The sequence below is a fragment of the Pseudomonas entomophila genome, assembly GCF_029193575.1.
GTDB lineage: Bacteria > Pseudomonadota > Gammaproteobacteria > Pseudomonadales > Pseudomonadaceae > Aquipseudomonas > Aquipseudomonas entomophila_G.
Genome location: NZ_JARGCS010000043.1, coordinates 57672 through 170032, shown reverse-complemented (window position 1 = coordinate 170032; position 112361 = coordinate 57672). Strand labels below are relative to the sequence as shown.

The 112361-nt window shown below is 65.1% G+C and carries 107 protein-coding genes, 2 pseudogenes and 1 riboswitch (2 of these 110 cut by a window edge); of the genes and pseudogenes, 38 read left to right on the top strand and 71 right to left on the bottom strand.

The annotated features are described in order from the left end of the window. On the top strand, positions 1–283 hold the end of the coding sequence (hppD, locus tag P0Y43_RS20100; RefSeq protein WP_275639014.1) for a 4-hydroxyphenylpyruvate dioxygenase. Its footprint begins 794 nt before the window's first position; the window shows 283 of its 1077 coding nt (coding positions 795–1077); its start codon lies beyond the left edge, outside the window; its stop codon occupies positions 281–283. Between the two features lie 24 nt (positions 284–307). Here hppD and P0Y43_RS20095 read toward each other — a convergent pair whose 3' ends face one another. Beyond that, complete coding sequence (locus tag P0Y43_RS20095; protein WP_275639013.1) at positions 308–1108, bottom strand: CSS-motif domain-containing protein; 801 nt, start codon at positions 1106–1108, stop codon at positions 308–310. Positions 1109–1233: 125 nt separating this feature from the next. Then, positions 1234–1929: a type 1 glutamine amidotransferase domain-containing protein gene (locus tag P0Y43_RS20090; protein ID WP_275639012.1), complete on the bottom strand. Its 696-nt coding sequence runs from the start codon at positions 1927–1929 to the stop codon at positions 1234–1236. Between the two features lie 146 nt (positions 1930–2075). On the opposite strand from P0Y43_RS20090, the gene P0Y43_RS20085 reads away from it, so the two are divergent. After that, positions 2076–4154 carry an ATP-binding protein gene (locus P0Y43_RS20085; protein ID WP_430540266.1) on the top strand — a complete coding sequence of 693 codons (2079 nt, stop codon included), beginning with the start codon at positions 2076–2078 and terminating at the stop codon, positions 4152–4154. Between the two features lie 9 nt (positions 4155–4163). Here the strand turns inward: P0Y43_RS20085 and P0Y43_RS20080 are convergent, their stop codons facing one another. The 3 genes from P0Y43_RS20080 to P0Y43_RS20070 form a co-directional block, all read right to left on the bottom strand. Beyond that, the gene (locus tag P0Y43_RS20080) at positions 4164–5753 is read right to left on the bottom strand and encodes an ATP-binding protein (RefSeq protein ID WP_275639011.1); all 1590 of its coding nucleotides are present in this window, start codon (positions 5751–5753) and stop codon (positions 4164–4166) included. A 110-nt stretch (positions 5754–5863) separates the two neighbouring features. Next, on the bottom strand, positions 5864–6919 hold the full coding sequence (locus P0Y43_RS20075; RefSeq protein WP_275639010.1) for a tetratricopeptide repeat protein: 1056 nt from the start codon (positions 6917–6919) through the stop codon (positions 5864–5866). Positions 6920–7036: 117 nt separating this feature from the next. Next, positions 7037–7735, bottom strand: coding sequence for a pirin family protein (locus P0Y43_RS20070; RefSeq protein ID WP_275639027.1), 699 nt, complete (start codon positions 7733–7735; stop codon positions 7037–7039). 220 nt (positions 7736–7955) lie between these two features. Between P0Y43_RS20070 and P0Y43_RS20065 the strand changes: the two genes are divergently transcribed. From P0Y43_RS20065 to P0Y43_RS20050, 4 genes are all read left to right on the top strand, one after another. Further along, on the top strand, positions 7956–10403 hold the full coding sequence (locus P0Y43_RS20065) for a UvrD-helicase domain-containing protein (RefSeq protein WP_275639009.1): 2448 nt from the start codon (positions 7956–7958) through the stop codon (positions 10401–10403). A 267-nt stretch (positions 10404–10670) separates the two neighbouring features. Continuing rightward, positions 10671–11597 carry an alpha/beta fold hydrolase gene (locus P0Y43_RS20060; protein ID WP_275639007.1) on the top strand — a complete coding sequence of 309 codons (927 nt, stop codon included), beginning with the start codon at positions 10671–10673 and terminating at the stop codon, positions 11595–11597. A gap of 66 nt (positions 11598–11663) precedes the next feature. Next, positions 11664–12074, top strand: a complete 411-nt coding sequence (locus P0Y43_RS20055; protein ID WP_275639006.1) for a VOC family protein — start codon at positions 11664–11666, stop codon at positions 12072–12074. Between the two features lie 247 nt (positions 12075–12321). Beyond that, on the top strand, positions 12322–13998 hold the full coding sequence (locus P0Y43_RS20050; protein ID WP_275639005.1) for an MFS transporter: 1677 nt from the start codon (positions 12322–12324) through the stop codon (positions 13996–13998). Between the two features lie 77 nt (positions 13999–14075). Here the strand turns inward: P0Y43_RS20050 and P0Y43_RS20045 are convergent, their stop codons facing one another. From P0Y43_RS20045 to P0Y43_RS27115, 13 genes and pseudogenes are all read right to left on the bottom strand, one after another. Beyond that, positions 14076–14636, bottom strand: a complete 561-nt coding sequence (locus tag P0Y43_RS20045) for a hypothetical protein (protein WP_275639004.1) — start codon at positions 14634–14636, stop codon at positions 14076–14078. Positions 14637–14674: 38 nt separating this feature from the next. After that, complete coding sequence (locus P0Y43_RS20040; protein WP_275639003.1) at positions 14675–15061, bottom strand: VOC family protein; 387 nt, start codon at positions 15059–15061, stop codon at positions 14675–14677. A gap of 91 nt (positions 15062–15152) precedes the next feature. Further along, positions 15153–17342, bottom strand: a complete 2190-nt coding sequence (locus tag P0Y43_RS20035) for an LTA synthase family protein (protein ID WP_275639002.1) — start codon at positions 17340–17342, stop codon at positions 15153–15155. Between the two features lie 212 nt (positions 17343–17554). After that, positions 17555–18844, bottom strand: coding sequence for a hypothetical protein (locus tag P0Y43_RS20030; RefSeq protein WP_275639001.1), 1290 nt, complete (start codon positions 18842–18844; stop codon positions 17555–17557). Positions 18845–18891: 47 nt separating this feature from the next. Then, a complete protein-coding gene (locus P0Y43_RS20025) occupies positions 18892–19638 on the bottom strand; it encodes a hypothetical protein (protein ID WP_275639000.1) in 747 nt (248 codons plus the stop codon). A 35-nt stretch (positions 19639–19673) separates the two neighbouring features. Next, entirely contained in the window at positions 19674–20354 is a 681-nt protein-coding gene (locus P0Y43_RS20020; protein ID WP_275638999.1) for a C39 family peptidase, read from the bottom strand. A gap of 60 nt (positions 20355–20414) precedes the next feature. Further along, positions 20415–21395, bottom strand: a complete 981-nt coding sequence (locus P0Y43_RS20015) for a heme utilization protein (RefSeq protein ID WP_275638998.1) — start codon at positions 21393–21395, stop codon at positions 20415–20417. A 56-nt stretch (positions 21396–21451) separates the two neighbouring features. Further along, entirely contained in the window at positions 21452–22033 is a 582-nt protein-coding gene (locus P0Y43_RS20010) for an adhesin (RefSeq protein ID WP_275638997.1), read from the bottom strand. 1 nt (position 22034) lies between these two features. Further along, entirely contained in the window at positions 22035–22484 is a 450-nt protein-coding gene (locus P0Y43_RS20005; RefSeq protein ID WP_275638996.1) for a hypothetical protein, read from the bottom strand. Positions 22485–22872: 388 nt separating this feature from the next. Continuing rightward, positions 22873–23403: an AAA family ATPase gene (locus P0Y43_RS20000; protein WP_275638995.1), complete on the bottom strand. Its 531-nt coding sequence runs from the start codon at positions 23401–23403 to the stop codon at positions 22873–22875. Further along, positions 23400–23966, bottom strand: a complete 567-nt coding sequence (gene pnuC / locus P0Y43_RS19995; protein WP_275638994.1) for a nicotinamide riboside transporter PnuC — start codon at positions 23964–23966, stop codon at positions 23400–23402. The genes P0Y43_RS20000 and pnuC overlap by 4 nt, the downstream gene beginning before the upstream one ends. Before the next feature lie 175 nt (positions 23967–24141). Further along, the gene (locus tag P0Y43_RS27120; RefSeq protein WP_430540268.1) at positions 24142–24876 is read right to left on the bottom strand and encodes a methyl-accepting chemotaxis protein; all 735 of its coding nucleotides are present in this window, start codon (positions 24874–24876) and stop codon (positions 24142–24144) included. 138 nt (positions 24877–25014) lie between these two features. After that, a pseudogene (locus tag P0Y43_RS27115) lies at positions 25015–25686 on the bottom strand (cache domain-containing protein); the annotation flags it as partial. 392 nt (positions 25687–26078) lie between these two features. Here P0Y43_RS27115 and P0Y43_RS19985 point away from each other — a divergent pair. Continuing rightward, positions 26079–26909, top strand: coding sequence for an undecaprenyl-diphosphate phosphatase (locus P0Y43_RS19985; RefSeq protein WP_275638992.1), 831 nt, complete (start codon positions 26079–26081; stop codon positions 26907–26909). Position 26910: 1 nt separating this feature from the next. Next, a complete protein-coding gene (locus P0Y43_RS19980) occupies positions 26911–27327 on the top strand; it encodes a DUF1294 domain-containing protein (RefSeq protein ID WP_275638991.1) in 417 nt (138 codons plus the stop codon). Positions 27328–27387: 60 nt separating this feature from the next. Here P0Y43_RS19980 and P0Y43_RS19975 read toward each other — a convergent pair whose 3' ends face one another. Both P0Y43_RS19975 and P0Y43_RS19970 read right to left on the bottom strand, forming a co-directional pair. Continuing rightward, a complete protein-coding gene (locus P0Y43_RS19975) occupies positions 27388–27753 on the bottom strand; it encodes an MmcQ/YjbR family DNA-binding protein (RefSeq protein ID WP_275638990.1) in 366 nt (121 codons plus the stop codon). Next, positions 27746–28648 (bottom strand): LysR substrate-binding domain-containing protein, encoded by a 903-nt coding sequence (locus tag P0Y43_RS19970; RefSeq protein ID WP_275638988.1) that lies wholly within the window; start codon positions 28646–28648, stop codon positions 27746–27748. Before P0Y43_RS19970 ends, P0Y43_RS19975 begins: the two co-directional genes overlap by 8 nt. Before the next feature lie 134 nt (positions 28649–28782). Between P0Y43_RS19970 and P0Y43_RS19965 the strand changes: the two genes are divergently transcribed. Further along, on the top strand, positions 28783–29394 hold the full coding sequence (locus P0Y43_RS19965) for an FMN-dependent NADH-azoreductase (RefSeq protein ID WP_275638987.1): 612 nt from the start codon (positions 28783–28785) through the stop codon (positions 29392–29394). 130 nt (positions 29395–29524) lie between these two features. Beyond that, positions 29525–30580 carry an alpha/beta hydrolase family protein gene (locus P0Y43_RS19960; RefSeq protein ID WP_275638986.1) on the top strand — a complete coding sequence of 352 codons (1056 nt, stop codon included), beginning with the start codon at positions 29525–29527 and terminating at the stop codon, positions 30578–30580. Here P0Y43_RS19960 and P0Y43_RS19955 read toward each other — a convergent pair. Beyond that, positions 30530–31708, bottom strand: a complete 1179-nt coding sequence (locus P0Y43_RS19955; protein WP_275638985.1) for an MFS transporter — start codon at positions 31706–31708, stop codon at positions 30530–30532. The two genes, P0Y43_RS19960 and P0Y43_RS19955, sit on opposite strands and share 51 nt — an antisense overlap. Before the next feature lie 276 nt (positions 31709–31984). On the opposite strand from P0Y43_RS19955, the gene P0Y43_RS19950 reads away from it, so the two are divergent. Next, on the top strand, positions 31985–32608 hold the full coding sequence (locus tag P0Y43_RS19950) for a LysE family translocator (RefSeq protein WP_275638984.1): 624 nt from the start codon (positions 31985–31987) through the stop codon (positions 32606–32608). Between the two features lie 3 nt (positions 32609–32611). Here the strand turns inward: P0Y43_RS19950 and P0Y43_RS19945 are convergent, their stop codons facing one another. From P0Y43_RS19945 to P0Y43_RS19900, 10 genes are all read right to left on the bottom strand, one after another. Further along, entirely contained in the window at positions 32612–32887 is a 276-nt protein-coding gene (locus P0Y43_RS19945; protein WP_275638983.1) for a peptidylprolyl isomerase, read from the bottom strand. 123 nt (positions 32888–33010) lie between these two features. Next, the gene (locus P0Y43_RS19940) at positions 33011–34960 is read right to left on the bottom strand and encodes an acetoacetate--CoA ligase (protein ID WP_275638982.1); all 1950 of its coding nucleotides are present in this window, start codon (positions 34958–34960) and stop codon (positions 33011–33013) included. Between the two features lie 144 nt (positions 34961–35104). Further along, on the bottom strand, positions 35105–35578 hold the full coding sequence (eco, locus tag P0Y43_RS19935; RefSeq protein ID WP_430540265.1) for a serine protease inhibitor ecotin: 474 nt from the start codon (positions 35576–35578) through the stop codon (positions 35105–35107). Positions 35579–35605: 27 nt separating this feature from the next. Continuing rightward, positions 35606–36373, bottom strand: a complete 768-nt coding sequence (hbdH, locus tag P0Y43_RS19930; RefSeq protein WP_275638980.1) for a 3-hydroxybutyrate dehydrogenase — start codon at positions 36371–36373, stop codon at positions 35606–35608. A 10-nt stretch (positions 36374–36383) separates the two neighbouring features. Further along, on the bottom strand, positions 36384–37775 hold the full coding sequence (locus P0Y43_RS19925) for a GntP family permease (RefSeq protein WP_275638979.1): 1392 nt from the start codon (positions 37773–37775) through the stop codon (positions 36384–36386). Positions 37776–38042: 267 nt separating this feature from the next. Continuing rightward, positions 38043–39434: a sigma-54 interaction domain-containing protein gene (locus tag P0Y43_RS19920; RefSeq protein ID WP_275638978.1), complete on the bottom strand. Its 1392-nt coding sequence runs from the start codon at positions 39432–39434 to the stop codon at positions 38043–38045. Positions 39435–39506: 72 nt separating this feature from the next. Continuing rightward, on the bottom strand, positions 39507–40523 hold the full coding sequence (locus P0Y43_RS19915) for an ABC transporter permease (RefSeq protein WP_275638977.1): 1017 nt from the start codon (positions 40521–40523) through the stop codon (positions 39507–39509). After that, positions 40523–41581 carry a microcin C ABC transporter permease YejB gene (locus P0Y43_RS19910; RefSeq protein ID WP_275638976.1) on the bottom strand — a complete coding sequence of 353 codons (1059 nt, stop codon included), beginning with the start codon at positions 41579–41581 and terminating at the stop codon, positions 40523–40525. Before P0Y43_RS19910 ends, P0Y43_RS19915 begins: the two co-directional genes overlap by 1 nt. Beyond that, positions 41578–43389, bottom strand: coding sequence for an extracellular solute-binding protein (locus P0Y43_RS19905; protein ID WP_275638975.1), 1812 nt, complete (start codon positions 43387–43389; stop codon positions 41578–41580). Before P0Y43_RS19905 ends, P0Y43_RS19910 begins: the two co-directional genes overlap by 4 nt. 145 nt (positions 43390–43534) lie before the next feature. Continuing rightward, positions 43535–43816, bottom strand: coding sequence for a peptidylprolyl isomerase (locus tag P0Y43_RS19900; RefSeq protein ID WP_054884552.1), 282 nt, complete (start codon positions 43814–43816; stop codon positions 43535–43537). 159 nt (positions 43817–43975) lie between these two features. On the opposite strand from P0Y43_RS19900, the gene P0Y43_RS19895 reads away from it, so the two are divergent. Then, the gene (locus P0Y43_RS19895; protein ID WP_275638974.1) at positions 43976–46870 is read left to right on the top strand and encodes an Ig-like domain-containing protein; all 2895 of its coding nucleotides are present in this window, start codon (positions 43976–43978) and stop codon (positions 46868–46870) included. Positions 46871–46926: 56 nt separating this feature from the next. Here P0Y43_RS19895 and P0Y43_RS19890 read toward each other — a convergent pair whose 3' ends face one another. From P0Y43_RS19890 to P0Y43_RS19790, 21 genes are all read right to left on the bottom strand, one after another. Further along, positions 46927–47988 (bottom strand): 3-deoxy-7-phosphoheptulonate synthase, encoded by a 1062-nt coding sequence (locus P0Y43_RS19890; RefSeq protein ID WP_275638973.1) that lies wholly within the window; start codon positions 47986–47988, stop codon positions 46927–46929. Between the two features lie 592 nt (positions 47989–48580). Further along, positions 48581–49354 (bottom strand): hypothetical protein, encoded by a 774-nt coding sequence (locus tag P0Y43_RS19885; protein WP_275638972.1) that lies wholly within the window; start codon positions 49352–49354, stop codon positions 48581–48583. 55 nt (positions 49355–49409) lie between these two features. Next, positions 49410–49823 carry a hypothetical protein gene (locus P0Y43_RS19880; RefSeq protein WP_275638971.1) on the bottom strand — a complete coding sequence of 138 codons (414 nt, stop codon included), beginning with the start codon at positions 49821–49823 and terminating at the stop codon, positions 49410–49412. Positions 49824–50050: 227 nt separating this feature from the next. Continuing rightward, positions 50051–51202 carry an acyl-CoA dehydrogenase family protein gene (locus tag P0Y43_RS19875; protein ID WP_275638970.1) on the bottom strand — a complete coding sequence of 384 codons (1152 nt, stop codon included), beginning with the start codon at positions 51200–51202 and terminating at the stop codon, positions 50051–50053. Between the two features lie 17 nt (positions 51203–51219). Continuing rightward, positions 51220–52290, bottom strand: coding sequence for an enoyl-CoA hydratase/isomerase family protein (locus tag P0Y43_RS19870; protein ID WP_275638969.1), 1071 nt, complete (start codon positions 52288–52290; stop codon positions 51220–51222). A 196-nt stretch (positions 52291–52486) separates the two neighbouring features. Then, on the bottom strand, positions 52487–53248 hold the full coding sequence (locus P0Y43_RS19865) for a ChbG/HpnK family deacetylase (protein ID WP_275638968.1): 762 nt from the start codon (positions 53246–53248) through the stop codon (positions 52487–52489). Continuing rightward, positions 53220–54383, bottom strand: coding sequence for a GNAT family N-acetyltransferase (locus P0Y43_RS19860; RefSeq protein ID WP_275638967.1), 1164 nt, complete (start codon positions 54381–54383; stop codon positions 53220–53222). The genes P0Y43_RS19865 and P0Y43_RS19860 overlap by 29 nt, the downstream gene beginning before the upstream one ends. 4 nt (positions 54384–54387) lie before the next feature. Next, positions 54388–55077, bottom strand: a complete 690-nt coding sequence (locus P0Y43_RS19855) for an N-acetyltransferase (RefSeq protein WP_275638966.1) — start codon at positions 55075–55077, stop codon at positions 54388–54390. 34 nt (positions 55078–55111) lie between these two features. Next, positions 55112–57061 carry a hypothetical protein gene (locus P0Y43_RS19850; protein ID WP_275638965.1) on the bottom strand — a complete coding sequence of 650 codons (1950 nt, stop codon included), beginning with the start codon at positions 57059–57061 and terminating at the stop codon, positions 55112–55114. Continuing rightward, complete coding sequence (locus P0Y43_RS19845; protein WP_275638964.1) at positions 57058–58362, bottom strand: lipopolysaccharide biosynthesis protein; 1305 nt, start codon at positions 58360–58362, stop codon at positions 57058–57060. The genes P0Y43_RS19850 and P0Y43_RS19845 overlap by 4 nt, the downstream gene beginning before the upstream one ends. Beyond that, positions 58359–59369 (bottom strand): polysaccharide deacetylase family protein, encoded by a 1011-nt coding sequence (locus P0Y43_RS19840; RefSeq protein WP_275638963.1) that lies wholly within the window; start codon positions 59367–59369, stop codon positions 58359–58361. The genes P0Y43_RS19845 and P0Y43_RS19840 overlap by 4 nt, the downstream gene beginning before the upstream one ends. 9 nt (positions 59370–59378) lie before the next feature. After that, positions 59379–60515 carry a glycosyltransferase gene (locus P0Y43_RS19835; RefSeq protein ID WP_275638962.1) on the bottom strand — a complete coding sequence of 379 codons (1137 nt, stop codon included), beginning with the start codon at positions 60513–60515 and terminating at the stop codon, positions 59379–59381. Then, positions 60508–61473 carry a glycosyltransferase family 2 protein gene (locus P0Y43_RS19830; RefSeq protein ID WP_275638961.1) on the bottom strand — a complete coding sequence of 322 codons (966 nt, stop codon included), beginning with the start codon at positions 61471–61473 and terminating at the stop codon, positions 60508–60510. Before P0Y43_RS19830 ends, P0Y43_RS19835 begins: the two co-directional genes overlap by 8 nt. Next, positions 61470–62840, bottom strand: coding sequence for an O-antigen ligase family protein (locus tag P0Y43_RS19825; protein ID WP_275638960.1), 1371 nt, complete (start codon positions 62838–62840; stop codon positions 61470–61472). The genes P0Y43_RS19830 and P0Y43_RS19825 overlap by 4 nt, the downstream gene beginning before the upstream one ends. Further along, positions 62837–64018, bottom strand: coding sequence for a glycosyltransferase family 4 protein (locus P0Y43_RS19820; RefSeq protein WP_430540264.1), 1182 nt, complete (start codon positions 64016–64018; stop codon positions 62837–62839). Before P0Y43_RS19820 ends, P0Y43_RS19825 begins: the two co-directional genes overlap by 4 nt. Further along, positions 64015–65589 carry a GumC family protein gene (locus tag P0Y43_RS19815; RefSeq protein WP_275638959.1) on the bottom strand — a complete coding sequence of 525 codons (1575 nt, stop codon included), beginning with the start codon at positions 65587–65589 and terminating at the stop codon, positions 64015–64017. The genes P0Y43_RS19820 and P0Y43_RS19815 overlap by 4 nt, the downstream gene beginning before the upstream one ends. 15 nt (positions 65590–65604) lie before the next feature. After that, entirely contained in the window at positions 65605–66624 is a 1020-nt protein-coding gene (locus tag P0Y43_RS19810) for a polysaccharide biosynthesis/export family protein (protein WP_275638958.1), read from the bottom strand. Positions 66625–66646: 22 nt separating this feature from the next. Beyond that, entirely contained in the window at positions 66647–67294 is a 648-nt protein-coding gene (locus P0Y43_RS19805; protein ID WP_275638957.1) for a CpsD/CapB family tyrosine-protein kinase, read from the bottom strand. Position 67295: 1 nt separating this feature from the next. Beyond that, positions 67296–68042 (bottom strand): sugar transferase, encoded by a 747-nt coding sequence (locus P0Y43_RS19800; protein WP_275638956.1) that lies wholly within the window; start codon positions 68040–68042, stop codon positions 67296–67298. Continuing rightward, positions 68039–69103, bottom strand: a complete 1065-nt coding sequence (locus P0Y43_RS19795) for an NAD-dependent epimerase (RefSeq protein WP_275638955.1) — start codon at positions 69101–69103, stop codon at positions 68039–68041. The genes P0Y43_RS19800 and P0Y43_RS19795 overlap by 4 nt, the downstream gene beginning before the upstream one ends. Beyond that, entirely contained in the window at positions 69100–70464 is a 1365-nt protein-coding gene (locus tag P0Y43_RS19790) for a UDP-glucose dehydrogenase family protein (protein WP_275638954.1), read from the bottom strand. The genes P0Y43_RS19795 and P0Y43_RS19790 overlap by 4 nt, the downstream gene beginning before the upstream one ends. 385 nt (positions 70465–70849) lie before the next feature. Here P0Y43_RS19790 and P0Y43_RS19785 point away from each other — a divergent pair, with 385 nt between their 5' ends. Then, positions 70850–72550 (top strand): sulfatase-like hydrolase/transferase, encoded by a 1701-nt coding sequence (locus P0Y43_RS19785; protein WP_275638953.1) that lies wholly within the window; start codon positions 70850–70852, stop codon positions 72548–72550. 156 nt (positions 72551–72706) lie between these two features. After that, on the top strand, positions 72707–73462 hold the full coding sequence (locus tag P0Y43_RS19780; protein ID WP_275638952.1) for a hypothetical protein: 756 nt from the start codon (positions 72707–72709) through the stop codon (positions 73460–73462). Between the two features lie 33 nt (positions 73463–73495). Here the strand turns inward: P0Y43_RS19780 and P0Y43_RS19775 are convergent, their stop codons facing one another. Beyond that, positions 73496–74251, bottom strand: coding sequence for a hypothetical protein (locus P0Y43_RS19775; protein WP_275638951.1), 756 nt, complete (start codon positions 74249–74251; stop codon positions 73496–73498). Between the two features lie 161 nt (positions 74252–74412). Further along, positions 74413–75360 carry a LysR substrate-binding domain-containing protein gene (locus P0Y43_RS19770; RefSeq protein WP_275638950.1) on the bottom strand — a complete coding sequence of 316 codons (948 nt, stop codon included), beginning with the start codon at positions 75358–75360 and terminating at the stop codon, positions 74413–74415. 146 nt (positions 75361–75506) lie between these two features. Here P0Y43_RS19770 and P0Y43_RS19765 point away from each other — a divergent pair, with 146 nt between their 5' ends. Both P0Y43_RS19765 and P0Y43_RS19760 read left to right on the top strand, forming a co-directional pair. Further along, complete coding sequence (locus tag P0Y43_RS19765; protein ID WP_275638949.1) at positions 75507–76883, top strand: L-serine ammonia-lyase; 1377 nt, start codon at positions 75507–75509, stop codon at positions 76881–76883. A gap of 70 nt (positions 76884–76953) precedes the next feature. Beyond that, positions 76954–78261 carry a serine/threonine transporter gene (locus P0Y43_RS19760; protein ID WP_275638948.1) on the top strand — a complete coding sequence of 436 codons (1308 nt, stop codon included), beginning with the start codon at positions 76954–76956 and terminating at the stop codon, positions 78259–78261. Between the two features lie 62 nt (positions 78262–78323). Here P0Y43_RS19760 and P0Y43_RS19755 read toward each other — a convergent pair whose 3' ends face one another. Then, a complete protein-coding gene (locus P0Y43_RS19755; RefSeq protein ID WP_275638947.1) occupies positions 78324–79001 on the bottom strand; it encodes a DUF3313 domain-containing protein in 678 nt (225 codons plus the stop codon). A 136-nt stretch (positions 79002–79137) separates the two neighbouring features. Further along, a complete protein-coding gene (locus tag P0Y43_RS19750) occupies positions 79138–79518 on the bottom strand; it encodes a RidA family protein (RefSeq protein WP_275638946.1) in 381 nt (126 codons plus the stop codon). Positions 79519–79666: 148 nt separating this feature from the next. Here P0Y43_RS19750 and P0Y43_RS19745 point away from each other — a divergent pair, with 148 nt between their 5' ends. Further along, the gene (locus tag P0Y43_RS19745) at positions 79667–80359 is read left to right on the top strand and encodes a tRNA (adenine(22)-N(1))-methyltransferase (RefSeq protein ID WP_275638945.1); all 693 of its coding nucleotides are present in this window, start codon (positions 79667–79669) and stop codon (positions 80357–80359) included. Positions 80360–80362: 3 nt separating this feature from the next. Here the strand turns inward: P0Y43_RS19745 and P0Y43_RS19740 are convergent, their stop codons facing one another. Beyond that, the gene (locus P0Y43_RS19740) at positions 80363–80623 is read right to left on the bottom strand and encodes a DUF2790 domain-containing protein (protein ID WP_275638944.1); all 261 of its coding nucleotides are present in this window, start codon (positions 80621–80623) and stop codon (positions 80363–80365) included. A 114-nt stretch (positions 80624–80737) separates the two neighbouring features. On the opposite strand from P0Y43_RS19740, the gene P0Y43_RS19735 reads away from it, so the two are divergent. Continuing rightward, positions 80738–81670 (top strand): LysR family transcriptional regulator, encoded by a 933-nt coding sequence (locus P0Y43_RS19735; RefSeq protein WP_275638943.1) that lies wholly within the window; start codon positions 80738–80740, stop codon positions 81668–81670. Between the two features lie 6 nt (positions 81671–81676). Here P0Y43_RS19735 and P0Y43_RS19730 read toward each other — a convergent pair whose 3' ends face one another. Together P0Y43_RS19730 and P0Y43_RS19725 are read right to left on the bottom strand one after the other, a co-directional pair. Further along, positions 81677–81967 carry a hypothetical protein gene (locus tag P0Y43_RS19730; RefSeq protein WP_275638942.1) on the bottom strand — a complete coding sequence of 97 codons (291 nt, stop codon included), beginning with the start codon at positions 81965–81967 and terminating at the stop codon, positions 81677–81679. Between the two features lie 83 nt (positions 81968–82050). Beyond that, entirely contained in the window at positions 82051–83337 is a 1287-nt protein-coding gene (locus P0Y43_RS19725) for an MFS transporter (RefSeq protein ID WP_275638941.1), read from the bottom strand. A 207-nt stretch (positions 83338–83544) separates the two neighbouring features. Here P0Y43_RS19725 and P0Y43_RS19720 point away from each other — a divergent pair, with 207 nt between their 5' ends. The 4 genes from P0Y43_RS19720 to P0Y43_RS19705 all read left to right on the top strand — a co-directional run bounded on the left by P0Y43_RS19720 (position 83545) and on the right by P0Y43_RS19705 (position 87440). Next, entirely contained in the window at positions 83545–84420 is an 876-nt protein-coding gene (locus tag P0Y43_RS19720) for an AEC family transporter (RefSeq protein ID WP_275638940.1), read from the top strand. A 188-nt stretch (positions 84421–84608) separates the two neighbouring features. Continuing rightward, entirely contained in the window at positions 84609–85292 is a 684-nt protein-coding gene (locus tag P0Y43_RS19715; protein ID WP_275639025.1) for an alpha/beta fold hydrolase, read from the top strand. Positions 85293–85374: 82 nt separating this feature from the next. After that, the gene (locus P0Y43_RS19710) at positions 85375–86049 is read left to right on the top strand and encodes a heavy metal response regulator transcription factor (RefSeq protein ID WP_275638939.1); all 675 of its coding nucleotides are present in this window, start codon (positions 85375–85377) and stop codon (positions 86047–86049) included. After that, complete coding sequence (locus tag P0Y43_RS19705; RefSeq protein WP_275638938.1) at positions 86046–87440, top strand: heavy metal sensor histidine kinase; 1395 nt, start codon at positions 86046–86048, stop codon at positions 87438–87440. Before P0Y43_RS19710 ends, P0Y43_RS19705 begins: the two co-directional genes overlap by 4 nt. A 23-nt stretch (positions 87441–87463) precedes the next feature. On the opposite strand, the gene P0Y43_RS19700 is transcribed toward P0Y43_RS19705, so the two are convergent. From P0Y43_RS19700 to P0Y43_RS19690, 3 genes are all read right to left on the bottom strand, one after another. After that, positions 87464–88159 (bottom strand): TetR family transcriptional regulator C-terminal domain-containing protein, encoded by a 696-nt coding sequence (locus tag P0Y43_RS19700; protein ID WP_275638937.1) that lies wholly within the window; start codon positions 88157–88159, stop codon positions 87464–87466. Positions 88160–88299: 140 nt separating this feature from the next. Next, positions 88300–89067, bottom strand: coding sequence for a hypothetical protein (locus tag P0Y43_RS19695; RefSeq protein WP_275638936.1), 768 nt, complete (start codon positions 89065–89067; stop codon positions 88300–88302). An 18-nt stretch (positions 89068–89085) separates the two neighbouring features. Next, entirely contained in the window at positions 89086–89700 is a 615-nt protein-coding gene (locus tag P0Y43_RS19690) for a helix-turn-helix transcriptional regulator (RefSeq protein WP_275638935.1), read from the bottom strand. A 145-nt stretch (positions 89701–89845) separates the two neighbouring features. Here P0Y43_RS19690 and P0Y43_RS19685 point away from each other — a divergent pair, with 145 nt between their 5' ends. From P0Y43_RS19685 to P0Y43_RS19675, 3 genes are all read left to right on the top strand, one after another. Further along, complete coding sequence (locus P0Y43_RS19685) at positions 89846–90430, top strand: TetR/AcrR family transcriptional regulator (protein WP_275638934.1); 585 nt, start codon at positions 89846–89848, stop codon at positions 90428–90430. 13 nt (positions 90431–90443) lie between these two features. Further along, a complete protein-coding gene (locus P0Y43_RS19680) occupies positions 90444–91016 on the top strand; it encodes an HD domain-containing protein (RefSeq protein ID WP_275638933.1) in 573 nt (190 codons plus the stop codon). A gap of 122 nt (positions 91017–91138) precedes the next feature. After that, the gene (locus P0Y43_RS19675) at positions 91139–91639 is read left to right on the top strand and encodes a hypothetical protein (protein WP_275638932.1); all 501 of its coding nucleotides are present in this window, start codon (positions 91139–91141) and stop codon (positions 91637–91639) included. Positions 91640–91672: 33 nt separating this feature from the next. On the opposite strand, the gene P0Y43_RS19670 is transcribed toward P0Y43_RS19675, so the two are convergent. From P0Y43_RS19670 to P0Y43_RS19655, 5 genes and pseudogenes are all read right to left on the bottom strand, one after another. Next, the gene (locus tag P0Y43_RS19670) at positions 91673–92521 is read right to left on the bottom strand and encodes an urea carboxylase-associated family protein (protein WP_275638931.1); all 849 of its coding nucleotides are present in this window, start codon (positions 92519–92521) and stop codon (positions 91673–91675) included. A gap of 16 nt (positions 92522–92537) precedes the next feature. Next, positions 92538–93209 carry a GntR family transcriptional regulator gene (locus tag P0Y43_RS19665; RefSeq protein ID WP_275638930.1) on the bottom strand — a complete coding sequence of 224 codons (672 nt, stop codon included), beginning with the start codon at positions 93207–93209 and terminating at the stop codon, positions 92538–92540. Continuing rightward, positions 93206–93955, bottom strand: a complete 750-nt coding sequence (locus P0Y43_RS27110; protein WP_430540267.1) for an amino acid ABC transporter ATP-binding protein — start codon at positions 93953–93955, stop codon at positions 93206–93208. Before P0Y43_RS27110 ends, P0Y43_RS19665 begins: the two co-directional genes overlap by 4 nt. A 150-nt stretch (positions 93956–94105) precedes the next feature. Beyond that, positions 94106–94705: pseudogene (locus P0Y43_RS27105) on the bottom strand (amino acid ABC transporter permease); the annotation flags it as partial. Positions 94706–94720: 15 nt separating this feature from the next. Beyond that, positions 94721–95551, bottom strand: coding sequence for a transporter substrate-binding domain-containing protein (locus P0Y43_RS19655; RefSeq protein WP_275638928.1), 831 nt, complete (start codon positions 95549–95551; stop codon positions 94721–94723). 367 nt (positions 95552–95918) lie between these two features. Further along, positions 95919–96019, top strand: a riboswitch (guanidine-I (ykkC/yxkD leader). A gap of 66 nt (positions 96020–96085) precedes the next feature. Between P0Y43_RS19655 and P0Y43_RS19650 the strand changes: the two genes are divergently transcribed. From P0Y43_RS19650 to P0Y43_RS19620, 7 genes are all read left to right on the top strand, one after another. Continuing rightward, a complete protein-coding gene (locus tag P0Y43_RS19650; RefSeq protein ID WP_275638927.1) occupies positions 96086–97150 on the top strand; it encodes a putative urea ABC transporter substrate-binding protein in 1065 nt (354 codons plus the stop codon). Between the two features lie 14 nt (positions 97151–97164). Further along, positions 97165–97980 (top strand): ABC transporter permease, encoded by an 816-nt coding sequence (locus P0Y43_RS19645; RefSeq protein WP_275638926.1) that lies wholly within the window; start codon positions 97165–97167, stop codon positions 97978–97980. After that, a complete protein-coding gene (locus P0Y43_RS19640) occupies positions 97977–98741 on the top strand; it encodes an ABC transporter ATP-binding protein (RefSeq protein ID WP_275638925.1) in 765 nt (254 codons plus the stop codon). Before P0Y43_RS19645 ends, P0Y43_RS19640 begins: the two co-directional genes overlap by 4 nt. A gap of 3 nt (positions 98742–98744) precedes the next feature. After that, positions 98745–99458 carry an urea amidolyase associated protein UAAP1 gene (locus P0Y43_RS19635; protein WP_275638924.1) on the top strand — a complete coding sequence of 238 codons (714 nt, stop codon included), beginning with the start codon at positions 98745–98747 and terminating at the stop codon, positions 99456–99458. 10 nt (positions 99459–99468) lie between these two features. Beyond that, positions 99469–100095 carry an urea amidolyase associated protein UAAP2 gene (locus tag P0Y43_RS19630; RefSeq protein ID WP_275638923.1) on the top strand — a complete coding sequence of 209 codons (627 nt, stop codon included), beginning with the start codon at positions 99469–99471 and terminating at the stop codon, positions 100093–100095. 181 nt (positions 100096–100276) lie between these two features. After that, a complete protein-coding gene (gene uca / locus P0Y43_RS19625) occupies positions 100277–103867 on the top strand; it encodes an urea carboxylase (protein ID WP_275638921.1) in 3591 nt (1196 codons plus the stop codon). A 214-nt stretch (positions 103868–104081) separates the two neighbouring features. Beyond that, positions 104082–104933, top strand: a complete 852-nt coding sequence (locus P0Y43_RS19620) for a hypothetical protein (protein ID WP_275638920.1) — start codon at positions 104082–104084, stop codon at positions 104931–104933. A gap of 49 nt (positions 104934–104982) precedes the next feature. On the opposite strand, the gene P0Y43_RS19615 is transcribed toward P0Y43_RS19620, so the two are convergent. Then, complete coding sequence (locus tag P0Y43_RS19615; protein WP_275638919.1) at positions 104983–105774, bottom strand: formate/nitrite transporter family protein; 792 nt, start codon at positions 105772–105774, stop codon at positions 104983–104985. A 315-nt stretch (positions 105775–106089) separates the two neighbouring features. Between P0Y43_RS19615 and P0Y43_RS19610 the strand changes: the two genes are divergently transcribed. From P0Y43_RS19610 to arfB, 4 genes are all read left to right on the top strand, one after another. Then, complete coding sequence (locus P0Y43_RS19610; protein WP_275638918.1) at positions 106090–107067, top strand: ornithine cyclodeaminase family protein; 978 nt, start codon at positions 106090–106092, stop codon at positions 107065–107067. A 35-nt stretch (positions 107068–107102) separates the two neighbouring features. Beyond that, a complete protein-coding gene (locus tag P0Y43_RS19605; protein ID WP_275638917.1) occupies positions 107103–108107 on the top strand; it encodes a threonine ammonia-lyase in 1005 nt (334 codons plus the stop codon). Then, a complete protein-coding gene (locus tag P0Y43_RS19600; RefSeq protein ID WP_275638916.1) occupies positions 108104–108781 on the top strand; it encodes a helix-turn-helix transcriptional regulator in 678 nt (225 codons plus the stop codon). Before P0Y43_RS19605 ends, P0Y43_RS19600 begins: the two co-directional genes overlap by 4 nt. Positions 108782–108895: 114 nt before the next feature. Then, positions 108896–109309, top strand: a complete 414-nt coding sequence (arfB, locus tag P0Y43_RS19595) for an alternative ribosome rescue aminoacyl-tRNA hydrolase ArfB (protein ID WP_275638915.1) — start codon at positions 108896–108898, stop codon at positions 109307–109309. A gap of 179 nt (positions 109310–109488) precedes the next feature. Here arfB and P0Y43_RS19590 read toward each other — a convergent pair whose 3' ends face one another. Next, complete coding sequence (locus P0Y43_RS19590) at positions 109489–109902, bottom strand: bleomycin resistance protein (RefSeq protein ID WP_275639024.1); 414 nt, start codon at positions 109900–109902, stop codon at positions 109489–109491. A gap of 80 nt (positions 109903–109982) precedes the next feature. Continuing rightward, the gene (locus P0Y43_RS27100) at positions 109983–110078 is read right to left on the bottom strand and encodes an isochorismatase family protein (RefSeq protein WP_430540263.1); all 96 of its coding nucleotides are present in this window, start codon (positions 110076–110078) and stop codon (positions 109983–109985) included. Between the two features lie 99 nt (positions 110079–110177). Here P0Y43_RS27100 and P0Y43_RS19585 point away from each other — a divergent pair, with 99 nt between their 5' ends. Beyond that, the gene (locus P0Y43_RS19585) at positions 110178–110648 is read left to right on the top strand and encodes a hypothetical protein (protein ID WP_275638914.1); all 471 of its coding nucleotides are present in this window, start codon (positions 110178–110180) and stop codon (positions 110646–110648) included. A gap of 119 nt (positions 110649–110767) precedes the next feature. On the opposite strand, the gene P0Y43_RS19580 is transcribed toward P0Y43_RS19585, so the two are convergent. Next, a complete protein-coding gene (locus P0Y43_RS19580) occupies positions 110768–111205 on the bottom strand; it encodes a hypothetical protein (RefSeq protein ID WP_275638913.1) in 438 nt (145 codons plus the stop codon). Positions 111206–111336: 131 nt separating this feature from the next. On the opposite strand from P0Y43_RS19580, the gene P0Y43_RS19575 reads away from it, so the two are divergent. Continuing rightward, positions 111337–112361 carry the 5' portion of a methyl-accepting chemotaxis protein gene (locus P0Y43_RS19575; RefSeq protein WP_275638912.1) on the top strand. It continues 1141 nt past the right edge of the window, so the window shows 1025 of its 2166 coding nt (coding positions 1–1025); it begins with the start codon at positions 111337–111339; the stop codon falls past the right edge of the window.

Genomic DNA, 112361 nt, shown 5'->3' with positions numbered 1-112361 from the left:
CGCACCACCACAGACCTACTACGAGATGCTCGAGGAGCGCCTGCCCGGCCACGGTGAACCGGTGGACCAGTTGCAGGCCCGTGGCATCCTGCTAGACGGCGCTTCGGCTGCGGGCGACAAGCGCCTGCTGCTGCAGATCTTCTCCGAGACCCTGCTCGGCCCGGTGTTCTTCGAGTTCATCCAGCGCAAGGGGGATGATGGCTTCGGGGAGGGCAACTTCAAGGCGCTGTTCGAGTCCATTGAGCGTGACCAGGTGCGTCGTGGCGTGTTGAATGTCGAGTAAGTCATAAGGTGGCAATGTCGGCAGTCAACGGCCGTCGGCATTGCGCTTACCCTTGGAGCGGTTACGGAAGATGCCCCAGTAGACGATAACAGCGGTTACCAGTCCTACCAAGGCAAGCGAAGGGAGCACCTGCACCGCCGATTGGCGTAGCTCTTCTTTGCGAAAACCTTGCGGGTAGCCGCCTTGCACCGTGTAACCATATTTCTTCGAGACCGCACGATTGAAATGCTCCGATTGCGAAGGCGGTTGCGGGTCGCGACTGTCGCCCGCGCTCCAGATGTACTGCTCACCGAACTTCAATACCAGCACCAGCCCATCCTGAAAACCGCTCAGCTCATTGCGCAACACGGTCCCGTAGGCAGTGACGATGACCCCGGGGTTCGACTTTGTCAGTTGATACCTGACCAGCGCACTGTTCGGCATGCTGGGGGCGTTGAACAGCAACTTCACGGGCGAGGCCGTATCCACGAGGCGAGGGAGGTTGTCGCTGGTGCTGAGGGAACTGCAGAACTCCTGACCATCGCGTATCAGCATCATCGAGTGTAGGCGCTGGTCACGACTAACGTACCCGCTCAGTTTCTGGCGGACCGCATCACAATGCTCGCTTGCCAGGGGGAGCGCGCCGAGAGCCGCGGTGTGAATGCCATCCAGGCTGCGGTCGATGGCGAAGATGGCCTCGTTGAGGGAAACCCGGGAATTCTCCTCGAGCTTACGGTCCAGTTGATAACTCATCACCAACAGCCCCGACGCCACGGGCACCAGCCCAATCGCCAGGATGATCAGTAGGTCCAGCAGGCTGCGCCCCGCATGCACGAATTTCGACATCGCCTTTCCACCTCCTGGGTACACCGCGCACCCTTGCAGACATATGGCCGGAAAGGGTACAGCTGGGAGGAGGGACGGCATGTCGTCCATTGCGTATTCCTGTGAGTGAATACGGCGACTGACCATCAGTTTTTTTTCGACCTGCGAAGTTGCTCCAGCACTTTCTTGGCTAGCAAAGCGCTTGAGGCCGGATTTTGGCCAGTGATCAGGCGGTCATCGCATACCACGAAGGGCGCCCAGGGGTCATCATGCTTGCTGTATTTGCCACCACGGGCTACTAGCTCGTTTTCGGTGAGGTAGGGCACTACTTTGTCCAATTCGGCGAGTTTCTCTTCGGTATTGGAGAAACCCGTCACTTGGCGATCCCTGAGCAGCAGGCTGTTGTCGCTGAGCTTGATATTCAGCAAGCCTACGACTCCATGACAAACGGCAGCGATCACGCCTCCCGCCTCGTAGATGCGTCGGGCTAACGTTTGCAGCGCGGGGGCGTCGGGGAAGTCCCACAGCACGCCGTGCCCGCCGGCGTAGTAGATGACGCAGTAGTCGTCGGCGTGAACCTGGCCCGGCGCCAAGGTGGTACCCAGGCGGTTCATGAAGGCTTTGTCGGCGTACCACTGCCAGTCGAGTTCGGGCGCCATCTGCAGGCTATGGGGGTCGATTGGCACATAGCCGCCGGTGGGGCTGACATAGTCGACGGCGTACCCTGCCTGTTCGACCTGCGCAACGAAATGCACCGCTTCCCCCAGCCAAAGGCCCGTGGCGCGGTTGAGCGTTGGATACTTGGCCGTGTTGGTCAGCACCACCAGAATTTTCTTGCTCATTGCCACGCTCCCGTCGACTGGTAATGGCCCATTGGCTCCGGGGCCGGGGAAAACCTACTCAGCATAGTTGTCGATGGCCGGGATGCCATGCTGAACTGGCTGTGTGCTAGCCTGCTACTACGATGCATCCCTCTGAAGGAAAGGCTATGGAAAAGGATACCTTGGCCTCACGCATGCCCCCGCCGTCACGCACCACTCGGGTGATTCACCTCGCACCGACTTTGATGACCCATGATCGTATGGGCGAGCGGATCGCCCAGTTCGACTGGAGCCTTACAGCAATTGGGCCATTGCCCCAGTGGGCACCCTCCCTGCGCATTGCCGTCGACATGATGCTGTTGTCGCCTTTCCCCTGCGCGCTGGTGTGGGGGGGGGAGCTGACGGTGTTGCACAACGATGCTTATTTGGCGTTGCTACAGGCCCCCGCGAGCGGCCTGGGCAGCGGTTTCGACCAGCTCTGGCGCGATGAATGGGACAACATCGGTTCGTGGGTATTCCAGGCCCTGGAAGGGCAGGCCAGCTTTGTCGAAGACGCCCCACTGCAGATCGACCGCAATGACGGTACGGGTAGCGCGTGGTTTGCCTTCAGTTATTCACCCATTCGCAACGATGACGGTATCGTTGCGGGTTTCTTGCACACGGTCATCGAGTCTGGCGCCAGTGTCGAGCAGGTCCGTGAATGGCGCGAGCTGGGGCGCACCTTCGAAGCCCAACTCAGCCGCTACATGACTCAACGCGAGCACATCTGGCAACTGTCTCGCGACGCGATGGTGATGGTCAGCCACGACCTGTACCTGCTCGCCGCCAACCCCGCCTGGTACCGTATTCTGGGGTGGACCGAAGCCCAGGTGAAAGACCTTTCCATTCTCGAACTGGTCCACCCGGAGGACCATGCCGAGCTGCACCTGGCAGTCAACGAGTTGATGCTGAACAAGGTGGCTGCCCAGATCGAGACGCGCTTGCGCCATACGGATGGTTACTATCGCTGGTTCAACTGGAGTGCCTGTTGCGACGGGAGGGTAATAGCCGCGGTGGGCAGGGATGTCACGCAGGAACGCGAGGACGCCTTGCTCCAGGCTCAGAATCTGCTGCGTGGGAGTCAACGGATGGAAATCGTCGGTCAGTTGGCCGGCGGCATGGCTCATGAGATGAACAACCTGCTGTCGGGCGTCGGCGCTAGCTTGGAGTTGTTGCAACGCAGACTCGCCCAGGGGCGTCTGGAGCGTATCGAGGAATATATGCGCCTGGCACGGGACTCGGTGCAGCGTGCCATAGGCCTGACTCACCACTTGCTGGCGTTCTCCAGGAGCCAACCGCTGGCACCCAAGCCCTTGGATATCAACCGGAAGATGCTCGAGCTGCAGCCATTGATCCGCCAGGCCATCGGCCCCGATATCGACCTGCGCTGGCAACTGGACTTGGCGCCGTGGCCCGTGCAGGTCGACGTCGCCCAGCTGGAGAACGCGCTGCTGACGCTGTGCGCCAACGTCCGCGATGCATGTACCGACCGTGGCGTTTTGACCATCAGCAGCAACAACGAGCGCTTGACCACCACTACCCCGGAGGGAGGTGGCCTGCAACCCGGCGACTACGTGGTCGTTCAGGTGAAGGACGACGGCCACGGCATGCCTGCAGAGGCCGTTGCGCGAGCCTTCGAGCCGTTTTTCACCACCAAGCCGCTGGGCCGCGGCGCCGGCCTGGGCCTGGCAATGGTCTACGGCTTCGTGCGGCAGTCCGGCGGGCACGTTTGGATCGACTCGACGCCGAATCAGGGCACCCAGGTCAACTTGATGCTCCCGCGCTACCCTGGCGAGCTTGAAGTGGTGCCGCCCGTGCTGCCACTGCTGCTGCGCCGGGCCAAGGGGGAGCGGCTGCTGTTGGTTGACGACGAAGGCAATTTGCGAGCGTTGATGAAGGAGGCGCTGCTAGACCAGGGCTTCGAGGTCTGCGACGCGTGCGATGGCAACGATGCGCTGGGCCGCTATCGGCAAGGCCCAGCGTTCGACCTGGTGATCACCGACATCGGCTTGCCTGGGGGGTTCAGCGGTCGACAGGTGGCCAGGGCGATGCGTCAGTTGCGGCCAGAGCAGAAGATTCTGTTCATCACCGGCTACACCGAATACCCGGTGGAGGCGCAGTTGCTCGATCAGCCCGGCACAGCACTGATGCTAAAGCCGTTCTCCCTGGAAAAGCTGCTGGGGCAAGTGCAGCATATGCTGGAGTAGTGCGCCAGGTCAGCGTTCCCCCAGCATCTGGGCGACCCGTTCGCGCAGTTGCTGCAGTTCGAACGGCTTGCAGATCAGTTGCATGCCCGCGTCCAGGAAGTCATCCCGGGACATGGCGGTCTGCGCATACCCCGTGATGAACAGCACCGGCAGCCCAGGGCGCAGTTTGCGCGCGATTTCCGCCAACTGTCTTCCGTTCATCCCTGGCAGCCCGACATCGCTGACCAGCAAGGCCAGCGCATGTGGAGAGCGCAGCATCAGCAAGGCTTCATTGGCATTGCTGGCGCTGTGACAGGTGAACCCGTCATCGTGCAAGGCCTGGCACAGCAAGGTGCGTACATGCGGGTCGTCTTCGACCACCAATATCTCGCGACTGAGGCTGTGCGATGGTTCAGGCGGAACGGCCTGGGCCACTGGCGGGGTGCCGCGGAAGCGTGGCAGGTAGAGATCTACTCGAGTGCCCCGGCCGATTTGGCTATGCAGGGCTACATGGCCATGGGACTGCTTGCTGAAGCCGTACACCATCGACAGCCCCAGTCCGACGCCCTGACCGACCGGCTTGGTGCTGAAGAACGGCTCGAACGCATGATCCTGAATGCTTTCCGGCATGCCTTGACCGTTATCGATGACACTCAGGCACAGATAGTCGCCACCCGCCAACGCCCCCCCTGCGAAGTCGGTGTCTTCGATGTGCTGGTTGCAGGCGACGATGCTCAACAGCCCTCCACTGGGCATCGCTTCGCAGGCATTGGCCAGCAGGTTGTCGAGGGACTCTTTTAACTGCTGCTCGTCCACCGACAGTGGCCACAGGTCAGCGGGCAGTTGCACCCGCAGTTTCACCGTGTCGGTGAGCTTCTCGCGTAGGCGCGGGGGCTGCAGCAGAACGTGCAGGTTCACCGCCTGGCTGCTCAACGATTGTCGCGACGAGAACGCCAGCAGCCGGTGGGTTAGGCGGGCGGCCCGGGAAACCGCCTCCTGGCCCATCCGCAGCACGCTCTCAAGGTCTTGTGTACGGCCTTGCCGCAGGCGCTTGTCGATCAGCTCGAGGCTACCGCCGATGCTGGTGAGGAAGTTGTTGAAGTCATGGGCCACGCCGCCGGCCAACTGGCCGATGGCTTCCATCTTGCGGGTGCGGTACAGCGCCTGGTCGTCGGCGTGCTGCCGATGCTGGCATTGTTGCAGCTCGGCCAAGTGGTCGCGAGCCAGGTACTGGCGACGTCGCGCACGCAGGGCCTGGGCGGCGAGCATTAGAAGTTGGGCGTCCTCGAAGGGGCAGGCCAGCCGTGTCAGGTTGCCTAGTCGGTCCCACGCCGGGCGGTGGTCGGCCGTAGTGAGGGTAAGCAGCACCACGGGCAGGTCCGACCATACGGGTTGCAGGTCGATGAACTGCTGCAGCGGAGAGGGCGCGTCCTGCACCATGGCCTGTTCGGCAACGATCACCAAACCGACGCCTTCGTCCAGCCAGGGGCCGAGATCGACCACGTTGGCCGTGACTCGACAGCCGATACCGGCGCGGGTCAATAGCCTCGAGGTCGCTGTACCGAGCTTGTCGGGAGCCAGGATCAACGCACGCTCGTCGAGCGCCAACGCAGCAGCCAAGATGTCTCTCCTGTGATAATGCGCGACGGGGAATGCACGCGCGATCAGTGAACTTCTATCCACTGGACCACAGCAGTTCGATCAGGGTTCAACCGGCCTGTACAAAGGTTCTACAAGCCTTGCTGAAGTAGCGGATCATCGGGGTTCTGGCGCTCAAGTTCGGCTAGCAGCACCTGGACATTCTGCAACTGGCCGGTCTCTTTCCAGTACTGAATCAACAACACGCGCGCGCGTCGGTTTGCCGGTTGACGGCCGAGCAGCGTTTCCAGTTGCTTCTGTGCCGCTTCAACCTGTTCGAGGCCGTGCAGGGTGATGGCCAGGGTGTAGCGGTAATCGGCGTTGTCCGGCTCCAATTCGACCGCCCGAGAGAAGGCCAGCAGCGCGTATTCCTGCTGTTCATGGCGGGTCAGCCACAAACCCAGTTCGTGCTGCAGGAAGGCCGAGTCTGGCGTGAGGGCCAAGGCTTTGGCCAATACCTCCCGGGAGGCGTCGTGGTGGCCCTGGCGCTCCAGCAGGCGTACCTGGGTTGCCAGTGCATCTGGCCGTGCGGGTGCTACGGCCAGGCTACGTTTCAGCGCGGTCTCGGCCTGGGCGAAATCCGCCTCATGCAGGTAAAGGCGTGCCAGGTGCACCTGGGCTTCGGCGTCGTCGGGTTGCTGCTCCAGCACCTGCTGGTACTGCTCCAGGGCATCTTGTAGCGGTCGGAAGTACAGGCCAATGGCGTCGGGGGCGAGGCCGAGCAGGGCATCTACCGCAGCGAAGCGTACGCTCTGCTCGTCGTCCTCGAGCAGCGGGCCGAGTACCAGGCTGCGTTGCGCGGCGGGCAGCAGGCGGCGGATGCTGGTGATGGCCGCGCGGCGCACCAGGGGATCAGCGTGATCGAGGTCTTGGCGGGCCAGCTTCAGCGCCTGGGGCGAGGGGTAGTTGGGGAGTTCGGCGTACAACGCGGCGCGGCGTATCGGCGGCAGGTCGTCACGCTGCAGTTGTTGGTACAGGACGCGTGCAGCACCTGGCTGGCCGTCGTGGGCCTGGCGCAAGGCCTTGGCGTAGCTGTGCGGCGGCAGGTTTGCCGGCTGCGGTTGCGGGTCGCGCCACAGGTAGCCGATCACGCCTGGGACTGCGAGCACCAGCAGCAGGGCAATCAGATAACGGTAGCGTCTGGGCATCGGTGGGTCCGGGACGGCGGGAACGGTGAGCTTGGGGCAGGCAGTGGGGAAATGCAACCGAGCCCCGTGCCGCCCAGCGTCAGGGGCGGCACGGAGCGAAGCGTCGACTGGCGGGCGTCAGGCCACATCCACCAGCACGATCTCGCTGTCGTGCAGTGCCGTGACCTTCAATACCGCCTCCTGCTCGATGGCCACGCCATCGCGCGCCTTGGCCAGCAGCCCGTTTACCTCGATGTGGCCTTTGGCAGGCACCAGATAGCCGCGGCGCCCAGTGTCGAAGTGGTACTCGGCGCTTTCCCCTGCCCGCAGGGTGGCTGCCACCAAGCGGGCATCAGTGCGGATGCGCAAGCTGTCCTCGTCGCCGGCACGGCCGCTGGCCAGAGTCACGAAGCCCTCGCCGCGCTCACCTTTGGGGAACGGGCGCGTCCCCCAGGACGGTGCTTCGCCGACGCGCTCGGGGATGATCCAGATCTGGAAGATGCGTGTGTCGACCTTTTCCAGGTTGTACTCGCTGTGCACGATCCCGGTGCCGGCACTCATCACTTGCACATCGCCCGCCTCGGTGCGCCCCTTGTTGCCGAGGCTGTCCTGATGGCTGATGGCACCTTCACGGACATAGGTAATGATCTCCATGTCACGGTGCGGGTGGGGAGGGAAGCCACTGCCGGCGGCGATCAGATCGTCATTCCACACCCGTAGGTTGCCCCAGTGAGTGCGTGCCGGGTCATGGTATTCGGCGAAAGAGAAGTGGTGATGGGCATCCAGCCAGCCGTGGTTGGCGTGGCCAAGGCTTTCGAAGGGGCGCAGTTGCAGCATGATGGGGGCCTCGAGCAGTGGGAATAGCGCCATCATGCCTGGTTTTTTTATCGAAAATAATCGTAAATATCGGCTTAAAACAATCTGATCTATCGATATTGAGAGGCGAAGTACTTTATTCGTTTCATCGCCTAATTACCTGATCTACAAGCATTAGCTGGCACTTTTTTGCAGTTGGGGCGAACATGTCCGCTGTATTCGAATACTCACTGGAGTGACCGTGCCCAACGAGTTTCCCCCAGCCCCGCAACTGCTCGCGCCACCGGCTAAACTGCCCTGGCTGCGCCGACTGCTGGCCCGCCTGCTCGGTGCCGGTTTGACCCGTTTGCAAGCCCAGCATCGTGACTCCTGGCTACTCGGCCGTGCCAGCGCCTCGCATGAAGCCTACCAACGTGGCTTGGCAGAGGGCTACGAGGCTGGCCGCCAGGCGTTGCTGGCCGACGGCGACCAACCGCAGTTGGCAGAGGCGCCCGTCGTCGACGACAAACTGTTCGATGATTGGCGCTTGCCACTGACCGCTCAACTGAAAAAGCGCTTTAAAGCCGATGTGGCACAGCGCCTGCCCGCCGATGCGCAACCCAGCGCGGCGCAGTGGAAACTGATCTTCAGCGACACGCCGTCTACTTGCGTAGTCGCGGGTGCCGGAGCCGGCAAGTCGACCTCCCTGGTGCTACGCGTCCTCTTGTTACGCCACTACTTGGGGTTCGAGCTTGACGCCTTGACCGTGGTGACCTTCACCCGTGAGTCACGCAAGGATTTCATCCAACGCCTGATGCAGGTGTTCGCTCTCTGGCAGGTCGATCTGCCCGTGTCCCGTGCCCGCGATCTGGTGCGGACCTTCCATTCGCGCATCCTGCCTTTGGCCCGCAGCCTGCCGGGTTTGGCACAGGTGCGTGCGTTCGAGGCGCTGGGCAATGATGTGCCTGCGGGCGGCGAAACCGACGCCGATGGCAACCCCTTCGACCTGCGCTTGAACGAGGCCCAGCGCCAGCAGTTGAACCTGTGCTACCGCGACCTGCTACAGCACAATCCGCGCTTCGCCGACCTGGTTTGCACATTGCGTCGCGAGGCCCTGCAACTCAAACCCCTGGATCCGGACCACCCGGACGTGCAGAAGCGCGTGCAGGTGACCCAGTTGGCCGCCCAGCGCGACGAGGAGCTGTGTGACATTATCGAGGACCTGTGGTTCGCCGCTGGCGCCTGGCCGATCAAGGGCATTGAGCCGTGTCGCGAAACGGTTCACGTGCGCGGCAGTCGGTTCCACGTGCATGGCCGCCTGGAGAGCCTGGGCGCCTGGGTGGTGCTGGGGTTCGACCCCTCCGAGAGTGCCCATTACCAGCGCCCCGGCGCCAAACTGTCTGTACGTGCCGAGTGGGCGGTCAAGCGCACGCTGCTACAGGCGTTCTGCGACAAGCCCCTGATCTGGCTGGACAGCTACGCCAGCGCACAACGCCTGGCAGCCTCGTTGGCCGGCGACGCCGTGGCCGGGCCGGGCTTCGAGTACAAGGTCCAGGGTGAGCTGGCGGCGGCGCCGTTGCTCGATGCTTTCGTCGGTGCGGCGAGCTTCATCGAGAACTTGGGGTTGGAGGTGGACCATGCGGTGGCCGCCATGCAGTTCCCGCCCGGTGACAGCGATGGTCTGTTCTTCGAGGCCCTGGCGCTGTATTGGCCAGCCTTGGAGGCGCACTTGCAGGCGCAGTCGCCGCCAGTGATGTCCTACAACCGGATGTTCGCCCTGTTCGGCGAGCGTCATCCAGACAACCTGCGCCAGTTGTCGGACACGTTTCTACGCCCATTGGCGCACCTGATGATCGACGAGTTCCAGGATGTATCGCCGCAGATCGTCAGCTGGCTGCGCGCAACCCTGGCGGAGATTCGTCGACGTGGGCCGTCACTGCATGCCGGGCGCACAGCCACCCACAGCTCGCTGATGTGCGTGGGTGATGACTGGCAGTCGATCTATGGCTGGCGAGGCAGTTCGCCTAGCTATTTCATGGCGTTCACCGATACCTTCCCGTCACCGGCGCACACGCGAGTGATGCTGGTGGAAAACTACCGCAGCCAGCAGTACGTGATCGGTGCGGCCGAGCACTTGGTCAAGGGCGTAGCGGCGATCGCTGGCAAGAGGGCGCGGGCCAGTGGCCTGGCCGCGCAGTTGCCGTTGTCGCCGGTCAAGGTGTTGGCGCGTGACGAGGCGGCCCTGGGGCAGGCCGTGGCCGAACACTACCAACGCGGGGAAAGCGTGATGATACTGTTTCGAAAATCAGCTGATAAATTACTGATTTCAGACGTTATTTCTCGAATATTTAAAGTTGATTCTAGCTTGCCGTCGGCCCAGCGTCGGCTGCGTCAGTTGACCTATCACAGCGCCAAGGGCCTGCAAGCAGACGCCGTCTTCCTGCTTGGCGATTGTCAGTACCTGACCAGCTCACCTTACAAGAACCAGGCTTACCGCCTGGCAGGCCTGGGGCGCGCCGACGATGTCCAACCATTCGACACGGCACAGCAAGAGGAGGTGCAGCGCCTGGCCTATGTCGGTGTGACCCGAGCGATCAGGCACTGCTATTGGCATGTGGAGCCGGTCAGTGGCGAGGCGGCGAAGCTGCCGCGTGCGTCCAGCCGGGTGGATGGGCGCGAGGTCTTCTTCGAAGACCTGCGCGATCAGTGAGCCGGAGCGATCAGGAGGCCCTTGCTCCAATCGGGCAGGATGGGGCGGATCTGAACGTTGTGAAACGGCGCGTGAGTCATGTGAGTACTTCTGGCTTGATGAGTCGTTATCTATTGCTATCGCGCGGACAGGCCAGTAGTAGACAGCTCTAGCACCTGATGGCGGGTCGCTGTCGTGTATGCCGTTGTCGGTGAGGGATCAGCGGGGCGCCGATGCCTGGGCCATGGTGGACTGCCAGCCTGAATACGCCGCCAAGGAGAGTGCGCCATGCGTTCGCCGAACAGCCCCAAGGACCACCTGCTAGACCTCAATGGTGTCGAGATCGCCGTGCGCACCTGGGGGCCCGAAGACGGCATCCCAGTGCTGGCGATCCATGGTTGGTTGGACAATGCCGCTTCGTTCGAGCGCTTGGCGCCGTTGCTCGACGGCTGTTTCGTGGTGGCTCCGGATCTGGCGGGTCACGGTCGCTCCGACCACCGCCGCGACGACAGCGGTTACTACCTCTGGGAGCATGCCGAAGACCTGTTGGCTGTTACCGAAAGCTTGGGTATCACGCGTTTCCACGTCCTGGCTCACGGCATGGGTTCGGGCATTGCCTCGCTGGTCGCGGCATTCAGCAGCGCCACGGTGAGCATGATTTTCCTCGACGGCATGGGCGTACCCTTCACGGTCGCGCAAGGCGAGCGTCTTGAGCACCTGGCCCGTGCCTACCGGCTCAAACGCCTGGTGCAGCGCAGTCGTGTGCAGGGTTTTGCAGAACCGGACACCACCCGCTTCGCCGACCTTGAGGCCGCTGTGCAGCAGCGCCGGGACCGTCTTGGCGACACGTTGTCGGAGTCGGCCGTTCGCTTGCTGGCCCTGCGCGACCTGTTGCCGGTGGGTGACGGTTATCGCTGGCGACATGACCCACGGGTGGCCTTGCCCGAGCCCATGCCGTTGACTGAGCGCGAGGCCTGCGACCTGCTGCGCCAGATTCGTTGCCCGCTCTACCTGATGCTGGGCCGCCAGGGCGCCTTTGCCGGTGACGCGTTTGCCCGGCGCCAGGAGGCCTTGCCGACGCAGGTGCGCGTTTCGTGGCACCCCGGTGGCCATCACTTCCACCTCGACGCGCCAGACCGGGCGTTGGTGGATCAAGTGCTGCGCGTGCTGGCGAGCCATGAGCGAGGGGCCTTGCAACGGTTGGTCAACGAGTGAATGCCCGCGTCGCTGATCCTGCTATGGTGGTTGCCATACCTTTCTGCGGCCACAGGGAGTACCGGCATGCAACCGTTCGTGATCCGGCATATCGACCATATCGTGCTGCGCGTGCAAGACCTGCCGCGCAGCCTCGCGTTCTACCAGGGCCTGCTCGGTTGCCCGGTGAGCAAGACCCGGGAGGACCTGGGCATGATTCATCTGGCTGCCGGTAGCGCGATGATCGACCTGGTGGCGATCGATGGCCCATTGGGGCGCACTGGCGGGGCTGCAGCCCAGCGCGAGGGGCGTAACCTGCACCACTTCTGCTTGGGTATCGAGCCCTTCGACGAGCAGGCCCTGAGCGCTTACTTGGAGGCTGCGGGCGTACTGGTGGAGCCCGCAGAAAAGCGCTATGGCGCAGAGGGCGAGGGGTTGTCCCTGTACTGCTACGATCCCGATGGCAATCAGGTCGAACTCAAGGGCCCTGTGCGCTAGGCTCGAACCTTTTGGAACCCGTATGACTGACCCCGTCGCCGCGCGCGACAGGGCCGCCAGCCGCCTCCAATGCTGGCGAGTGGATATCCCCGCAAAGCCGATTATGCTTCAACGTACCTTGCTGCGATCCTGGGCGGTTCGCCCAGCCGTGCTTCGCGCAACCGTAGTCCTGTATCAGCCTAGGGGCCTGGGTGCGGTAATACTGATGAGGTGCTCCGGCCTGAAAAGAACAAGACGGAGGCAACCCATGGCGGCAATCGACAGCACATCGACGGGCAGTGCGCCCCAGCGCGGCATCAGCAAGGAGGAGCGCAAGGTCATCTTCGCCTCGTCCCTGGGCACGGTGTTCGAATGGTACGACTTCTACCTCTACGGCTCGCTGGCGGCGATCATCGCCAAGCACTTCTTCGCCGGGGTCAATGAAACCACCTCGTTCATCTTCGCCTTGCTGGCGTTCGCTGCGGGCTTCGCCGTACGGCCTTTCGGCGCCATCGTGTTCGGCCGCCTGGGCGACATGATCGGGCGCAAGCACACCTTCCTCATCACCATCGTGCTCATGGGCTTGTCCACTGCCGTGGTGGGGCTGTTGCCCAGCTACGCGACCATCGGTGTCGCGGCACCGATCATCCTCATCACCCTGCGCCTGCTGCAAGGCTTGGCGCTGGGGGGCGAGTACGGAGGCGCCGCGACCTATGTGGCCGAGCACGCGCCACCCGGCAAGCGCGGCTTCTTCACCTCGTGGATCCAGACCACCGCGACCCTTGGCCTGTTCCTGTCGCTGTTGGTGATCCTCAGCTGCCGCACGATCATGGGCACCGAGGCGTTCGAGGCCTGGGGCTGGCGGATTCCGTTCCTGCTGTCGATCCTGCTGCTGGTGATCTCGGTGTACATCCGCCTGCAGCTCAATGAATCGCCGGTATTCCTCAAGATGAAAGCCGAGGGCAAGGCGTCCAAGGCACCGCTGACCGAGTCGTTCGCGCGATGGGAAAACCTCAAGGTGGTGATCATGTCGCTGCTCGGGGGCACCGCAGGGCAGGCCGTGGTGTGGTACACCGGGCAGTTCTACGCGCTGTTCTTCTTGCTGCAGACCCTCAAGATCGACCCGCAGACCGCCAACCTGCTGATTGCCGGCTCGCTGTTGATCGGCACGCCGTTCTTCATTCTGTTCGGCAGCCTCTCGGACCGCATTGGGCGCAAGAAGATCATCATGGCCGGTTGCATCATCGCTGCGCTGACCTACTTCCCGATCTTCAAGGCCCTGACCGAGTACGGCAACCCGGACGTGTTCGTCGCCCAGGAGCAGAACCCGGTGGTGGTGGTCGCTGACCCCGCGCAGTGCTCGTTCCAGTTCGACCCGGTCGGCAAGGCCAAATTCACCAGTTCCTGCGACCTGGCCAAGACGCTGCTCGCCAAGCGCGCGATCCCGTACCAGAACGAGCGCGCCGAGCCGGGGACGGTGGCGCAGGTACGCATTGGTGAGCGGGTAATCCCGAGTTTCGACGGCAGCGGGCTGGCCGCAGCGGACTTCAAGGCCCAGAACGATGCGTTCACCGCGACCCTGAGCGGCGCGCTGAAGGAAGCCGGCTACCCCGAGAAGGCCGACCCGGCGAAGATCCACTACCCGATGGTGTTGCTGCTGCTGACCATCCTGGTGATCTACGTGACCATGGTCTATGGCCCGATCGCCGCGTGGCTGGTGGAGCTGTTCCCGGCGCGGATCCGCTACACCTCCATGTCGCTGCCGTACCATATCGGCAATGGCTGGTTCGGTGGCTTCCTGCCGACGGTGGCATTCGCCATGGTGGCGGCGACCGGGGACATCTACTACGGGCTGTGGTACCCGATCGTCATCGCGGTGATGACGGCGATCCTCGGCATCTTCTTCCTGCCGGAAACCAAGGACCGGGATATCAACCACAGCTGAGGTGATATGACGCGCCGGCCCATCGCGGGCTTGTTCCCCGCGATGGGCCGGCGCTGAAAAAACAACGGCTCCCCTGGCTACTGCCTCAAGGTAAACCGATACCCCACATCCACCCCCGTGCAGTCCCCCTTGCGCCCGGCCTTCTTCAGCACGAATTCGAACGCTGGCTCAAACAGCCCATCACGCCACACCGCCCCGCCCAACACCTCGACGTCGTACCAGCCGTTGTCCAGCTCGATGATCGGTCGCCCCGGCTCCTGGTAGCGCGCCAGCAGGTCGCCAAGGGTCTTGGCGGTGAAATGCTGCAGAATGCGCCAGGTGAACAGCATCAAGGCGCGGTTCTCCACCCGCAGCACATAGCCGGGGCGCCGGTGTTGCAAACGATTGCCCGGCTCGAGCAGAGCAGGGGTCGGCTCGTCGAGGCTGAATATGATGCGGTAGGGCAGGTTCTCGATGCCCGCCAGTGGCAACACCACGCCTTCGAGCACCGCGCGGTCGCCGCTGTCGCTGGTGGTGAACTCGCGGGCCAGGTCGTCGGGCAGGTCGTGATCTTCCTTGAAGCGTTCGAGCAGTTGGATGTCGGCGAGCAGGAAATAGTCGACCAGGTCGTTAAGGATTTCGCTGAATTCATAGCGCATCGGTTTTTCCTTGTTCTGTGTGCGCTGGGGCGGGTGTTTCAGTGGCGCTGAGTGATCTGGATCAGATTGCCGCAGGTGTCGTCGAACACGGCCACGATCACCGGGCCCAGGTCGGTTGGAGTCTTGCTGAACTGTACGCCGGCAGCGCACAGTCGGGTGTATTCCGCCTGGATGTCACGCACACCGAACGACGCGGCGGGTATGCCGTCCTGCTTGAGTGCGGTCTTGTATGCCCTGGCGGCCGGGTGGGTGTCGGGTTCGAGCAGTAACTCGACGCCATTGGGGTCGTTAGGGGAGGTCAAGGTGAGCCAGCGGTGCGGGCCCATGGGCAGGTCGTGCTTGGGCTCGAAGCCCAGCACGTAGTGGTAGAAGGCCAGGGCCTTGGCCTGGTCGTCGACCAGGACACTGGTGAGCACGATCTTCATAGGCGCCGCTCCAGAGGGACTTCCCTCAAGCAAAGCACATTCGTGGACGATCGTGGCCAGGGCCGGCGCTTTTGTCCGGCCCGTTGGGCGGTCAGCTCGATTGGGCGATATGCCCGTCCTGCAGTTCCTCGATCACCTCTTCCTCCCCAGGCAGGGCGGTGATCACACTGAAGTCGCTGACTTCGACCTCGCCGTCACCGTAACCTAGCAGGTGGAAGGAAAATGCCTTGCGCATGTTGGGGTTGTCGAAGTCGAACTCCAGTTCCAGGGGCTGGTCAGCGGTGACCACGATTTCTTCGGGTAACCCCAGCGGCACATCCTGCTCGAATTCCTTGGCCTTGAGCTGGATGTGCGCGCGCGCCTCTGGCGCCAGCGAGCGCACCTTGACCCGCACGCGGGTGCGCGAGCCTTCGGGCATTTCCAGGTACTGGGCGCCGATCAGGTTGTCCGCCCAGTCGTCACGGATGTTCGCGTGCAAGGTGATGGGGGATGGACCGCCGAACTGGTAGCGCAGGTTCAGTGGCGTTTGCAGCAGCGACTGGTCCAGAACCCCGGCCAAGGCACTGATCTGCGGGCCGAGGGGCGCGTCAGCGCGGCCGAGAAAGCGCGCTTGGTCGGCGATGAAGCCTTCACTGGCATAACGCCGGCAGCGCTGTTGGAAGTCACATTCGCTGAGGGTGCCCTGGCCGTCGTGGTAGCGCAGCATGCCATTGGTGAAGGAGATCATCTCGCGGCCGCTGTCGTAGTCGCGGAACAACGAGCGGCCGGCCAAGGCCGCGGGAATCGGCAGGGCGAAGTAGTCGAGCAGAGAGGTGGCCAGGTCGACATGCCCGTAGGTACCGTGCTTGAGGTTCGGCAACTGCGCCTGTTCCGGTGCCAGGGTGAGGTTGAAGCCCCAGGAGGATGCCAGGCGAACACCATCGATGCCGTGTGACTCGTCGGAGGTGATCACCACCAGGGTGTCCTTGAGCACACCTTGACGTTCCAGGGCATCGAGGAACTGCCCGAGGGCGTCGTCGAGGTACGCCACTGCGGCTTGCTTGGCGGTCGCGTGACGCTCCAGGTACTCGTCGGGGGCGGAGTAGGGCTGATGGGTACCGACGGTGAGCAGGGTGAGCATCCAGGGCTGCGCCTGCTGGCGCAGGTTGTCGACGTAGCCCAGGGCGCCTTCGAAGAATGCCCGGTCGTCCTTGCCCCAGGGGAATTCCAGGTAGTTGTCGTTGCCGAACCACTCCACCCCATGCACCGAGGAGAAGCCGATGTGCGGCATGATCCGGTCCTTGGCCATGAAGCGCAGCCCAGCGCCCTGCAGATAGTGAGTGGCGAAGCCGGCCTGGCGCAGTTGGGCAGGCAGGCAAGCCTCGTTACGCAGGTTCTGGGTCAGCAGCTCGACGCCCTTGGGCGTGCCGTTGGCCAGCTTGTCGTAGTCGCCGCAGAGCATGGCATACAGGCCGCGGATGGTCTGGTGGGTGTGCAGGACGTAGTCGGGGGTGTTCATGCCGCGTTCGGCCCAGCGACTGAGGTTGGGCATCAGGTCTTCGCCGAAATGGCTGTGCAGGGCCTGGCGATTGGCGCGCACGTAAGCACCGGGAATACCCTCCAGAGCGATCACCAGCACGTTGCGCGCGCTGCCAGGACCGTCCAGCAGGCGTTGACCGTTGAGGTCGGCTTGAGTCAGGCCGCTGCTGGGCAAGGGGCTGACCGGTGCCTCAGGTGCCAGTCGGCGCTGCAGGTCACCGATGCCGGCCGAAAGCAGTTGGTGGGGCAGGTTGTACTGGCGCCATTGGTCAGCCTCCGAGGGGGCCAGGTGCTCGATACCCCAATGGGCGGCGAGCAAGGTCACAGGCAAGGCCCAGGCCTTGCGCGGCAGTGTGTGGGCAGATTGCCCAGGGCGCCGCCAGCGAGCCAGCAGCCAGGCCAGCAGACCGCTGCCCAGCAGCCATGGCAGCCAAGGGTGGGCGAGTGCACCGCCGGTGGAGTTCTCCATGAACTGCGGGTCGAGCAGGTAGCCCAGGTCGGCGCTGGTGGGCAGGCGCCCCACCGCGCTGACCAACTCGGCCGCAGCGACCAGCAACCCGCCCCAGGCGAGCAGTATGGGGAGCGCCAGCCACCAGGCGCTGCGCAGCAGGATCAGCAACAGCAGGCCGCCGATGGCGAGGTCCGACAGATAACCCAGTGGGTCGGACCAGCCCAGCAGTGCGCGCACGCCCAGGGGAATCACCAGCACCAGACCTGCCAGGGTGGCAAGGTGCGCGCGCCGATGGCCAAACACGTTCTTCACGAAACCTTCCTTATTGCCATGAAACCGTCACGAAAATGTGCTGCATCATAACAGGCGCGGGGCGGGAAGGCCGGAGGGGGACAAGGATGGTTACCAAAACGCGGGGCAAGCGGTCGGTGTCATCACCGGGCAAGCACGCCCCCAGGCTCACCGCCGTTCGCAACGATGGCGGTGAGCCTGGGGGCGTGCTTACCCTGCGACAGGGCGTCAGGTCAGAAGTAGTACGGGAATTTCAGGCTGAAGGTGAAGTCCGGGGCATCGTCGGTCAAACCGATCGACAGGTTCGGCACGATGGTCAGGTTGTCGGTCGCCGCCAAGGTCATGCCGACGTTGAAGTAGGCGGCGTTGGCGTCGCTGCTCTTGATGTCGGCCCAAGCGTCGCCGGTCTCGGCGGACTTGATCCGCGAGCGGCGGGCGATCAGGTCGGAGACCGAGAACGACATCGACATCTTCTCGTTGAGGGCGAAGGCGATACCCGCACCGATCTGGAAGCTGTCGCCGATTTTCACCTTGCCCGGCACTTTCTGGTTGACGGTCGAGCTGATGTCGCTGAACGAGTCCTCGAACGTATGGGTGTACGACAGGCTGCCGAACAGCACCGCCGGGTCGTAGGTCTTGACCAGCGAGATACCTGGGGTGATCGACCATACGCCGTTGCCGGTGGGCAGGTCCTCGGGGTAGCTGAGGCTGTCGTTCTCGGTATCGCGCAGCAGCTTGATACCGAACGGGTCCTTGCCGGTGGGCGCCTTGACCCGCACGCTGAACACTGCGTCCGGGGTGTTTTCCGATTCGTCGAGGAACTTGTAGGCTACGCCGAAGTTGACGTCGCCCAGGGTCGGGTCACGGGTGACGGTGCGCTCCGACACGCCTTGGGCGTTACCGCCTACGCCGCCGGACTGGTAGGTCGACTCACGGTAGACGATCGGCACGTTGACGTCGAACTGCCAACGGTTGTCGAAGTTGTAGCGAGCGGTGAGGTCCAGGGTCCAGTTGTCAGCCTTGATCCGGTCCAGGTTGATGTTGCCCAGGAAGATCGAATCCAGCGCCAGGAAACCATTGAGGATCAGCTGGCGCGTGTCGTAGCGGGCATAGGTGATGCCGGTCTCGACACTGAACTTGCCGCCGCCGAAGAAGCCGCTGGCTTCGTCGTAGAGGTTGGAAACGCTCTGTGCCGGTTCCGAATCATCCTTGAGCGACTCGCCATACGAGGCGCCCGTCGCCGCACCGCCACCTGAGGCGGCGATGGCCTGGCTGCTGCGCGGCTGCGAGGCCGGCGAACGGGTCAGGCGCTTGGGTTGCGGGGTGGCGGGCTGTTCCTCGACCTGGCGGACACGTTGTTCAAGTACCATCAGGGCCTGTTGCTGGCTTTCATAGCGCTGCTTGAGCGCTGCCAACTCGGCCTTCAGGGCCTCTACCTGGGGGTCGGCGGCTGCGTACAGCAGTGACGATGGCACCAGGGTTCCCAGGCAGACTACTGCCCTCAAAGACAACGATCGATGCATAAGTTAGCCGTCCCTTCCAACTACGATGAATTGAGACGAAGCGTAGATCAATATCCTGAAACACGTAGGCCCTTGAGCTGGTCAAGGTTGCAGTTCAGGGCGCCCGCGGAGGGCAGGTTGTCGCGCAGCACGACATTGAGCTGAGTCACGTTGCTGACGGCGTTGCTGCCGCCGAGCAGGGTGGTGGCTTGGAGCATGCCGCCATTGGCCAGTCGTTGCAGGCTCTCGCCCTGGTTGTTGCTGGCCTGGATGGCCATCTGGATGCCACTGCCAGTGTTCGACACCCTGACGGTACCGGCGCCGTTGGTGCTGGTCAGGGTGGTGCCGGCAGTGAGGATCTGGCCCAATGGCTGACCTGCGTCGCCCACCTGATTGGCCTCGCGGACGTTGATCGACACGTCGTTGTAGGCGCTGTTGTTGTCACCTGCCGCGCGAACTGATTGGGTCACGCCCTGAGTGGTGTTGACCAACCCTGCACCGCCATTGACCAGTCCATTGCCACGACCGGGCGCGTCGCCATTACCGTTCTGGCCGGTCATTGATACATAGAACTGCGGCTGGTAGGTATTCTGCTGCACCTGCAGCGTCGTGGTGGCGCCGATACGGTCACCGGCGGCGTTTTGCCAGGTGCTGCTCATTACTACACCGAAACTGATGATTCGCCCGGGCATCACATAGCGTCCGCGCAACTGGGCCAGTTCCTGGTCCTTGATCTCGATGGGCTTGAACACCTGCGCCTGGACGGGAAGGCTGGCAGCCAGACAGGCGGCAACCAGCCAGGTGGTAGTCTTCATCGCTGCTCCCCGGAGCGTCCTGCCCCTTGTAGTGATCAGAAGAAATCGCTCTGGATGAAACCGAACTCCATCAACTGCGCGTCCTCGACCGGGTAGAAACCGTCGATACGGTTCTTCGCGGTCAGTGGTGCCGGCGGGTCGAGCAGGGCATTGGCCTTGTCGTAGCCGGGGCCGATGACGGCGAAGATGATGCCGTTCCAGCCGTTGAGGAAGTCGTCGAACTTGTAGCGTTTGTGGCCCAACACCGGGTCGCCGATGTAGACCCAACCCTTGTCGATGCGCTGCAGCACGACAAAGTGCTTGTAACCACGGATGTCCATCAGGACCACGACCGGGATGCTCACCTTTTCCAGGGTGTCGGGTTCGACCCGATAGCCCCGGGCGCGCATGCCGATGCTTTCCACGTAGCGCTTCATGTCGAGCATGGAGAAGCCCTGGACCTTGACGGTGTCCTGGTCCGAATGGGCGAGCATGCCCTCGATGACCTGGTGCTCGTCCACGTCAAGCCAGTAGGCCTGCTTGAGGACGGTCGCCAGGGCGGCGGCGCCGCAACTGAAGTCGGTTTTCTGTTGCACCAGGTCGGCGAAGCGCCGTTCACGGATGCTCTGCACGGGTTTGTACACGAGTGTGCCACCGGGCATTGCCGCGATCGGCATCTGCGCGGCTTCGATGACGCCGGCGAGGAACATGAGTGCGGCAAGCAGGACAATGCGCATGACCTTCTCCACCTGGTAGAGACAGGGAAAGGGGCCCCGAAGGGCCCCGATCGACTGCTGTTACATGCAGGCTTTGCAACCTGCGGCGATGGACAGCGAGTTGGTCTGCTGGTTGCCGTTGCCGGCCGAGACGTTGGCACCGACGTTGCCCGACACGCCATTGAGCGAGTTGGTCAGGTTGGCGGTGTTGGTTACAGGGGTGCGCCAGCCGGTGGGGGTCAGTACTTGGTAGGAAGCGACGCCTGCCAGGCCGAAGGTGCCCTCTTCGTGGAACTTCAGAGGGTCCTTGTCGACACGGCCGCCACCACGGTTGTCGTGGCCACCGCGGCTGCTTTCGTCTTCCACGTAGCCCCAGCCATTGCCCTCGTAGTGACCGTAGGCCGCGAAGGTCGAGTACAGGGTGTCCTTGCTGTAGGTACGGTCGGCCTTGTTGCTGACCGACAGGCCAGTCACAGTCTGGTTGGCGGCGCCAGTGGCGGCGGCTACGCGGCCACCGGAGACGGCGATCGCCAGGTTGTTTTTCTGTTGGTTGAAGTCGCCGGCGGTCACGTTGATGCCGATGTTGCCGGAGCTGCCGTTGGCCGAACCACTGAGGTTGGCGGTGTTGGAGGTGGAGTAGTTCTTGACGTGGTTGCCGCTGTTGACCTGGTTAGCCTGGGCCATGGCGACCGCGCTGCCGAAGATGAAGTTCTCATCGGCAGTGGCGATGGCGGCGACGTTGTCTTGTTGGTTGCCGTCGCCTGCTGCAACGTTGGCGCCCAGGTTGCCTTGGGAGCCGTTGGCCGAGTTGTCCATCCGGGCGTCGTTGCGGGTGCCCTGGTTGGTCACGCGGTTGCCGGAGTTCATCTGGTTGTCCATCACAGTGGCGGCGGAACCGGCGGTGATCAGCAGCTGCAGCAGCAGGTTTTGGTTGTTGTTGTGGTGGCCATTGTTATGGCCGCCATGGCCGCGATCGTTGTCGCGTCCGCCAGCTTGTGCAGCAACTGCCATGACCGCAGCGAGGGCGAATACCAGAGGCTTGAGTGCCATTTTAGGTTTCATGGTGTTTCTCCGCTTATTTTCGTTGTTAAGTGTTGTGTGTTGCCGTGTCACTCGGGTCAATCCGCAACCCGTACGCTCAGGGTGTTGGCCATTCGGTTACCCACCCCGGCGCTCTGATTCAACTGGATCACCCCGCGGCTGCCGGTGAAGGCCTGGTCACTGGTAGTGACCTGGCGACTGCCGGGTGCGTGATCAGTTGCGTCGGAGCCATTGGCCAGCGAGACGTTCTGCTGGCTGAGAATGCTGTCGTCGATGCTTTGCGGGAATGCGCTGATGCTGATGCGCACCGCGTTGGCTTGCTGTGTCGCGGCGCCGGCCGATTGGTTGATGCCGAGCATGCCGTTGCCGTTGCTGAAGGCGTTGCCGTTGATGCTGGCGCTGGCATCGAGGCCAGGGCTTGCACGGAAGTCACTGCGCTGGCGGATCTGCGTGCTGGCTTGGCCCTCGGTGCCGATGGCGATGGCCTTGACGTTGGCCTGTTGCAGCGCGTCGCCAGACGCTTGGTTGATGTTCAGGTTGCCCTGGTAGGCGCGGCCGCTGGCGTCGATGTTGGCGTTGTCGACCACGGGCGAGGCGGCGAAGGCACTGGCACTACCGAACAGGGCGAGGCACAGCAGGGAATGGTTGAAGGTGCGCATGTCATTGGCCCCGGGTCAGGATCTGCAACGGCGCCATGCCGCGCTGGACGTTCTGGTTGACCGTGTTCGAGATGCTGTTGCCACTGGCGGCGCCGGCACTCGAGCCGCCGGCCATGCCGGGCAGTTGCGACTGGGCGGTGCCCATGCCGCGAAGGGTGCCTGAGGCATCGGGCTGGAAAATGCGGTTGACGGTGGAGCCGCTGGCGACGCTGGCGAAGTCGCCGTCTGTGAGTTCGTTGGTCTGGGCCTGGATACGCGCCGACTCGTTGGTATTCACGGTGGTAGGGTAGGGATCGGGAGTGCCGGTGCGGCGATCAGCCTGGCGGGCCTGGACATCGCGGGTCAGGACCACGACACCGTTGCCACCGGCGAAGACCGGGACTGGGAGGGTTGCGGCGGTGAGGCAACCGAGGACGAGCAATGCAGGCAGGGTGTTGTAGGTATGTGCCACGGCGATGCTCCCTTCTCTGTGCGCTGGCCCTTGAGCGTTGCGAGGAAGAGAGCGAAAGCCGTGCCGCTTTTGGTTTTGTCCGGTTTATCAGTGGGTTGCGTTCGGCGTGGGGGATTGCCGGTTTTCTGTTGTATCAGCGCTGATACAAAGCGGCTGGCTATCAACCGGCAAGGGGCGAAGTACGGGGCTTCGGCGGCGCGCGAAAGGGAGTGTATCAGCGCTGAGACAGTTCCCCCGAGAGTGAGTGAGAGCCCCCAGCAATGGGGGTTTGCCGGGGCGGGGGTGTATCAAGGGGTTAACAGGGCGCCAGGTGCGGTCCCATCTCGGTTCAGGCCCCCACAGGGTACCGCGCTGATTCCGAAACGAGTGGGGCCCCGCGATCAGGCTCTCACAAACCTACCCCAACCAGCTCAGCCACCGCCGTCAGCGCCTGATCGCGCCGTTGCGCCCAATCCCCATCGATCACCTGCACCCTTTGCCCATTGCGCCGCAGCCACGCCTGGCTGTCATCGAAGAACGTCTGGCGCTCTTCGATCCGCGGTTGGCAACGTTGGCCGTCGCCGACCCAGTCCACCCCTTGTGGACTGAGCAGCAGGTGCAGGTCGTAGTGCCGCGCCAGCAGCGCGTCTTCCAGCCACCCGGGACAATCGCCGAACAGCACGCGGCTCCAGAGGATATTGCTGAGCAGGTGGGTGTCGAGGATCAGCACCGACGGGGCCTGCGCGCGCGCATGGTCTTCCCAGGCCAATTGGCCTCGGGCGATCGCTGGAATATCGGCATAGCAGGTGTCGCGTTGTTCGCTTTCGATGAAGTGGCGCACGTATTCACCCACCGTCACGCCGCCGAAGCGTGCCTGGATCTCGCCACTGAGCCAGCTCTTGCCGCTGGACTCAGGGCCGCACAACACCAAGACCTTCATGTGCTGGCCAGCGCCGGGTCGCGCCGCCACTCCAGCCAGCCGCGCACGGCGATCAAGGTGAACAGGGCATACAGCGCGGCGGTCAGGTACAGGCCTTTGTACAGGAACAAGCCGACGAAGATCACATCCACCACCACCCACAGCGCCCAGCATTGCAGACGTTTCTGGGCCATCCATACCTGGGCGACCAGGCTGAAGCCGGTCAGCGCCGCGTCCAACCAGGGCTGGGCGGCATCGGTCCAGTGCGCCATGGCCGCGCCGAGGGCCAGGCTGGTGATCAGGCCGACACCCAGCCCCGCGAGCATTGGCGTGGTGGCAAGGTTCGATACCTGGCGCGCGTCCTCGACCCGGTCGGGGCGGGTCCACTGCCACCAGCCGTACAGTTGGAGCACCGCGTAGACCAGTTGCAGGAGCATGTCCGAGTACAGCTTCACTTCGTAGAAGATCCAGCTATAGAGCACCACCATCACCAGACCGATCGGCCAGCACCAGGGGTTCTGCCTGACCGTGAGCCACACGGCGATGACGCCGAGGGCGGCGGCGAAGAGTTCGAGGCCGGACATCGGCGATCCTTGGGGGAAGGGAAAGGGCGCGATTGTAGCGTGCGGGGAAGGGAAGGTGAATGGCGCGGGCCCCTATCGCGTGGCAAGCCCGCTCACACAGGTAGTGCACAACCCCTGAGAGCGGGCGGGGCACCTGTGGGCAGGCTTGCCCCGCGATAGGAGCGCAGGCCTGGATTCACACCTTGAACTGACGCAGCAACTGCTCCACTTCTTCGCTCAAGCGCGCCAGGGCCCGCCCCGCGTCGCTCGACTGGCGTGCCGCCTCGGCGGCCTGCTGCGACAACCCCGCCGTGTCGAGCACGTTGCGGTTGATCTCCTCGACAACATGCGATTGTTGCAGGGTGGCGCTGGCAATCGAGGTGTTCAGCGCCGCCAGGTTATGCAGCGCCTGGTGGATGGCATCGAGGCTGGTGCCGGCTTCGCGGGCCTGCTCGACGGTCTGGCGCGAAGCCTCGCTGCTGGTACCGATGGCCTTGACTGCCGCCTCCGACTGGCCCTGCAGGTGCTCGATCATGGTCTGGATCTCGGCGGTCGACTGCGCCGTGCGCTGGGCCAACAGGCGCACCTCGTCGGCGACCACGGCGAAGCCACGGCCCTGTTCACCGGCACGGGCCGCCTCGATGGCGGCGTTCAGGGCCAGCAGGTTGGTCTGCTCGGCGATCGAACGGATCACCTCCAGCACCCCGCCGATCTTGGTGCTGTGCCCGGCCAGGTCACGGATCACCTGCTCGGCCTGCTCGATGGTCACCGATAGCTGGTCGATCTGTCGCAGGCTGCCATGAATCGCCTCTTGGCCATGTTGCACCTGCTGCTGTGCGTTGCGCATTTCGCCGGCGGCCTGTTCGGCATTTTTCGCCACGTCCTGCACGGCATAGGTGACCTCATTGACCGCGGTGGCCACCTGATCCATCTGCAACGATTGCTGGGCGCTGTGCTGCTGGGCGGAGCCGGCATTGTCGCCGACGTGGCCGGCGGATTGGGCGAGGGCGTGGGCGGTGCCTTGCAATTGTCCGACCACCCCCTGCAGCTTGCCGTTGAAACGGTTGAAATATTCGCCCAGGTGGGTGATTTCGTCGCGGCCGTGGGTGTCCAGGCGGCGCGTCAGGTCGCTTTCGCCACTGGCGATGTTGCCCATGGCCTGAACCGCTTCTTGCAATGGACGGGCGATGCTGCGGGCGATCAGCCACACCAGGAGGGCCATCAGCAGGGCGATGCCCAGGCCAATCAGCGAAGCGTCACGCACCTGGCGGGTGAACTCGGCCTGCACGTCGTCGACGTACACGCCCGAGCCGATGATCCAGCCCCATGGCTTGAACAACTGGATGTACGAGGTCTTGGCCACGGGCTCTTCGGCGCCGGGCTTGGGCCAGCGGTAGTCGACCGGACCGGCGCCCTGGGCGCGCGCCAGAGCGACCATCTCGTTGAACACGGCGAAACCGTCCGGGTCGCGGATGGCCGAGAGGTCCTGGCCATTGAGCTTGGCGTTGACCGGGTGCATGACCATCTTCGGCCCCAGGTCGTTGATCCAGAAGTAGTCATCCTGGTCGTAGCGCAGGCCGCGCACGACCTGCAGTGCCTGTTGCTGGGCAGCTTCGCGACCCAAGGTGCCGGCCGCTTCCAGGCCTTGGTAGTAGGCGAGCACGCCGACGGCGGTTTCCACCACGTGGCGGGTCTTCTCCGCCTTGGCCTGGTACAGGTCACCATGGATCTGGCGCAGCATCAGCAGCCCCAACACCAGCAGCATGGCCACCGACACCAGCAGGATCAGCGACAGGCGCCGGCTGATCGACATCGACCTTAGGGTCTTCATCAAAGGGTCACTCCGCATTGTTCTTGTTATTCAGAGGGCATCCAACCACGACCAGATGCCTGCAACCCACTCTACCAACGGCTAAGTGCCAGGTTCGGCGATCCATGTTGCATCCAGCGCAAGCCTTTGCGCAGGGCCTCTGCTAGGATTTCGGCCGCGCAAGATGAAACCTTTAGGTGCGCGGCGCATTTGCACTGGCATTGGGCCCGATAGTCGCTGTAAAAGGGCGTGCCGTTATTGGCGTCACCTGTAGATCAAGAACGAGGACACTGCCGGGAGCCGTGTCCCATTTGGGGGAGTTGATGGATTTTTGGAGTGCCTTTCAGGCAATCATCCTGGGGATCGTTGAAGGCTTGACGGAGTTCTTGCCGATTTCCAGCACCGGTCACCAGATCATCGTGGCCGACCTTATCGATTTCGGTGGCGAGCGCGCCATGGCGTTCAACATCATCATCCAGCTGGGTGCGATCCTGGCGGTGGTGTGGGAGTTTCGCCGCAAGATCTTCGATGTCGTCGTGGGGCTGCCAACCCAGCCGACCGCCCGGCGCTTCACCGCCAACCTGCTGGTCGCCTTCATGCCGGCGGTGGTGTTGGGGGTGCTGTTCGCCGACCTGATCCACGAGTACCTGTTCAACCCGATCACCGTCGCTGCGGCGTTGGTGGTGGGGGGCGTGATCATGCTCTGGGCCGAGCGCCGTGAGCACCGTATCGAGGTTGACCATGTCGACGACATGCGCTGGAGCCACGCCCTGAAGATCGGTTTCGTCCAGTGCCTGGCGATGATTCCGGGTACTTCGCGTTCCGGCTCTACCATCATTGGCGGCCTGCTGTTCGGATTGTCGCGCAAGGCCGCCACCGAGTTTTCCTTCTTCCTGGCGATGCCGACCATGGTCGGTGCGGCGGTGTATTCGGGCTACAAGTACCGCGAACTGTTCCAGCCGGGCGACCTGCCGGTCTTCGCCATCGGTTTCGTGGTGTCGTTCATCTTCGCCATGATCGCCGTGCGCGCCTTGTTGAAGTTCATCGCCAACCATAGCTACGCGGTGTTTGCCTGGTACCGCATCGTCTTTGGCCTGTTGATCCTGGCGACCTGGCAGTTCGGCTGGGTCGACTGGGCCACCGCGCACGGTTGACATGGGCCGCCTGCAAGCCAAGGCGCGCCCTGTGCAAGGCGGGGTGCGCCATCCACGCCTGAAGCTGCTGATGCTGGTCGCCCTGTGCCTGGTGCCGGCGTTGGGGGCAGTGGGCATGGGGTTGAGTGGGCAGTCCTGGGTGCCGCTGGCGTTTTACCCTGTCGCCAGCCTGGCCAGCCTGCTGCTGTACTGGCACGACAAGCGCCGCGCCCGCAATGACGGACAGCGCACGCCGGAGAAGGTGCTGCATGCCAGCGAGTTGCTTGGCGGTTGGCCGGGGGCGTTGCTGGCGCAGCAACTGTTCCGGCACAAGACGCGCAAGCTGTCCTACCAGCTGGTGTTCTGGGGGATTGTCCTGGTGCACCAGCTGTTGTGGCTGGGTTATCTGTTGCGCGGCACGCCCTGGCTGGGGTTGTGACCGGGCTGGCCTCATCGCGGGGCGGGCCCGTTCCTACAAGGCTCACCGCCGTGCCTGAGTTCAGGTATCGCTCAGCAGCCCCACCTGCAGGCGCTTGGGCAGCCGCCGCACTACCAGTTGGTGCGAGCGCTGCAGCAGGTCGGTCAGTTCCTCGCGGCCCATCGGGTAGGGTTGCTCCATGCTGACCCATTTGGCTCGCGCCAGGTAAGGCGCCGGGCGCACGCCTGGGCGGTCGCAGTAGCCAAGGAACAACTCGTCGGCGACCTTGAACGCCAACCCCCCGCCTGCCAGGCCGAGCAGCGCGAACATCTTGTTGCCGGCCACCGAGAACACCCGGATTCCGCCCCATTTATAGTCTTCCCGCGCACCCGGCAGGCTCAGGCAGAACTGCGCGACCTGTTCCTCGGTCATCCTTGCCTTAGACATAACGCTCTCCACAGGCCTCGAACGATTCCGCCAGATGATCGATCCACACCCGTACCGCTGGCAACAACCCGCGTCGGTGAGGGTACACCGCTTGCAGGTAGCCCCCTGGCAGCGCCCACTCCGGCAGCAGGCGCACCAGCTCGCCGCGCGCCAGTTCTTCCTCGCAATGCATGCTGGGCAGCGCGGTAAAGCCCAAACCGGCACAGGCGGCGGTCTTGCGCACGACGAAGTCGTCGATTGCCAGGCGTGGTTCCAGGGCCACTTCCTGCTGTTGGCCCTCGGGGCCGATCAAGCGAAAGTGCACCAGGCGGTCGGCCTCCACTGCGCCCAGCACCGGCAGGCCCATCAACTGCGAAGGGTGGGCCAGATGGTCGGCGAAACCCGGCGCCGCCACCAGGTGCATTTGCGCCTGGCGCAGGCGGCGGGTGGCCAGGGCCGGGTCCTCGTCGCCCAGGTCGCGTACCCGCAGCGCGACGTCGATGCCCTCGGAAATCAGGTCGACCCGTCGGTTGAGCAGCACCATCTCCAGTTGCACCTGCGGGTACTGGGCCAGGAAACGACTGATCACGTCCGGCAGGAAGGCATGTGCCAGCGCCACCGGTGAGGATACCCGCAGGCGCCCGCGCGGCTCGCTGGTCATGCTGGCCACCGCCTCGTCGGCCATCTCTGCCTCCAGCAGCATGGCCTGGCAGTGGTGCAGGTAGCGCTCGCCCACGGCGGTGAGTTTCAGTTGCCGGGTGGTGCGTTGCAGCAGGCGGGTACCCAGGCGCGCTTCCAGCTCGGCGATACGCCGTGAAAGACGCGACTTGGGAATGCCCAACTGGCGGCCAGCGGCGGCGAAGCCACCGGCTTCAACCACTCGCGCGAAGTAGAAAAGATCGTTGAGGTCTTGCATCTGGAGGTCTCATTGTTCCATCAGTGGAACAAACTAATGCATTTTTGCCGACTAATCAGCTATTCGCTGGCTCTATAGGATTCACCTCAACGTGATCGCCCATCGCTGCGGTCTTCATCTCACAGGAGAGTCCCATGAAACTGTTGCATATCGATTCGAGCATCCTGGGCGACAATTCCGCCTCCCGCCAACTCAGCCGCGAAGTGGTCGAGGCCTGGAAGGCCGCTGACTCGAGCATCGAGGTGATCTACCGCGACCTGGCCGCCGATGCCATCAGCCACTTCTCGTCCGCCACTCTGGTGGCTGCGGGTACCCCTGAGGAAGCCCGTGATGCGGCCCTGGCGCATGAAGCCAAGCTCAGCGCCGAAACCCTGGAAGAATTCCTCGCCGCCGATGCCGTGGTGATCGGCGCCCCGATGTACAACTTCAGTGTGCCGACCCAGCTCAAGGCCTGGATCGACCGCGTCGCCGTCGCCGGCAAGACCTTCCGCTACACCGAGGCCGGCCCCGAAGGCCTGTGCGGCGACAAGAAGGTGGTCCTGGTGTCCACCGCCGGTGGTCTGCACCACGGCCAGCCTACCGGTGTTGGCCACGAGGACTTCCTCAAGGTGTTCCTCGGGTTCATCGGCATCACCGACCTGGAAGTGGTGCGCGCCCACGGCCTGGCTTACGGCCCCGAGCACCGCAGCAAGGCCATTGACGCCGCCCAGGCGCAGATCGCCAACGAGCTGTTCGTCGCCGCCTGAGCACGTTGACCAGAAGAACCGGCTGTCGCCCCAGGCGCCAGCCGGTTTTTTCATTCAGTTTTCATCTGCGGGCGTGCGCGCAGGTTCTATGCTGGAACCGTCCGTCCACCTCGGGGGGAGGAGTGCGCCGATGAGAACCCGTGCCTTGCTGACCTTGCTGCTGCTCGGCGGCCTGCTGGCCCGCGCCGAGGCGGCGCCCTGGGTGGCCGGCCTGCACCGGCTGAACCTTGCCGACCCGGTAGATGCACGGCCGATGCAGGCGCTGGTGTTCTACCCCAGCAGCAGCCAGGCGCGCGCCACGCGTCTCGATGGCTACGCGCTGCGGGTCGCCGAAGAGGCGCCGGTGGCGATGGGGCAGTTCCCTTTGCTGGTGCTGTCCCATGGCAACACCGGCAGCCCGGTGGCACTGCACGACCTGGCCACCTCCCTGGCGCGCCAGGGGTTCGTGGTGGTGGCGGTGACCCACCCCGGTGACAACGCCCGCGACCACAGCCGCCTTGGCACTCTCAGCAACCTCTACGGTCGCCCATTGCAGATCAGCGCCGCGATCAGCGCTGCACGCGACGACAGCCTGCTCAGGCCCTACCTGAACCACGGCAAGGTCGGGGTGATCGGCTATTCGGCCGGTGGCGAGACCGCGCTGATCCTTTCCGGTGCCCAGCCGGACCTTGACCGCCTGCGCCGTTATTGCCTGGAGCGCCCCCAGGACGCCGATGCCTGCAAGACCCACGGCGTGCTGATCGCAGACCGCAGCGAGCTCAGGCCCCAGGCCGACCCACGGGTCGGCGCGGTGATGCTGATGGCCCCCTTGAGCCTGATGTTCGGTCGCCATGCCTTGGCCGGTGTGCACATCCCCGCGTTGATCTACAGCGGCGACCAGGATCAGTTGCTGGCCGTGGACCGCAACGCCGAAGCCCTGGCCCGCAAGCTGCCGGTGACCCCGGACTACCGCCTGCTCGCCGGCGCCGGGCATTTCGTGTTCATGGCGCCTTGCGATGCCGACCAACGCCAGCGCGCGCCGTTGCTGTGCAAGGACCCCGAGGGCGTCGACCGGCGTCATATCCACCGTGGGCTGCAAAGCGAGACCGCGCTGTTCTTCAGCCAGGCGCTGGGGGCGCCACGGCCGGCCGAGCGCTCAGTGGCGGTGGGCGCGGCGGGCGAGGAGCAGGACCAAACCGACCCCTGACAGCGCGAGCAGGGCGGCGACACAGAAGATCGACGCGTACCCCAGGTGCGCAGCCACAGCCCCCATCACCGGCCCCGCGAACGCCAGCGCCAGGTCGAAGAACACTGCGTAGGCGCCCAGCCCCGCGCCGCGGCTGCTGCTCGGCACCTGCTTGATCGCCTCCACGCCCAGCGCCGGGTAGACCAACGACAGGCCAAAGCCGGTCAGCCCCGCGCCGACCAGCGCCCAGGACGGCGAGGGCGCCAGCCACAGCAGGCCCAGCCCAAGCACCTCGGTGGCCATGCAGGCGATCGCCACGTTGTAGCCGCCGAAGCGGTTGACCGCGTTGACGAACAGTAGCCGCGAGACGATGAAGCACACGCCGAAGGCGCTCAGGCACCAGGCCGCGCCGACCCAGCCGCGCTGCAGGTAGTAGAGGGTGACGAAGGTGGTCAGGGTGCCGTAGCCGATCGATGCCAGGGTCAACCCTACGCCGCACGGTGCCACGCGACCGAACGCCGACCAGAACGGCAGGCGCTCGCCGCGGGTCACCACCACGTCCGGGCGGCCGCGCAGCACCCACAGGCCGAGCAGAGCCATGGCCAGCAGCGCCGGGCCCAACACCACGAACCCCAGGTCCTCGACCAGCAGCACACCCGCTGGCGCGCCGATGGCGATGGCGCCGTAGGAGGCGATGCCATTCCACGAGATCACCCGCGCGGTGTGTTCAGGCCCTACCTGACCGATGCCCCAGCTCAGGGTGGCGACGCCGATCAGGCCCTGCGCGATGCCCAGCAGCAGGCGCCCGCCGAGCAATAGCAGCAGGCTCAGCCAGGGCAGGGCGATGGTCCAGGCCGAAAGCAGGGTCAGCACGCCACAGCTGGCGATACCGTAAAGCCCATAGCGGATCGCGCGCTTGCCGCCGAGGCTGTCGGCCACGCGCCCGGCGAATGGGCGGCTGAGCAGGGTGGCCAGGTACTGCAAGCCGATGGTCAGGCCGGCGAGCACCGCGCCAAAGCCCAGCTGATCGTGGACATGGCCAGGCAGGACGGCGATCGGCAGGCCGATGCAAAGAAAGGCGATGAAGGTGTAGAAGACGATCGAAAGGATTTGCAGGGTGATGCTGCTGGTGGAGGTGTGCGCGGTCATGTTCGGGTTCGCGGGCGGGCGGTGCGGCCATGATGGACGGGCTGGGCGGAAAAAGGAAGCAGGCTAACGATTAGTGCATGGGGGGCAACAATCCTCGGTGGGGTTGCCGCCCCCATCGCGGAGCAAGCCCGCACCTGCAGGGGATGCGCGGCCTCTGTAGGCGCGAGCCTGGCCCGCCATAGAGCCCTCCTCACTGTTCCGCTCATTTGCCGCCCCACTGTGCTTGATCCCTTCGATGCCCAACGCGATGCTGTCTGCTCCGATTGGAGTAGAACCATGGACTTGTCGAGCCTGCTGCTGTTCATCCCCGCCTGTTTCGCCTTGAACATGGCGCCGGGGCCGAACAACCTGTTATCGCTGCACAATGCCAGCCGCTACGGCCTGCGCACCGCCTGCATGGCGGGCGCTGGGCGTATCCTCGCCTTCAGCGGCATGATCGCCCTGGCCGCCATGGGCCTGGCGGTGGTGCTGCACACCAGCGAGTACCTGTTCCTAGCGATCAAGGTAGTGGGCGCCGCCTACCTGTTCTATATCGCCTGGCAGCTGTGGCGCGCGCCGGTGGGCGAAGCGCCGTTGGGCACCGATCACCCGCGTGGCACATGGCGGCTGGCGCGCCAGGAGTTCTGGGTGGCGGCGGGCAACCCCAAGGCGATCCTGATCTTCACCGCGTTCCTGCCGCAGTTCGTCAATGTGGGGGCCGGCACGCCGGTCGGTGAGCAGTTTCTGCAACTGGGCCTGTTGTTCCTGATGCTGGAATGGGCCGCGATTGCCATTTACTCAGGGTTGGGCGCATACCTGCAACGGTGGTTCAGCCAACCCGGCCCACGTCGGTTGTTCAATCGGGTCAGCGCCTCGTTGCTGGGGTGCGCAGGCCTGGGGCTGCTGGCGGCGCGGCGCTGAGGTCTAGTCGCGGTAGAACACCTGCACCAGGTGGTAGCCGAATTTGCTCTTGATCGGGCCGTGCACCACGCGCAGGGCTTTCTTGAAGATCACCTGGTCGATCGCACCGACCAGTTGCCCGGGGCGCACTTCGCCCAGGTCGCCGCCGCGCTTGCCCGAAGGGCAGGTGGAGAATTTCTTCGCCAGCACGTCGAAGGCTTCGCCCTTGGCCAGGCGCTGTTTCAGCTGTTCAGCCTCTTCGGCGGTCTTGACCAGGATGTGGCGGGCTTGGGCTTTCATCGGGGTACCTGCGGTAAAAAAGGGGCGACATTATGCCTGACATGGCGCTACCGCTCCCACCAGCACACCACGATCACTCTGTGGGAGCGGGGTCGCCCGCGATAGGGCGCGCGCAGACAACGGCTAGCGCAACTCCGGCCTCTCCCTGAATTGCTCGAGCGCCTGCGGGTTGGCCAGCGCATCGGTATTCTTCACCGGCAGCCCATGCACCACGTTACGGATCGCCAATTCCACCAGCTTGCCGCTGATGGTCCGGGGAATATCGTTCACCTGGGCGATCACCGCCGGTACATGGCGCGGGGTCGCGTACTGGCGAATGACCTGTCGGATGCGCTGGCGCAACGCGTCGTCCAAGGCCAGGTCGTCACGCAGGCGCACGAACAGCACCACGCGCACGTCGCCGTGCCAGTCTTGGCCGATGGCCACGCTTTCCAGCACTTCCTCGACTTTTTCAACCTGTCGGTAGATTTCCGCCGTACCGATGCGCACCCCGCCAGGGTTGAGCACCGCATCGGAACGGCCATGGATCACCAGGCCGCCGCCCGGACATTCCTCGGCATAGTCGCCCTGGCACCAGACACCGGGGAACTGGCTGAAGTAGGCCTCGTGGTAGCGACTGCCGTCCGCGTCACCCCAGAACCCCAAAGGCATGCTGGGAAAGTGGCGTGTGCAGACCAGCTCGCCTTTCTCGGCGCTGACCGGCTGGCGATGCTCGTCCCATACCTCGACCGCCATGCCCAGCCCCTTGCCCTGGATCTCGCCACGGCGCACCGGCAGCAGCGGGTTGCCGAGCACGAAACAGGAGACGATATCGGTGCCGCCGGACATCGAAGCCAGGCACAGGTCGGCCTTGATCTTGCGGTACACGTAGTCGTAGCTGTGCGGCGACAGCGGCGAGCCGGTGGACAACAGCAGGCGCAGGTTCTCCAGGCGGTGGCTGCGCGCCGGCACCAGCCCTTCCTGCTCCAGCGCGGCCAGGTACTTGGCACTGGTACCGAAGGCGTGGATTCCCTCGGCATCGATCAGGTCGAACAACCGTTCGGGGCCGGGGTGGAACGGCGAGCCATCGTACAGCACCACGGTGGCGCCGACGGCCAGGCCGCTGGCCAGCCAGTTCCACATCATCCAACCGCAGGTGGTGTAGTAGAACAGCACGTCGTCGGCCGCCAGGTCATTGTGCAGGCCGTGCTCCTTCAGGTGTTGCAGCAGCACGCCGCCGGCGCGATGGACGATGCACTTGGGCACGCCGGTGGTGCCGCTGGAGTAGAGGACGTACAGCGGGTGGTCGAAGGGCAGGGCAACGAACTCGGGCTCGCCGCCGGGGATGAAGAACTCGTTCCAGAGGCTGACCTCGGCTGCCTGGAATTCATCGGCGCGGGTTTGGCCACGGGTGTGCGGTACCACCAGCAGGTGTTCGAGTCGCGGCAATTGGGCGACCACGTGGTTGATCTTCTCCACCTGGTCGATGGCCTTGCCGGCGTAGTGGTAGCCGGCGCAGGCGATCAGCAACTTGGGCTGGATCTGGCCAAAGCGGTCGATGATGCCGTGGGTGCCGAATTCCGGCGAAGCGCTGGACCAGATGGCGCCCAGGCTGCTGCAGGCGAGCATCGCCACCAGGGTTTCCCAGGTGTTGGGCATCATCGCCGCGACCCGGTCTCCCGCCTGGATGCCGAGTGCTTGCAGGGCTTTTTGCAGGCCGGCGACCTGGGCCGCCAGTTCGGCATGGCTGAGCACCCGGCGCTGGCCGTCCTCGCGCACGGCGATCACCGCCGGGCGCTCGTCGCGGCGGCGCAGCAGGTGTTCGGCGTAGTTCAGTGTGGCGCCGCCGAACCAGCGTGCATCGGGCATGTGCGGGCCTTCGTCGAGCACCTGGGCCGGTGGGCTGTGCCAACGTACGTCGAAGTACTCGGTGAGGGTTTGCCAGAAGGCGGCGCGCTGGTCGATGCTCCAGCGGTGCAGGTCGGCGTAGTCGTTGAGCTCGAGGTTGTAGCGAAGGTTGGCGCGACGGCGGAAGGCGTCCATCCGGCTGGCTTCGATGCGCGCCATGGAGGGGCGCCAGAGTATGTCGTTCATGGCCGATCTCCCGTAACAGCGCATGACCCCTTGTGGGGGCGGGCTTGCCCCGCGATTGCGTCCGGCCAGGCAACAGCGGTGCCGCTGGCGGACCTATCGCGGGGCAAGTCGGATCGCCGCTCCACAGGAGAGGCTTAGGTGCCTTTATTCAACTGTAGCCGTTTGCACGTCGTCCGACGCCGACCACACCCGGTAGCGCACCTCCACGCCTTCGGGTACGTACAGCACCACTGGCAGCTTGCTGTTATAGCGCAGCAGGAAGCCTTCGCCGACCACCGGCACGAAGGCCTCGGTCTTCTTGTCATCCAGGCAGCCCATCAGCGTGCTGGCGCCGCCGCCGACCTTGTCCAGGCGGTAGTAGCTGTAGCCCCACCCCTGCAGGGTGTGTTCTTGCAGGCTGCCGCCCAGGTGGTGGTGATTGCAGTCCACCCACTGGGTCTTGCCGGCGAGGATCTCCAGCTTGCGCGCCGACTCGTCGGGCTGCGCCGGCAAGTGGATGACCTGGCGGGTGAAGCCCTTGTCGGCCTTGGGGTAGGGCGCGACGTCCTTGAGTTCGGCGGCCAACGCCGGAGCGCTGGCGACGAGGGTGAGCAGGACTGTCAGGGTCATTGGGTGCATGTTGCCTCCTTGCGGGTATGGGAACGCTTACTGGGCCAGCCAGCCGCCGTCGACATTCCAGGCGGCGCCGCGGACCTGGCTGCCGGCCTCGCTGCACAGGAACAGTACCAGTTCGCCCAGGTGCTGGGGAGTCACGAAGGCCAGCGACGGCTGCTTCTCGGCCAGCAGGTCGTGTTGTGCCTGGGTTGGGTCGCCACCCGCCGCGCGGTCGTCGATCTGCTTCTGCACCAGGGGCGTCAGCACCCAGCCGGGGCAGAGGGCGTTGCAGGTGACGTTGCTGGTGGCGGTCTCCAGGCCCACCACCTTGGTCAGCCCGATCACCCCGTGCTTGGCCGCCACGTAGGCAGCCTTGCCGGTGGAGCCGACCAACCCATGCACCGAGGCGATGTTGACGATCCGCCCCCAGCCGCGTGCGCGCATGCCGGGCAGGGCCAAGCGGGTGCCGTGGAACACCGCCGAAAGGTTCAGGGCGATGATCTTGTCCCAACTTTCCACCGGGAACTGCTCCACGGGCGCCACATGCTGGATGCCGGCGTTGCTCACCAGGATGTCGACCCCGCCGAACTCACGCTCGGCCAGGGCGAACAGCGCTTCGATCTGCGCCACATCGCTCAGGTCCGCCGGGTGGTGCAGCACCTTCACCCCATGCCGGGCGATATCCGCGAGGGCTGGGGCGGGGTCGCCGAAGCCGTTGAGCAGGATGTCCGCGCCCGCTCCGGCCAGCACCTGGGCGATGCCCAGGCCGATGCCACTGGTGGACCCGGTGACGAGTGCCGTCTTGCCTTTGAGATTCATGCACAGCTCCTTAGACGATGCCGGTGGCGTAGAAGGTGGCGATGACCACGAACACCGCCAGGGTCTTGATCAGGGTAATACCGAAAATGTCCTTGTAGGCCTCGCGATGGGTCAACCCGGTGACCGCCAACAGGGTGATCACCGCGCCGTTGTGCGGCAGGGTGTCCATGCCGCCGCTGGCCATGGCGGCTACCCGGTGCAGCACCTCCAGGGGGATGTTGGCGGCGTGGGCGGCGGCGATGAAGCTCTCGCTCATGGCCGCCAGGGCGATGCTCATGCCGCCGGAGGCGGAACCGGTGATGCCGGCCAGCAGGGTCACGGTGACCGCCTCGTTGACCAACGGGTTGGGGATCGCGCGCAGTGCATCGGCCAGCACCAGGAAACCCGGCAGCGAGGCGATCACCGCGCCGAAACCGTATTCCGAGGCGGTGTTCATCGCCGCCAGCAGGGCGCCACTCACCGCACTCTTGGTGCCTTCTGCCAGGCGCTGACGGATAGCGCCGAAGGCGCACACCAGCACCATCAGGATGCCCACCAGCAGGGCCGCCTGCACCGCCCAGATCGCCGTGAGCTTGGCCACGTCGCTCTGCACCGGCGCGCTCATGCCCGGCAGTTGCAGGCTGTGGCTGGCGCCGTACCACTGCGGAATCCAGTGGGTGAACAGCAGGTTCATCACCCCCACCAGCACCAGCGGCGCCAGGGCCAGCCAGGGGTTGGGCAGGCTCAGGTCGGCGGCGGTCTCCGGCTCGTTGCGCAGGTCCGTGCCGTAGCCTTCGCCCGTGCGCTGGGCCTTGTTGCGCTGGCGTTGCAGGTAGAGCATGCCGGCGCAGAACACGAACACGGTGCCGATCAGCCCGAGCCAGGGCGCGGCCCAGGCGGTGGTATTGAAGAAGGTGCTGGGGATGATGTTCTGGATCTGCGGGGTGCCGGGCAGGGCGTCCATGGTGAAGGAGAACGCACCCAGGGCGATGGTCGCCGGGATCAGGCGCTTTGGAATGTCGCTCTGACGGAACATCTCGGCGGCGAACGGGTACACCGCGAACACCACCACGAACAGCGATACGCCACCGTAGGTGAGCAGGGCGCAGACCAGCACGATCACCAGCATGGCCTGGCGGGTGCCGAGCAGGCGGATGGCGGCAGCGACGATCGAGCGCGAGAAGCCCGACAGCTCGATCAGCTTGCCGAACACCGCGCCGAGCAGGAACACCGGGAAGTAGAGCTTGATGAAGCCGACCATCTTTTCCATGAACACGCCGGTGAAGGCGGGCGCTACGGCAGAGGGGTCGGTGAGCAGCACGGCGCCGAGGGCGGCGATGGGGGCGAAGAGGATCACGCTGTAGCCGCGGTAGGCGGCGAGCATCAGCAGCGCCAGGGCGGCGAGGGCGATGAGCACGGTCATCTGGGGGGATCTCCTGGGTGAGTCTTGTTGTTATCGGTGCAGGAGTGATAGCGGGAATCGTGCCATGTTTTAAGGTGCTGATTTATATGGGTTTTATAGGATTTCTGAAAGGCGGCGTCTCTGTTCGGAGATCGGTGCTCTGGTCATCGCGGGGCAAGTCCCCTCCCATAGGCCCCACGCCGGTCTGAAGGTCACTGGAAACACCTGTAGGAGCGGGCTTTCCCCGCGTAGCCTTCGCCTGCTCTCGATTCGGAAACAGAAGTCTCACTATAGAGACGAAAGCCCCAGCGCGACCATCTTCTTGTACAACGTCGAACGGCCCAACCCCAGTACCTTCGCCGCTTGTGGCACATTCCCCGCCTGCTCGGCCAGCACCTCGGCGATCAACTGCCGCTCGAACTGCTCGCAGGCTTGCCGATAGTTCGGCCGAGCGGCCTGGGGCTCTGCCAGGGTCACCGGCCCCAGCGCCGAACGCAGGTCCGCCAGCGTCAAGCGCGGCTGATCCGCCAGCAACGTCGCGCGCTCCAGCACGTTGCGCAGCTCGCGAATGTTCCCCGGCCAGGCATGGCGCCCCAGCAAGGCCTGGGCTTCAGGCTCCAGTTCGTACTGGCTGCCCAGCTCGGCGAGGATCGCCTCGCACAACGCCGGCAGGTCTTCGAGGCGCTCGCGCAGCGGCGGCACTTCGATCGGCAGCACGTTCAGCCGGTAGTACAGGTCGGCGCGAAACGCCCCGCGGGCCATGGCCGCCTGCAGGTCGATGGACGTGGCGGCGATGATGCGCACGTCGCTGCGCAGCATCTGGTTGGAGCCGACGGGCTCGTACTCCTTCTCTTGCAACACGCGCAGCAGCTTGCCCTGCAGGGCCAGTGGCATGTCGCCGATCTCGTCGAGGAACAGCGTGCCACCCTCGGCCAGTTGCAGCTTGCCGCTGCGGCCCTTGCGCTCGGCGCCGGTGAAGGCGCCGGGGGCGGTGCCGAAGAACTCGGCCTCCAACAGGGTTTCGGGAATCGCCGCGCTGTTGATGCTGACGAAGGCCTTGTGCGCCCGCGCAGAGGCGGCGTGGATGGCATGGGCCAGCAGTTCCTTGCCGGTGCCTGTCTCGCCCAGCAGCAGTACCGGCGAGTCGCTGGCCGCGCCACGCCGACCACGGCGTTTGGCCTCAAGGCACGCGGGGCTGGTGCCGACGAACTGGGCGAAGCTGTAGCGGGCCTGGCGCGCACGCAGTTGCGAGCGGGTCGAGGCCAGCTCCTGCTGCATGCTCGAATAGCGCTTGAGCAAAGGCGAGAGGCTGCGCAGCTCGTCGAACAAAGCGAAGCCGATGGCGCCGAGCAGCGCGCCTTGGTCGTCATGGATCGGCAGGCGCATCACCACCAGCGGGTCGTTGGCGGTGTCGAGCATGTCCAGCAGGATCGGCTTGCCGTTGCTCACCACTTCACGCATCAGGCTGCCGGGGATCACCGCCTCGCAGGGCTGGCCGATGGCACTGGCCGCGTCGGCCAGGCCAAAGCGGCGTGCGTAGCGCTCGTTCATCCAGACGATGCGCGCCTGGCGGTCGACGATGATCGTGCCTTCGCTGGACTGTTCGATGATCTCGAACAGCGAGCGGATCGCCAGTTGGCGGACCTGGGGGTAGTCCTTGAGGCTGTCGTTTTCGTGCATGGGGGCCTGTTGGGGAATGTGGGTGTCTGGGCCGGCCCTATCGCGGGGCAAGCCCGCGCCTACAGAGGGCGGCTAGCGCCGTGGGTCGAATGCCTCGCGCAGCCCGTCGCCGATGAACACCAGCAGCGACAGGATCAACGCCAACGCGAAGAACGCGGTGAAGCCCAGCCACGGCGCTTCCAGGTGCTGCTTGCCCTGGGTCACCAGCTCACCCAGCGAGGCACTCCCGGCAGGCATGCCGAAGCCCAGGAAGTCGAGCGCCGTGAGGGTGGTGATCGCGCCGGTGAGCATGAACGGAATGAAGGTCAGCGTGGCATTCATGGCGTTGGGCAAGATATGCCGCAGCATCACCTGGCCATCCGCCAGGCCCAGCGCTCGGGCGGCCTTGACGTACTCCAGGTTGCGTCCACGCAGGAACTCGGCGCGCACCACGTCCACCAGGGTGAGCCAGGAAAACAGCGCCATGATCCCCAGCAGCCACCAGAAATCCGGCTCGACGAAACCCGAGAGAATGATCAGCAAGTACAGCACCGGCAACCCCGACCACACCTCCAGCACGCGCTGCCCGAGCAGGTCGACCCAACCGCCGTGGTAGCCCTGCAGGGCGCCGGCGGCCACGCCGATCAGCACGCTGACCAGCGTGAGGGCAAAGGCGAACAGCAGTGACACCCGCGTGCCATACAGCACCCGCGCCAGCACGTCGCGGCCCTGGTCGTCGGTGCCCAGCCAGTTACTCGCGCTCGGCGGGCTGGGGGTGGGCACCTGCAAGTCGTAGTTGGGGGTGTCGGCGCTGAATGGGATTGGTGCGAACAGCATCCAGCCGCCCTGGCCCTCGATCAGCTGGCGCACGTAGGCGCTGCGGTAGTCGGGCTGGAACGGCAACTGGCCGCCGAACTGCTGTTCGGTGTAGCGCTTGAGCGCCGGCACGTAAAGCTCGCCCTGGTAACCGAGCAGCAGAGGCTTGTCGTTGGCCACCAGTTCCGCGCCCAGGCTTAGCAGTAGCAAACCGGCGAACAACCACAGCGAGAACCAGCCACGACGGTTGTGGCGAAAGCGTTGCAGGCGGCGACGGGCGATCGGTGAGAGCATCAGTGGGCCCTCGCGTCGAAGTCGATGCGTGGATCGAGCAGGGTATAGGAAAGGTCACCGATCAAGCGGATCAACAGGCCCGCCAGGGTGAAGATGAACAACGTGCCGAACACCACCGGATAGTCACGCGACACTGCCGCCTCGTAGCTCATGCGTCCCAGGCCATCGAGGGAGAAGATCACCTCGATCAGCAGTGAACCGGCGAAGAACACCGTGATCAGCGCCTGGGGCAGGCCGGCCAGCACCACCAGCATGGCGTTGCGCAGCACGTGGCCGTACAGCACGCGCCGCTGGCTCAGACCCTTGGCCCGGGCGGTGACCACGTATTGCCGGGCGATCTCGTCGAGGAAGGCGTTCTTGGTCAGCAGGGTCAAGGTGGCGAAGCCGCCGATCACCAGGGCGCCGACCGGCAGCACCAGGTGCCAGAAGTAGTCGGCGACCTTGCCCAGCAGGCTCAGTTGGTCGAAGTCCTCGGACACCAGCCCGCGCACCGGGAACCAGTTCAGCGAGGTGCCCCCGGCGAACAGCACGATCAGCAGCAGGGCGAAGAGGAACGAGGGCAGGGCGTAGCCGATCACGATCAACCCGCTGCTCCAGGCATCGAAACGGCTGCCGTGGCGCACCGCCTTGCGGATGCCCAGGGGGATCGACACCAGGTAGGTGATCAACGTCGCCCAGAAACCGAGTGACAAGGTGACGGGCATCTTTTCCAGGATCAGGTCGGTGACCTTGGCCCCGCGGAAGAAGCTCTGGCCGAAGTCCAGCCGGGCGTACTGGCCGAGCATCAGCCACAGGCGTTCGTAGGCGCTCTTGTCGAAACCGTACTGGCGCTTGATCTCCTCGATCAGCTTCGGGTCCAGGCCACGGGTGGCCCGCGACTCGCCCTGCACCACCTCGACCCGCGCCCCGGGCGCACCGCCGCCGATGCCTTGCAGGCGCGCCACCGCCTGTTCCACCGGGCCGCCTGGGGCGGCCTGGACGATGGCGAAGTTGACCAGCAGGATCGCCAGCAAGGTCGGGATGATCAGCAGCAGGCGGCGCAGCAGATAGGCGGTCATGGGGTGGTCTTCCGACGTTCGGCCATCTGCGCGTTGGTCAACGCGCTGGGGCTGACCTCCCACCAGGTATCCAGCGCCTCGTCATAGGCGGCCTGTACCTTGGGCAGGCCGAAGCGGTTCCACCACACGGTCGAGCTGCCCGGCGGGTAGTAGTTGGGGATCCAGTAGTAGTTCCATTGCAGCACCCGGTCCAGGGCATGGGCGTGGCTCAGCATGCCGGCCTGGGTGTCGGCGCGTACCAGGCCGTCGAGCAGGCGGTCGACGGCGGGGTCCTTGAGCACCATCAGGTTGTTCGAACCGGGGTCGTTGGCGGCGGCCGAGCCGAAGTAGTTGTACAGTTCCGAGCCCGGCGACAGGGTGACCGGGTAGCCAGTGACGATCATGTCGTAATCGCGGCCCATCAGGCGGTTGATGTACTGGGCGGAGTCGACGTTGCGGATGTCCAGCTGCACGCCGATCTGCGCCAGGTTGCGCTTCCACGGCAGCAGCAGGCGCTCCAGCCCCGACTGGCCGTTGAGGAAGGTGAACCTCAGCGGCTGGCCCTCGGCATTCACCAGCCGGTCGCCCTGCGGACGCCAGCCAGCCTGTTGCAACAGGTCCAGGGCTTGCAACTGCTGCGCACGGATGATCCCCGAGCCATCAGTGACCGGCGCCGTGAACACCCGCTCGAAGACTTCGTCGGGCACTTGGCCGCGCAGCGGCTCGAGCAGCGCCAGCTCTTGTGCGTCAGGCAACGCGCGCGCGGCCAGCGGGGTGTTGGAGAACAGGCTCTGCTGGCGGATGTACATATTGCGCATCATCTGCCGGTTGCTCCATTCGAAGTCCCAGAGCATGGCCAGCGCCTGGCGCACGCGACGGTCCTTGAACACCGGCCTGTCGAGGTTGAACACGAAGCCCTGGGCGTTCTGCGGCTTGGCTGGGCCCAGGTGGGCGCGTTGCAGGCGCCCGTCGTCGAGTTGCGCGCCGTTGTAGCCCAAGGTGTAGGCGGTGGCGGAGAACTCGCGGTTGTAGTCGTAGCCGCCGCCTTTGAGTACCTGGCGCGCCACTTCTGTGTCGCCGAAGTACTCGATGCGGACTTTCTCGAAGTTGTAGCGCCCACGGCTGGCTGGCAGGTCCTTGCCCCACCAGGTCGGGTCGCGTTCAAAGGTGATGCTGCGGCCGTTGTCGATCCGTCCGATGCGGTACGGGCCGCTGCCCACCGGCTTGTCGAAGCCGGCGCCGTTGGCGAAGTCGCGCTGCTGCCAATCGTGCGCGGGCAGCACCGGCAGGGTCGCCAGGTCCAACGCCAGGGTACGGCCGTGGGGTTGCTTGAAGTCGAAGCGCACGCTGCGTGGGCTTTCCACGACCACCCCGGCGACGTCGGCGAACAGGGTGCGGAACTTCAGGCTGCCCTGATTCATCAGCGTGTCGAAGGTGAAGCGCACGTCCTCGGCGCGCACTGGCTTGCCGTCAGCGAAGGTGGCGCGTGGGTCGAGCTCGAAGCGCAGCCAGGCGTCGTCCGGGCCGCGCTCCATGCCTCGGGCGACCAGGCCATAGACCGTGTAGGGCTCGTCGAACGAGCGCACCGCCAGCGGCGCGTACAGCCAGCCATCGACCTCGCTGACGCCGGTGCCTTTGTCGATGTAGGGCAGGATATGGTCGAACTGGCCGATCTCGATGGCCGAGCGGCGCAGCGTGCCGCCCTTGGGGGCATCGGGGTTGACGTAGTCGAAATGCTTGAAGGTGGCGGGGTAGCGCGGGGCTTCGCCGTAGACGGTGAGGGCGTGGGTGGGGGCAGCGTGAGCGCTCAACGAAAAGAAGCTGGCCATGCACCAGCCCAACAAACGACGCAGCCCCCTGTAGGCGCGGGCTTGCCCCGCGATAAGGCCTTCCGTGACACAGCCGGTGTCTGGTCTGGCCCTATCGCGGGGCAAGCCCGCTCCTACAGGGGAGGCGTGGGGCTTCAAGAACGCCTCAGTCCTGGCGGCTGGTGACTTCCAGCAGGTGGTAGCCGAACTGGGTCTTCACCGGGCCTTGCACGGTGTTGACCGGCGCGCTGAACACCACGGTGTCGAACTCCTTGACCATCTGGCCTGGGCCGAACGAGCCCAGGTCACCGCCCTGGCGGCTGGACGGGCAAGTGGAGTTGGCCTTGGCGATTTCGGCGAAGTCGGCGCCGGCTTCGATCTGGGCCTTGAGCTCGTTGCACTTGTCTTCAGTGGCAACCAGGATGTGACGGGCAGTGGCGCGAGCCATGAGGTAACTCCTTGAGTGAAAAGGCACAGGGTAGCCCAAAAGCTTACTTTTGACAGCGTGTTGAGGCCCTCGACCTATCATTTTTACCAGTTGTGGCGCCACGTCGCTGGCGAGACAGTACCGGCGAGCACCGGCGCTCACGACAAGGTGGGATACCCCATGGACCTCAATGAATTCAATAAAATGTTTGGTGATGAAAACAGTGACCCCACTCCACCGACACCCGTCGTGATTCCCCCCAGCGACTTCGATCCCCGTGACCTGCCAGAGGATGGCGAGAGCGTTCTGATGTTCTCTTCCTCGGAGACGGAGCAGAAACCTCGGCTGTTGGGGACGGTGGACGAGTTCAACCGACTGCTGGAACCGGGCATTGGGAGCATGGGCTTTGAGATCAATGCCATCCTGCCACCATTCCCGGCGGGCGCGCGCGCGCCTGTGGTCGGCGCGCATTTCGGGCTTAACCGTGCCGCTGTGCATGTGAACCCTTCGAAGGGATTGCCCGTCACGCTGCAGGCTTATAACAACATGCACGCCGGCGACATGATCGAGGTCTTCTGGCAGCTTGTTGGGACGCCCACACCGATTGCCGTATTGACAGTGGTGGTAACGCCGGAGCAGGCCGACTCGAGGGCCGACATTTCCGCCCACATCCCGATTGAACGGGTAGTTGTGGGCTTTGGCGAATGGTATGCGAGGATCACCAGGTCTCCTTCCGGGAACCAGGAGGAGTCCAGGAAGCTCACGGTGTTCTACAAGGACACGCTGCCCGGCGGCCCGGATCGCCGTCCCAACGAACCCTGGCACTCGGAGTTGCATGCGGCGCTATTGGAACTGCCGCCAGCCTTGACCCCGGGGTTACAGATTCCGGTGACGATCGACGCCTATCCACTGATGCGGGTACGGGACGTGATCACCTTGAGTGTGGGTGGGGTCTACTTTACCCATACGCTTGCAGAAGGTGAGGTTGACAACCAGGTGACGTTCCTGATCGCTGCGGATCAACTGGAGCCGATCAAGGAACTGGACTCGGTGCTGGTTGTGTGGCGGGTCCATGACGAAGTGGAAAACTACTCCGAGAAATGGTCGGGTGAGTTGCTGCTGACACCCGAGCTTGACGATGAAAACCTTGCTGAGGCGCCTGAACTGCTGATCCCTATCGGAGATGTCATCGTCGAGGGGAGACTGGCTCTGGAGGATCTGGGCAGCCAGGATCTTCACGCCCGTGTATACGTCATGCGACCGATCTTTCAGTTAAACGATGTACTGCGCTTCCGATATGCAGTCACCACGGTGGAGGGGCAACGTTTCGAAGTTACTCTCCCAGACATCGTCATCCAGCGAGAACCTGATGCGCCTTTTCCAGGTTTCCGTCTCGTCGCGGTCGCGAATGCCGATGTGGTCCGGGCTGCCAACGGCCAACTGCGAGTCAGCTACGAAGTCTACCGCGGCGGGGCGCGGGTATGGCGGTCTTACCGTAGAACCCTGGTGGTGCAAGGCATTGTGCAACGCTTACCGGCACCGAGTGTGAATGAGGCCCGTGGCGGTTTACTGCCCAATGACCTGAAGGCGATCACGGCCAAGATAGGTTGGCCCGGGATGGCACTGGGCGATCGCACGCAGCTGGTGCTGAGCGGGCGGTCAGCGTCGGGAACAATCGAGCGGACAGTGCCCTTGGCCCGGGTTTCGCAAAATGAGGCAATCCAGGGCAGTATGGACCGCTACGTCGCCGAACAGTTCGGGCGATTGAACGGTGGCACGCTCACGGTCAGCTACGAGGTGGGTCAGCCCGGGGCCGGCGGGCAGTCCTCGGCGCCTTTGCACCTGCTGGTGGGCGAGCAGGTCGAGCTGCTGCCTGCACCGGTGGTCGGGGGGGTGGAGGACTCTCTGCTGTTTCCCCGTTCGCCGAGCACTACCGTGAATATTCCACTGGGTGTGCTCAAGGATGACGATTTCGTCACCTTGACCTGGATCGGGCGCACAGCCGCAGCCACATTCACCGAAACCCAGCAGGCTGATAGCGGTTGGCCAATGAGCTTCAGCGTGCCAGAGGCTGTCGTGAGGGCGGGCCTTCGCCAAGCTATCCAGGTGTTCTACACGGTCAGGAGCAGGACCGGTGTGCAGCTATCGAGCAGTGTAACGCTGATCGTTGCCGATGCGGCGACGCCGTGGGATCGACGCGCGCCGGTTTCGCTGGAGGCACAGGGAGCGGCCCTCGACCCAGCCAGGATCCCGCTCAACCCGGGGGCTACCTTCTTTGTAGAGTTCCAGGGGATGTTGCCGCTGAGCCAGTTGCGGCTGGTACTGGACAGTCCTGTGGCGGGGCAAGGTTACGTGTCTGAAACGCAGACGGTGGATCAGGTCGGCAGAATGACCTTCCATGTACCACGCAGTGTGGTGCTCGCCAATATTGGGCGGAAAATCATCGTGCGCTATCAGCGCAAGCGCCACGGGCAGGAAACGTTTGAGTTTTCCAACCCGCTGGCACTGACCGTGAGTCCGGCACTGAGCATCGATCGACGTGACATGGTGCTCAACGGCACCGCGTTCAAGTTGGCGGCGCCACGAACGGGTCTGGACTCCATCGGCAACACGGCGGTGCGGGTGCCCACCGGGGGGCAAGCGCCCTATACGTATAGCTCAAGCGATGAAAGGGTGGCGGTGGTAACGGCTCAAGGCAAGGTCACCGGTGAACGCAATGGCAATGCGACCATTACCGTGCGAGATGCCAGTGGCCAAGCCGTTTCTTACCTTGTCAATGTCAGTAATGTATTCGGGGTCTACATATTTTCTGAGGCGCTCACCCCCACGGGTTACATCGATTTGGCCGTCCGCACTCCAAGAGCCATCTACACAAACTCCTCTCACTGGAATGACCTCAGGCGCGTCTACACACAGGTCTTCCCCCAGCGCACGTGGGTCAGTTGGGATGCTAACAACGGCGGCGCTATCACTTACTGGGACCCGAATACGAATAGCCCCATGCAGTTCAGGCCTCCACAAAATCATCGATACATACCTGCCTATGCTGTTTTACGCAATGTCGGGATGGCTTAGACGTGCCCTGCGCCGTGACGCCATGGGCACTGTCCAGGCACAGTCCATAGGGCGATTTACGGGTGACCACTGGCCCTGCGCAGCAGTTGCTCGGTCGACGCCCACCCCAGGCAACCATCGGTGATCGACACGCCGTACTTCAGCGCGCCCTTGCCCAAGGCCTGGCACCCCTCGAACAGGTGGCCTTCGATCATCACCCCGATGATCGAGCGGTCACCGGCCAGGCGCTGTCGCAGCACATCCTCGAACACCGCCGGCTGACGCGCCGGGTCCTTGCCGCTGTTGGCGTGGCTGCAGTCGACCATGATCCGTGGCGCCAGCCCCGCCTTGGCCAGGCCCTGGCGCGCCAGGGCGATGCTGTCCGCGTCGTAGTTCGGCCCCTTGTGGCCGCCGCGCAGCACCAGGTGGGTGTCCGGGTTGCCCAGTGTGTCGACGATCGCCGGGTAGCCTTGCGCGTCCATGCCGAAATGCCGGTGTGGGTGCGCGGCGCTGCGCATCGCGTCGCAGGCGATGCCGACCCCGCCGTCGGTGCCGTTCTTGAAGCCGACAGGCAGCTCCAGGCCGCTGACCATCTCGCGGTGGATCTGCGACTCGGTGGTGCGCGCGCCGATCGCGGCCCAGCCCAGCAGGTCGTCGAAGTAGCCAGCGGCCATCGGTTGCAGCAACTCGGTGGCAATCGGCAGGCCACGCTCGAGCATGCCCAGCATCAAGCCCCGCGACAGGGCGATGCCGGCGTGCATATCGTCGCTGCCATCTAGGTGCGGATCGTAGGCCAGGCCTTTCCAACCCACGGTGGTGCGGGGTTTCTCGACGTAGGCGCGCATCACCAGCAGCAGTTGGTCGTCGACTTCGCGGCTGAGGGCGGCCAGGCGGTCGGCGTATTCCAGGGCCGAGCGCGGGTCGTGCAGCGAGCAGGGGCCGACGATCACCAGCAGACGCGGGTCGCGGCCTTCAAGGATGGCGCGGATGGCCTGGCGGTGGCCATTGACTTGCTGGGCGAGTTCGCTGGGCAGCGGCATCTGCTGTTTGAGCAGGTGAGGGCTGGGCAGGCGTTGGCTGACGGCGGTGTTGGCAGCCTGGGGTTGGGTCAGGGGCAGAGCGAGATTGGACGATTGCATGGCGTTGTTTCCCTGGGCGGACGGCGGGCTCTGGCCCGCGCGATCGGCCCTATCGAGGTGTTCGACAGGTATTCGGATGATTGTTGTGCGCAGCTTCGCCACCGGTGATGGACCGTACGGAGGCGGCAGGCTGGCCCGAACGGGATTGGCTAAATCGCCAGGCATAGGCGTAGGGATAGGTGGTGTGGTGCATGGATCTGTCCTCAGTGTGAATCGCTGTTGTTCAAGGCCTGGAAAAACAAAACCCCCGGTCGGGGGGCCGACCGGGGGTTTGAGTATTCTCATGTTCGGCGGCCCCTCGAAGGTGGGCGCCGTGTGGGTATCAGCGGCGCCTAGTGGCTAAACCAATACCCAAAATAAAAGCTGGCAACGGCGTGACGACCGGCAACGGCCAGCACAGGGCGCATGGTGCGACCGGTGATGTTGGCGGGGTTGCGGGTGTGTTTCGACATGTTGCTCTCCAGTGAATGGGGTCGAGCTTACTGCACCTGGAAGCCGGTGTTCAATGGATAAATGCTATCGGGGTGATCAGGGGCGAGATGGCGCACCGTTCCCGGAGTGGGGCGGCACGCCACCTGGGTGGTTGCAACGGTCAGGTCCCGGGGGGCACTCCGGCGCCTTGCTCGTCGCCTGCGCCATTGCGCTGCGCATCGTCGATCTGCTTCAGAATCTCGACCAGCGAGGGCATCTTGAGCGGTTGATAATCGGCGTCTCCAGGTTGCGGTTGGTTTAGCAGGGTGACGTAGAAGTCGCGCGTTCCGGCTGGGTAGCGCATCCGTTCTAGCTCACCGAGGCTGTCGAAGAACTCGAGGGTTCTGACCACGTGCGCACGATGGTCGTTGTCCAGGCTCAGGCGTGCCCAGAATCGTCCTATGCGCGCATTGTCCAATTCACGCACCGCTTCGCTCGCTGCATAGCGTTCGACCGAGGTGTAGGCGCCGCTTTCATCTTCCAGAATAGCCACGACTTCCTGGCGTGACAGATGGGCGAATGGGTTATCGGTCTGGCGCTGAGCCTTGACCACCCCCTCGATGTATTTCGCCGCTTGGCGGCTCTGCTTCAGGCGTTCCGGGGAAGCGCCCGCCGGTTCCTCGCTCAGGGCGGGGGCATTCCTGCCCAATCGAGCAACTTCCGCGTGCAGCCTGAGCAGCAGGTTATCGGGACCGTAGATGCGCTGAAATTTCTCTTCCAACTGCTTTTTCGACAGTGTCGCTTCGGCACTGAGCGCCAGCCCCTCTGCGGAAAGAACGACCTCTTCGCCATTGGCGGGCGAGCTTACTGGCTGAGGCGGCGGGGCTGGATGGGATCTTGAAAGTGTTGCCAGTGTTACGAGCCTGTTCAGGTGTGCCAGTGAGGTTTCTATCATTCGACAGTTCCTTATCAAGGGGGCGAAGCTTGTCGCAACACCCGTCCGTGAGTCGTTATCGGATGGTGAATTCCACGCCGTAGTCATAAGGAGGGGTTGCACTGGCACGCGTAATCTTCGCCTCGCAGGTCGCGCGGGCTGACCCGGTGGATGTGGCTTTTTTCGTCCAACCAATGTTGGGAATCGTGATATGCGAAGCCTCGAACTTGCATCTTTTGCTTCCCGCGCTGTAGGTGAACCGCATTCCAGACGAAGCAGAGGACGCACCGTTGAGCACGAACCTCAATGTCGCGTTTCCCGATATCGTCGAGGGGACGGGGTCGAAGGTCCCGAAGGCATATTCATACGTGAATGCTGCCGGGGTACTGGTGTCGTTCTTCACCGTCACGCTCGCGACGGTATTGCCCCAGGCATTGGCTAGCGGCAACGCTGCGCCAATGATCACTGCAAATAACGGTAAGCGATTCATCCTTTTTCCTTTCGCATCGGTCGGCCCTGGCTTCACGCACGCCTCATGCGCGCCATGCCCAGGTAACCGTCATGTCGGCTGGAAAAAAGTCGGCTGTATCAGATGGGGTCTGATAACTACGTAGGAAGTTTCTCTAATAAAACCGAAGCGCACGCTTCGCGCTTGCAGCCCCTGAGATGACCACGCCTTGCGCGTCGTTCGAACTTCAGGGGCGTGCCTGTGCGGCGCTACAGCGAATAGTGCTTGAGCTCGCGTGCGATCAGCATGCGCTGGATCTCGCTCGACCCCTCGTAGATCTGCGTGATCCGCGCATCCCGGTAATACTTCTCCACCGGATAATCCTCCAGATACCCATACCCGCCGTGCACCTGGATCGCCATCGAGCACACCCGCTCGGCCATCTCCGAGGCAAACAGCTTGGCCTGCGAGGCTTCCGACAGGCACGGCTTGCCAGCACTGCGCAGGCGTGCGGCATGCAGGATCAGCAAGCGCGCGGCATTGACCTGCACCTGCATGTCGGCGAGCAAATTGGCGATGCTCTGGTGCTCGTTGATCGGCTTGCCGAACTGCACCCGGTCGCGCGAATACGCCAGCGCCGCCTCGAACGCCGCGCGGGCGATCCCCAGGGCTTGCGCGGCGATGCCGATGCGCCCGCCTTCGAGGTTGGACAGGGCGATGGCCAGGCCCTTGCCGCGTTCGCCGAGCAGGTTGGCGGCCGGGATGCGGCAGTCGTCCAGGGTGACCGCGCAGGTGTCGGAGGCGCGGATGCCCATCTTGTGTTCGCTGCGGTCGACCTTGAACCCGGGGTTGTCGGTGGGCACCAGGAAGGCCGACAGGCCTTTCTTGCCCAGGTCCGGGTCGGTGACCGCGAAGACGATCGCCAAGCCCGCGCGGCGGGCGTTGCTGACGAACTGCTTGGCGCCGTTGATCACCCACTCGCCACCGACCCGCTCGGCGCGGGTGCGCAGGTTGTGCGCTTCGGAGCCGGCCTGCGGCTCGGTCAGGCAGAAGCAGCCGATCACCTCGCCGCTGGCCAGGCGTGGCAGCCAGGCCTGCTGCTGCTCTGGCGTGCCGTAGGCCAGCAGCGGGCCGCAGCCGACCGAGTTGTGGATGCTCATCAGCGCCCCGGTGGCACCGTCGCCGGCGGAGATCTCCTCGACCGCCAGGGCGTAGGCGACGTAGTCGGTGTAGCTGCCGCCGAAGTCTTCCGGCACCACCATGCCGAGCAGGCCCAGCTCACCCATCTTGCGCACCACGCCATCGTCGATCCACGCGGCCTTCTCCCAGGCCTGGGCATGGGGGGCGATCTCGCCACGGGCGAAATCGCGGGCCATGTCGCGGATCATGATCTGTTCTTCGCTCAGTTCCAGGTCTTGCATGCTGTGTACTCCCGGGCTCACAGGCCTTCGAAGAATTGCTCGACCCGCTGGCGCGACAGCCCGGCCAGGGTCGGCGGGTTCCAGCGTGGCTGCTTGTCCTTGTCGATGATCAGGGCGCGCACGCCCTCGATGATGTCGCCGTGGGCGAACCACTGGCGGTCCAGGTGCAGCTCCATGGCGAAGCACGCCTCGAGGCTGGCATGGCGCCCGCGCCGCAGCATCTCCAGGGTAACCGCCATGGCCAGGGGCGAGCGGGTTTCCAGCTGGTCGGCGGTGGCCAGCGCCCAGGCGTGGCTGTCACCGATGCTCACCGCGCGCAGTTGCTCGATGATGCTGGGCACGTCGGGCAGGGCGAAGAAGTGATCGATCACCGGGCGCAGGCGGGCCAGCGGGGCGTCATCGAGCGCTTGGGTACCTAGCTTGGCGAGCAGGCCTTGCAAGTCCTTGAGCGGATGGTCGCCGAAGCTCAGGTGGTCCAGGCCCTCGTCCAGCGCGGCGAGTTGGTCGCTGGCCAGGTACCAGTCGGCGAGGCCGCAGTACAAGGCATCGGCCGCCTGGATCTGCGCACCGCTGACACCCAGGTAGATGCCCAGCTCACCCGGCACCCGGGGCAGGAAGTAGCTGCCGCCGACATCGGGGAAATAGCCAATGCCGACTTCCGGCATGCCCAGGCGGCTGCGTTCGGTGACGATGCGCAGGTCCGCGCCTTGGGCCAGCCCCATGCCGCCGCCAAGGGTGAAACCGTCCATCAACGCCAGCACGGGTTTGCGGTAGCGGTGGATGTGCAGGTCGAGGGCGTACTCCTCGACGAAGAAATCCTCATGCAGGCGCTCGCCGGCCTTGAAGCTGTCGTGCAGCGAGCGGATGTCGCCGCCGGCGCAGAAGCCCTTCGGGCCTTCGCCGCGCAGCACCACGGCATGCACCTGTGGGTCGTCGGCCCAGGTGTCGAGGTGGCGCTGCAGGCTGCGCACCATGTCGAGGGTGAGGGCGTTGAGGCCGGCGGGGCGGTTGAGGGTGAGGTGGCCGATGTGGTTGCGGACAGTGGCCAGGACGTGGTCCGTGGCCTGGGGGTGAGCTTGCGCGGTCATCGCGGTCTCCCTGCTTTGTTATTGATTTTCCAAGTGAAGTCTGGAAATGCGCTGGAGGATCGGAGGATCCTGCCATGCGTATTTGCCTGGCACAATCGGCAAATCTGCAGGGGGTGGCTGCAGATTTGTGGCAGGTGGGGTGTGCGGGGGATGTGTCGGCCCTCTCGCGGGCTTGCCCCGCGAGAGGGCCCGGTATTTACAGCGCAGTGGCGTAACCCACCCGCGGAACATCCTCCAGACGGGCATCGATCAACGATTTCAGCGACTCCCCACGCTCCAGGTAGGCATCGCCAAAATCATGCCCGCCGAGCGCGCTGGGGTGCGCGACCACCTCCAGCACCCCCTCGCGCGGCGCCAGGCCTGCCTTCAGGTCCGCTGGCGTGCACACGTAATCCGCCGTGGCCCCGCTCAACTGACGCAGGCGCCGGTTCAACAGCGTCTTGAACAGGCGCTTCATCGGGCCGATGTTGTGCCCCAGGTTTCGCGCCAGACGCACGGGCACACCCTGCTGGCGTGCGAAGCGCGCGACGATCTCGCCTATCGGCCAGATGTTGTGCACATGCTGGTGCGAGTCCAGGTGGCTGGGCATCAGCCCGTGGTCCAGGCACTGCTTCCACTGCGCCTCCAATTCTTGTGCCACCGCCACCCGCTCACGCCGCGACAGCCGCAGGGCGCGACGCTTGAGCTTGAGTTCGAACTCGCCATGGGGCGTGCAAAAACGCGGCTCGGCGAGGATCGCCTGGCTCAGCGGCCGCCCGTAGGTCAGGTTGAAATGGAGCCCCACACGCCCGCGCAGCGCCGGCTGCTGGGCCAGCACGCAGGCGGCGGCGAAGGCCGGCATGTTGGCCATGGCCGTGGCCGAGCTGATCAGCCCGGCCTGGAAGGCGTGCAGGATCACAGCGTTGGTGTGCACGCTCAAACCGAAATCGTCAGCGTTGACTATGACCTGGGATGGCATCCGGGCGCTCCTGTGGGGGGGTGGGTTCGGCGTTGGCCGAGGCCTCGGCGCGGCCCTTGCGCAGGCGTGGCTTGAGCCAATGCCAGCCACGCTGGGCCAGGCCCAGGGCGATGCCGTCGGGGCGCCAGCTGTAGCAGCTCAGGCGCCATTGCTCGACCTGGCCGGTCTGCCGCTCATGAAGCTGGTGGCTGGAGTTGGTCAGGCTCACGCGTGAGGCGTCGACCCACTTCCAGCCTTCCTCGAGGCCCCAGTGAATGAACTCTTCGAGCAGCACTCGGCCACTGCCCAGGTCGCGGTATTCGGGGGCGAAGGCCAGGTTGTAGTCGTACACCCGGCCGCGTTCGAGCAGCCCCAGGCGGTAGCTGATGCACACGCCCTCGAGCTCCAGCAGCACCAGGCACACCAGGCCATCGCGGGCCAGGGCGGTGAAGGCGTGGTACATCCATTGGCGGCGCTGTTCGCCGCTGAAGATGCCGACCTCGTCGTCACCTTTCCAGCTCACCGCCTCGACGGCGCTGATCGCATCGAGCAGGGCCGTGATGTTCTGCGGCGTGGCGATCACCCGGCGCACCACCGCGCCGCAGGCGGCGATCCGCTTGCGGGCGCGGCGCAGCTTGTAGCGTGGGTCGCCGCTGACTTCCTGGCGGTCCAGCTCACTGATGCGATGCACCGGCACCCGGCAGGTCAGGTGGCGCTCGTAGGTGGAGCTGGCCGTTGCCCATTGGCGCAGCCAATCGTCATCGGCACCGGGCACTTCGCTCAGTTGCAGGAGGGCGTGCGGCAGGTGCTTGCGAATCGCCCGCAGCACCTGGCCGGCATAATGCGCGGGCAGGTCCAGCAGCAGGGCGATGCGGTCGCTCAACGGGTAGCCCAGGTGGCGCACCACCGGTACGTTCAGCGGGCCGAACGGCTGGCGCTCGCGCACCAGCGGCAGGCACAGGCACAGCCGGCCATCGAGGTGGCCGAGCAGCACCTGCAAGTGTTGGCCGGGTTGCAGCGCCGCCTCGGCGGCGCACAGCCAACCCAGGTGGTTGAAGGGGGTGCTGCCGGCCACGCGCTGGCGCAGCGCCTCGTAGGCGGCAGCGGGGAAGGGGTCGGTGCGCAGCGAGGCGCACCAGCTCAGTTGCAAGGCCATGGGCTCAGGACGCCGCAGCCGTGGCGCCTTCGGCCGCGGGTTTGCGCAGCGGCTCGAGGCGCGATTGGGTGTAGCGGGTTTCGCGGTAGAACTTCCAGCGACCGAACAGGCAATACACGTTCATGATCCGTCCTTGCTCCTTGTAGCCCATGCGCAGGTGCAGCTTGAGCGCGGGGACGTTGTGCTGCTCGCAGACATCCACCACCTTGTCGCAGCCCTGGACGGCCATGGCCTTCCACAGCGCCAGTTGCAGGTCCACCGACAGTTCCGTGCCCCAGTACTTGCGGATCAACTCGCCGCCGAACTCGAAGAACTCGCCTGGCCCCACCGGGAACCAGCAGCCGTAGAAGTGCCGGTCGTGGTAGTGCCGGCTGCTGCCCCAGATAAACGCCACTGCGTCGTTTTCACCGTCGAGGAACATCAGCCCGGTGTGGCCCTCGGCGGCCAGCTCGCGCATGGTCTCGACGCGGTCGCCGAAGTGCCGGGCGAAGGCGCCGACGTTATGCACGGTGATGGTCTCCACCCGCAGCGGTGGGTAGGGTTTGAGCCGGTGCGGCGGCACCGGGCTTTCCAGGTCGCGCTCCATCCACAACAGTTCCCAATGGTAGAACACGTAGTGACGGAACGCCGTGGTCAGGATGTTGCGCAGTCCCTTGCGCTTGATAAGGTCCTGGATTTTGCTCAATGCACGCATGGTGCCTCCTGTTTCTGGCAGGTCGAGGTGCGTCTCAAGACGCGCTCCAGGTCAGGGCAAACAAGGTCTGCCCAGGTAGTTGAAAACTGATCTGGCCCTCATGGCAGGTGAAGCGGGCAGGGCGGGGCCGGCTGTCGGGGCCGAACAACTCCAACTGGCCCGGCGGGCAGGTGGCGGGCCGGTCGCGTGGGTGCGCACTGCTGTAGCGCTCGTTCAGGCGCAGCTCGACCTGTTGCAGGCGATCGGCCTTGTTCACCCCCAGCAGACTACGTTGCGGGCCGTCGGCCATGGCCAGGGCGTCGACCTCGAAGGCGTCGTTTTCCACGCCCAGTACCTGGCGCAGCCAATGACGCTGGATGAACTGCTGCGCCAAGCCTACCGGCTTGAGCTCGAAACGCTCCTCGCCCAGCACACGGATCATGCCTTTGGGCCATTCGGGCTCATCGGCCACATGGAACCAGTTGAGCATGTCCAGCAGGCCGTCGGCCGAGGCGTTGATCACCACCGAGGCCCACCACAGGCTGGCGTAGTGGGTGTCCTGGTCGTAGGGGCTCAGGCTGGAGCCGCTGGAAAGGTTGGTCTGGTCCAGCAACAGCGCCTTGCGCGGCCGGCCCTGGGCATCCAGGCCAACCAGCGCGGCGGCCTGGCGCACGCTGTCGCGGTAGCTGCGGGTGGCCAACAGGTCGCGGACCATCCATTCGTGCCAGGCCAGGGCGTCGATCTCGTGGTCGTGGGCCTTGAGCAGGCGGCGTGCCCAGTCGATGCCGCGCAAGTCCTTGCTGCCCTGGGTGAATGGCCCGCCGAGCAACCGCGAGGACGCCGGCATGGCGATACGTACCCCGGCCTCGCGGGCACCGGGGTAGGCGCGCACCTGAGTGGCCATGGCCGTGAAGAAGGCTTCGTAGCTCTCATAGTCGCGGTAGTTAAGGTTGGGTTCGTCGGCGAACGCCAGGTAGTGCACGCCGTGGCCGCCAAGGCGGGCGGTGGCTGCCAGCCAGGCGTCGAGGCCGTCGTTGCTGGTGCGGTCGGCGGTCAGGTCCGCGCGCCGGCCAGTGCCGGCCAGCAGGGTGATGTCCTGGGTGATGGCGAAGCGTTGCTGGTACAGGCGGCGCCAGGCGTCTTCGTACTCGGGCTGGCGCGCCAGCACATCCATGAAGCTGTAGTAGCCGGCGGCTTGCGGACGCAAGGCATCGAGGACCGCGAAGCTGGAAGTCGGCGGCAGCACATAGGGCAGTGCGACGCCCAGGCGCGGGGTGTTGCCGAGCACCTTGCCCTCGACGGCCAGGCGCACCAGGCCCTGGGGGGTGGCCACATCGCCCAGTTGGTCGACACGCTGGGCGAACAGGTTGGCGCTGCCGTCGAGCCAGAACGCCGCCTTGCCGCGCCCTTGCAGGCGCAGGCGCCAGGTTTCATCGCGGGGGCTGGTGGGCAGCGCCTGCTGGTCGAAACGCCAATAGGCCGGGTAGGGCTTGAGCGTGACCTGAACCTCGCGCCCATCGCTCAGGCGTTGTGCGCCCAGCCCGTTCACGCCGCCATGGTACTTGCCAGCCAGCACCGCGCGCTCGCCGGCCTTGACCCGGAAGTAGAGCTCCACCCGTGGCCCGACCTCGGCGCTGAAATGCACCTTGGCCGGGGCGAACAGTGCGCCGGTGCTGTCGCTGTGGCGCACCCGGTAGGCGCGGAAGCTGTAGCCCGGGATCTCCAGGCGGTACGGCCCGGCACCGGCGGCCAGCGGCCAGCGCTGCTCACCGCGCACCTCCTCGGCCTGGATGGGCCGCTCGCCCTGCAAGCGGCCCTGGCCGTCGAGCAAATACAAGCGCTCGGCGTTGGCCTCGGCCTGCCACGCCGGCTGCCAGTGGATGCGTAGCTCATCGGCCGTGCGCGGTTGCAGGTACAGGGCGCCGTCGCGGATATCGCCCCATTCCAGGCTGGCCGCCTCGGCCAGCGGCGCGGCCAGCACGCACCACGCGAGCCAGTGCCTCATGCCGGCCTCCGTTGCAGCATGCGCCACAGCGGCGCGAGGTCGCTGGGCAGCACGATCAGGGTCTGCTGCAGCGGCACGCCGCTCAGGCGGCCATACAGCACCAGCATGGCGATCGTCACCACCAGGTAGGCGATGGACGACGCCGCCGCAGCGCCGACGATGCCCCACTGGGGGATCAGGATGAGGTTGAGCGCCAGGTTCAGCGCCGCCCCCACGCCCATCAGCAGCGACACCGTGCCGGGACGGTTCTTGCCCAGCAGGTCCAGGCGCAGGATGCTCGCGTAGCACAGCCCCAGCAGGCCCGGCAGCAACGCCAACAGCGCCGGGTAGGCGGGCTGGTACTCGGCGCCGAACAGGGTGACGATCAGCCATTCGCCGATCAGCGCCATGCCCAGGCAGGCGCCGAGCATGACGGTTGCGGTCAGGCGCAGCGCCAGGGGGGTGAGTTTCTCCATGCCGGCGTCTTGTTGCAGCAGGCGTTTCATCAGCGGCGTGGTCACGGCTTCAGGGACGATCAGCAGCAGCTCGGCGGCGGCGCTGGCCATGGCGTAGTGACCCAGTGCGGTGCTGCCGAGCAGGGCGCCGATGAACAGGTAGTCCGAACGCAGGATCAACTGCTGGAACAGCAGGTCCGGGTGGCTCTTGGCGCTGTAGGCCAGCAGCTCGCGCTGGCCGCTGCGGTCCCAGCGCAGGCCCAGCGGGTGCTGGCGGCGCAACCACCACAGGCCCAGCGCCAGCACCAGGGCGATGCCGCACAGCCAACTGATCAGCGCGGCTTCCAGAGCCTGCTCTTGCCACATCCAGAACAGCCCGAGGAACAGCAGCAAGGGCGCCAGCGATTCGGTCAGGCGCAGGGCGTTGAAGGCGCCGACCCCGCCGCTGGCGTTGTGCAGGGTCAGCAGGCCGCTCTTGAGCACGGTCATCGGCACGGCCAGCAGCAACAGCCAGGCCAGCAGGCCGAGCTGGATCGTCACTTCCAGCTCGGTGCCGAACTCGCGCACCAGGAACACGCAGAGCAGTGTCAGCAGGCCGGCCAGCAGGCAGCCGTAGACCAGCACCTGGGTCAGCAGCAGGCCCAGGTCGCGCTGCTTGGCCGCCTGGTAGCCGACCGCGCTGTTCAGCCCGCCGCTCGTAGCGGCGCTGATCAGGTCGGGCAGGGTGCTGAGCAGAGCGAACAGGCCGCGCTCGCTGGGGCCGAGGATGCGCGCCAGCAGCACGTTGCGCAGCAGGCGCAGGGCGATCATCGCCAGCTTGGTGCCCATGCTCAGCGCCAGGTGGCGCAGGTAATGGTTGCGGCTCATGCGCGGCCTCCCCGGCTGATGCGCCAGGCCAGCAGCGACGGGCGGCTGGCGTTGCGCTGGCTGACGCCGATGCGTGGCAGCGCCAGCGGGTCGTCCTGGCCCTGGCAGATGCCTGGCCGCGTGCTCAGCGCATAGGGGTAGCGGTGTGCGGCCAGGCGCGCGCGCACCCGCTCGTCATGGTCGCCGTTGGGGTAGCAATACACCGGCAGCGGTTGCTGGCAACCGTGCTGCAGGGCCGCGTGGCTGCGTTGCAGTTCCTCTTCCAGGCGGTGGTCGTCCAGGTACGGCAGCAGCGCGTGGCTGGCGCCGTGCGGGCCGAAGCGCACCAAGCCGGAGTCTTCCAGCTCGCGCACCTGGTGCCAGTCCATGGCCTGGGGCAGCGATTCGTCCGGGCAGGCGTCGGTGAGCACATGCAGTGCCTGTGGGCTCAGGCTCTTCAGGCTTTGCAGGTAGCGCGCCAGGGCCAGGCTGCGGGCTTGCGGGCGGTCGTTCATGAAGTAGGCCGCCGGCAGCGGGCGGCCGAGCTTGCGCAGGCGCTCGATCAGGTTGTGCCGGGCCGCTTCGCCGTGGCTGCCCCACAAGGTCTCGCCGACGCTCTCCCACCAGAAGCGCTGGCGGCTGCCGATGTAGTCGGTGGACAAGAAGATGCTCGCCGGCACCTGGTGCTTGCGCAGCAGCGGGAAGGCGTTGAGCGCGTTGTCGCGCCAGCCGTCGTCGAAGGTCAGGGCAACCTTTGGCCGCCCCTCGCCACGCGGGGTTTCATGGGCCTTGAGCAGGTCCATGAGGCTGACGCAGTCAAAGTGCTTGGGCAGCCAGCGCAGCAGGCTTTCGAACGCCCGTGGGCCAACGCACAGCTCGTTGCGGTGTGGCAGCGCTGCGCAGGCGTCATCGGCCAGCACCCGGTGCAACATGAGGATCACCCCGGCGCCGCGCAGTTCGCTGCGGCCCTTGGGCGACTTGAAGTACAGCCAACCGCTGGCCTGCTTGATACGGGTCTTGATCGGCATGTCCGTCGCTCATCGGTTCTGGTCGGGGTTCCATTGGCTGTAGCTGTGCCCACGCAGGAATTGCCACAGGCCAACGCTCATGCCCGCGAGGGTGACCAGCACGAAGGCCGCCAGACGGAACGGTTTGGGCAGGCGATGGCCTGCGTCCAGCAAGCCGGCGATGGCTGCGGCGTAGCCGAGCAGCTGGGCGGCCAGGGTAAGGCGATAGAAACCGGGCTCGGCGGCCAGCCACAGGTTGGCCAGCAGCAAGGGCAGCAGCAACACGGGTGCCAGGCGGCGGATCAGCTTGTGGCTGATCAGGGCAATGGCATACAGGCCATGGCGTGCGGGGTTGAGCAGCTCGCGCCGGGCGGCCAGGCTCAGCAGCCCGCCGACGGTGACCCGCTGGCGGCGGCGAAACTGCTTGTCGGCCTCGTCCACGCCCTGGTCGAGCACCACTGCTTCGGGCGCATAGACGATACGCTGGCCCGCGGCCGGGGCGCAGGTGCTGATGAAGAAGTCATCGTTCACCTGTTTGGGAATCGCCTGGTACAGCGGCCGGCGCAGCGCTAGCAGCGCGCCATCGGCCGACACCATGCAGCCGGTGCGGTTCTCCACCTTGCGCAGCCAGGCCTCGTAGTGGCGGTACAGGCTGTCGCCCAGGCTCAGGCCCTTGCCCGGGTCGGGGATGATCATGTGCCCGGCGGTGCCGCCCACGTCGTGGTCGGCGAAGGGCGCCAGGAGCAGGCCCAGGGTGTCGCCCGACCATTGGTTGTCGGCGTCGGTGAACACCAGGATGTCGCCTCGGCACACACTGACCGCGGTGTTCAGCGCCCCGGCCTTGCCCAGGCGCGGCAGGTCCAGCACCTGCACCCGGGCATCGCCCAGGGCGTTGGCCAGTTGCACTGTGCGGTCGCTGGAGCCGTCGCTGGCCACCACCACCTGCAATTCGGCGGCCGTGTAGTCCTGGTTCAGCACGCTGCTGAGCTTTTGCTCGATGTGCCGTTCCTCGTTGTGCGCGGCGATCACCACGCTGACCCGCTGTGGCGGCAGCGGCCCGGGCTGGCGGCGGGGGAAGAACGGTGCTGCCAGGGTCAGTAGCACGGGGTAGCCGACCCAGGCGTACAGCGGCAACAGCAGGCACAACCAGAAAATGATCTCAGCCACGGGCGGGCCTCCTTGCGGTGCGGTTGAACAGGCTGAGCACGAAGGCGGCGCCGGCCAGGTGCAGGCGCAGCCAGTGCAGGCCCCACAGTTGCAGGGTCAGCAGCGAATCGCGGTGCTTCAGGCTCTGGCGCAGGCTCAGGGCCAGGGCGGGCAGGGCGCTGATCAGCAGTAGGGCCAGCGCCACGTGGGGAAAGCCGTCGAGCAACGCCGACACGGCCATGAAGTCGAGCACCCAGGCACCCACCGAGAGCATTGGGAAACGCAGCAGGCGCAGGCTCACGCCATGGCTGCGCAGCAGTTGCAGGTGGCTGCCCTGGCGCCACATTTCCTTGCCCAGCCACTCGCCCCAGCTCAGCTCGAAGCCCCAGTGCAGCACCACCGGCTGGCGCAGCACCCGCAGGCGCGCGCCGGCCTCGTGCAGGCGCAGGGTGAAGTCCTTGTCTTCGCCGGTGCGCAGGTGCTCGTCGAAGCCGCCGACCTGCTCGAACCAGCGGCGGCGCATCAACAGGTTTGGGGTGGGCAGCCAGGTGCAGTCCTGCACCGTCTGCCCGGCGCGCAGGGTGCGACGCTGCCAGGCATGGGCGAACCACGGCGCCTGGCGCGGGGTGTCGCAGTCCAGGGCGAACACATCGCCTTCGCCGCGCTGTTGCAGGCCGACCAACAGGTCGAGCCAGTTTTCCGGCACTTCGATATCCGCGTCGAGAAACGCCAGCCAGTCGCCCTGGCTGGCCTGGGCGCCACGGTTGCGCAGGGCGCCGATGGCCACGCCCGGCAGGCTCAGCACCCGCGCGCCGTGTTGGCGGGCAATCTCCGGGCCGGCGTCGCTGGAGCCGTTGTCCACCACCAGCAACTCGCAGGCCAGGCCCGCGTTGCTGGCGGCGCGCCGCGCGGCATCGAGGGTGCGGGCGATGTGCCGGGCTTCGTTGAACATGGGGATGACGATGCTCACCTGGTTCATGGCTGCAGGTCCTTGACGGGCTGCTCGGCCGCTTGGCGCAGCAGCACGCTGGACAACCCCAGCATCAGCCACAGGTACTTGTGGCTGGGGGCGCTGAGGAACATCAGGAACAGCCCGATGGCCAGCATGCTCATGGTCAGGTGGGTCATCAGGTCGGCGCGGTCGGGGTCGCCGGCCGCCTGCCAGGCCGCGCGGGCGCGCCAGAAATTGCGTAGGGCCATGGCGATCATGGCGACGAACAGCAGCCCGGCCGGCACGCCGGTTTCACTGAACAGCTCCAGGTAGGTGTTGTGGGCGCGCCGGTAGAGGTCGGTGGTCTTGCTGTTGACCGGGGCGAAGGCCTTGGAGAAGCCGGTGTCGGCATAGTGCAGCGGGAAGGTGCCGGGCCCGGCGCCGAGCAGCGGGTGCTGGTTGATCATGTCCTTGCCCACCAGCAGGTAGGAGGATCGCCGCCCCAGGGATTCGTCCTGGTGCGCGTTGACCCCGGACTTGAGCAGCACCAGCGACTGGATACGCTCCACGTAGCCTTTGGGCATCAGCGCCACCCCCAGCGGCAGCACGATGGCCAGGCCGAGCATGGCGAAGCCCAGGTGGCGTGGACGAATGTGCGCCAGGCGCTCGCGGTAGTTGTACAGCACGATGCCAGCGCTGATCATCAGCACCACCAGCCCTGAGCGCGACTCGGTCTTGGTCATGCCGGCCAGCAGCAGTAGGCAGCAGGCGGCCCAGAACAGTTTGAGCGGCCATGCCCGTGTCTTGATCGCCAGCCACAGGCCCAGGGGCAGGGCGATGGTGATCAACAGGGCGAAGGCGTTGGGGTCGAGCATGGCCGAGGCGCGGCCTTGCTCCTGGTACTTGGTGGAGAAGATGGCGAACAGGCACGTCACGCAGACGCTGACAGTGACCAGCCGTGCCAGCATCGGCAGGTTGAGGTCACGGCCCACCAGCAGGGTGATGACGAACACCACCAGGCCGACCAGCAGTTCGCGCAGGTGGCCGGCCGACAGTGCGACGCTGTCGCTGGTCCACAGGCTGAGGCCATACAAGGCCAGGAATGGCAGCAGCAGGCGCCATTGATTGCTGCGCAGGCGCTCGCCGGGCAGTTGGCGCACCGCCAGTTGCAGGGTGAGGATCAGCACCAGGCCCAGGCCGATCAGCTTGGCGCCGGATACCAGGTTGTCTTTGAGCAGGCCCTCCAGCGGCACCAGCGTGGCGATCGCCAGCAGGCCCCAGGCCGGCTTGCGGTACAGCACCAAAGCGCCGGCCAGGCCGACCACCGCGCCGGGGGCCAGGTACGGGTAGGGGCTGGCCAGCAGCCCCAGGCACACCAGCGCCACCAGGCTCACCAGCGACAGTGGGATGATCATGCGACAACCTCCTTGGCCGTGCCCCGGTACACCAGGGCCCAGCGTTGTGCCAGGGTCGGCAGGTGGTAGCGTTCATGCTGGGTCTGGCGGGCGCGGGCGACCAGCTCGTCGGCCTGCTGCGGGTCGTCGAGCAGGGCCTGCAGGTGCTGGCCCAGTTCGTCCACCGCCAGCGGCTTGGCCAGCAGCCCGCTGCGCCCGTGCTCGATCACATCGGGGATGCCGCCGACGGCGAAGGCGACCACCGGTACGCCGTCCTGCATGGCTTCGAGCAGGATCATCGGCGTGCCTTCGGTGCGCGAGCTGATCACCAGCGCGTCGAGGCGGTTCATCCAGCTGCGCATGTCGCGCTGGAAGCCCGGCAGGGTGATGCGCTCGCCGAGGCCGGCGGCGTCGATGCGCGCTTGCAGGGCATCGCGCTCCGGGCCTTCGCCGAGCATCACCGCATGCGCCCGAGGTTCGCGCAGGCACAGCGGGATCAGGGTGTCGAGGAACAGGTCCGGGCCTTTCTCGCTGGACAGCCGGCCGACGTAGGCGGCGAGCCACGGCCGGGTGTCTTCAGGCTGGCCTGCCCCCTGCAGGAGCGGGCTTGCCCCGCGATCACGGGCGCAGTCCGTGCCATGCATCGCGCTGCGAGCATCGCGGGGCAAGCCCGCCGGCACAGGGGGTATTTGTTCGGGCAGGCCATTGGGAATGACCTCGAGCTTGGCCGTCGGCACCCCGGCATCACGGTGGATACGCGCGATGCTCTCGGCCACGCAGACCACCCGATCGATGGTCGGGGTGCGGCACAGTTGCAGGCTCAGCCAGGTGTAGAAGCGTTGCTTGCGGCTGCGCGGGGTGAAGCCGTGCTGGGTGGTGACCATCGGCAGGCGCCACAGGGTGGCGCCAACCCAGCCGAACAGCAGGCCCTTGAAGTTATGGCTGTTGATCAACGGCCGCTCGCCGCGCGCGCCCCGCAGTACCCGTAGCAGCGCGCCCAGCCCTGCGCAGGCCTGGCAGTCGACACCCGCCTCTTGGAAGCGCGCCACCAACTCGGCCGGGGCGTCGAGGAACAGCACCCGGTGCCGGCCAGGAGTGGCCTGGCAGTGGTCCAGGAGCATGCGCTCGGCGCCGTAGAACCCGCCGCTGCTGAGCAGGTGCAGGATCGGGCGGCCAGCGGCGGGCACGGCGGCGTTCAATTGCGCACCCAATGCCACAGGCGCGAGGGCGACCAACTCCTGTGCGGGTTGGGCAGCGCCGGGGTCTGGTCGTTGAGCACCAGCAGCACCGGCAGGCCGAGCTCGTGGCTGATTTGCGCCGGGTGTTTGAAGCGGTGGTCGAAGAACTCCTTCACATACACGATAGCGATCGCCAGCAGCAGCCCGGTCACCAGGCCGAACGGAATGATCAGGCCGGGTTTGGGGAAGGCCGCGGTGGCGGGTTCATACGGCGCGCTGAGGATCCGTGCGTTGGACTGGCTGCCATCGAGCAGGCCCTGGCCACGGCTTTCCTCGTAGCGCTGGGCGTAGGTGGAGAAGGCCTTGTGCAGGGCGTCGATCTCGGTGTCCAGCTGGCGGGTCTTGCTCTGGGTCTCGCGCAGTTGGGTGATGCGTTGCTTGTACTCGGCGATGCGCTGGGTCTTCTGCTCGATCACCTGCTGGGTCACGGCCAGGTCCTGCTGGCGCTCACGGATGCGGTTCTCGACGATCTTGAGGAACTGCGCGCGCAACTGGGCGATTTGCTGGCGGGCCATGACCATCTGTTCGGCACCGGGCTGGAACACCGTGGCGTCACCGTTGTAGCGCGCCAGCTGGGTGGTCAGTTGTTCGCCGAGCTGCTTGATCTCGCGGTCCTCGAAGGCGACGTTGTCGACCGTGGTGGTGAAGGTGTAGGGGAAGGCGTAGTCGGCCATCTTCGCCTTGCTGGCCGCGCTCAGGCTGCTGCGCAGGTAGTCCAGCCACTGCTGGTTCTGCAACTGGCGGTCGCGTTGCAGGTTCAGGGCCTGCTCCTCGGTGTTGATCGCGTTGAGGCGGAAGGTGATCTCTTCTTTCGGGTCGGACGAGCCGATCGCGGTGAGCAGCCCCAGGCGCTGGCTCTCCAGGTCGCCCAGGCGAGCCTGGTAGTGCAGCTTCTTCTGCTCGTAGAAGGCTTCGGGCAGCTCGTTGGACTGCAGGTCCTGGCGGTTCTTCAGGAAGTTGTCCAGCAGGCGCGAGACGAACAGGGTGCCGAGCTTGGGGTCCTGGGCGCTGTAGCTGATCGAGATGACGTTCGAGCCGGGCAGGGTCTCGACGGTCAGCTCCTTGATCGCCTCGTCGGTCAGGGTGTCCAGTTCGGTGTCGCGGCCTTCGACGGTCTGGCTGCCCAAGGCCTTGCGCAGCGGCTCGATCAGGTCTTTGCGCAGCGGGGTCAGCACGGTGCGTTGCAGCAGCCCGGGCTCTTCCTGGTAGTGACCTTCGCTGCGCAACTGGTCGATGGTCTGGCGGATCAAGGTCGGCGAGCGCAGGATGTTGCTCTCGGTCTCCATGTCGGCCAGCGATGGCGGGATGAACTGGTCGGCTTGCTGGGCCAGGGCAGAGCTGGTGTCGCTCTGCGACAGCTTCTTGGACTGCACGATCACTTCGGCGGTGATGTCGAAGCTCTGGCGCAGCACCAGCGGCAGCAGCAGGGCGATCACGGCGAACACCAGGAACACCCGTTTCACCAGCTGACGGTTGGCGAAGAAGATGCGGAAGAACTCATGCACATAGTTTTCTTTCGGTTGCGTAGTCATGGTCCGTCCCCCCGGTCAGTCGTTGCTTTCTTTGTTGTCGACGCGGTAGCTGAAGCTGAAGCCAAAGCCCTGGAACAGCACCACGTCGGCCAGTTGCCGGGACAGCTCGGCGGCGCTGGCCAGTTTGGTCTTGGGCACGTAGAGCATGTCTTCGGGCTGCAGGTAGGCGAGTTTCTGGGTGCCGCCGGACAACGCCTGGTCGACGTTGTAGTTGACCGCGTGCACCACGTTGCCTTCACGGCGCATGATCACCACCGAGCCGAGCTTGGCCTTCAGGGTTGGGCCGCGTGCCAGGGTCAGCGCTTCGAGCACCGAGACCGGGCGACGGATCTGGAAAGCACCGGGCTGGCCGACCTCGCCAAGCACGTAGATCTCATTGGCGGCGGTGGACTTGAGCAGCACGTCCACGCTCATGCGCCCCGGCAGGGTGGCGTAGCGCTCGTTGAGGTAGTCGCGCAGTTGGTTGACGGTCATGCCTTGCAGCGGCACCGAGCCGATTTCCGGGAAGGTCGCGCGGCCGTCGTTACCCACGGTGATGTCGCGGCTCATGCCAGTGCCGGGGTGGCTCAGGGCGTTTTTCAGGTTGACCTCGTCGGTCATCGGGCTCAGCACCCGCACGGTGACCTGGTCGCGGTTGGGCTTGAACACGCGCTTGTCGTTGTAGGCCCGGCGAATCGCACCTTCCGCTTCGCTTGGGGTCATCCCCTCGACGCGCACCGCGGCGTTGGTGCTGGGCAGGGTGATGGTGCCGTCAGGTTGCACCAGTTGCTGGCCGTTCAGGCCGCTGGCGGCCATGAAGTTCAGGTCCAGGGTGTCGCCGGACTGGATCCGATAGACCCCGGCGGAACGGTTGCTGACGTGGAAGATCACCTCCAGCACGTCCTGTGGGCGCAGCACCTGCTCGCGGCGGGCGACTTCGGTGGCCTGGCTTTCCGCCGCCGGCGCGGTGAGGATCGAGACCGGCATCTCGCGGTTCTGCTGGCTGGCGCAGCCGGCCAGGGCCAGCACGCACAGGGCAATCGATGGGACTCTCATGGCGTTCATCCTGTGCATCCTCTCAGAGGTTGTCGTACAGCCACTTGGGCATGTAGTACTTGCGCTTGTTGAACACGCTGCCGATCAGCCGCGCGCCGGCCTGGGTCAGGCGCTGGGCCGCGGCCTGGGCCACTTCCCAGCGGGTCTCCTCGGCGCACACCACCAGGATCACACCGTCGACCAGGGTGCCGATCACCAGGCTGTCGGCGCTGGCGTAGATCGCCTCGCCGTCGATCACCACGAAGCGGTAGTGGGCCGCGTACTGGTTCAGCAAGATACGCAGGCGCTCGGGGTCCAGGCGGTCGCGGCCGCGCTTCCAGGTGCCGGCGGGGAGGATGTCGAACGGCTGGTCGGACAAGCGCACCACGCAGTCCTGGGCCAACGGTGGGGTGTCCTGGTCGAACAGCAGGTCGCTGTAGCCGCGCAGCTTGTTCAACCCCAATTGCTGGCTGAGCCCGCCGGCACTGGCGCTGCCGTCGATCAGCAGCACGGCGCCGGCACTCATCAAGGCCAGTTGGCTGGCGAAGGCCAGGGCGCTGGTGCTGGTGCCAGTGCCGGTGTTGGCCGCGGTCAGCAGCAGGGTGCGCTGGTCGAGGTCGAGGACAGTGGCGGTCAGGTTGGTCTCGCTCGGGGTGGCGATACTCAGGCTTCTCGAAGTAGAACCGTCCATCTCAACTTGCTCCGTGGCCAGTGAAAACCTTGAACGGGGTCTTGAGCAGGATCTTCAGATCCAGCAGCAGGCTCTGTTCGTTGATGTAGCTCAGGTCGAGCTCGACGCGCTGGTCGAAGTCGATGTTGCTGCGCCCGGAGATCTGCCAGAGGCCGGTCATGCCGGGGTGGATCGACAACCGGGCGAGGTGGTTGTCTTTGTAGCGATAGGCGTTGAACGAGGTGGGGCGCGGACCGACCAGGCGCATATCGCCGATGACCACGTTGATCAGGTTGGGCAACTCGTCCAGGCTGCTGCGGCGCAGCCAGCCGCCCACCGAGGTGATGCGCGGGTCCTTGTCGATCTTGAAGTCGATCGAGTCGGCGCCGTGCTTGTTCAGGTGGCGCACCGAGTCCTTCAGCGCCTCGGCGTTGGCGACCATGGTGCGGAACTTGAACATGCCGAAGGCGCGGCCACGGTAGCCGGTGCGCTTCTGGATGAAGAACACCGGGCCCGGGCTGCCTTGCTTGATCAGCGCCGCCAGCACCAGGAACAAGGGTGAGATCACGGCCAGCAGGCCCAGGGCGGCGATGCACGACAGCACGCGGTTGGTCCGTGACAGTGTCCAGGGCCGGCCACCGGCGCGGCCGGTGATCCAGCCACGGCCCTGCATGTGGATGGCCGCGTCGATGCGTTGGCGATGCACCGGGTCCATGCGTTTGTCCTGGTACAGCGCCTGCAGCTGGGCGCTTTTCGGTTGTCCTGTCATACCACCCTCCGTTGATCCGACGGCTCGCCCGCGGGGTGCGCCTGTGCGGCGGTATTCGCGTAGTAGCCCTTGAACCAGGCGATGAACCGCCTGAGTCCTTCATCGAGTGAAACCTGTGGGGTAAAGCCGGTCACCTGAGCCAGGGCGCTGGCATCGGCGCAGGTCGCCAGCACGTCGCCCGGTTGCAGCGGCAACAGCTCGATCACGGCGTTGCGTTGCAGGTGCTTCTCCAGCAGCGCCAGGTAGTCGAGCAGTTCCACTGGGCGTTGCCCGCCGATGTTGAACAGCCGCCACGGCGCGTGACTGCTGGCCGGGTCCGGCAGGTTGGCGTTCCAGCCGGGGTTGGCCAGTGGTGGATTGGGAATCAGCCGCACCAGGCTTTCGACGATGTCGTCGATGTAGGTGAAATCACGCTGGTGCCGGCCATGGTTGAACAGCTGGATCGGGCGGCCCTCGCTGATCGCCCGGGCGAACTGCATCGGCGACATGTCCGGGCGTCCCCAGGGGCCGTACACGGTGAAGAAACGCAGGCCGCTGCAGGGAATGCCGAACAGGTGGCTGTAGCTGTGGGCCATGGCCTCGTTGGCCTTCTTGGTGGCGGCGTACAGCGACAGCGGGTGGTCGACGGCGTCCTGCACCCGGTAGGGGGTGCGCTGGTTGGCGCCGTACACCGAGCTGGAGGAGGCGTACAGCAAGTGCTGCACCGGGTGGCGACGGCAGCCTTCGAGAATGTTGAGGAAGCCCGCCAGGTTGCTGTCCAGGTACGCCTGGGGGTTTTGCAGCGAGTAGCGCACCCCGGCCTGGGCCGCCAGGTGCACCACCACCTCAGGGCGCTCCATGGCGAACAGCCGGGCCATGCCGTCGCGGTCGCCGAGGTCGAGCTTGTGCAGGTCGAAGTCGCCGGCCTGCTGACGCACCCAGAGCACACGGTCGTGCTTGAGGGCCGGGTCGTAGTAGTCGTTGAAGTTGTCCAGGCCCAGCACCTGATGGCCGTCGCGCAGCAGCCGCAGGCAGGTATGGGCACCGACGAAGCCGGCCGCGCCGGTGACCAGCACCTTCATGGCGCGCCCACCTGGCTGCCGCCCTGCGGTACCACCTGGCGCAGGCCGATGCCGCTATAGAGCAGGCCATGGGCAGCGACCTGCTCGGGGTTGTAGAGGTTGCGACCGTCGACGATCACCCGTTCGCGCAGCTTGCTGGCGAGCATCGAGAAGTCGACCACGCGAAAGTTCTTCCACTCGGTGCAGATCACCAGAGCGTCGGCGTCTTGCAGGGTGTCGTCGCGGGTGGCGCACAGTTGCAGGTCGTCACGGTAGCCGTACAAGCGCCGGCATTCGTCCATGGCTTCCGGGTCGTAGGCGCGCACCGTGGCACCCTCGGCCCACAGCGCTTCCATCAGGTAGCGGCTGGGCGCCTCGCGCATGTCGTCGGTGTTCGGCTTGAAGGCCAGACCCCACAGGGCGATGGACTTGCCGGCCAGTTCGCTGCCCAGGCGTTGCTTGAGCTTGGCGAAGAGGATGCGCCGCTGCTGGTCGTTGACCTCGCTGACGCTCTGCAGCAGGCGCAGCGGCATGCCGCTGTGCTCGGCGGTGTGCAGCAGGGCCTTGATGTCCTTGGGGAAGCACGAGCCGCCGAAGCCGCAGCCGGGGTAGATGAAGTGGTAGCCGATACGTGGGTCCGAGCCGATGCCGCGGCGCACCGCCTCGATGTCGGCGCCCAGGTGCTCGCTGAGGTTGGCCAGTTCGTTCATGAAGCTAATGCGCGTGGCGAGCATGGCGTTGGCGGCGTACTTGGTCAGCTCGGCACTGCGGTTGTCCATGAACATGAGCTTTTCATGGTTGCGGCAGAAGGGCGCGTAGAGCTCGGCGAGCTGGTCGTGGGCGGTGTCGTCGAGGGTGCCGACGATGATCCGGTCCGGGCGCATGCAGTCGGCCAGGGCGCTGCCTTCCTTGAGAAACTCGGGGTTGGACACCACGCGTACCTGGAGTTGGCCCTTGCCCAGACGGTGCAGTTCGTCGCGCGCCAGGGCCATGACTTGGTCGGCGGTGCCCACCGGGACAGTGGACTTGACGATCAGCGTGCGGTCGGCGGTCATCAATTCGGCGATCTGCCGGGTGACGTTGAGCACGTGGGTCAGGTCGGCCGAGCCGTCCTCGTCGGGCGGGGTGCCGACGGCGATGAAGATCAGCTCGGCGTGGCTGACCGCGTCGCTGGCCTGGGTGCTGAACAGCAGGCGGCCTTCCTTGATGTTGTCTTCGAGCAGGTCCGACAGGCCCGGCTCGCTGATCGGCGGCACGCCTTGACGCAACTGGTTGATCTTGTGGGCGTCCACATCTACGCACAGCACCCGGTGGCCGACGTCCGCCAGGGCGGCTGCCTGTACAAGTCCCACATAACCGGTGCCAAAAACACTCACGTCCATGTCGGCGTGCCTCGTATGGATGAGTAAGGGAGATGAAACAGTGGTGTGATTTCGGTATAGCTCAGCCCTCCGGTTTTTCGTCAAAGCAATGGCATGTTTCGTCGCATTTACAGCGCCTAAGCAAAACGGCCATTGGCCATCAACCCGTTTCCAATCCGTGAGTTAGCGCGCAAAGCTACTGGCACTTGGCCGTTTAGTGAACCGATGAACGGTCTGAGGCCGCGAAAAATGAGGGTTGGTGACGATAGAGAGTCTCAAGTAAGTGACACAAATGGCGCCAAAATAAGGCGTTATGATATCGCCGGAAAATTGACTTTCTCGCCTTGTGATTTGTTTCAGGGCTGCTACGGTTTGAGGAGAAATCCATGACCGGAGTGCGGCCCTCATGCGCGGATGGATCAAGCTGGCGTTGCTGTGTCTCTACTTGGCGAGCTTTCACGCCTATTACCGTGAACGTATAGACGCTTTGGGCATGGCGCCGGCGCTGGTGCTCTACGTGGGGGTGGCCGGTGTGCTGGTGGCAGGGCTGCTGTTGGCCGCGTGGATACGCCCAGGCTGGCTGCGCTGGCCGCTGGCCCTGGCGTTCGCACTGAGCGGGCTGTTCTTCGACGCTTATACCCGGATCACCGATTCCTACCTGACCTATAGCGCATTCGTGTCCATGGTCTATTCCGGTGGGTTCATTCAAGAGGCGCTGCAGCAGTATCACTACGCGATCACCTTGGCCGCCGGCAAAGCCCTGCTGTTGCTGCTGGGCGTGGGCCTGCGCCCGGGGTTCGCGCCACGCTTGCCCCGCGCTTTGCCGCTGGCCGCGCCGGTGCTGGCGCTGCTGCTGTTGATCGGCGTGCTGTTCGTGCGCGCCGGCGAGGGCGCGCGGGGCTTGCCGGTGATGTACACACCGCTGGCCTATCTGAGCCTGTTCGGCTATGAAGCGCTGCATGACCACGTTGGCCCGCGCCAGCCGGTGACGTTGGCGCGCAACGGTACGCCCATGGCGCGTGACATCGTGCTGGTGATCGACGAGAGCATCTCCGGCAACTACCTGGACCTCAACACCCCGGCCGGGGTCACCAGCCACCTGAACCAGCCCCGACCAGGGGTGGATATCGTCAACTACGGCTATGCGGTGTCGATCGCCAATTGCAGTGCCGACACCAATGTCACGCTGCGCTACGGCGGCACGCGCGGCGACTATCTGCGCATCAACTCGACCCTGCCGTCGCTCTGGCAGTACGCCAAGCAAGCGGGCCTTGGCACCGTGTACATCGATGGCCAGCGCACCGGCGGCAACCTGCAGAACCTGATGACCGAGACCGAAAAGCGCGACATCGATCAGTTCGTGCAGTTCGACGACACGCCGGTGGTGCAGCGCGACATGGCGGCGCTGGACACGCTGGTGGCACTGCTCGAGGACGGCAAGCCACAGTTGATCGTGATCAACAAGGTCGGTGCGCATTTTCCCGTGCATGACAAGTATCCGGATGCCTTCCTGACGTATCAGCCGGCGCTGCCGCGTGGGCACTACGCCGACATCGCCGACACCGGCACTCGCGAGGGTTTCGACGGCACTTCGCAGGACTGGGTGCTGTACCGCAACTCGTACCGCAACACCGTGCAGTGGAGCGTCGGTGAGTTCTTCCGCCGGTTGTTCGCCCAGGCCGACCTGAGCCAGGCGGTGCTGATCTACACCTCCGACCACGGCCAGGACCTGCACGAGCGTGGCAACCCTGGGTTGAACACCCATTGCGACAGCGACCCGGTGCCGGAAGAGGGGCTGGTGCCGTTGGTGGTGATCCAGGGGCAGGGTGTCAAGGCGTTGGACTGGCGGGCGCACCTGGCGCAGAACCGCAATGCCTCGAGCCACTACAACATCTTCCCGACGCTGCTGCGCCTGATGGGCTACGACGCGGCGGGAGTGAGCGCCACTTATGGGCGGGCGCTGGATGTGGCGACCGAAGACCCGTTCACCTTCAACGTGCGTTTCAATGCCCGGCTGGGGGCCAAGCCGGATTTCCGACACATCGACCTGAGCCAGGTGGTGACGCCGGACAAGGCCAAGGGCGTGGCGGTGACGGCGGCGCAATGATCGAGGTGTGGTGGTGAGCGGGGCTTGCCCCGCGATGGGGCCGGCACGGCCCCCGGCAGACCACCCCGACGACCGGCAACCAGCCCCCTGGCCACGCGCTACTACACTGAGCTCTCGATGCCACCGTGGGTGTGGCCCTGCAAGGAGAGCAGGCCGATGGTCATCAAGCGGATCGGCAAGGTTCGCGTACAACCCGGCGCGCCCGTGGCGCCGGAGCTTCAGGGCGCGCTGGAAGGCCTGCTGGCCAGCCCGCAATTCGCCCGTTCGCAGCGCCTGGGCTGCCTGCTCAGCTACCTGGCGCGACACAGCCAGCAAGCGCCCCCTAGCGAATATGAGATCGGCATCGCCGTGTTCCGTCGCGACCCGGCGGTGTACAGCACCGGGGACGACCCGGTGGTGCGTGTGCAGGTAGGGCGCCTGCGGCGCAAACTCGCCGACTACTACGCCACCCAGGGCCGACATGATCCATTGCGCCTGAGTGTGCCGGCCGGTGGCTACCGCCTGTGCTGCGAGCGCCGGGGGCGGGTGGCCGAGGGCACGGGGCCGGCGGTGCTGTGCGTGCGGCCCTTCGGCTGCCTGACCACCTTGGGCGGGGCGTTCGCCCGGGGCCTTGGCGAGGAGCTGAACGACCAGCTGTTCCATGCCTTCGAGCGGGCCACGGTCAGCGTCAGGCTGCCACGGCGTGGGGCAACGCCGGCGGAGCACGACTTGGGGTTCGTGCTGGAAGGCAGCGTGCGTGCCGAGGTCAACCGCGTGCGGGTGTCGGTGCGCCTGCTCGACCTGGGTGCCGGGCGCATCCTTTGGGCGGGGCAGTTCGACCGCAGCGCGCCGTTGGTGATCGCCACCGAGCAGGAGATGGCCGAGGCGATCTGCCGCTGCGTGATCGAATGTTTCGTCCATCGCGTTCCCTAGACACCGCCGGGGCAATGCCCCGGCGGCGCGCTTTCAGGAAGGGATGATCCACTTCTGGTTGGTGTACAGGTAGGTGGCGCTGTTGCTGAAGGTCAGGTCGATCTCCTGGGCATTGGAGCGCGAGTCGCTGAACATCGTGCTGGTCTCGATGTTCTGCTCGAACCACACCAGGATGCTTTCCTTCGGTGTGAGGCTGGTGGTGCCCGCGACGATCGGGCTGGGCGAGACGTAGATCGGCGTGCTGACCTGGGTGCCATCGATGCCGGTGGACAACTGGTTCAACCCGGGGTGGATGGAGCCGTACTTGTTGAGCATGGTCACGGCGGTTTCCGGGCCACCCGTGGTGGGTGGCAGCAGCCGCCCGGCTTCTGTCAGCACCGACTGCTGGCCGAGCCCGATATCGACCAGTTGGGTCTGCGCCTTGACCCGCACGCTGTCTTCGAAGGTGTTGGTGCCGAACAGCTGGTACTGCGGCGTCCAGCTGAAGATGTTGTTGCTCAGGTACTTGCTGTACGACTGCCAGACCACGTTGTACGCCTGGTTGCCCACACGCTTGGCGAAGCAAAGGCGGTACCCGGCGGCTTTCAGTGCGTCGAAATCCTCGTCGGCGATCTGGATCGTCACCGATTTGGCGGCAGCGGCCAGCACGCTGCCCAATAGCCGGGCGTAGTGCTCATGGGTGAGTTTGTCGGTGTGCCCGAGCAGGTCCTTGATCGCGCGCTGCACCTGTTCCTGGCGCTGTTGGGCATTGGCGGCGTCCTGTTTGCTTACGGCGTTCGAATGGCTCATGGTGCTCCCTCGTTCCTTGGGTTGGCTTGTCTAGTGGCCGGTGCGCGATTGGGTAGCGCCTCGGCCTGGCCACGTTAGGGCGGGGGGAGGGTGGGGCGAAGTAACAGGACGTATCGCATGGGCGTGATACGTGGGTGTGCTTGCCCCGCGATAGGGCCCGTTCAGACGCCATCAACCCCTAGCGGATGCAGCACCCGAAACGCCTGCGCCTCCTCCACCAGCCAGTCATGCACGGCCCGCGCTCCTGGCTGGGTCAACCCGCCCGGCGGGTACAGCAGCACATAGCGCTTGTGATTGGGGATCGGCACGCCGAACGGCACGATCAGGGTGCCGCGCTCCAGTTCATCATTGAGCAATGTGCGCCGGGCGATCGCCACGCCGACGCCGGCGATGGCCGCCTCGATGGTCAGGTGGTTGCGGTTGAACGTGTGCCCTCGGCGCACATCCAGCCCGGCGGCACCGATGCCGTTCAGGTAGAACTCCCACTCCGCATATTCCGAACTGCCGCGCCAGGCGGTGATGTCGTGCAACAACGGGTAGTGCGTCAGATCCGCAGGCCCATGCAGCGGCGGGCGGCCACGCAGCAGGGCCGGGGAGCAGACCGGGAAGATCTGCTCGTCCAGCAGTGGCGTCGACAACATGCCCGGGTAGCTGCCGTCGTTGAGGTCGATCGCCAGGTCGAAGTCGCCCTCGTGCAGCGCCTGCTTGCTGTCCTCGGCTACCAGGCGCAGTTCGATGTCCGGGTAGCGCTGCTGGAAGCGCGGCAGGCGTGGCGTCAGCCATTTGGCGAGGAACGAGGGGATCGAGCGCAGGCGCAGGGTACCGCGGATCTCGCCGACATCCAGGCGCAACAGCTCGGCCTCGATGCTGCCGTAGGCCTCCGCCACCGTCTGCGCCAGGCGCTGGCCTTCGGCCGAAAGCTCCACACCGCGCGCGCGGCGCAGGAACAGCTTGAAGCCCAGGCGCTCCTCGAGCTGGCGCATCTGCTGGCTGACCGCCCCGGGGGTGATGTGCAGTTCTTCGGCGCAGCGGGTGAACGAAAGGTGCCGGGCCGCACAGGAGAACACATGCAGCCAGACGAACACCTGGCCGTTGAGCTGTCCTTTCATCGTTTAGTCCTGCTAAAGGCTTGCTTAGGAATTTTCGTTGGTCATCGCCGAACGAGCGCGGCAGTATCGCGCAAATTCGCAGCGCCCATCAATTTTTCCGGAGGGCCGAGCCGCGGCGAGCTTCGTGGCGGCAGGCAGGCATTAGTATGGCTATCAGTGTTTTCGACCTTTTCAAGATCGGCATCGGCCCATCCAGCTCCCACACCGTCGGCCCCATGCGGGCGGCGGCGACCTTCGCGCAGGCCCTGCGCGAGCGTGGCCTGCTGGCCCGGGTGCAGCGGGTCGAGGTGCGCTTGTATGGCTCGCTGTCGGCGACCGGCGTCGGCCACGCCACCGACCGTGCCTGCCTGCTCGGGCTGATGGGCCAATGGCCCGACCGCATCGACCCGCACAGCATCGAACCGCGCATCGACCAACTGATGGAAGAGCAGTGCCTGATGCTCGACGGCAGCCACCCGGTGACCTTCCACTACGGCCGCGATATGCGCCTGCTGGACGAGAACCTGGCCTACCACCCCAACGCCATGAGCCTGGAAGCGCTAGGCGAGCAGGGTTGCCTGCTGGAGCAGACCTACTACTCGATCGGCGGCGGGTTCATCGTCGAACAGGCCGAACTCGACGCACCGGCCAGCGATGCGCCACAGGTCGAGTTGCCCTACGAGTTCTCTTCCGGCGCCGAGCTGTTGGCCCTGTGCAAGGCCCATGGCCTGAGTGTCAGCCAACTGATGATGGCCAATGAGCGCGCCTGGCGCAGCGACGTCGAGATCCGCCAGGGCCTGCTGAATATCTGGGCGGCGATGCGCGAGTGCGTCGACAACGGCCTGCGCAACGAAGGCATCCTGCCCGGCGGGCTCAAGGTCAAGCGCCGCGCCGCCAAGCTGCACCGCAGCCTGCAGGAGTTGGGCAAGCCCAACGTGATCGGCTCGACCCTGAGCGCCATGGAATGGGTCAACTTGTTCGCCCTGGCGGTCAACGAGGAAAACGCCGCCGGCGGGCGCATGGTCACCGCGCCGACCAACGGTGCGGCGGGCATCATCCCGGCGGTGCTGCATTACTACATGAAGTTCAACCCCGACGCCTGCGACGACGATGTGGTGGCGTTCCTGTTGGCAGCGGCGGCGGTGGGCATCTTGTGCAAGAAGAACGCCTCGATCTCCGGTGCCGAGGTCGGCTGCCAGGGCGAGGTCGGTTCGGCCTGCTCGATGGCCGCCGCGGGCTTGGCCGAAGTGCTGGGCGCCACACCGCCACAGCTGGAGAACGCCGCCGAGATCGCCCTGGAGCACAACCTGGGGCTGACCTGCGACCCAGTCGGTGGGCTGGTGCAGGTGCCGTGCATCGAGCGCAACGCGATCGCGGCGGTGAAAGCGATCAACGCCGTGCAGATGGCCTTGCGTGGCGATGGCGAGCATTTCATCTCCCTCGACCGGGTGATCCGCACCATGCGCGACACTGGTGCGGATATGCATGCCAACTACAAGGAGACCTCGCGCGGCGGTTTGGCTGTCGCGTTCGTCGAGTGCTGACCTGACAGCAGCACGCCCCCGGAACACCCCGCTGCACCAGCAACAAAAACAACTACAAAGGCGACAACCGATGACTGATCTACAAAGCACCACGACTGTTCGTGCGGGTTCGGCTGCCCAGGCTTCGGCCACGGGCTCGACCACCTGGAACCGCCACGACACCACTTGGGCCCTGGGCCTGTATGGCACGGCGATCGGCGCCGGCACGCTGTTCCTACCGATCAACGCCGGGGTAGGGGGCTTCTGGCCGCTGCTGATCCTGGCGCTGCTGGCCTTCCCCATGACTTTCTACGCGCATCGCGCGCTCACCCGTTTCGTGCTTTCTGGCCGACGTGGTGGCAACGAGGACATCACCGAAGTGGTGGAAGAACACTTCGGCACCGGCGCCGGCAAGCTGATCACCTTGCTGTACTTCTTCGCCATCTTCCCCATCCTGCTGGTCTACAGCGTTGCCTTGACCAACACCCTCACCAACTTCCTCGAACACCAGTTGCACATCACGCCACCGCCGCGCGTGGTGCTGTCGCTGCTGCTGATCTGTGGGTTGATGATCGTGGTGCGCTGCGGCCAGCAGATCATCGTCAAGGCCATGAGCGTGCTGGTGTACCCCTTCGTCGCCTCCCTGCTGTTGCTGGCCCTGAGTCTGATCCCCAATTGGAACGGGGCGTTCTTCGCCCAGGCCAATGAAGGGCTGAGCGCCTCGAAACTGCTGCTGACCCTGTGGCTGGCCATTCCGGTCATGGTGTTCTCGTTCAACCATTCGCCGATCATCTCGGCCTTCGCCGTGGACCAGAAGCACCGCTACGGCGCCGACGCCGACCGCAAGAGCGGCCGCACCCTGGCCATCGCCCACCTGATGATGGTGCTGACGGTGATGTTCTTCTGCTTCAGTTGCGTGCTGGCCCTGAGCCCGGCCGACCTGGCGGCGGCCAAGGCGCAGAACATCTCGGTCCTGTCGTACCTGGCCAACCACTTCCAGACCCCGGTGATCGCCTTCGTCGCGCCGCTGATCGCCCTGGTGGCGATCACCAAGTCGTTCCTGGGCCACTACATCGGTGCCAGCGAAGGTTTTCAGGGCATGATCGTCAAGAGCCTGCGCGGGCGTGGCAAGGTGTGGTCGGCCAAGCGCCTGGACCGCGTGACCGCGCTGTTCATGGTGCTGGCGTGCTGGGTGGTGGCGACGCTCAACCCGAGCATCCTGGGCCTGATCGAAAGCCTGGGCGGGCCAGTGATTGCCTGCCTGCTGTTCCTGATGCCGATGTACGCGGTGCGCAAGGTGCCGTCGTTGCGTCAATATTCGGGCGCTTTGTCCAACGTGTTCGTGGTGCTGGTGGGGCTGATCACCTTGTCGGCGATTGGTTACAGCGTGGTGTCCTGAGTTCGTCAGGGGCCCGCTCCTACAGGGAATACTTGGTTCTTGTAGGCGCGGGCTTGTGGCCGTCAGCGTTTTTTGTCGCGCAACGCCACAAAACTGCGGCGCATGTCACTGGCCCAGCCATCGAGCACGGGTTTCACATCTTCCAGCGTCAACTGTTGGGTGTCGTTCTCCAGGTCCTTGCCAGCTCCCTTGCGCACCACCTGGGCCAGCACCTTCTGGTTCCCGCCATCGAGGAAGGCCGCTTCCACCGCGATCTCCACCGCCTGGTCACGCCCACCGGCCGCCGTGTTGACCGCTGCGGCCACCAGGGCGATGGGGATCACTTCATAGGGCTTGAGCCCCTCGGTATGGGTGGACACCGCGGTGATCGCCGGGCGGACCACGATGGTGCCTGGCCCCGGTGCTTGCACCAGGGTCAGCACACTGCCCAGTTCACGGCGCAGGGCGTCGTTGAAGTAGCGGGTGATCGCCTGCAGGGTCTGCTCGGAAATCACCGCCGTCGGTTGCGGCTTGGGGTAGAACTGGCTGGGCTCGATGAACACCTGGCGGTACTGGCTGGCATCGATGCCTGGGTCGACCCAGCGCATCACCGGGGCCCCGGAGATGCTTTCGGCAGGCTTGAGGCGGCTGTAGTCCTTGAGAAACCCGGAATACTGGCTCGGATCGACGCGAGTGCTGGAGCAGGCGGCCAGGACGAGCAGGGCAGCGCCTAGCAGGGTGGCGCGAGGCAGTGGTTTCATGATGTGTGGCGTCCATTGGGGGGAGGCCAGAACAACGCTAGCAGGTGATGGGCGGATGGCCAGTCGCCGTGTTTCGCCCGTAGCGCCGCCATCGCGGGGCAGGCCGGATCGCCGCACCGCGATGGCGGTGCAATGCTCAGCCCTTGGCCGCCATCGCCGTGACTTCCACACGCATCCCCTCGAACGCCAGCGAGGCCACGCCAACCGCCGCACGCACCGGCCACGGCTTGGCGAAGAAGCGCTTGTAGACCTCGTTGAAGGCCGCGCGGTCGGCCATGTCGGTGAGGTAGATGGTCAGGTGCAGCACGCGGTCCATCGAGCTGCCCGCCCGCTCCAGGGCGTTCTTCAACGCCTGCAGGGTGCATTCGCTCTGGGTGACGATATCGCCCAGCTCCAGCTCGCCATCGGCACGCACGGGGATCTGCGTGGTGACCAGCACGCCGTTGTATTCGGCCACGTCGGAGGAAATCGACTCGACGTCCGGGTCGGGGGTGAAGGTGATGCCTGTCTGTGCCATGAAGGGTTCTGCCTTGCTGGGTAAGGAAAAAGCGCAAGCCTACGCGAGCGACCAACATCGGTCGAGCCGCAGCGCCCGTCGCCCACGCATTGAATTGCCGGGCCGTGGCGGTCAGAATCGCGCCCGGTTTTCACGCAAGGGGTTGGAGTTGAACGAACAGACACTGTCCAGGCGCCTGGAACGGGTCGCGGCGCAAGTGCCGGCGGGCGCGCGCCTGGCCGACATCGGCTCGGACCACGGCTACCTGCCCGTGGCGCTGATGCTACGGGGCGCCATCGAGGCCGCGGTGGCCGGTGAGGCGGCGCAGACGCCATTCGCCTCCGCGCGCAGGAACGTGCGTCGCAATGGCCTTGAGGAGCGGATCAGCGTGCGTCTGGCCGATGGCCTGGAAGCGATAGCGCCGGGCGACCGCATCGACGCGATTACCCTGTGCGGCATGGGCGGTGAAACCATCCGCGACATCCTCGAGGCCGGCCGCCAGCGTTTGAACGGGCAGGAACGGCTGATCCTCAACCCCAACGGTGGCGAGCGCGAGCTGCGTCAGTGGCTGATGGGCAACGGCTACCGGATCGTCCACGAGGAACTGCTGCGGGAAAACCGCTTCGACTACGAGATCATTGTCGCCGAGCAGGTCGGTGAGGTGGCCTACAGCGCTCAGGAGCTGTACTTCGGGCCGCTGCTGATGCGTGAGAGGAGCGAGGCGTTCCTGGTCAAGTGGCAGCGCATGCTGCGCCAGAAGCAACAGACCCTGGCGCACTTCGAGCGCGCACGCGAGGTGCCCGAGGACAAGGCGCGGGACTTCGCCACGCAGGTGCAGTGGATCAACCAGGTGCTGGCCTGAAGGTTACAGCTGCGAACAGTTGCCCATTTGCTGGTAGGCGATCTCGTGGGTTTGCCCCTGGTGGTCGACGTAGACCATGTGCGCGGTGCCCACTTGGCAGTCGGCGTCGTTGCTGGCCGGGGTGATGGAGATCACCTTGGCGACGTCCAGCGGCATGCCGTATTCGTACGGCTGGGCATTGACGGGCTGCTGGGCGGGGGCGGCGACGGCCGCAATCGAGGCGAAGGCGCCGCAGAGGGCGAGCAAGGCGAGTGAACTTTTCATGGCAAGCTCCATGTGAATGTGTAGCCAATGATGTATTCATTTGCGTTTCACAATAAATGGGCTAATGCGTGATAGATTCATGCCTTGTATGTACGAATATGGAGCCTTCCCCTTATGGACATGCTGCATGCCATGCGTACCTTCGTCCGCGTGGTGGAATGCGGCAGTTTCGCCGCTGCCGCCAACGCCCTGGACATCTCTGCCGCGCAGGTATCGCGGATCGTCGCCGAGCTGGAAAACCAGTTGCAGACCCGCCTGCTGCACCGCACCACGCGCCGCCTGCGCATGAGCGAGGCGGGTGAGCGCTTCCTGGAGCGGGCGCGGCAGATCATGCTGCTGACCGAAGAGGCCATGGACGAAGCCCGCGGCGCGCACCTCACCCCGCGCGGTCACTTGCGCTTTCATTGCCCCTACGGCCTGGGGCTGTTGTTGATGCCGTTGGTGGCACACTACAACGCCACCTGCCCGGAAGTGGTGATGGAGCTGACCCTCTCCCAGCGCAACCCCGACCCGCTGGCCGAAGGGCAGGACCTGGTAATCACCGTGGGCCAGGCCCTGCCGGACTCGCAACTGATCGCCATCCCGCTGGGCAGCATCTACAGCATCCTCTGCGCATCCCCCGAATACCTGGCGCAGCACGGCGTGCCCGAACGCCCGGAAGACCTGCAGCAGCACCGCTGCCTGCGCCTGATCGACCCGATGTTCGAAGAGCACTGGTCGTTCGGCGACGGCCCGGAGGGTTTCAGCATGGTGCCCCAGGACACCTTCCTCACCAACGTCGCCGACGCCATGCTGCGCGCCACCGAACTGGGCATGGGCATTGGCCTGGTGCCGTTCTACTCGGCCAGCCAGGCCATCGGCGAAGGGCGACTGTGCCGGGTGCTGGGCGAGCACCGCTTGCGCGAACGGGCGGTGTATGCGCTGTATCCGTCGCGGCATTACCTGGATGCCAAGGTGCGGACCTGGCTGGACCTGATCAAGGTGCAGTTGTCGGTGCTGTTCCAGGCGCATGAACAGGTGGTGGATGACCGACGCTATTGGCGCTGACGAGCGCTAGCGGCTGTCCTGATCCTCGGCCGTGCCGCCGGATGCACCGGCACCACTGCCGGTCGCCTCACCGGTGCTGTTCGAACCACCCGCAGCGCCATCGGCCGCATCGGGGTGGCTACCGGTGTCGTTGCTGTCGTTGCTTTTGCCCTCGCTGGTGCTCTGGCCATCCGGCGGCGACTGTTCAGTCTTGGGTGGGGTACCGGTGCCGTTCAGGTCTGTGGCGGCGAAGCTGGCGCCACCAGCGAAGCCTAGGGTCAGCGCCAAGGTCAGGGTGAGTGGGTGAATGCGGAGCATGTTGCGTCTCCTTCGGAGGATGATCGTCCTAGGTTCGGCCGCACAGGTTCGCAAGGGTGCCCGCCGATCGACGGGCGGTGCCCTCAGGCCGGCGAGCGCTCCCCACTCAGCGCATCGACCATCGGCGCATGCTCCTGCGCCGCATGCATCAACTCCTCGGTCACCCGCAACTCGGCCCCGGTCGGCGAGAAGGTCGCCGCGCAGGCGAAGGGCGCCGGGTGCGCAGCGGCCGGGCGCTTGCCTCGGCGCCAGAGGAAGAACGTCACCATCGCCAGGTTGATCACCGCGAAGGCCCAGAACAACCCGGCCTCGCCGTAGCGGGTCATCACTGGCGAGATGGCCAGCGGGCTCATCGCCGAGCCCAGCGAGTTGATCAACAGCAGGCCCTGGATCATCGGCACCAGGGCATCGGCGGGCGCGCGGTCGGCGGCATGGCTGACGGCCACCGGGTACACCGCGAACACGCCGCCGCCCAGCAGGAACAGCAACGCCGGCAGCCACGCCGAGGTGGGCGGCAGCAGCACGATCAGCAACGACAGCGCCACACACACAGCGCCCAGGGTGATCAGCACGTCCTGCCGGTCCTTGCGGTCGGACCAGCGCCCCACCGGGTATTGCAGCAGCATCGCGCCAAGGATCACCCAGGCCATCATGCTGCCGACTTCGCCCACCGTCAGGCCGATGCGTTGCAGGTAGAGCGGCAACAGGGCATACACTGCGGCGATGGCCACGCCCGAGCCGAAACAGCCAACCAGCCCGCTGGGCGTCACCCCCAATAGTTGACGGGGCTTGAGCGGCTCGACGTGCTCCAGCAACGGCGACACCCGCGGCAGGATGACGATTGGCATCACCGACAGCGCGGCGAGCATGCCGGCGACCATGAAGGGTGCGGTGTCGCCCATGCCGACCAGCTTGCCCAGCAACGCCTGGCCGAGCACGCCCGCGCCGTACAGGGCGATCATGTACAGGGCCAGCAGGCGCCCGCGGATCTTCGCGTCGCCGGCCAGCAGCAGCCAGCTTTCGATCACCAGGAATACCCCCACGGTGGCCCAGCCGTTGATCAGCCGCAGGACGAACCAGCCCCAGGTGTCGACGAACAACCCCTGCAGCAGGATGGTCGCGGCGATCAGCGAGGCGAAGCTGCTGTAGGCGCGGATATGGCCGATGCGCAGGATCAGCCGGTCATTGAACAGCGCGCCGAGGGTCAGGCCGATGAAGAAGCCGGAGGAGACCACGCCGATCATGGTCGCCGACGCGCCGTCGGCGCCCAGGCGCAAGGTGGTGAGGGAATACAGCAGACCATTGCCCAGAGCAACGATGAACAGCCCGAGCAGGGGCGCCAGCGCCATGGCCAGCAAACGCACAGACATACAGACCTCAAAAAGCGGAAACGCGCGGGGGAGGGGAAAGGGGGCGCGCATTCTACGCATTGCCGGGCATTTGCCAAAGCCTGCGGCCCTGCGACCGGAGGCCGCAGTCATTGGCGGTGTTTGTGCCGGCCCCATCGCGGGGCCGGCGAAGACAAACCCGGAGGCAATTCCCCATAATGGGCACCCCACCCGGAAGGATCCTCCGACATGCTGGCTTCGCTGCTCGCCGTCCTGGCGCCAGTCTTCATCACCGCCGCCATCGGCTACACCTGGGCACGCAAGGGCCTGGACTACCCAACCGAGTTCATCGCCCGGGTGGTGATGACCGTCGGCACGCCATCGCTGGTGCTTTCGACCCTCAGCCGCACCCGGCTCGAACCCACGGCGTTCACCAGCATGGCGCTGGCCTGCGTGCTGTGCCTGCTCGGCATGGCGCTCGCCGGTTGGCTGGTGTGCCGCGCCTCGGGGCAGCATTGGCGGGTACTGATGCCCGCGTTCATGTTCCCCAACACCGGCAACATGGGCTTGCCGATCAGCCTGTATGCCTTCGGCGAGCAGGGCCTGGCCTTGGCGGTGGCGTTCTTCCTGACCCTGTCGATCTTCCAGTTCACCCTGGGCATCGCCATGTCCGGCAGCAGCGCCTCGTTCAGGGCACTGCTGCGCAACCCCATCGTCATCAGCCTGGCGGTGGCGCTGCCGCTGATCTTCTTCGATCTCAAGCTGCCGGCCTGGCTGGCCAACACCGTGGACCTGCTTGGCGGCATGACCATTCCGCTGATGCTGCTGACCCTGGGCGTCTCGCTGGCGAGCATCCGCCCACGCCACGTGGGCAGCGGTGCGCTGCTGGGTGGCCTGCGCATCGTCCTGGGCGGCACGGTCGGCTGGGGGGTTGGCGCGGCCCTGGGGCTGGGGCCGCTGGAGCATGCGGTGCTGGTGACGCAGTCGTCGATGCCCGTGGCGGTGTTCAACTACCTGTTGGCGGTGCGCGCCAACCGCGCGCCGGAGCAGGTGGCCAACCTGGTGATGTGTTCCACCGTCTTGTCGTTGGCCTGGTTGCCGGCCGTGCTGGCGTGGTGGCTCTAGCTTCGTCATTCTTTTGTAATGACCGCGTCATGCCGTCGTTTCCCCCGGCTTTCTAAAGTGGCCCAACCCTCAGCCAAGCCCGGAGACCCGCCATGAAACTTCGTTCGCTCATTCTTGCCTTGTCCCTCGCCGCAGGTGCCATCGGCACATCGTCCGCCTGGGCCGCCAGCGCCGCCGCCAATCAGGAGGTGAAGAACATCGTGCTGGTGCACGGTCTGTTCGCCGATGGCTCCAGTTGGGGCAAGGTGATCCCGTTGCTGCAAGCCAAAGGCCTGCACGTGACGGCGGTGCAGAACCCCACCACCTCGCTGGACGCTGACGTTGCGGCGGTCAAGCGCGCCCTGGCCCGCCAGGACGGGCCGGTGATCCTGGTCGGTCACTCCTACGGCGGGATGGTCATCAGCCAGGCCGGTGACGACCCGGACGTCAAGGGCCTGGTGTACATCGCCGCGCGCGCCCCCGAGGCCGGCGAGGACTACCCTGCGCTCACCAAGCGTTTCCCCGCGGCCCCAGCATCCGCGGGCCTCAAGTGGTCCGACGATGGTTTCGGCCAACTGACCGAAGCGGCCTTCGTCAATGACTTCGCCGGTGACTTGCCCAAGGCCGAGGCCGAGGCGTACTACGCCGTGCAGCAGCCGATCGGCGAAGGGATCAAGAGCGCCAAGACCAGCGTTGCAGCCTGGAAAGACAAGCCGACCTGGTACGCCGTCTCGACGCAGGACCACACCATCGACACCGAACTGCAGCGTTTCATGGCCAAGCGCATGAACGCCCACACCGTCGAGCTTTCCGCCAGCCACGTGTCGCTGCTGTCCCAGCCCGAGGCGGTGGCCAAGCTGATCATGCAGGCCGCCCACGTGCCCGGCCAGTAAGGCCCTCGCGCTATACTCACGCGACCTGCGAAAGGGCGGCCTTGGCCGCCCTTCTTGCCATGCCCTGGAGGCCCCTGGCCCTGTGAAGATCCTGATCATCGAAGACGAACCCAAGACCGCGCAGTACCTGGCCAACGGCCTGGTCGAGGCGGGCTACGGCGTCGACTGCGCCAACAACGGCGTGGACGGCCTGCACCTGGCCCGCGAGACGCCCTACGACCTCATCCTGCTCGATGTGATGCTGCCGGAGATGGACGGCTGGACGGTCATGCAGCGCCTGCGCGCCCAAGGCCGTACCCCGGTGCTGTTCCTCAGTGCCCGCGGCACCCTGGAAGACCGCCTGCGCGGCCTGGGCCTGGGTGCCGATGAATACCTGGTCAAGCCGTTCTCGTTCGCCGAATTGCTCGCGCGCATCCGCATCATCCTGCGCCGTGGCCAAGCGCCGGCTCAGGAGCAGGTCCTGTCGCTGGCCGACCTCATCGTCGATATCGGCAAGCACCGCTGCGAACGCGCCGGTGTGCGTATCGCCCTGACCAACAAGGAATTCAAGCTGCTGGTGTGCTTCCTGCAGCACACCGAGCAGGTGCTGTCGCGGACCTTCCTGGCCTCGCGGGTGTGGGACATGAACTTCGACAGCGACACCAACGTGGTCGATGTGGCCGTGCGCCGGCTGCGGCAGAAGATCGACGAGCCATTCGCGGTGCGGCTGATCCACACCGTGCACGGGGTGGGCTACCGCTGCGAGTTGGAAGCGTGAAGCGGCTGTCGTTGACCGCGCGCCTGGCACTGCTGTTGGCGACCTTTTCGTTCGTCACCCTGGTGCTGCTGGGCGGCGCGCTTTACGTGGCGCTCGCCCGTCAGCTGGCCCTGCGCGACGACGGCGCGTTGCTCGCGCGGGTGGAGCAGATCCGCACCTTGCTGCGCGACCTGGATGCCCGCCAGTTGATCGACGAAAAGCCACAGCTGTTCGCCAACATGCTGGGCAACACCGAATCACTGCTGGTGATCCGTTACGCCGGGGCCACGCCGCTGCTGGTGGTCAACCCCGGCCAGCGGCCGATCCCTGACGTCACGCCGCTGCCGGCCGACCAGCCGCTGGCCCTGGGTGACGTGCGACGTAGCGTCATGGCCGACGGCAGCCTGTTCATCTACACCGCCGTGACCAGCGAGGCGCGGGGTGGGCGCCCGCCCTTGGAGATTCTCTCTGGTCGACTGCTGAGCGAGCGCACGCGCATTCTTGGGGAATACCGCGACAACATCGTGCTGTTCGCCTCGGTGATGGCTGTGCTCGCCGCCGTGCTGGCCTACCTGCTGGCCAAGCGTGGCATGTCGCCGCTGCACCGCCTGGCCCGGCAGACCGCGTCGATCGGCGTCGGCACGCTGTCGCTGCGGCTGGAGCGTGACCGCGCGCCCGCCGAGCTCGACGCCCTCATCGTGCAGTTCAATGCCATGCTCGAGCGCCTGGAGCGCGGCTTCGAGCAGCTCAAGCAGGTTAGCGCCGACATGGCTCACGACCTGCGCACACCGATCAACAACCTGCTCGGGCAGACCGAAGTCGGCCTCGGCCTGCCACGCGACAGCGCCTACTACCAGCACCTGCTGGGTTCGAACTTCGAGGAGTTGCAACGGCTGTCGCGGATGATCGACAACATGCTGTTCCTGGCCCGCGCCGAGCATGCCGACCACGCCATCGAGCGCACCGGGCTGGCGGTGGCGCAAGAGTTGGCGCGCATCTGCGAGTACTTCGAGGACCTGGCCGCCGAGCGTGATGTGCACCTGGCCTGGAACGGCCAGGGCACGGTGTGGGCCGACGCCACGTTGCTGCGCCGGGCGTTGGCCAACCTGCTGTCCAACGCCGTGCGCTTCGCCGAGCCGGGGAGCACGGTCGAGGTCACGGCGCGCAGCGAGGCAAATGGGGTGGTGGTCGACATCAGTAACCGTGGCCTGGCGATTGCGCCGCACCATCTACAGAGCGTGTTCGAGCGGTTCTATCGAGTGGATGCGGCGCGCCAGGGGTCGGCGCAGTCCAGTGGGCTTGGATTGTCGATCGTGCGTTCGATCATGCAGTTGCACCAGGGGCGGTGCTGGGCGCAGAGCGCTGACGGGGTGACCCGGTTCAGCCTGTGGTTTCCCTCTCAAAATATATAAGCCTATATAACGATAAGGCTCGCTCAGACAATGTCGACCCTATCGGCCCCATCGCGAGGCAAGTCGGACCGCCGCACCGCCGCGCCTGCAAGGGGGGAGCCATTCACTGAGGTCTCTTGCGCTTCAACCCCACCCAGCACCATCCGGCAAACCATCCGCACCATCGCCTGCAAACCGCGCTCATCCACCGGCCAGGCCGGATCTTCGGGGCAGGGCGGCGGCGCGAAGCGCGCCTGCGCCAGTGTGGTCGACCAGATGAACAGCAGCAGGTGTTCCGCGCTCCCTCGGGCGATCTGCCCCTGGTTCATCCACGCTTGCAGGCAGTCCCGGCCCTGTCGGGTAGTTTGGCGCAGACGCTCGGCCAAGCCCTTTGGCAAGTGCCGCGCGCCATGCAGCAGTTCCACCAGCAACACCCGCATGGCATGCGGCTGCACCTTGCACAGCTCGGCGTGGGCGCGAATGTGCCGACGCAGCGCGCAAACCGCCGACAATGTCGGGTCGAGCAACTCGCAGGCCTGCGCCAACGGTCCCATGGCGGTTTCCAACACGGCCACGTAGAGCTTGCGCTTGGTCTTGAAGTAGTAGTGCACGTTGGCTTTGGGCAACCCGGCGCGGGCTGCCACTTCGTCGATGCGCGCCAGGGCGAAGCCTCGGTGGGCGAACTCCCGGCAGGCGGCCGCAACGATCCGCTGCACATTGTGCTCGCGAATGCTAGGCATCGCGGGCCACCGGGCGGATAGGACAAGGGGTGGGGTTTCGCATGCTGGATACAACCGTGGCCTGCATATCGCTATTTACAAAATTATATAGCGAATGAGGCACAGCAAGACAGGCCCGTTTGCGCCCCTGATAAATGCGCTTAGCGACGTCGACGCAACAGCCTGGCCAGCGCCAGGGTCAGCAGCACGGCCAAGGCCACCGCCAAACCGAAGGTGAGAAGGATGCCCAGATGCTCCAGCAGGCCAGCCACCGCCAGGTAGAACGCGATCACCCCGACCGCGCCGATGGCGTTGCCACGAATCATCGCTGCCATGCTCGCGCGTCCGCCTTGCAAGTGCGAGAACACCACCAAGGGCCAGGCGATCACCGGGATCGGTGCGAGCATGCCGCTGGCCTCCGGGCCCAACCAACGGGCAAAACCGGTGGTGGCCATCAGCAACGTGGTGGCCGCAACCATGCGCAAGGGGATTTCCCAGTATCGGTGGCGCAACGCTGCCAGCGGGGTGGACGCCGGCTCCCGGCCCGTGGCGCGAATCAGCACCCCGATCAGCACCAGGGCCACGGCGATCGACAGCGGCAGACTGCCCCAGTGGGTGAAGGCATAGGCCACCGGCGCATAGAACAGTAGCGCCAGCAGCACCGCCAGGGCGACACCGGCCCGGCGCGTGGCGAACAGGTAGAAAGCGTAGGTCGCCTGCACCGCCGCCAGGCCGCCCAAGGCACCGGGCACCGCCGCCAAGGCGAAGGCGCTGCCCTGTTCCAGACAGAGGAACACCATCACCAGTGCCGAGGTGATCGGCAGCCCCGACAACAAGCCCCCGAGCAGGCCACCCCAGCGTCGCGAGGCGAGGGACACGGCCCACATCAGCAGCGGGGTGACGATGAGTTTCAGGTAGAAAAGCGTCATGGCAGGCGCAAGCTCCTTTCAGCCATTGGCCCGCAACGGCTTGAGGTACTTGTAGACCGTCGCACGGCCCATGTTCAGCACGTTGGCAACGTAGTCCGCACCGCTGCGCCCCTCGAACGCCCCTTCGGCATGCAGTGCTTCGACCAGTTCGCGCTTGTGCTTCATGCTCAGGGTATTCAGGGCCAGTTGACGTTCCTTGAGCCAGGCATGCAGGAAGGTGTTGATGCGCTCTTGCCAATCGTCCTTGAACAGCGCCTCGGGCTGAGGGATCAGGCGGCTGATCTGGAAGAACGCATCGAGCGCGTCACGGGCCTGTTCCAGCACCGAGACGTTCATGTTCAGGCACATCAGGTACTCGGGTTCGCCATGGGCGTTCTTCAACACGCTGGAGATCGAGCGCAGCTTCTGGCCGTCCCAGTTGAGTTTTTCATAAGGGCCGAGGTTGGCGACCTCGGCGAAATCCGCTGGCAGGTCGTCGAGCGCCGAGTCGTCACCGAGCCGGCGCTTGGAGAAGTTGTTGGCGATATGGACGATGGTGCGGCTGCTGACTTCGTGCAGAATCACTTCCACATGGGGAAAGAACAGCGTGGCGATGCCGTCTGCGATGGCCTTGTAGTTGTCGAGGGTATGCATGGAGGCGGTCGGGCGTCCTTGATGGCCGTGGAACGGTGGGCTCTGGGGGAGAGCGCTCGAGGGGCTAGTCTACTGCTTATCCTGGCCGCTGTAAGGCGTCGCCGCAGGGTTGACGGCCAACCTACCAGAAGGTAGGTTGGCGAGCATGGCTAATCATTCCACGACCTATCTCGACATTCTGCAGTGCGCCCGCACGCTGATCATCAGCGGTGGGTACAGTGCGTTCAGCTACGCCGACATCGCCGAAACGGTGGGCATTCGCAAGGCCAGCATCCATCACCACTTCCCCACCAAGGTGGACTTGGTGCGCACGCTGGTGCAGTTGTACCGCGAAGAGGCGCAAACCGGCATCGCCGCGCTGGAGCGGCATTTCCCCGACCCCGTGGAGCAGTTGCGCGCCTACATCGGCTACTGGCTGGGCTGCATCGATGACGCCGCCAAGGGCTATTGCGTGTGCGCCTTGCTCGCCAGCCAGATGCCGGTGCTGCCGGAGGAGGTCGTGGTGGAGGTGCGGGCGCATTTCCGTGCGCTATCCGCGTGGCTGACTTCGGTGATGGAGCGCGGGGCGGGGCAGGGCAGCCTGACGCTGGCTGCCGACGCCCGCACCGAGGCCGAGACGTTCATGGCCACGGTGCATGGCGCCATGTTGTCGGCACGCGCCTATGGCGACCCGGCGATGTTCGGCACCATCACTCAGCCGTTGTTGCAGCGCTTGGTTCACGCGCGCTGAGGAGGCCACGCCCATGAACAACCTGGAACGACAACTCAGCTTCCTTCGTGAAATCGACCGCCTGAAGGGCGTGGTGCGCCAGTCGCCGCTACTGGACCGCAGCCGCAGGGAAAACTCCGCCGAACACTCTTGGCACCTGGCGATGTATGCGCTGGTGCTCAGCGAATACGCCAGCGGGGCGGTGGACACCGGGCGGGTGATGCGCATGCTGCTGTTGCACGACATCGTCGAGGTGGACGTCGGAGACCTGCCGATTCATGGCGGCACGTCCGCCGCGTTGCAGGCGCACAGGGAGTTGCAGGCCGCGCGGCGTCTGTTCGGGTTGTTGCCGGCGCCGCAGAGCGATGAGTTTCTCAGGCTGTGGCTGGAGTTCGAAGCCGCCGAGACGGCCGACGCGAAGTTCGCCAAGGCGCTGGACCGGTTCCAGCCGCTGTTGATCAATGTCTTCACCGAGGGAGGTACCTGGGCGCAGAGTGGGGTTTCCTACGAACAGGTCATGGCCCGTTATGGCCCGGCGATCGAGCGCGGTGCGCCTGAGCTGTGGACGTTGTGCCTGCGGTGGGTTGGCGAGCATTTTTCAAGATGATGGCCCTGTTCTCCGGTGTGGCGCTGAACCTGGAGCGGGCTTGACTCGCGATAGGGCCCTCAAGGGCAATATTTTTTACCCTAGTAACCTACCAACTAGTAGATAGAAGGAGTCACCGCATCATGCCCCATCCTCTCTCGACCTTGGGCGTCCTCCACACCGCCCTCAGCGTGGCAACCTTCGCCACCGGCCTCTACAGCCTGGTTCGCGCACGCAAGATCGACACCACCACCCGCGCCGCCAAGCTCTACCTGGCCGGCATGGTGCTGTCGGTGCTTACCTCGTTCGGCCTCTCCAGCACGGGCGGCTTCAACATCGGCCACGCCCTGGGGATCGTCGCGCTGCTGGCCATCGGCGGCGCGCTGTTGATCCCGCACCTGCGCTGGCTGGGGCGCGCGCGCCCGTACCTGGCGCAGCTCGGCTTCAGCTTCAGCTTCTTCTTGCTGTTGGTGCCCGGCATCAACGAGACGCTGACCCGGCTGCCAGCAACCCATCCGCTGGCCGACGGCCCGCAGTCACCCCTGGTGCGCGGCGCGCTCGCGGCCTGGTTGGGCATTTTCCTGCTCGGCGCGCTCGTGCAGTTCTTCTGGCTGCGCTTTAAGAGCCGCACGGTCCGAGCCTGAAGCGAAGCGGGCAGCGTGCTGCCCGCCGCACCTTCACTCCCAGTCGGCCTTGCCGATCGCCAGGCCGTGCAGGCCGTTGTAGCTGGCGCGCTGCGGTTGTTGCCAGCCTTCGAGCAGGCTGTCGTCCAGACGGTAGACCTCCACCCCCAACGGCCGGCAGACCGACAGCGGGTCCTGGGCATCGGGGCCCCACATCGGCAGCGACAGGTCGCCCCCCGGGCAGGTGGATAGCGCGCACAGCACGTCGATCTCGGCGAAGAATTCCAGGTAGTCGCCGGCCTTGGCCGGGCAGGCCTTCATGAAATACATGTCGTCGTGGTTCAGGCCGGTGCACTGGAAGATGTTCAGCACATCGTGCACGTCGAACTCGGTCAGGCCGTGGGGCAGCACCGCGCGGGTGAGGTTGGAGTGGCAGTGGTGGTGGAAGTCCTCGCCGGTGAGCATCTTGTTGACGTAGGGGTCGCAGCGGGTGCCGAGCAGGTCGTGCAAGCGCCCGCCGTGTTCGTCGATGCCGTAGTCGGCGAGGCTGTCGTCGGTGATGGTCACCAGCGGGCGCAGGAACGGCAGGTTCGACCACAGCCGGTCGTAGGTGGTCACGTGCGCGCCCTGCAACTGGCGGGTGCGCGCGGCCCACAGGCGCTCGCGCGGGTCGTTGGCGTTCCAGATGTTGAAGTCGCCGACCTGCGGGCCGACCGGGGCGGTGACCCGAAACACGTGGCCGGCCGGCACCTTCCAGGCACGGCCCGTGCGGATCGGCACCTCGAAGGTCTCGACCAGGGTGCGGGCGTCCTGGCGCTCGCGGATACGCGCATAGAAGGGTTTGTCGACCTGCAGGGCAGCGCCTTTGCTGACCTGGTAGGCGGCGGGGTAGTCCTTGTACATGGTGGAATCTCCGGTTTCAGGATCGGGGTGGGTGGCTGAGCAGATCGAGCAGGGCATGCTCGGAGTCATCCAGGTAACGGGTCATGGCCTCGGCAGCGTCGTGCCGCAGGCCGTCGGCGAGCAGGTCGTGGATTTCGCGGTCACGGTCCAGCCAGGGGCGCTGGAAGTTCTCTTCGTCCGGCGCGACGGCGAACACCAGGCGCATCTGCGCGGCGATGTTGGTGAAGAAGGCATCCAGCAGCGGGCTGCGCAGCAGGCCGACGATGTGCTGGTGAAAGCGCAGGCTGTGGGTGCCAAAGGCCTGCCAATCCTCACGCTCGCGGGCCAGTTCGGCAGCCTCGATGGCGTCGAGCATCCAGTCGGACTGGTACTCGCGCAGCGGCTTGCTGCCGAGAATCGCCTGCACCTCCAGGGTGCGCCGCACCAGGAACAGGTCGCGTACCTCGGGCACGCCCAGGCGCCGCACCATCACGCCCTTGTTGCGCACGTAGCTGGTCAGGCCCTCATGGTGCAACTGGTGCAAGGCTTCGCGCACGGTATTGCGCGAGGCGTTGTAGCGGCCGATCAGCTCCGCCTCGACCAGCGCCATGCCCGACACCAGGCGGCCACCGATGATGTCCTCGCGCAGCTCGCAGGCCACTTGGTCCGCCAGCGACAGGGCGGGTTTTTCCGGGGTTTTCGTGCTCATGCCAGTTGCACGTCCTTGAGGAAGCGGCTCATCCGCTCGCTACGGTTGTCCAGCAATTCGCGTGGCGCGCCGGCCTGCACGACTTGGCCACGCTCCATGAACACCACGCGGTCGGAGACCTGGAAGGCGAACTTCATCTCGTGGGTGACGATCACCATGGTCATGCCCTCGCGGGCCAGGCCCTCGATCACCTTAAGCACGTCGTCGACCAGTTCCGGGTCCAGCGCCGAGGTGGGTTCGTCGAACAGCATCACCTGCGGCCGCATCGCCAGTGCCCGGGCGATCGCCACGCGCTGCTGCTGGCCGCCGGAAAGCTGGTGCGGGTACTTGCCGGCGTGCTCGCGCAGGCCGACCTTGGCCAGCAGCGACAGGCCCAGGGCCTTGAGTTCGGCATCGCTGCCATGGCCGTGGTGGCGGGGTGCAAGCACCACGTTTTCCAGCACGGTCTTGTGTGGGAACAGGTTGAAACCCTGGAACACCATGCCGACCTGGACGATACCGTCCATGTGCAGGCGCGCTCCCAGGCTGCCACCGTTTTCCTGGCTGCCGCGCAGGAACGGCGCCCCGCACAGTTCCACCTGGCCCCGGTCGAGGCCTTCCAGGCCATTAAGGGTGCGTATCAGCGTAGTCTTGCCCGAGCCCGAGGGGCCGATGATCGACACCACTTCGCCGAAGCGGATGTCCAGGTCGATACCCTTGAGCACCTCCAGTTGCCCGTAGTGCTTGCGTGCGCCTTGCACGCGCAGGGCGAACGGGCCGTTGCGCGGCACCGCTTCGCGCTGCGGTTGCGTGGCGCGGCTGTCGGCCACCGTCTTCGCGGGGCGGCGGGTGACGTCCAGGTGCTGCTCCAGGCGCCTGAGCAGGTAGCTGAACAGGGTGACGATGAGCACGTAGTAGAACGCCACCGCGAGCATCGTTTCCATGACCAGGAAGTTCTGCGTGTACAGCTGCTGGCCCACCAGCAAGATCTCCGACAGCGAGATCACCGACACCAGCGAAGTCAGCTTGACGATGGTGATGTACTCGTTGGCCAGGGTCGGCAGCGCCACCCGCAGTGCCTGTGGAATGACGATCAGCCGCTGCACCCCGCTGTAGCGGATGCCCAGCGCCTTGCCGGCCTCCAGTTGCCCCTTGGCCACCGCCAGCAAGCCGCCCCGGTGGATCTCGGCGATGTACGCCGACTCGCTCAGCACCAGGGCGATCAACCCGGCGGCATAGGGGTTGGAGAGCAGCGCGCTGGTGCCGGGGAACACCTGCGGCAGGTTGTAGACGAAGATCAGCAGCACCAGCAGCGGCAGGCTGCGGAAGAACCAGATGTACAAGGCCGCGGCGCGGTTCACCGCGCCGTGTGTCGACTGCCGCGCCAGGGCCAGCACGAAGCCGAAGACGATGCCCAGCAGCCAGGTCTCGACGCTCAGTTGCACCACGGTGCCGACCGCCTTCCAGAAATCGCCGTTGGCCAGCAGGCCCACGGCATAGTGCCAATCGAATTGCATGCTCGGCGCTCCCGCTTACTGCGCAGCCGCTTGAGGGGTGCGGCCCAGGGCCACGGCGACTTCAGCGGCGCTTGGCTCGCCGAGGTTGTAGCGGCTGAGCAGGGCCTGGTATTCGCCACTGGCCTTCATGGCCGCGAAGCCCTGTTGCAGTTGACCGAGCAGCGCCTCGTTACCTTTGCGCACGGCCAGGCCGATCACCACCGGGTAGATCAGTTCGTTGGAACTGATCAGCAACCGGCCCTTGAGCTTGTCGGCGGTGATCGCCGCCACCGCGGCGTCTTCGAACTGCACGTCGACGGCTTTGGCCAGCAGGGCTTGGGCGGCTTCCGGCGAGGTGGGGAACTCGCGCGAGTCGATCGACGCCTGGCCGTTGGCCTCGCAGTGACTTTTCGACAGGGCCACCAGCTTGGGAATCCACGAGCCGCCCTTGATCGAGCCGACCCGCTTGCCGCACAGGTCTTCCGGGCGCCGTGGGCGGAAGCTGTCGTCGGCGCGCACCAGCAGCGAGGCGCCGCTCTTGAGATAGGGCACGAAGTCGACCTGGGCGGCGCGCTCGGGGGTGACGTACAACGCCGAGGCGACCACATCGAAACGGCGGGCGTTGACCCCCATGACCAGGTTGGCGAAACGGGTGTCCTGGAACTGCGCCTCGAGCTTCAGGTGCTGGCCAAGCACGGTCATGAACTCGGGGTCGAAACCGGCGGGCTTGCCTTGGTCGAGGTAGGTGTAGGGCGGGTAGGTGAGGTCCGAGCCGATGCTCAGGCGGTCGGGTTGCAAGGTACCGTCGGTGGCGTGCGCAGTGGCGCACAGGGACAGGGCGAGGGTCAGAACGGTTGCACGGGACATGGGGACGCTCCACTTGTTGTGATTGTTCAACAATCGTCGTGAAGCTATTAACCAATAAGTGTGCCAGCTATTTTCAACCCATTGATTCAAATGGATTTTGCAAAAAGCGTTTCGACATGAACGATGAATGGCCGCCCCTTGCCACTGACCGTGTCACCTTTTGCCATGAAGGGCGTGCAGTGCCCCGCGACGGTGCGCAGCGCTCCAGGAATGAGCAGGCAGGCGGTGCCAGTTGTGCGAGGAGGGCCGTTGCACCCCGCTGCAGGCCCTCTGCAACGGGCGCGGGAGGTATCGCCCGGGCTTCTGGCACGCCTCTGGCATAAGCTTGAATGTGCGGGAGTAGCGCGAGCTATTGCACCAAAACTTGCAAATGGTTGGCTAGGGTTCCGACCTGCTTCGGCAGGTGCCTGGACCGAGAGCCAACGACCTCCAGGCGAGGTTACACGGCGGGATAAAAGCCCGGGAGACAGAGACGACCCACCGCAATGGGTATCGCGCTGCTCCTTTTCCGTTTACCGCCACTGGAGTCTCCCCATGCCAAAGCCCCTCCTGACCGCTGTGCTGACCGGCCTCGTGCTGTTGACCAGTCTCTGCTCCAAGGCCGCCGTCAAGCAGGATTTCACGGTCTGCTGGACCCTCTACGCTGGCTGGATGCCATGGGAATACGCTGCTGCCCAGGGCGTCGTCGACAAATGGGCCGACAAGTACGGCATCCGCATCAAGCTCACCCAGGTCAACGACTACGTCGAGTCGATCAACCAATACACTGCGGGCCAGTTCGATGCCTGCACCATGACCAACATGGATGCCCTGACCATTCCCGCCGCCGGTGGCGTGGACAGCACTGCGCTGATCGTCGGCGACTTCTCCAACGGTAACGATGGCGTCGTCATCAAGGGCGTCGGCAAGACCGTCGCCGACCTCAAGGGCATGGACGTCAACCTGGTCGAGCTGTCCGTGTCGCACTACCTGCTGGCCCGGGCCCTGGACAGCGTCGGCCTCAAGGAGCGCGACCTGAAGGTGGTCAACACCTCGGATGCCGATATCGCCGCGGCCTTCAACACCGAGCAGGTGCAGGCGGTGACCACCTGGAACCCGATGCTCGGCGAGGTCAACGCGCGGCCTGGGGTGACCCAGGTGTTCGACTCCAGCGACATCCCTGGGGAAATCCTCGACCTGATGGTGGTGAACACCCAGACCCTGAACGATAACCCGGCCCTGGGCAAGGCGCTGACTGGCGCCTGGTACGAGGTGATGGCGCTGATGGCCGAGCAGTCGCCCGCCACCGACGCCGCACTGGCGCACATGGCCAAGGCCTCGGGCACCGACCTGGAAGGCTTCAAGGCGCAGCTGTCGACCACCTACCTGTTCGCCACCCCACAGGCCACGCTGGCGTTCGTCAACGGCGAGGCGCTGCCCAGAACCATGGAGAAGGTCGCCAAGTTCTCCTTCGACCACGGCCTGCTCGGTGCCGGTGCGCAAGACAGCGGCGCGGTGGGCATGCGTTTCGCCAAGGGGGCCGGGGTCGGTGACCAAACCAACGTGAAGTTGCGCTTCGACCCCGCCTACGTGCAGATGGCCGTCGACGGCAGGTTGTGACAGAGGGCTCGACCATGCGTCTTCTGAACCGACACCCCGACCGCTCCACCCGGCTGCTGCTGGTGATCCTGCCGTTCGCGCTGCTGCTGTGCGCCTACCTGCTCGGCTCGGCCCAGCGCCTGGCCGACAACCCGCGCGACAAGCTGCTGCCCAGCGCCGCACAGATGGGCGAAGCGGTCAAGCAGCTGGCTTTCACCGAAGACAAGCGCAGTGGCGCCTACCTGCTGTGGCAGGACACCGCCGCCAGCCTCGAGCGGCTGGGCGCGGGGCTGGCCATCAGCGCCGTGGCCGGCTTGTGCCTGGGCATCGCGCTCGGCGCGCTGCCACTGTTCGGCGCCTCGCTGTCACCGCTGATGGTGGTGCTTTCGATGGTGCCGCCGCTGGCGATCCTGCCGATCCTGTTCATTGTCTTCGGCCTGGGCGAGCTGTCGAAAGTGATGCTGATCGTCATCGGCATCACGCCGATCCTGGCGCGCGACCTGGAGCAACGCGCCCGGGAGATTCCCGCCGAGCTGCGGATCAAGGCCCTGACCCTGGGCGCCTCGACCTGGACCTACATCCTGCGTGTGGTACTGCCGCAACTGGCGCCCCGACTGCTGATCTCGCTGCGCCTGGTGCTGGGCTCGGCGTGGCTGTTCCTGATCGCCGCCGAAGCCATTGCCGCGGAGGACGGGCTGGGCTACCGGATCTTCCTGGTGCGCCGCTACCTGGCGATGGACGTCATCCTGCCCTACGTGGTGTGGATCACCCTGTTGGCCTGGCTCACCGACTGGTCGCTGAAGGCCCTGACCCGGCGTGCCTTCCCCTGGTACGAGGGGGCGCGCCCATGAGCTTCATCGAAGTGCGCAACGTCTGGCAGCAGTACGGCGAGCAGATGGTGCTCGAAGGCTTGAACCTCACCATCGCCGAGGGCGAGTTCTGCACCCTGGTGGGCACCTCCGGGTGCGGCAAGTCGACCTTCCTGCGCCTGTTGCTGGGCCAGGAGCGACCGAGCCGCGGGCAGATCCTGCTTAATGGCCAACCCCTGGTCGCCGAGCCCGACCCCAGCCGTGGCGTGGTGTTCCAGCGTTACTCGGTGTTCCCGCACCTGAGTGTGCTGGACAACGTCGCCCTTGGCCTCGAGCTGCCTCGGGCGCCGCTGCTTGGGCGGCTGCTCGGCCGGCATAAGCGCGAGGCACGCGAGCAGGCCGCCGAGTTGCTGGCCAAGGTGGGCCTGGGTCACGCCCTGAAACACTACCCGGCACAGCTCTCTGGCGGCATGCAACAGCGCCTGGCGATTGCCCAGGCGCTGGTCATGCAGCCCAAGGTACTGCTGCTCGATGAACCGTTCGGCGCGCTGGACCCCGGTATTCGCAAGGACATGCACGCCTTGTTGATCGAGCTGTGGCAACAGACCCGCCTGACCGTGTTCATGGTGACCCACGATCTGAGTGAAGGCTTCAGCCTGGGCACGCGCTTGCTGGTATTCGACAAGACCCGCCTCGACCCCCATGCCCCACAGGCCTACGGCTCGCGGGTCACCTACGACCTGCCGCTCAACGCCCGCCGCCAACTGGCGCCGGCCTCTCTTCCTTTGCATAGCGGAACTTGACCCATGACCGATACCTCGACGTTCGCCGATGAACACCTGCCTGGAGGCGGCCACCTGTCGTTCGTCCTCAAACGTGGCCAGTTGGTGCGCTTCACGGCCCTGGAAGACGGCTCGAACCTCAGCCTGATGCTGTTCAACGCCCATGAAAAGAGCGAGCGGCTCAACCTGCCCGACACCCTCAAGTGCCAACACACCGCCAAACTCACTGCCGGCCATTGCCTGTACTCGGACATGGGCCGGGTGCTGGCGGCCATCACCCACGACAGCTGTGGCTGGAGCGACAGCATCGGCGGCGTGCTCAACGCCGGGGAGGTGCGGGAGAAGTACGGCCAGGGCCGCTACCAGGAACTGCGCAATGGGTTCTTCCGCAACGGCACCGACAACCTGTTGGTGGAAATGGGCAAGTGGGGGCTGGGTCTGGCCGACCTGAGCATGGTCCTCAACCTGTTCAGCCGGGTCGACGTCGACGCCGACGGCGGGCTGCATTTCGCCCCCGGCAACGCCCGCGCGGGCGACTGCATCGAGCTGTACGCGCCGATGGACACGCTGTTCGTCATCACCGCACTGCAACACCCGATGGACCCGGCGCCGACCTACGCGCCCAAGCCGCTGCGTCTGACCTTCCGCCAGGCCGACGACAGCGTCGCCGAACACTGCCGTACCTCGCGCCCGGAAAACGTGCGCGGCTTCGTCAACACCCACCGCCTGTTCGCCTGAGGAGCCGACCATGAATACCCCGCTGCAACCCGAACACGCCGTCTCCCGGGCGACCATTCCCGCCGGTGAGCCGTGGCTCGCCGAGGTCAAGGCCGGCCAGACCCTGCGCATTCTCGACCTGGAAGGCAACCAGGCGATCGACACACTGTTCTACAGCACCGCCAACCCGCGCGAGCGCTATGACGTGCAGCGCACCCTGCGCAACCAGGGCAACGTCTACCTGGGCGTTGGCAGCGTGTTGTACTCGAACCTGGGTCGGCCGATGCTGACCGTGCTGGAAGACAACTGCGGCCGCCACGACACCCTCGGCGGCGCCTGCGCCCAGGAAAGCAACACCGTGCGCTACGCCCTGGACACCCGGCACATGCACAGCTGTCGCGACAACTACCTGCGCGCCTGCAGCCACGATGGCCGCCTGGGCAAGCGCGACATCGGCCCGAACATCAACTTCTTCATGAACGTGCCGGTCACCCCCGAGGGTGGGCTGACCTTCGAGGACGGCATTTCCGGCCCAGGCAAGTACGTGCAACTGCGCGCCGAGATGGACGTGATGGTGCTGATCTCCAACTGCCCGCAGTTGAACAACCCCTGCAACGGCTACAACCCAACCCCCGCGGAGCTGCTGATATGGAACTGACCCCCTTGCTCGCGCGCCTGCGCCGCGCGCTGTTCCGCGCCTGTGTGTTCCGCGCCAACCTGTACGCCACCCGCGGCGAATAGCGTCGCTTCTGGCCGGGGGACGACCCCACGGCATTCCTGACACTGCGGGACGACCCGCAACCCAGTCGAGGCGCCTTTGCGCCTTCGGGGGACGTTGCATGTTCAATTCTTTGCTGATCGCCAACCGTGGCGCCATTGCCTGCCGCATCCTGCGCACCTTGCGCGCATTGGGCGTCGAGGGGGTGGCGGTGTATGCCGAGGCCGACATCGCCAGCCGCCATGTGCTCGAAGCCGACCAGGCGCTGAGCCTGGGGGAGGGCGCAGCGGCCGCCACCTACCTGGCCGTAGAGAAGGTCCTCGCCGCAGCGCGGGCCAGTGGCGCCCAGGCGATCCATCCAGGCTACGGCTTCCTCTCCGAGAACGCGGCGTTCGCTGAGGCCTGCGAGGCCGCCGGCATCGCCTTCGTCGGGCCCACCGCCGAGCAGCTGCGGGTATTCGGCCTCAAGCACACCGCCCGCGCCTTGGCGCGTCAGCACGGCGTGCCGCTGCTCGAAGGCACCGATCTGCTCGACAGCCTCGATGAGGCGCTGGCGGCCGCGCAGCAGGTCGGCTACCCGATCATGCTCAAGAGCACCGCAGGCGGCGGTGGCATCGGCATGCGTGTGTGCCAGGACTCGGGCGAGCTGTGCGAGGCGTTCGAGAGCGTCAAGCGCCTGGGCCAGAACAACTTCAGCGACGCTGGAGTGTTCATCGAGCAGTACATCGCCCGTGCGCGCCACCTGGAGGTGCAGGTGTTCGGTGACGGGGCCGGTGACGTGCTGGCACTGGGCGTGCGCGACTGCTCGGTGCAGCGGCGCAACCAGAAAGTGCTGGAGGAAACCCCAGCGCCCAACCTGCCGGCAGGCATGGCCGAGGCGCTGTGCGAGGCGGCGATCACCCTGGCCAGGGCCGTGCGCTACCGCAGCGCCGGGACCGTCGAGTTCGTCTTCGACAGCGACACGCAACGCTTCTATTTCCTTGAGGTGAATACTCGCCTGCAGGTCGAGCATGGGGTGACCGAGCAGGTCTGGGGCGTCGACCTGGTGGCCTGGATGGTGCAACTGGCTGCTGGCGAGCTGCCGCCACTCGACACCCTGCGCGAGCGACTGCGGCCACGCGGCCACGCCGTGCAGGCGCGGCTGTATGCCGAAGACCCTGGCAAAGGCTTCCAGCCCAGCCCCGGGCTGCTCACCGCGGTCGAGTTTCCACTCGCCGACGGCCAGGCGCTGCGTATCGACACCTGGGTCGAGGCCGGCTGCGAAATCCCGCCATACTTCGACCCGATGATCGCCAAGCTCATCGCCTGGGGTGAGGACCGTGCCCAGGCCTGCCGGCAGTTGGACGACGCCCTGGCGCGCACTTCGCTGTACGGGGTGCAGACCAACCGCCCGTACCTGCGGCAGATCCTCGCCGACGCACCGTTCGCCTCCGGCAACCCGTGGACGCGCTGCCTGGAAGGCCTGGCCTACCGTGCCGCGACCTTCGAGGTGCTCAGCGGCGGCACCCAGACCACCGTGCAGGACTACCCAGGGCGCCTAGGCTACTGGGCCGTGGGCGTGCCGCCGTCAGGCCCGATGGACAGCCGAGCCCTGCGCTTGGGCAACCAATTGCTGGGCAACCCAGAGGGCGCCGCTGGCCTGGAGATCACCCTGAATGGCCCGACCCTGCGGTTCAACACCGACGCGGTGCTGGCGGTGACCGGTGCGGTGCTGCCGTTGGCCATCGACGGCCAACCGGTGCCGATGAACACGGCATTGTTCATCGGCGCAGGCGCGACCCTGAGCCTGGGCACCGTAGGCGGCGCCGGCGCCCGCAGCTACCTGTGCCTGCGCGGCGGCGTACAGGTGCCGGACTATCTGGGCAGCAAGAGCACCTTCACCCTCGGCCAATTCGGCGGCCATGGCGGCCGGGCGCTGCGCGCGGGCGATGTGCTGCAACTGGCCGAGCTGACCGACCCGTCGTGCGGCGCGGCATTGCCACCTGAGCCCGCGTTGGCGCAGGTGCGCCGCATCCGGGTGATCTACGGCCCGCACGCGGCCCCGGAGTACTTCAGCGAGGGCTATATCGAGACGTTCTTCGCCACCGACTGGGAAGTGCACTTCAACTCCAGCCGCACGGGCGTGCGCCTGATCGGCCCGACCCCGGAGTGGGTGCGTGCCGACGGCGGCGAGGCGGGCCTGCACCCCTCGAACATCCACGACAACCCCTACGCCATCGGCGCAGTGGACTTCACTGGCGACATGCCGGTGATCCTCGGCCCCGACGGCCCTAGCCTGGGAGGGTTCGTCTGCCCGGTGACGGTGATCGAGGCCGACCTGTGGCAACTCGGCCAGCTCAAGGCCGGCGACAAGGTGCGCTTCATCGCCACGCAGCTGGACGAGGCGCGCCGGCTCGCCACCGCGCCGCTGCTGGACCGGTCTCCCGAGCCGGCCTTGGGTTGCCTGCCGCAGTCACCCATTGTGTTGGACATCGGCGAGGCCGACACGCGCTTGCTCGCCCGGCTGGCGGGGGACACCCACCTGCTGCTGGAGATCGGCGCGGCGGAGCTGGACCTGGTGCTGCGCTTCCGTGGCCACGCCTTGATGCAGGCTCTGGAGGCCGAAGCACTGCCGGGCGTCATCGACCTGACCCCGGGTATCCGCTCGCTGCAGGTGCATTACCAGCCCGAACGCCTGCCGTTGGCGCGCTTGCTGGCGGTGGTGTCTGGCCTGTGGGAAGCCGTCTGCACCACGCGGGACCTGGCAGTGCCATCGCGCATCGTGCACCTGCCGCTGTCGTGGGACGACCCGGCCTGCCAGTTGGCCATCGAGAAATACATGACCACCGTGCGCAAGGACGCGCCCTGGTGCCCGAGCAACCTGGAGTTCATCCGCCGTATCAACGACCTGCCTGGGCTGGACGAGGTGCAACGCACGGTGTTCGCCGCCAGCTACCTGGTGATGGGCCTGGGCGACGTCTACCTCGGCGCGCCGGTAGCCACGCCGCTGGACCCACGGCACCGGCTGGTGACCACCAAATACAACCCCGCGCGCACCTGGACCGCCGAGAACTCGGTGGGCATCGGCGGCGCCTACCTGTGCGTGTACGGAATGGAAGGGCCGGGCGGTTACCAGTTCGTCGGCCGGACCTTGCAGATGTGGAACCGCTACCGGCAGGTCGCCGCATTCGACGGCAAGCCCTGGTTGCTGCGTTTCTTCGACCAGATCCGTTTCTACCCGGTCAGTGCCGAGGAATTGCTGCGCATTCGTCGTGACTTCCCGCTGGGCCGTTATCCGCTGCATATCGAGCACAGCCAACTGCGCTTGGCGGACTACCAAGGGTTCCTGGCCGATGAGGCCGAGGGGATCGCAGCGTTTCGCGCGCAGCAGCAAGCGGCCTTCGAGGCGGAACGGCAACGCTGGCTGGCGAGCGGGCAGGCGCATTTCGAAAGCGCCGAGGTGGCGGCACCGGTAGCGGACGAGGCGGCACTGGCACCGGGGCAGGTCGGCGTGGAGAGCCCGGTGGCCGGAAACCTGTGGCAGGTGCAAGTGACGGTGGGGGACGCCGTCGAGGCGGGGGACACCCTGGTGGTACTGGAGTCGATGAAAATGGAAATCCCCGTCTTGGCCAGCGTTGCCGGCTCCGTTCGGGAGATTCGCGTGGAGCCTGGCACGCCAGTGCGTGCCGGGCAGGTGATCGTGGTGGTCGAGGAGGGCGCTGCGCCGACCTGACACCGTCATCGCGGGCAAGCCCCACAGGTAGCTGCTGGTTGTGAATACGGCGGTGAGCCTGTGAGAGCGGGCTTGCCCCGTGATGAGGCCTCGGGAAGCGACCATCACCTCGCCGATGAGGATGAATGGGGCACGCAGAAATGCCGTTGTCAGCACCTGTGCCTTCACATAGATTTGAGCGCCTCCTTCACACAAGATAGTAAGTTGGCACCAAATGGAAATGGTAGAAACACAGACCAACCCCGTACCCAAAGCTGCGGAGCAGCGAATCGCGGATCTGTTTTCAGAGACCGCTACCCCCCATGCACGAGGTAACGCAGCCCGCTGGTACGCGGAAATGTTCATTGAACTGTTCTTGAGCGATAGCGCCAAGGTCGCGTTGGGCAGTGAGCAATTCAAGAAGCTGGGGCTGGAACGAAAGATAGACGCTATCCAGAACGATACGAGCCCGGAAACCATCGCAACGCTGCAACTGATCAAAAGCCTTGGTGACAGGGCCTCGCATTACTCTGAAGTTCCCTTTACTGAACGCGAAGCAAAGAGGGCCGTGGAGGCTGCGGGCGACCTCATCGTTCAGGTGCTGCTCCACGAACTCAAGACCACACCTCTGAATGCCAATGAGCCACGCGCCAAGATCCTGAGCGTGCTGTTTCCCAGTATCCGAATCAGGGTGCTGCGTGAGCTTCTCGAAACCCACGAGAGGCTCAATCCCTATCAAGCGCTTCTCTTGCACAAGTACAACCTTGCATGCGTCAAGAATGGCCAAGACAAAAAGGCGCGTCGTGAGCTTGATACTTTGTTCAAGAAGCGCTTGATTGACCGCGACTTCTACGACTACCAGGTGAGATCCATTCGTGTCATTGCCGACCAGCGCAACTTGGGCACGTTACCGATCGCTCAGCGAATGGAGGACGTGGCAAGGAACTTCAAGAGCGTTTTGGAGGGGCTGACGCCAGCAGAGTGTGAGGCAAATGCAAAACTGATCGCCATCCTAGAGACACTGATCAAGGACGTCCTGCCGAGTGACCTCTCGGAACAGGTTGGCGATCAGATCTTCATCGTTTGATACTTCGAGGCGCCATCGCGCCTCGCCTTGATCGGTCCGGACGGGACGCCTAGATTACGCGCTGCCCCTCGGTGTCTGCCGCACTGCCATACGACACGTAGTACGCCAACCCGACGAAGATCGCGCCACCCACCGCGTTGCCCAGGAACACCGCCGCAATGTTCTCGGCGAACTGCCCCCAGCTCAGGTAGCCGGCGAAGATCGCCGAGGGAATCAGGAACATATTGGCCACCACGTGCTGGAAGCCGATAGCCACGAAGGCCATGATCGGGAACCAGATGCCGAGGATCTTGCCGCTGACCTCGCGGCTGGCGTACGACAGCCACACCGCCAGGCACACCAGCCAGTTGCAGCCAATGCCCGAGACGAACGCGTGGAGGAAGTCGGCGCTGACCTTGCCGGTCGCTGCGGCAAGGGTCTTGCTCAGGTACGGGCCTTCGGAAAGCCCCAGCAGGTGCCCGAAGCAATAGGCCACGAACAACGCCCCCAAGAGGTTGGCCAGTGTCACCAGCAGCCAGTTGCGTGCCACGGCGGCCAGCGCGATGCGCTTGGCGAACATCGCCAGCGGCAGACTCATCATGTTGCCGGTCAGCAGCTCGCCGCCGGCGAGAATCACCAGGATCAGGCCCATGGGGAATACGGCGGCGCCCAGAAGGTTGCCGAAGGAGGCCCATTGCGCGGGAATCATGGTGCTGACGTGGATCGCCAGCAGGAAGCCAAGGGAGATGAAGGCGCCCGCCAGGAAACCCAGGATCAGGGTGGCGCGGGTGGGGAGGTGGGCTTTCTTGGCGCCGGCTTCGATGATCAGCTCGGTGATCTGGGGTGGAGCGATTACGGACATTTCAGCAACTCGAACAAGAGAATGGCTCCGACCGTGCATGCAAGGCTTGGGGTCGGGGTGGGGCGGGCAGGGGGGCAACCTGGGTTCTGGGTCAACTTTGCAGGGCGCGGACGTTATCTGAGGCAAAATGACGCGGTCAAATCGATAGGCTGGATTGTCTGATAGAGGGTGTCTATTGCGCACACGTGGGTCGGCGTTGTCGACGCGACACGGTACGCTCATAATCAAGACAAAATGTATCAGGTTGACAATTTGACCATAATTTCCGAGACTGCTGCCTATTCAACGATGGCGATAAGTCAGAAGGGGATTCACATGTTTTTTGTCAGTGAGGAGGTTGCCGCCCACGTCATTAGCATGGTGGATGCAATCGAGGTGGTTGAGGATGTTTTCCGCCAACTCGTTCGAGGTGAGGCGCGCGCCTATCCTGCGGTAATGGCAAAGGGGCCGACCGCGGACGAGCTATTCGGTGTGAAGTGCGGCGCGCTGGACAAGGGCGGCGTTTATGGTGCGAAGCTGGGAAGTTACTGGCCCTGCAATCGTGATGCAGGGCTTCCAGCCCATGCGTCGTCGACGCTACTGCTTGATGCCGAAACAGGGTTTCCCAAGGCGCTCATCGCCGCCACCCATCTGACGTCGCTGAGAACAGCCGCTGCCAACGGCGCAGCCATGCGTCACCTCGCAAGAGCCGATAGTCGAAGCCTGGCCATTGTGGGCGCCGGTCATCAGGCGTGGTTTGAACTGCAGGCGGCCATCGCGGTTCGGCCCATCGACCGCATCCGAATATGGAATCGCAACATGCAAGTGGCTGAGCTATTTGCCGAGCGCGTCCGGCGCGAACTGGGCATTCAGGATGCCGAGGCCTGCGATCTCCAAACTGCCGTCGAGACGGCTGATATCGTCATTACTGTCACTGCGGCGAGGCAACCCTTGGTGTCGCGTGCGTGGGTGCGGCCTGGCACGCATATCAGTGCCATGGGTGCGGACGGGCGTGGCAAGCAGGAACTCGATGTTTCGTTGGTCACTTCAGCGCGGCTCTTTACCGATCTGGTAGAACAGTCGATTACGCTCGGCGAGTTCGAAGCTGCCATCAACCAGAACCTCATCACGCAAGACGATATTTGCGCATTGGGGGCCGTTATTGAGGGGGGCGCAAGCGGCCGCATCCGACCCGCCGACATCACGATCTTCGACAGTTCGGGTATTGGCCTGCAAGACCTCGCCATCGCGTCGCTTGCACTGGAACGAGCGCTGGATCTTAAGTTGGTGGGTCCGCTCGATGTCCAGGCATAGCGTCAATCCGTCACTGAACCTTGAGAGTATTTCAAATGAGAGTGCCCACGTTCGCCGACGTCGAGGCCGCAGCATCGAGGCTGCGCCCGCATATCACCCACACACCGTTGCTGCGCAGCCCCGTTCTGGATGCCCAACTTGGCGCGAAACTGCTCATCAAAGCTGAAAGCCTCCAGCTCACGGGGTCTTTCAAAGTCAGAGGGGCCTTTAACCGGCTTTTGATGATGTCGGAAAACGAGCGCAAGCTGGGGGTCGTCGCTTGGTCGGCCGGTAATCACGGACAGGCCCTGGCGTTCGCAGGACAACGTCTTGGCGTTGCGGTGACGATCGTGATGCCCTCCGATGCGCCACGCGCAAAGATTTCGGGCACCCAGCGGTGGGGCGCGAAGGTGGTGTTGTACAACCGGCTCACGGAGAGCAGGGAACAGATCGGCCACGAGATTGCCTCGAAGACGGGGGCGATTATCGTGCCGCCTTTCGACGACCCCGACGTGATTGCAGGGCAGGGTACGGCCTTTCTCGAGGCCCTGCAGGACGCCGAAAAGGCTGGAGAAAAACCAACGATGCTCCTCTGTGGCGCGGGAGGCGGCGGTTTGATTGCGGGCAGCGCCTTGGCTGCCGTTGGCTCAGGACTGGACATACGCTTGCACCCCGTGGAGCCGATCGGTTACGACGACACGGGCCGCTCGCTTGCCGAAGGTCGATTGGTGAGCAACGCTCCGACGGCGCCGTCGATATGCGATGCGCTGCTGACCGTCACGCCGGGGGAAATTCCGTTTGCGATCAACAAACGCTACCTGGGCGCGGGTTATACGGTGAGCGACGACGAGGTGCGTGAGGCGATGCGCGTTGCATTGCAGGAACTCAAGATCGTCGCCGAGCCAGGCGGGGCCGCGTGCTTGGCCGCTGCGTTGTCTCGACCGGAGCTTGTTCGAGGACATACCGTCGTTGTCATCGTATCGGGTGGGAACCTGGATCTCTCTTCACTGGCCTCTATCGTTGCCGCTCCGACTTCGGATGCGCGGGAGGTGACGCGATGAGCAAGAACGATGATGGCCTGGACGTTCGATTGCGCCCCTATTACCCCATCGCGACGGCGATCGCCGGGTTGTTCCATCCGCAAGTGGAAGTGGTGATCCATGACCTCGAGACCACCAAGATAGCGTTCATCGCCAACCCGATTTCAAAGCGCAAGATCGGCGACTCGTCGCTTGGCGATCAATTTCCAGAGGCGGCGTTGAATAAAGACGTGATCGGCCCCTATCGGAAAGTCAATCGTGATGGGCGCAACCTGCGCAGCATGTCGGCGGTGATCCGCGATGTGCAAGAGAAACCCATCGCTGTTCTTTGTATCAACTTCGACGTCTCTCGACTCGAGGGGCTCGCAGAGCAGATCAAGGCGCTTGCATTCCTCCCGGGCTCGCTTGAACCCCACGCACCATTTTTCCATGACAACTGGCGTCAAGCGTTGGATAGAGCAGTGGAGGAGCATGAGTCCGGCTCTGGAATGCCGATCAAGACTATGGATACCGAGCAGCGAGTGCTGTTCATCCGACGGCTCGAGCTTCAAGGCCTGCTCAATGTGCGCAACGCTCCGTCAGTGGTGGCGGAAAAAATGGGAATATCGCGTGCGGCGCTCTACAAGCACTTGAAGGCGATTCGCAAGGGGGAGGAGCCTGCTGTGGCGGCGGTCTCGGAAAGCGCATCGTACTAAGGATGGCCTACCAGGCAAGTGCACTGGTCAGCAATGGTCGACTACTGCGCTCGTTGTGCTATGTGAGAGCGGTGGCGGCTGTGATAATGAGGGGGCAATTACAAGGGCCATGCCATGCTGACCATCTCCAATAGCGTGCATCTGCCGGATGCCGACATCGAACTAACGTACATCCGCGCGCAAGGCGCGGGTGGGCAGAATGTCAACAAGGTGTCCAGCGCCGTGCACCTGCGCTTCGACATCCCGGCCTCGTCGCTGCCCGAGTTTTACAAGGCGCGGTTGCTGGCGCTGCGTGACAGTCGGATCACCGGCGACGGCGTGTTGATCATCAAGGCCCAGCAGTACCGCACCCAGGAGCAGAACCGTGCTGACGCACTGGCGCGTCTCGCCGAATTGATCATCGCTGCCGGCAAGACCGAGAAGAAACGCCGCCCCACCAAGCCGACCCTAGGCTCGAAGACCCGCCGCCTCGAAGGAAAAGCCAGGCGGAGTACTGTCAAGGCGGGGCGGGGCAAGGTGGAGTTCTAGGGAGTGCCAGCAGCTGGTGAACGATAGTTCTGAGCGCCAGTGCGTTAGCCAGCCGATAGGCATATCTGACATAATACGATATTTAACATAATATACATTATGCGAATCTTCGTATGCGGAGCTGGGGGCTCTGGGGGTCAGATTGAAACCACCTACAGCCCTGAAAACCCTCACCACCCTCATGCAGCCTTCGAGCCGAGGCTTTGGTTGAATCGCAACAGATAGCCATCAGGATCAAGCACAAGGAAATTTAGCTGCCCGTGCAAACGATCATTGTCGCGGTACCAGCGCTCCTGGACGGGACTGCGCAACTGATGGCCAGCGTTCTCGATCGCCAGCGACAGGCGCTTGCTGTCCGGACATTCGATGGACAGGTTCATTCCGCGGCCAAAGGGTTGCTCCAGCGGGCCTACGCGCCATGGAGATTCTTCCTCGTAATCTTCCTCAAGCATCAACTGGCTGCCGTGGTAAGAAAGAAAGACAAACTTGTCTTCAGGCCTTTGGTACTCGATTTCAAATCCCAATACCTGGCAGTAGAAATCCAGACTGCGCTGCAGGTCAGAGACGATGAGCTCAGGAATCAGTGGGTTCATTTTCAATGGGCAAATCTCCTTTCAAGTGCTCAACCATGAGGGACAGCCCTGAAAGCATCAAGGATGCCAACCACGCCCAATCATCCATCAGCCGCAGTGTTCGCATGCGCATCATGCGGCAAGACAACCCCGTAACCGTGCGCCAAAGCTGCACGCACCGTCGACGCCACGCACATTTCCGAATGTGGGGCATCAGGTGTTATACAGTGCGCGGCGCTTTGCCACTATGGTGAAGCCGACATCCCAGTTCCAACCACCCCGATCAGGACGATCCTATGAATGCACCCGTGTCGGCCAACAAGATCTACCCCTATGGCCCCAAGATGCTGCTCTTCTACATGGCGCTGGTGTTCTCGGGGGGCTGCGCTTACACCGGCCACCTGATGACCCTCGACAACGATCCAGAGGGGCCGATTGTCATGTACCTCAGTTTGTTCTGTTTCTTCGGCCCATGCATTGGCGGGATTCTGTTCTTCTCGCGGCCCCGCTACATCACCCTCAACCCGGTCGGTTTCTCCGCACCCGCGGGCCGACTTTCTTTGAAACGGGTCGAGATCGGATATGCCGACCTAATCGATGTGCAGAAGATGAGCGATGCCAGCGATCCATGCCTGCTCGTTACTCATCGTGCGGGTAAACTTGCGCTGCCCCTCGTGATGTTGGGCAGACTCGATATCGACGAATTGCAGCGCGACTTGCTGAGCAGGATCAAGGCCGCGCGACCTGCACCGAGCACCCTCACTTAGGCGGTGTAAGCCAACACAGGCGTCCTCTCCCGCATTGCCGATTTACCCGGCGTTACCGATAACTCAATTAAATATTCATTTAGTTGAGTTAGATGCCGTAAGCCCGCGCGCTCACCCCATCAATCCCCACACCGCTCCCCCATACGCCGCAAAGTCCGATAGCGTTCCCCGTCATGGCGCAGCACCACAAAACACGCGCCAGCCCCCGCCACCTGAATATCAGGCCAACCATCCGCCCCTCGGCTTTCTAGAAATTGCGCATGGCCATGCTCGCTGGCCAGCAGTTTCCATTGTCCATCCGCGTGCTGGCTGACCAGGTAGAAGCCCGCCCCCGCACGCCCATAGCAATAAACACTGCCTTCGGTGATCAGCGCGTCGGGTCGACCATCGCCGTTAAGGTCGCGTACGACTTCCATCGTGGGCGGCGAATACGTGCCCGTTTCCTCAATTTCGCATTCCGAGGCGTTTTCGCTGAAGCCGGCGGCGGCAAATGCGTTCAGTTGCTCCGTTCGTGACAGCTCGTCGGCCAGCGCTGCACCAGTAAGCAGGGCAAGCACACACCCACCCCCTATCAATCGTCCTTGCATCTCGTGGTTCGCTCCTGAAAAAAATGGTCCGCGCCGTAGACGGTCTTCGGCCTGCTATTTGCTTTCAAAATGCCATCATGCTGTCGCATATGGAGAATCGGATGTCGCTGTCGAGCAATTCCATGCAGTTGTCTTCTGCTGAAAAGCACTGGCTCCCCTGGTTCGGCAAGACCGGTAAATTGGCCATGCGCTGGGCCTGCGGGCTCAACAAACCGGCCTACCCTGTGATCGAGCAAGTATTCGAATCTATCGCCGACACCCGCGTCAAACTGCTCGATGCCTGGGCAAAAGAGCAATGGGAACACCTCGCCGAACTAGCCGCAGCGATCAGCCCGGACCTCGGGCACCTGACCCCTGCCCTGCTTCAAGACACCCTCGACCAAGCCGAAAGCTTCAGCGAGCTGTTCGTCACCGACCCTGCTGGCACGGTGCTGGCATCGACCTGGATCGCCCATCCGCAGACCCGCCACAACCAACCCAAGGCCCTCGCCCAGGGGCTGCTCGCGCCCTTCCTCCATGGCCCCTACCGCGACCCGCTGACGCTGGAAGTCGGCCCCTCGACCTCGGCCTTCCACGACGAAGTCACGCTGATGTTCTACCAACCGCTGAAAGTCGCCGGCAAAGCCGTCGGCTGCCTCTGCGGGCGAGTGCCCAACGACGTGCTGGGCGACCTGATCCAGCGTGAGGCGGGGCATATCTTCGCCGAATCGGGAGACAACTACCTGTTCATGGTGCAATCGCGCTTCGACCCGTCGATCCAACCGGGCACCGCCCTCTCCCGCTCACGCTTCGAGGACAGCACCTTCACGGGCGGCGACAACCTCAAGAGCGGCGTGCGCACACCGTGGAAGACCGTACGCATCCAGCGCCACACCGAGCTGGAACTGCGCTTCACCGACCCGGCCACGCAACAACTGCACCCCGGCGTGCGCGAGACCATCCGCACAGGCTCCAACCTGTTCGTCACCTACCCCGGTTATTCGGACTACCGGCACATCCCGGTGGTCGGCAAGGGCGTCACCTTCCAGCTGCCGGGCTCGCCCGACCGCTGGGGCATGATGTGCGAGGCCGATCTGGAAGAAGTCTACCGCCGCCGCTCGCTCAGCCACGGCCTGATGAAGCCCTA

Bases quoted from the DNA above. Each gene is read 5' to 3' on its own strand.
- P0Y43_RS20095 (WP_275639013.1), bottom strand. From the start codon at position 1,108: ATGTCGAAATTCGTGCATGCGGGGCGCAGCCTGCTGGACCTACTGATC.
- P0Y43_RS20090 (WP_275639012.1), bottom strand. From the start codon at position 1,929: ATGAGCAAGAAAATTCTGGTGGTGCTGACCAACACGGCCAAGTATCCA.
- P0Y43_RS20085 (WP_430540266.1), top strand. From the start codon at position 2,076: ATGGAAAAGGATACCTTGGCCTCACGCATGCCCCCGCCGTCACGCACC.
- P0Y43_RS20075 (WP_275639010.1), bottom strand. From the start codon at position 6,919: ATGCCCAGACGCTACCGTTATCTGATTGCCCTGCTGCTGGTGCTCGCA.
- P0Y43_RS20070 (WP_275639027.1), bottom strand. From the start codon at position 7,735: ATGCTGCAACTGCGCCCCTTCGAAAGCCTTGGCCACGCCAACCACGGC.
- P0Y43_RS20060 (WP_275639007.1), top strand. From the start codon at position 10,671: ATGCGTTCGCCGAACAGCCCCAAGGACCACCTGCTAGACCTCAATGGT.
- P0Y43_RS20055 (WP_275639006.1), top strand. From the start codon at position 11,664: ATGCAACCGTTCGTGATCCGGCATATCGACCATATCGTGCTGCGCGTG.
- P0Y43_RS20050 (WP_275639005.1), top strand. From the start codon at position 12,322: ATGGCGGCAATCGACAGCACATCGACGGGCAGTGCGCCCCAGCGCGGC.
- P0Y43_RS20045 (WP_275639004.1), bottom strand. From the start codon at position 14,636: ATGCGCTATGAATTCAGCGAAATCCTTAACGACCTGGTCGACTATTTC.
- P0Y43_RS20040 (WP_275639003.1), bottom strand. From the start codon at position 15,061: ATGAAGATCGTGCTCACCAGTGTCCTGGTCGACGACCAGGCCAAGGCC.
- P0Y43_RS20030 (WP_275639001.1), bottom strand. From the start codon at position 18,844: ATGCATCGATCGTTGTCTTTGAGGGCAGTAGTCTGCCTGGGAACCCTG.
- P0Y43_RS20025 (WP_275639000.1), bottom strand. From the start codon at position 19,638: ATGAAGACTACCACCTGGCTGGTTGCCGCCTGTCTGGCTGCCAGCCTT.
- P0Y43_RS20020 (WP_275638999.1), bottom strand. From the start codon at position 20,354: ATGCGCATTGTCCTGCTTGCCGCACTCATGTTCCTCGCCGGCGTCATC.
- P0Y43_RS20015 (WP_275638998.1), bottom strand. From the start codon at position 21,395: ATGAAACCTAAAATGGCACTCAAGCCTCTGGTATTCGCCCTCGCTGCG.
- P0Y43_RS20010 (WP_275638997.1), bottom strand. From the start codon at position 22,033: ATGCGCACCTTCAACCATTCCCTGCTGTGCCTCGCCCTGTTCGGTAGT.
- P0Y43_RS20000 (WP_275638995.1), bottom strand. From the start codon at position 23,403: ATGAAGGTCTTGGTGTTGTGCGGCCCTGAGTCCAGCGGCAAGAGCTGG.
- pnuC (WP_275638994.1), bottom strand. From the start codon at position 23,966: ATGTCCGGCCTCGAACTCTTCGCCGCCGCCCTCGGCGTCATCGCCGTG.
- P0Y43_RS27120 (WP_430540268.1), bottom strand. From the start codon at position 24,876: ATGGATCAGGTGGCCACCGCGGTCAATGAGGTCACCTATGCCGTGCAG.
- P0Y43_RS19985 (WP_275638992.1), top strand. From the start codon at position 26,079: ATGGATTTTTGGAGTGCCTTTCAGGCAATCATCCTGGGGATCGTTGAA.
- P0Y43_RS19980 (WP_275638991.1), top strand. From the start codon at position 26,911: ATGGGCCGCCTGCAAGCCAAGGCGCGCCCTGTGCAAGGCGGGGTGCGC.
- P0Y43_RS19975 (WP_275638990.1), bottom strand. From the start codon at position 27,753: ATGTCTAAGGCAAGGATGACCGAGGAACAGGTCGCGCAGTTCTGCCTG.
- P0Y43_RS19970 (WP_275638988.1), bottom strand. From the start codon at position 28,648: ATGCAAGACCTCAACGATCTTTTCTACTTCGCGCGAGTGGTTGAAGCC.
- P0Y43_RS19965 (WP_275638987.1), top strand. From the start codon at position 28,783: ATGAAACTGTTGCATATCGATTCGAGCATCCTGGGCGACAATTCCGCC.
- P0Y43_RS19960 (WP_275638986.1), top strand. From the start codon at position 29,525: ATGAGAACCCGTGCCTTGCTGACCTTGCTGCTGCTCGGCGGCCTGCTG.
- P0Y43_RS19955 (WP_275638985.1), bottom strand. From the start codon at position 31,708: ATGACCGCGCACACCTCCACCAGCAGCATCACCCTGCAAATCCTTTCG.
- P0Y43_RS19950 (WP_275638984.1), top strand. From the start codon at position 31,985: ATGGACTTGTCGAGCCTGCTGCTGTTCATCCCCGCCTGTTTCGCCTTG.
- P0Y43_RS19945 (WP_275638983.1), bottom strand. From the start codon at position 32,887: ATGAAAGCCCAAGCCCGCCACATCCTGGTCAAGACCGCCGAAGAGGCT.
- P0Y43_RS19940 (WP_275638982.1), bottom strand. From the start codon at position 34,960: ATGAACGACATACTCTGGCGCCCCTCCATGGCGCGCATCGAAGCCAGC.
- eco (WP_430540265.1), bottom strand. From the start codon at position 35,578: ATGCACCCAATGACCCTGACAGTCCTGCTCACCCTCGTCGCCAGCGCT.
- hbdH (WP_275638980.1), bottom strand. From the start codon at position 36,373: ATGAATCTCAAAGGCAAGACGGCACTCGTCACCGGGTCCACCAGTGGC.
- P0Y43_RS19925 (WP_275638979.1), bottom strand. From the start codon at position 37,775: ATGACCGTGCTCATCGCCCTCGCCGCCCTGGCGCTGCTGATGCTCGCC.
- P0Y43_RS19920 (WP_275638978.1), bottom strand. From the start codon at position 39,434: ATGCACGAAAACGACAGCCTCAAGGACTACCCCCAGGTCCGCCAACTG.
- P0Y43_RS19915 (WP_275638977.1), bottom strand. From the start codon at position 40,523: ATGCTCTCACCGATCGCCCGTCGCCGCCTGCAACGCTTTCGCCACAAC.
- P0Y43_RS19910 (WP_275638976.1), bottom strand. From the start codon at position 41,581: ATGACCGCCTATCTGCTGCGCCGCCTGCTGCTGATCATCCCGACCTTG.
- P0Y43_RS19905 (WP_275638975.1), bottom strand. From the start codon at position 43,389: ATGGCCAGCTTCTTTTCGTTGAGCGCTCACGCTGCCCCCACCCACGCC.
- P0Y43_RS19900 (WP_054884552.1), bottom strand. From the start codon at position 43,816: ATGGCTCGCGCCACTGCCCGTCACATCCTGGTTGCCACTGAAGACAAG.
- P0Y43_RS19895 (WP_275638974.1), top strand. From the start codon at position 43,976: ATGGACCTCAATGAATTCAATAAAATGTTTGGTGATGAAAACAGTGAC.
- P0Y43_RS19890 (WP_275638973.1), bottom strand. From the start codon at position 47,988: ATGCAATCGTCCAATCTCGCTCTGCCCCTGACCCAACCCCAGGCTGCC.
- P0Y43_RS19885 (WP_275638972.1), bottom strand. From the start codon at position 49,354: ATGATAGAAACCTCACTGGCACACCTGAACAGGCTCGTAACACTGGCA.
- P0Y43_RS19880 (WP_275638971.1), bottom strand. From the start codon at position 49,823: ATGAATCGCTTACCGTTATTTGCAGTGATCATTGGCGCAGCGTTGCCG.
- P0Y43_RS19875 (WP_275638970.1), bottom strand. From the start codon at position 51,202: ATGCAAGACCTGGAACTGAGCGAAGAACAGATCATGATCCGCGACATG.
- P0Y43_RS19870 (WP_275638969.1), bottom strand. From the start codon at position 52,290: ATGACCGCGCAAGCTCACCCCCAGGCCACGGACCACGTCCTGGCCACT.
- P0Y43_RS19865 (WP_275638968.1), bottom strand. From the start codon at position 53,248: ATGCCATCCCAGGTCATAGTCAACGCTGACGATTTCGGTTTGAGCGTG.
- P0Y43_RS19860 (WP_275638967.1), bottom strand. From the start codon at position 54,383: ATGGCCTTGCAACTGAGCTGGTGCGCCTCGCTGCGCACCGACCCCTTC.
- P0Y43_RS19855 (WP_275638966.1), bottom strand. From the start codon at position 55,077: ATGCGTGCATTGAGCAAAATCCAGGACCTTATCAAGCGCAAGGGACTG.
- P0Y43_RS19850 (WP_275638965.1), bottom strand. From the start codon at position 57,061: ATGAGGCACTGGCTCGCGTGGTGCGTGCTGGCCGCGCCGCTGGCCGAG.
- P0Y43_RS19845 (WP_275638964.1), bottom strand. From the start codon at position 58,362: ATGAGCCGCAACCATTACCTGCGCCACCTGGCGCTGAGCATGGGCACC.
- P0Y43_RS19840 (WP_275638963.1), bottom strand. From the start codon at position 59,369: ATGCCGATCAAGACCCGTATCAAGCAGGCCAGCGGTTGGCTGTACTTC.
- P0Y43_RS19830 (WP_275638961.1), bottom strand. From the start codon at position 61,473: ATGAACCAGGTGAGCATCGTCATCCCCATGTTCAACGAAGCCCGGCAC.
- P0Y43_RS19825 (WP_275638960.1), bottom strand. From the start codon at position 62,840: ATGATCATCCCACTGTCGCTGGTGAGCCTGGTGGCGCTGGTGTGCCTG.
- P0Y43_RS19815 (WP_275638959.1), bottom strand. From the start codon at position 65,589: ATGACTACGCAACCGAAAGAAAACTATGTGCATGAGTTCTTCCGCATC.
- P0Y43_RS19810 (WP_275638958.1), bottom strand. From the start codon at position 66,624: ATGAGAGTCCCATCGATTGCCCTGTGCGTGCTGGCCCTGGCCGGCTGC.
- P0Y43_RS19805 (WP_275638957.1), bottom strand. From the start codon at position 67,294: ATGGACGGTTCTACTTCGAGAAGCCTGAGTATCGCCACCCCGAGCGAG.
- P0Y43_RS19800 (WP_275638956.1), bottom strand. From the start codon at position 68,042: ATGACAGGACAACCGAAAAGCGCCCAGCTGCAGGCGCTGTACCAGGAC.
- P0Y43_RS19795 (WP_275638955.1), bottom strand. From the start codon at position 69,103: ATGAAGGTGCTGGTCACCGGCGCGGCCGGCTTCGTCGGTGCCCATACC.
- P0Y43_RS19790 (WP_275638954.1), bottom strand. From the start codon at position 70,464: ATGGACGTGAGTGTTTTTGGCACCGGTTATGTGGGACTTGTACAGGCA.
- P0Y43_RS19785 (WP_275638953.1), top strand. From the start codon at position 70,850: ATGCGCGGATGGATCAAGCTGGCGTTGCTGTGTCTCTACTTGGCGAGC.
- P0Y43_RS19780 (WP_275638952.1), top strand. From the start codon at position 72,707: ATGGTCATCAAGCGGATCGGCAAGGTTCGCGTACAACCCGGCGCGCCC.
- P0Y43_RS19775 (WP_275638951.1), bottom strand. From the start codon at position 74,251: ATGAGCCATTCGAACGCCGTAAGCAAACAGGACGCCGCCAATGCCCAA.
- P0Y43_RS19770 (WP_275638950.1), bottom strand. From the start codon at position 75,360: ATGAAAGGACAGCTCAACGGCCAGGTGTTCGTCTGGCTGCATGTGTTC.
- P0Y43_RS19765 (WP_275638949.1), top strand. From the start codon at position 75,507: ATGGCTATCAGTGTTTTCGACCTTTTCAAGATCGGCATCGGCCCATCC.
- P0Y43_RS19760 (WP_275638948.1), top strand. From the start codon at position 76,954: ATGACTGATCTACAAAGCACCACGACTGTTCGTGCGGGTTCGGCTGCC.
- P0Y43_RS19755 (WP_275638947.1), bottom strand. From the start codon at position 79,001: ATGAAACCACTGCCTCGCGCCACCCTGCTAGGCGCTGCCCTGCTCGTC.
- P0Y43_RS19750 (WP_275638946.1), bottom strand. From the start codon at position 79,518: ATGGCACAGACAGGCATCACCTTCACCCCCGACCCGGACGTCGAGTCG.
- P0Y43_RS19740 (WP_275638944.1), bottom strand. From the start codon at position 80,623: ATGAAAAGTTCACTCGCCTTGCTCGCCCTCTGCGGCGCCTTCGCCTCG.
- P0Y43_RS19735 (WP_275638943.1), top strand. From the start codon at position 80,738: ATGGACATGCTGCATGCCATGCGTACCTTCGTCCGCGTGGTGGAATGC.
- P0Y43_RS19730 (WP_275638942.1), bottom strand. From the start codon at position 81,967: ATGCTCCGCATTCACCCACTCACCCTGACCTTGGCGCTGACCCTAGGC.
- P0Y43_RS19725 (WP_275638941.1), bottom strand. From the start codon at position 83,337: ATGTCTGTGCGTTTGCTGGCCATGGCGCTGGCGCCCCTGCTCGGGCTG.
- P0Y43_RS19720 (WP_275638940.1), top strand. From the start codon at position 83,545: ATGCTGGCTTCGCTGCTCGCCGTCCTGGCGCCAGTCTTCATCACCGCC.
- P0Y43_RS19700 (WP_275638937.1), bottom strand. From the start codon at position 88,159: ATGCCTAGCATTCGCGAGCACAATGTGCAGCGGATCGTTGCGGCCGCC.
- P0Y43_RS19695 (WP_275638936.1), bottom strand. From the start codon at position 89,067: ATGACGCTTTTCTACCTGAAACTCATCGTCACCCCGCTGCTGATGTGG.
- P0Y43_RS19690 (WP_275638935.1), bottom strand. From the start codon at position 89,700: ATGCATACCCTCGACAACTACAAGGCCATCGCAGACGGCATCGCCACG.
- P0Y43_RS19685 (WP_275638934.1), top strand. From the start codon at position 89,846: ATGGCTAATCATTCCACGACCTATCTCGACATTCTGCAGTGCGCCCGC.
- P0Y43_RS19680 (WP_275638933.1), top strand. From the start codon at position 90,444: ATGAACAACCTGGAACGACAACTCAGCTTCCTTCGTGAAATCGACCGC.
- P0Y43_RS19675 (WP_275638932.1), top strand. From the start codon at position 91,139: ATGCCCCATCCTCTCTCGACCTTGGGCGTCCTCCACACCGCCCTCAGC.
- P0Y43_RS19670 (WP_275638931.1), bottom strand. From the start codon at position 92,521: ATGTACAAGGACTACCCCGCCGCCTACCAGGTCAGCAAAGGCGCTGCC.
- P0Y43_RS19665 (WP_275638930.1), bottom strand. From the start codon at position 93,209: ATGAGCACGAAAACCCCGGAAAAACCCGCCCTGTCGCTGGCGGACCAA.
- P0Y43_RS19655 (WP_275638928.1), bottom strand. From the start codon at position 95,551: ATGTCCCGTGCAACCGTTCTGACCCTCGCCCTGTCCCTGTGCGCCACT.
- P0Y43_RS19650 (WP_275638927.1), top strand. From the start codon at position 96,086: ATGCCAAAGCCCCTCCTGACCGCTGTGCTGACCGGCCTCGTGCTGTTG.
- P0Y43_RS19645 (WP_275638926.1), top strand. From the start codon at position 97,165: ATGCGTCTTCTGAACCGACACCCCGACCGCTCCACCCGGCTGCTGCTG.
- P0Y43_RS19640 (WP_275638925.1), top strand. From the start codon at position 97,977: ATGAGCTTCATCGAAGTGCGCAACGTCTGGCAGCAGTACGGCGAGCAG.
- P0Y43_RS19635 (WP_275638924.1), top strand. From the start codon at position 98,745: ATGACCGATACCTCGACGTTCGCCGATGAACACCTGCCTGGAGGCGGC.
- P0Y43_RS19630 (WP_275638923.1), top strand. From the start codon at position 99,469: ATGAATACCCCGCTGCAACCCGAACACGCCGTCTCCCGGGCGACCATT.
- uca (WP_275638921.1), top strand. From the start codon at position 100,277: ATGTTCAATTCTTTGCTGATCGCCAACCGTGGCGCCATTGCCTGCCGC.
- P0Y43_RS19620 (WP_275638920.1), top strand. From the start codon at position 104,082: ATGGAAATGGTAGAAACACAGACCAACCCCGTACCCAAAGCTGCGGAG.
- P0Y43_RS19615 (WP_275638919.1), bottom strand. From the start codon at position 105,774: ATGTCCGTAATCGCTCCACCCCAGATCACCGAGCTGATCATCGAAGCC.
- P0Y43_RS19610 (WP_275638918.1), top strand. From the start codon at position 106,090: ATGTTTTTTGTCAGTGAGGAGGTTGCCGCCCACGTCATTAGCATGGTG.
- P0Y43_RS19605 (WP_275638917.1), top strand. From the start codon at position 107,103: ATGAGAGTGCCCACGTTCGCCGACGTCGAGGCCGCAGCATCGAGGCTG.
- P0Y43_RS19600 (WP_275638916.1), top strand. From the start codon at position 108,104: ATGAGCAAGAACGATGATGGCCTGGACGTTCGATTGCGCCCCTATTAC.
- arfB (WP_275638915.1), top strand. From the start codon at position 108,896: ATGCTGACCATCTCCAATAGCGTGCATCTGCCGGATGCCGACATCGAA.
- P0Y43_RS19590 (WP_275639024.1), bottom strand. From the start codon at position 109,902: ATGAACCCACTGATTCCTGAGCTCATCGTCTCTGACCTGCAGCGCAGT.
- P0Y43_RS27100 (WP_430540263.1), bottom strand. From the start codon at position 110,078: ATGTGCGTGGCGTCGACGGTGCGTGCAGCTTTGGCGCACGGTTACGGG.
- P0Y43_RS19585 (WP_275638914.1), top strand. From the start codon at position 110,178: ATGAATGCACCCGTGTCGGCCAACAAGATCTACCCCTATGGCCCCAAG.